Annotated in this window: 96 protein-coding genes, 3 tRNA genes and 4 pseudogenes (2 of these 103 running past the window's edge); 39 read left to right on the top strand and 64 right to left on the bottom strand. The window is 54.3% G+C overall.

All coding sequences use genetic code 11. From position 1 onward, the window contains the following. From KTE_RS05055 to KTE_RS05045, 3 genes are all read left to right on the top strand, one after another. Nucleotides 1-335 carry the 3' portion of an HAD family phosphatase gene (locus tag KTE_RS05055; protein WP_201379206.1) on the top strand. 322 nt of this gene lie to the left of the window's left edge, so only the last 335 of its 657 coding nucleotides appear in the window; the start codon falls outside the window, past its left edge; its stop codon occupies nt 333-335. A gap of 44 nt (nt 336-379) precedes the next feature. Beyond that, nucleotides 380-474, top strand: a tRNA-Sec gene (locus KTE_RS05050). Between the two features lie 1,038 nt (nt 475-1,512). Continuing rightward, nucleotides 1,513-1,896, top strand: a complete 384-nt coding sequence (locus tag KTE_RS05045; RefSeq protein WP_201379204.1) for a hypothetical protein — start codon at nt 1,513-1,515, stop codon at nt 1,894-1,896. A gap of 73 nt (nt 1,897-1,969) precedes the next feature. Here KTE_RS05045 and KTE_RS49460 read toward each other — a convergent pair. The 6 genes and pseudogenes from KTE_RS49460 to KTE_RS05015 all read right to left on the bottom strand — a co-directional run. Further along, a pseudogene (locus KTE_RS49460) lies at nt 1,970-2,047 on the bottom strand (IS200/IS605 family transposase); the annotation flags it as partial. Between the two features lie 139 nt (nt 2,048-2,186). Next, nucleotides 2,187-3,452 (bottom strand): RNA-guided endonuclease IscB, encoded by a 1,266-nt coding sequence (iscB, locus tag KTE_RS05035; RefSeq protein ID WP_201379202.1) that lies wholly within the window; start codon nt 3,450-3,452, stop codon nt 2,187-2,189. 323 nt (nt 3,453-3,775) lie between these two features. Beyond that, nucleotides 3,776-4,108 carry a hypothetical protein gene (locus KTE_RS05030; RefSeq protein WP_201379201.1) on the bottom strand — a complete coding sequence of 111 codons (333 nt, stop codon included), beginning with the start codon at nt 4,106-4,108 and terminating at the stop codon, nt 3,776-3,778. Nucleotides 4,109-4,517: 409 nt separating this feature from the next. Continuing rightward, nucleotides 4,518-5,477, bottom strand: a complete 960-nt coding sequence (locus KTE_RS05025) for a BRO family protein (protein WP_201379199.1) — start codon at nt 5,475-5,477, stop codon at nt 4,518-4,520. Nucleotides 5,478-5,748: 271 nt separating this feature from the next. Beyond that, nucleotides 5,749-6,183 (bottom strand): hypothetical protein, encoded by a 435-nt coding sequence (locus tag KTE_RS05020; protein ID WP_201379197.1) that lies wholly within the window; start codon nt 6,181-6,183, stop codon nt 5,749-5,751. Next, nucleotides 6,180-6,971 carry a hypothetical protein gene (locus tag KTE_RS05015; RefSeq protein ID WP_201379195.1) on the bottom strand — a complete coding sequence of 264 codons (792 nt, stop codon included), beginning with the start codon at nt 6,969-6,971 and terminating at the stop codon, nt 6,180-6,182. The genes KTE_RS05020 and KTE_RS05015 overlap by 4 nt, the downstream gene beginning before the upstream one ends. A gap of 823 nt (nt 6,972-7,794) precedes the next feature. Between KTE_RS05015 and KTE_RS05010 the strand changes: the two genes are divergently transcribed. Continuing rightward, nucleotides 7,795-8,307: a transposase gene (locus tag KTE_RS05010; protein WP_201379193.1), complete on the top strand. Its 513-nt coding sequence runs from the start codon at nt 7,795-7,797 to the stop codon at nt 8,305-8,307. Between the two features lie 172 nt (nt 8,308-8,479). Here KTE_RS05010 and KTE_RS05005 read toward each other — a convergent pair whose 3' ends face one another. Further along, on the bottom strand, nt 8,480-8,800 hold the full coding sequence (locus tag KTE_RS05005; RefSeq protein WP_201379191.1) for an integrase core domain-containing protein: 321 nt from the start codon (nt 8,798-8,800) through the stop codon (nt 8,480-8,482). Between the two features lie 397 nt (nt 8,801-9,197). Between KTE_RS05005 and KTE_RS05000 the strand changes: the two genes are divergently transcribed. Continuing rightward, nucleotides 9,198-9,581 (top strand): hypothetical protein, encoded by a 384-nt coding sequence (locus KTE_RS05000; protein WP_201379189.1) that lies wholly within the window; start codon nt 9,198-9,200, stop codon nt 9,579-9,581. Nucleotides 9,582-9,611: 30 nt separating this feature from the next. On the opposite strand, the gene KTE_RS04995 is transcribed toward KTE_RS05000, so the two are convergent. From KTE_RS04995 to KTE_RS04985, 3 genes are all read right to left on the bottom strand, one after another. Then, nucleotides 9,612-9,944: a hypothetical protein gene (locus KTE_RS04995; RefSeq protein WP_201379187.1), complete on the bottom strand. Its 333-nt coding sequence runs from the start codon at nt 9,942-9,944 to the stop codon at nt 9,612-9,614. 529 nt (nt 9,945-10,473) lie between these two features. Then, nucleotides 10,474-13,350, bottom strand: a complete 2,877-nt coding sequence (locus KTE_RS04990) for a helicase-related protein (protein ID WP_201379185.1) — start codon at nt 13,348-13,350, stop codon at nt 10,474-10,476. Between the two features lie 686 nt (nt 13,351-14,036). After that, nucleotides 14,037-14,330, bottom strand: coding sequence for a hypothetical protein (locus KTE_RS04985; protein WP_201379183.1), 294 nt, complete (start codon nt 14,328-14,330; stop codon nt 14,037-14,039). Nucleotides 14,331-14,975: 645 nt separating this feature from the next. Here KTE_RS04985 and KTE_RS04980 point away from each other — a divergent pair. The 3 genes from KTE_RS04980 (at nt 14,976) to radC (ending at nt 17,705) form a co-directional block, all read left to right on the top strand. After that, complete coding sequence (locus tag KTE_RS04980; protein ID WP_201379181.1) at nt 14,976-15,203, top strand: hypothetical protein; 228 nt, start codon at nt 14,976-14,978, stop codon at nt 15,201-15,203. A gap of 354 nt (nt 15,204-15,557) precedes the next feature. Further along, on the top strand, nt 15,558-16,805 hold the full coding sequence (gene iscB / locus KTE_RS04975) for an RNA-guided endonuclease IscB (RefSeq protein WP_201379179.1): 1,248 nt from the start codon (nt 15,558-15,560) through the stop codon (nt 16,803-16,805). A 165-nt stretch (nt 16,806-16,970) separates the two neighbouring features. Next, complete coding sequence (gene radC / locus KTE_RS04970) at nt 16,971-17,705, top strand: DNA repair protein RadC (protein WP_201371751.1); 735 nt, start codon at nt 16,971-16,973, stop codon at nt 17,703-17,705. Here radC and KTE_RS49455 read toward each other — a convergent pair. Together KTE_RS49455 and KTE_RS04960 are read right to left on the bottom strand one after the other, a co-directional pair. After that, the gene (locus KTE_RS49455; protein WP_201379177.1) at nt 17,674-18,393 is read right to left on the bottom strand and encodes a hypothetical protein; all 720 of its coding nucleotides are present in this window, start codon (nt 18,391-18,393) and stop codon (nt 17,674-17,676) included. The two genes, radC and KTE_RS49455, sit on opposite strands and share 32 nt — an antisense overlap. Nucleotides 18,394-18,407: 14 nt before the next feature. Then, a complete protein-coding gene (locus tag KTE_RS04960) occupies nt 18,408-18,824 on the bottom strand; it encodes a PleD family two-component system response regulator (RefSeq protein ID WP_201379176.1) in 417 nt (138 codons plus the stop codon). Nucleotides 18,825-19,399: 575 nt separating this feature from the next. Here KTE_RS04960 and KTE_RS04955 point away from each other — a divergent pair. Beyond that, on the top strand, nt 19,400-20,329 hold the full coding sequence (locus KTE_RS04955) for a BTAD domain-containing putative transcriptional regulator (RefSeq protein ID WP_201379175.1): 930 nt from the start codon (nt 19,400-19,402) through the stop codon (nt 20,327-20,329). Nucleotides 20,330-20,772: 443 nt separating this feature from the next. On the opposite strand, the gene KTE_RS04950 is transcribed toward KTE_RS04955, so the two are convergent. Continuing rightward, on the bottom strand, nt 20,773-21,699 hold the full coding sequence (locus tag KTE_RS04950; protein ID WP_201379174.1) for a phytanoyl-CoA dioxygenase family protein: 927 nt from the start codon (nt 21,697-21,699) through the stop codon (nt 20,773-20,775). A gap of 131 nt (nt 21,700-21,830) precedes the next feature. Between KTE_RS04950 and KTE_RS04945 the strand changes: the two genes are divergently transcribed. Together KTE_RS04945 and KTE_RS04940 are read left to right on the top strand one after the other, a co-directional pair. Continuing rightward, entirely contained in the window at nt 21,831-22,664 is an 834-nt protein-coding gene (locus tag KTE_RS04945) for a helix-turn-helix domain-containing protein (RefSeq protein ID WP_201379173.1), read from the top strand. Nucleotides 22,665-22,853: 189 nt separating this feature from the next. Continuing rightward, nucleotides 22,854-24,083 carry an RNA-guided endonuclease TnpB family protein gene (locus tag KTE_RS04940; RefSeq protein ID WP_201379172.1) on the top strand — a complete coding sequence of 410 codons (1,230 nt, stop codon included), beginning with the start codon at nt 22,854-22,856 and terminating at the stop codon, nt 24,081-24,083. Nucleotides 24,084-24,352: 269 nt separating this feature from the next. Here KTE_RS04940 and KTE_RS04935 read toward each other — a convergent pair whose 3' ends face one another. Continuing rightward, nucleotides 24,353-26,659 (bottom strand): LuxR C-terminal-related transcriptional regulator, encoded by a 2,307-nt coding sequence (locus KTE_RS04935; protein WP_201379171.1) that lies wholly within the window; start codon nt 26,657-26,659, stop codon nt 24,353-24,355. Nucleotides 26,660-26,881: 222 nt separating this feature from the next. Here KTE_RS04935 and KTE_RS04930 point away from each other — a divergent pair, with 222 nt between their 5' ends. Next, nucleotides 26,882-27,307 carry a rhodanese-like domain-containing protein gene (locus tag KTE_RS04930; RefSeq protein WP_201379170.1) on the top strand — a complete coding sequence of 142 codons (426 nt, stop codon included), beginning with the start codon at nt 26,882-26,884 and terminating at the stop codon, nt 27,305-27,307. 403 nt (nt 27,308-27,710) lie between these two features. Here KTE_RS04930 and KTE_RS04925 read toward each other — a convergent pair whose 3' ends face one another. From KTE_RS04925 to KTE_RS04860, 13 genes and pseudogenes are all read right to left on the bottom strand, one after another. Continuing rightward, nucleotides 27,711-30,335, bottom strand: coding sequence for an ATP-binding cassette domain-containing protein (locus KTE_RS04925; RefSeq protein ID WP_236600286.1), 2,625 nt, complete (start codon nt 30,333-30,335; stop codon nt 27,711-27,713). Between the two features lie 239 nt (nt 30,336-30,574). Continuing rightward, nucleotides 30,575-31,102 carry a L,D-transpeptidase gene (locus KTE_RS04920; RefSeq protein ID WP_201379168.1) on the bottom strand — a complete coding sequence of 176 codons (528 nt, stop codon included), beginning with the start codon at nt 31,100-31,102 and terminating at the stop codon, nt 30,575-30,577. A gap of 229 nt (nt 31,103-31,331) precedes the next feature. Continuing rightward, nucleotides 31,332-31,787, bottom strand: coding sequence for an NUDIX hydrolase (locus KTE_RS04915; protein WP_201379166.1), 456 nt, complete (start codon nt 31,785-31,787; stop codon nt 31,332-31,334). Between the two features lie 87 nt (nt 31,788-31,874). Beyond that, entirely contained in the window at nt 31,875-33,146 is a 1,272-nt protein-coding gene (locus KTE_RS04910) for a sugar ABC transporter permease (RefSeq protein ID WP_201379164.1), read from the bottom strand. A 5-nt stretch (nt 33,147-33,151) separates the two neighbouring features. Beyond that, entirely contained in the window at nt 33,152-33,976 is an 825-nt protein-coding gene (locus KTE_RS04905) for an ATP-binding cassette domain-containing protein (RefSeq protein ID WP_201379162.1), read from the bottom strand. Between the two features lie 151 nt (nt 33,977-34,127). After that, nucleotides 34,128-35,363: a sugar ABC transporter substrate-binding protein gene (locus tag KTE_RS04900; protein ID WP_201379160.1), complete on the bottom strand. Its 1,236-nt coding sequence runs from the start codon at nt 35,361-35,363 to the stop codon at nt 34,128-34,130. Nucleotides 35,364-35,496: 133 nt separating this feature from the next. Next, nucleotides 35,497-36,827, bottom strand: a pseudogene (locus tag KTE_RS04895) (PTS sugar transporter subunit IIC). Nucleotides 36,828-36,915: 88 nt separating this feature from the next. Further along, nucleotides 36,916-37,236: a PTS sugar transporter subunit IIB gene (locus KTE_RS04885; protein WP_201379154.1), complete on the bottom strand. Its 321-nt coding sequence runs from the start codon at nt 37,234-37,236 to the stop codon at nt 36,916-36,918. Nucleotides 37,237-37,558: 322 nt separating this feature from the next. After that, nucleotides 37,559-39,946, bottom strand: coding sequence for a sigma 54-interacting transcriptional regulator (locus KTE_RS04880; protein ID WP_201379152.1), 2,388 nt, complete (start codon nt 39,944-39,946; stop codon nt 37,559-37,561). Then, nucleotides 39,946-40,590 carry a helix-turn-helix domain-containing protein gene (locus KTE_RS04875; RefSeq protein ID WP_201379143.1) on the bottom strand — a complete coding sequence of 215 codons (645 nt, stop codon included), beginning with the start codon at nt 40,588-40,590 and terminating at the stop codon, nt 39,946-39,948. The genes KTE_RS04880 and KTE_RS04875 overlap by 1 nt, the downstream gene beginning before the upstream one ends. An 812-nt stretch (nt 40,591-41,402) precedes the next feature. Beyond that, complete coding sequence (locus KTE_RS04870) at nt 41,403-41,786, bottom strand: YtxH domain-containing protein (RefSeq protein ID WP_201379135.1); 384 nt, start codon at nt 41,784-41,786, stop codon at nt 41,403-41,405. Between the two features lie 260 nt (nt 41,787-42,046). Beyond that, nucleotides 42,047-43,189, bottom strand: coding sequence for a competence protein CoiA (locus KTE_RS04865; RefSeq protein ID WP_201379133.1), 1,143 nt, complete (start codon nt 43,187-43,189; stop codon nt 42,047-42,049). A 348-nt stretch (nt 43,190-43,537) separates the two neighbouring features. Beyond that, on the bottom strand, nt 43,538-44,344 hold the full coding sequence (locus KTE_RS04860; protein ID WP_201379131.1) for a retropepsin-like aspartic protease: 807 nt from the start codon (nt 44,342-44,344) through the stop codon (nt 43,538-43,540). A 568-nt stretch (nt 44,345-44,912) separates the two neighbouring features. On the opposite strand from KTE_RS04860, the gene KTE_RS04855 reads away from it, so the two are divergent. The 4 genes from KTE_RS04855 (at nt 44,913) to KTE_RS04840 (ending at nt 49,269) form a co-directional block, all read left to right on the top strand. Further along, nucleotides 44,913-45,302, top strand: coding sequence for a hypothetical protein (locus KTE_RS04855; protein WP_201379129.1), 390 nt, complete (start codon nt 44,913-44,915; stop codon nt 45,300-45,302). A 182-nt stretch (nt 45,303-45,484) separates the two neighbouring features. Further along, nucleotides 45,485-46,765 carry an AAA family ATPase gene (locus KTE_RS04850; RefSeq protein WP_236600285.1) on the top strand — a complete coding sequence of 427 codons (1,281 nt, stop codon included), beginning with the start codon at nt 45,485-45,487 and terminating at the stop codon, nt 46,763-46,765. Nucleotides 46,766-46,991: 226 nt separating this feature from the next. Continuing rightward, nucleotides 46,992-48,128, top strand: a complete 1,137-nt coding sequence (locus KTE_RS04845; RefSeq protein WP_201379127.1) for an amidohydrolase family protein — start codon at nt 46,992-46,994, stop codon at nt 48,126-48,128. Nucleotides 48,129-48,801: 673 nt separating this feature from the next. Then, nucleotides 48,802-49,269: an NUDIX hydrolase gene (locus KTE_RS04840; protein WP_201379125.1), complete on the top strand. Its 468-nt coding sequence runs from the start codon at nt 48,802-48,804 to the stop codon at nt 49,267-49,269. A 97-nt stretch (nt 49,270-49,366) separates the two neighbouring features. On the opposite strand, the gene KTE_RS04835 is transcribed toward KTE_RS04840, so the two are convergent. Then, nucleotides 49,367-51,379, bottom strand: a complete 2,013-nt coding sequence (locus KTE_RS04835; protein WP_201379123.1) for a beta-galactosidase — start codon at nt 51,377-51,379, stop codon at nt 49,367-49,369. Between the two features lie 567 nt (nt 51,380-51,946). Here KTE_RS04835 and KTE_RS04830 point away from each other — a divergent pair. From KTE_RS04830 to ndk, 6 genes are all read left to right on the top strand, one after another. Next, nucleotides 51,947-54,043 carry a thiamine pyrophosphate-dependent enzyme gene (locus tag KTE_RS04830; RefSeq protein ID WP_201379121.1) on the top strand — a complete coding sequence of 699 codons (2,097 nt, stop codon included), beginning with the start codon at nt 51,947-51,949 and terminating at the stop codon, nt 54,041-54,043. 170 nt (nt 54,044-54,213) lie between these two features. After that, nucleotides 54,214-55,023: a zinc ribbon domain-containing protein gene (locus KTE_RS04825; RefSeq protein WP_201379119.1), complete on the top strand. Its 810-nt coding sequence runs from the start codon at nt 54,214-54,216 to the stop codon at nt 55,021-55,023. 297 nt (nt 55,024-55,320) lie between these two features. Next, nucleotides 55,321-56,598, top strand: a complete 1,278-nt coding sequence (locus KTE_RS04820) for a pitrilysin family protein (RefSeq protein WP_201379117.1) — start codon at nt 55,321-55,323, stop codon at nt 56,596-56,598. Nucleotides 56,599-56,625: 27 nt separating this feature from the next. Beyond that, nucleotides 56,626-59,997, top strand: a complete 3,372-nt coding sequence (locus KTE_RS04815) for a tetratricopeptide repeat protein (protein ID WP_201379115.1) — start codon at nt 56,626-56,628, stop codon at nt 59,995-59,997. Between the two features lie 21 nt (nt 59,998-60,018). Then, nucleotides 60,019-60,369: a roadblock/LC7 domain-containing protein gene (locus tag KTE_RS04810; protein WP_201371775.1), complete on the top strand. Its 351-nt coding sequence runs from the start codon at nt 60,019-60,021 to the stop codon at nt 60,367-60,369. A 390-nt stretch (nt 60,370-60,759) separates the two neighbouring features. Next, complete coding sequence (gene ndk / locus KTE_RS04805; RefSeq protein ID WP_201379113.1) at nt 60,760-61,224, top strand: nucleoside-diphosphate kinase; 465 nt, start codon at nt 60,760-60,762, stop codon at nt 61,222-61,224. A gap of 125 nt (nt 61,225-61,349) precedes the next feature. On the opposite strand, the gene KTE_RS04800 is transcribed toward ndk, so the two are convergent. Further along, entirely contained in the window at nt 61,350-61,544 is a 195-nt protein-coding gene (locus KTE_RS04800; RefSeq protein WP_201379111.1) for a hypothetical protein, read from the bottom strand. Between the two features lie 499 nt (nt 61,545-62,043). Then, the gene (locus KTE_RS04795; protein ID WP_201379109.1) at nt 62,044-62,580 is read right to left on the bottom strand and encodes a cysteine hydrolase family protein; all 537 of its coding nucleotides are present in this window, start codon (nt 62,578-62,580) and stop codon (nt 62,044-62,046) included. Between the two features lie 344 nt (nt 62,581-62,924). Between KTE_RS04795 and KTE_RS04790 the strand changes: the two genes are divergently transcribed. Beyond that, entirely contained in the window at nt 62,925-63,710 is a 786-nt protein-coding gene (locus KTE_RS04790) for a type II CAAX endopeptidase family protein (RefSeq protein WP_201379108.1), read from the top strand. A 110-nt stretch (nt 63,711-63,820) separates the two neighbouring features. On the opposite strand, the gene KTE_RS04785 is transcribed toward KTE_RS04790, so the two are convergent. Next, nucleotides 63,821-64,669, bottom strand: coding sequence for a hypothetical protein (locus KTE_RS04785; protein ID WP_201379107.1), 849 nt, complete (start codon nt 64,667-64,669; stop codon nt 63,821-63,823). A gap of 179 nt (nt 64,670-64,848) precedes the next feature. After that, nucleotides 64,849-66,243 (bottom strand): nicotinate phosphoribosyltransferase, encoded by a 1,395-nt coding sequence (locus tag KTE_RS04780; RefSeq protein WP_201379106.1) that lies wholly within the window; start codon nt 66,241-66,243, stop codon nt 64,849-64,851. 522 nt (nt 66,244-66,765) lie between these two features. Between KTE_RS04780 and KTE_RS04775 the strand changes: the two genes are divergently transcribed. Beyond that, on the top strand, nt 66,766-67,209 hold the full coding sequence (locus tag KTE_RS04775) for a transglycosylase SLT domain-containing protein (RefSeq protein ID WP_201379105.1): 444 nt from the start codon (nt 66,766-66,768) through the stop codon (nt 67,207-67,209). A 482-nt stretch (nt 67,210-67,691) separates the two neighbouring features. Then, nucleotides 67,692-69,266 (top strand): annotated as a pseudogene (locus KTE_RS04770) (transposase). A 122-nt stretch (nt 69,267-69,388) separates the two neighbouring features. Here the strand turns inward: KTE_RS04770 and KTE_RS04765 are convergent. Further along, nucleotides 69,389-69,562, bottom strand: coding sequence for a hypothetical protein (locus tag KTE_RS04765; protein ID WP_201371783.1), 174 nt, complete (start codon nt 69,560-69,562; stop codon nt 69,389-69,391). A 345-nt stretch (nt 69,563-69,907) separates the two neighbouring features. On the opposite strand from KTE_RS04765, the gene KTE_RS04760 reads away from it, so the two are divergent. From KTE_RS04760 to zwf, 4 genes are all read left to right on the top strand, one after another. Next, on the top strand, nt 69,908-71,446 hold the full coding sequence (locus tag KTE_RS04760) for a phytoene desaturase (protein ID WP_201379099.1): 1,539 nt from the start codon (nt 69,908-69,910) through the stop codon (nt 71,444-71,446). A gap of 218 nt (nt 71,447-71,664) precedes the next feature. Next, the gene (locus KTE_RS04755; RefSeq protein ID WP_201379097.1) at nt 71,665-72,744 is read left to right on the top strand and encodes an alpha/beta hydrolase; all 1,080 of its coding nucleotides are present in this window, start codon (nt 71,665-71,667) and stop codon (nt 72,742-72,744) included. A 185-nt stretch (nt 72,745-72,929) separates the two neighbouring features. Continuing rightward, complete coding sequence (locus KTE_RS04750; RefSeq protein ID WP_201379096.1) at nt 72,930-73,907, top strand: CidA/LrgA family protein; 978 nt, start codon at nt 72,930-72,932, stop codon at nt 73,905-73,907. 291 nt (nt 73,908-74,198) lie between these two features. Beyond that, on the top strand, nt 74,199-75,803 hold the full coding sequence (zwf, locus tag KTE_RS04745) for a glucose-6-phosphate dehydrogenase (protein ID WP_201379094.1): 1,605 nt from the start codon (nt 74,199-74,201) through the stop codon (nt 75,801-75,803). A gap of 213 nt (nt 75,804-76,016) precedes the next feature. On the opposite strand, the gene KTE_RS04740 is transcribed toward zwf, so the two are convergent. The 5 genes from KTE_RS04740 to KTE_RS04720 all read right to left on the bottom strand — a co-directional run bounded on the left by KTE_RS04740 (nt 76,017) and on the right by KTE_RS04720 (nt 82,606). Next, nucleotides 76,017-76,220, bottom strand: a complete 204-nt coding sequence (locus KTE_RS04740; RefSeq protein ID WP_201379091.1) for a hypothetical protein — start codon at nt 76,218-76,220, stop codon at nt 76,017-76,019. Between the two features lie 258 nt (nt 76,221-76,478). After that, nucleotides 76,479-78,275, bottom strand: coding sequence for an oligoendopeptidase F (pepF, locus tag KTE_RS04735; protein ID WP_201379089.1), 1,797 nt, complete (start codon nt 78,273-78,275; stop codon nt 76,479-76,481). 258 nt (nt 78,276-78,533) lie between these two features. Then, complete coding sequence (locus tag KTE_RS04730; protein ID WP_201379081.1) at nt 78,534-79,526, bottom strand: glycosyltransferase family 2 protein; 993 nt, start codon at nt 79,524-79,526, stop codon at nt 78,534-78,536. Nucleotides 79,527-80,387: 861 nt separating this feature from the next. Further along, nucleotides 80,388-81,464, bottom strand: coding sequence for a mannose-1-phosphate guanylyltransferase (locus tag KTE_RS04725; RefSeq protein ID WP_201379079.1), 1,077 nt, complete (start codon nt 81,462-81,464; stop codon nt 80,388-80,390). A gap of 236 nt (nt 81,465-81,700) precedes the next feature. Continuing rightward, the gene (locus KTE_RS04720; RefSeq protein WP_201379077.1) at nt 81,701-82,606 is read right to left on the bottom strand and encodes an acyl-CoA desaturase; all 906 of its coding nucleotides are present in this window, start codon (nt 82,604-82,606) and stop codon (nt 81,701-81,703) included. A gap of 493 nt (nt 82,607-83,099) precedes the next feature. Here KTE_RS04720 and KTE_RS04715 point away from each other — a divergent pair, with 493 nt between their 5' ends. The 3 genes from KTE_RS04715 (at nt 83,100) to KTE_RS04705 (ending at nt 87,159) form a co-directional block, all read left to right on the top strand. Continuing rightward, nucleotides 83,100-83,444 carry a hypothetical protein gene (locus KTE_RS04715; RefSeq protein ID WP_201379075.1) on the top strand — a complete coding sequence of 115 codons (345 nt, stop codon included), beginning with the start codon at nt 83,100-83,102 and terminating at the stop codon, nt 83,442-83,444. Between the two features lie 126 nt (nt 83,445-83,570). After that, complete coding sequence (gene murJ, locus KTE_RS04710; protein ID WP_201379073.1) at nt 83,571-86,009, top strand: murein biosynthesis integral membrane protein MurJ; 2,439 nt, start codon at nt 83,571-83,573, stop codon at nt 86,007-86,009. Nucleotides 86,010-86,127: 118 nt separating this feature from the next. Next, nucleotides 86,128-87,159 (top strand): homoserine dehydrogenase, encoded by a 1,032-nt coding sequence (locus KTE_RS04705; protein WP_201379071.1) that lies wholly within the window; start codon nt 86,128-86,130, stop codon nt 87,157-87,159. Nucleotides 87,160-87,216: 57 nt separating this feature from the next. Here the strand turns inward: KTE_RS04705 and KTE_RS04700 are convergent, their stop codons facing one another. From KTE_RS04700 to KTE_RS04680, 5 genes are all read right to left on the bottom strand, one after another. Continuing rightward, the gene (locus tag KTE_RS04700) at nt 87,217-87,552 is read right to left on the bottom strand and encodes a hypothetical protein (RefSeq protein ID WP_201371796.1); all 336 of its coding nucleotides are present in this window, start codon (nt 87,550-87,552) and stop codon (nt 87,217-87,219) included. Between the two features lie 73 nt (nt 87,553-87,625). Beyond that, nucleotides 87,626-89,032: a protein kinase gene (locus KTE_RS04695; protein ID WP_201379069.1), complete on the bottom strand. Its 1,407-nt coding sequence runs from the start codon at nt 89,030-89,032 to the stop codon at nt 87,626-87,628. A gap of 93 nt (nt 89,033-89,125) precedes the next feature. Then, nucleotides 89,126-89,962, bottom strand: a complete 837-nt coding sequence (locus KTE_RS04690; RefSeq protein ID WP_201379059.1) for a class I SAM-dependent methyltransferase — start codon at nt 89,960-89,962, stop codon at nt 89,126-89,128. A 17-nt stretch (nt 89,963-89,979) separates the two neighbouring features. Continuing rightward, nucleotides 89,980-90,159 carry a hypothetical protein gene (locus tag KTE_RS04685; RefSeq protein ID WP_201379057.1) on the bottom strand — a complete coding sequence of 60 codons (180 nt, stop codon included), beginning with the start codon at nt 90,157-90,159 and terminating at the stop codon, nt 89,980-89,982. Nucleotides 90,160-90,169: 10 nt separating this feature from the next. Continuing rightward, nucleotides 90,170-90,838, bottom strand: a complete 669-nt coding sequence (locus KTE_RS04680; protein WP_201379055.1) for an IclR family transcriptional regulator — start codon at nt 90,836-90,838, stop codon at nt 90,170-90,172. Nucleotides 90,839-91,074: 236 nt separating this feature from the next. Here KTE_RS04680 and KTE_RS04675 point away from each other — a divergent pair. From KTE_RS04675 to KTE_RS04660, 4 genes and pseudogenes are all read left to right on the top strand, one after another. Continuing rightward, nucleotides 91,075-91,440: pseudogene (locus KTE_RS04675) on the top strand (Glu/Leu/Phe/Val dehydrogenase dimerization domain-containing protein); the annotation flags it as partial. A 102-nt stretch (nt 91,441-91,542) separates the two neighbouring features. Next, nucleotides 91,543-91,941 (top strand): IS200/IS605 family transposase, encoded by a 399-nt coding sequence (tnpA, locus tag KTE_RS04670; protein ID WP_201379051.1) that lies wholly within the window; start codon nt 91,543-91,545, stop codon nt 91,939-91,941. Continuing rightward, a complete protein-coding gene (locus tag KTE_RS04665) occupies nt 91,938-93,158 on the top strand; it encodes a transposase (protein ID WP_236600284.1) in 1,221 nt (406 codons plus the stop codon). Before tnpA ends, KTE_RS04665 begins: the two co-directional genes overlap by 4 nt. Before the next feature lie 36 nt (nt 93,159-93,194). Beyond that, complete coding sequence (locus tag KTE_RS04660; RefSeq protein WP_201379044.1) at nt 93,195-93,911, top strand: Glu/Leu/Phe/Val dehydrogenase family protein; 717 nt, start codon at nt 93,195-93,197, stop codon at nt 93,909-93,911. A gap of 113 nt (nt 93,912-94,024) precedes the next feature. Here the strand turns inward: KTE_RS04660 and KTE_RS04655 are convergent, their stop codons facing one another. Beyond that, nucleotides 94,025-94,405 (bottom strand): helix-turn-helix domain-containing protein, encoded by a 381-nt coding sequence (locus tag KTE_RS04655; protein WP_201379043.1) that lies wholly within the window; start codon nt 94,403-94,405, stop codon nt 94,025-94,027. 242 nt (nt 94,406-94,647) lie between these two features. Here KTE_RS04655 and KTE_RS04650 point away from each other — a divergent pair, with 242 nt between their 5' ends. Both KTE_RS04650 and KTE_RS04645 read left to right on the top strand, forming a co-directional pair. Continuing rightward, complete coding sequence (locus KTE_RS04650) at nt 94,648-95,097, top strand: hypothetical protein (RefSeq protein WP_201379042.1); 450 nt, start codon at nt 94,648-94,650, stop codon at nt 95,095-95,097. A gap of 83 nt (nt 95,098-95,180) precedes the next feature. After that, complete coding sequence (locus KTE_RS04645; protein ID WP_201379041.1) at nt 95,181-95,867, top strand: peroxiredoxin-like family protein; 687 nt, start codon at nt 95,181-95,183, stop codon at nt 95,865-95,867. Between the two features lie 156 nt (nt 95,868-96,023). On the opposite strand, the gene KTE_RS04640 is transcribed toward KTE_RS04645, so the two are convergent. From KTE_RS04640 to pgmB, 18 genes are all read right to left on the bottom strand, one after another. Beyond that, nucleotides 96,024-96,983 (bottom strand): LCP family protein, encoded by a 960-nt coding sequence (locus tag KTE_RS04640; RefSeq protein ID WP_201379040.1) that lies wholly within the window; start codon nt 96,981-96,983, stop codon nt 96,024-96,026. Between the two features lie 2 nt (nt 96,984-96,985). After that, entirely contained in the window at nt 96,986-97,357 is a 372-nt protein-coding gene (locus KTE_RS04635; protein WP_201379038.1) for a hypothetical protein, read from the bottom strand. Nucleotides 97,358-97,602: 245 nt separating this feature from the next. Next, on the bottom strand, nt 97,603-98,364 hold the full coding sequence (locus KTE_RS04630; protein WP_201379036.1) for an XdhC family protein: 762 nt from the start codon (nt 98,362-98,364) through the stop codon (nt 97,603-97,605). Between the two features lie 43 nt (nt 98,365-98,407). Beyond that, nucleotides 98,408-98,725 (bottom strand): XdhC family protein, encoded by a 318-nt coding sequence (locus KTE_RS04625; RefSeq protein WP_201379034.1) that lies wholly within the window; start codon nt 98,723-98,725, stop codon nt 98,408-98,410. Nucleotides 98,726-98,768: 43 nt separating this feature from the next. Further along, nucleotides 98,769-100,130 (bottom strand): VWA domain-containing protein, encoded by a 1,362-nt coding sequence (locus KTE_RS04620; protein ID WP_201379032.1) that lies wholly within the window; start codon nt 100,128-100,130, stop codon nt 98,769-98,771. 4 nt (nt 100,131-100,134) lie between these two features. After that, nucleotides 100,135-100,992 (bottom strand): AAA family ATPase, encoded by an 858-nt coding sequence (locus tag KTE_RS04615; protein ID WP_374226798.1) that lies wholly within the window; start codon nt 100,990-100,992, stop codon nt 100,135-100,137. 296 nt (nt 100,993-101,288) lie between these two features. Continuing rightward, the gene (locus KTE_RS47340; protein ID WP_236600283.1) at nt 101,289-101,714 is read right to left on the bottom strand and encodes a transposase family protein; all 426 of its coding nucleotides are present in this window, start codon (nt 101,712-101,714) and stop codon (nt 101,289-101,291) included. 160 nt (nt 101,715-101,874) lie between these two features. Then, complete coding sequence (locus tag KTE_RS04605) at nt 101,875-102,981, bottom strand: aminopeptidase (RefSeq protein ID WP_201379028.1); 1,107 nt, start codon at nt 102,979-102,981, stop codon at nt 101,875-101,877. A gap of 154 nt (nt 102,982-103,135) precedes the next feature. Then, entirely contained in the window at nt 103,136-103,627 is a 492-nt protein-coding gene (locus KTE_RS04600; RefSeq protein ID WP_201379026.1) for a DoxX family protein, read from the bottom strand. A 127-nt stretch (nt 103,628-103,754) separates the two neighbouring features. Next, nucleotides 103,755-104,621, bottom strand: a complete 867-nt coding sequence (locus tag KTE_RS04595; RefSeq protein WP_201379024.1) for a xanthine dehydrogenase family protein subunit M — start codon at nt 104,619-104,621, stop codon at nt 103,755-103,757. Nucleotides 104,622-104,709: 88 nt separating this feature from the next. Beyond that, nucleotides 104,710-107,049 carry a xanthine dehydrogenase family protein molybdopterin-binding subunit gene (locus KTE_RS04590; RefSeq protein ID WP_201379022.1) on the bottom strand — a complete coding sequence of 780 codons (2,340 nt, stop codon included), beginning with the start codon at nt 107,047-107,049 and terminating at the stop codon, nt 104,710-104,712. A gap of 71 nt (nt 107,050-107,120) precedes the next feature. Continuing rightward, nucleotides 107,121-107,630 (bottom strand): (2Fe-2S)-binding protein, encoded by a 510-nt coding sequence (locus KTE_RS04585; RefSeq protein ID WP_201379013.1) that lies wholly within the window; start codon nt 107,628-107,630, stop codon nt 107,121-107,123. Between the two features lie 604 nt (nt 107,631-108,234). Then, nucleotides 108,235-108,942: a hypothetical protein gene (locus KTE_RS04580; RefSeq protein WP_201379011.1), complete on the bottom strand. Its 708-nt coding sequence runs from the start codon at nt 108,940-108,942 to the stop codon at nt 108,235-108,237. Nucleotides 108,943-109,245: 303 nt separating this feature from the next. Beyond that, nucleotides 109,246-109,626 (bottom strand): plastocyanin/azurin family copper-binding protein, encoded by a 381-nt coding sequence (locus KTE_RS04575; protein ID WP_201379009.1) that lies wholly within the window; start codon nt 109,624-109,626, stop codon nt 109,246-109,248. Between the two features lie 167 nt (nt 109,627-109,793). After that, nucleotides 109,794-109,870, bottom strand: a tRNA-Glu gene (locus KTE_RS04570). A 77-nt stretch (nt 109,871-109,947) separates the two neighbouring features. Next, nucleotides 109,948-110,024: transfer RNA gene (locus tag KTE_RS04565), tRNA-Glu, on the bottom strand. Between the two features lie 287 nt (nt 110,025-110,311). Continuing rightward, nucleotides 110,312-112,498, bottom strand: a complete 2,187-nt coding sequence (locus tag KTE_RS04560) for a glycoside hydrolase family 65 protein (protein ID WP_201379007.1) — start codon at nt 112,496-112,498, stop codon at nt 110,312-110,314. 98 nt (nt 112,499-112,596) lie between these two features. Continuing rightward, nucleotides 112,597-113,244, bottom strand: a complete 648-nt coding sequence (pgmB, locus tag KTE_RS04555) for a beta-phosphoglucomutase (RefSeq protein WP_201379005.1) — start codon at nt 113,242-113,244, stop codon at nt 112,597-112,599. 498 nt (nt 113,245-113,742) lie between these two features. Here pgmB and KTE_RS04550 point away from each other — a divergent pair, with 498 nt between their 5' ends. Beyond that, nucleotides 113,743-114,450 (top strand): hypothetical protein, encoded by a 708-nt coding sequence (locus KTE_RS04550; RefSeq protein ID WP_201371822.1) that lies wholly within the window; start codon nt 113,743-113,745, stop codon nt 114,448-114,450. Between the two features lie 37 nt (nt 114,451-114,487). Here the strand turns inward: KTE_RS04550 and KTE_RS04545 are convergent, their stop codons facing one another. Both KTE_RS04545 and KTE_RS04540 read right to left on the bottom strand, forming a co-directional pair. After that, entirely contained in the window at nt 114,488-115,279 is a 792-nt protein-coding gene (locus KTE_RS04545; protein ID WP_201379003.1) for a S9 family peptidase, read from the bottom strand. Nucleotides 115,280-115,317: 38 nt separating this feature from the next. Continuing rightward, nucleotides 115,318-115,343: the 3' end of a Sir2 family NAD-dependent protein deacetylase gene (locus KTE_RS04540; RefSeq protein WP_201379002.1), read on the bottom strand. 745 nt of this gene lie beyond the right edge of the window; only the last 26 of its 771 coding nucleotides appear in the window; the start codon falls outside the window, past its right edge; its stop codon occupies nt 115,318-115,320.

The following is a 115,343-nucleotide window of genomic DNA, read 5'->3' as shown; positions in this document are numbered from 1 at the left end:
CCCTCGCCTCCTCCACGCCCCGCGAAAATATCGCCCTGATCAGCGAAGTCCTTGGCCTTGAGCGCTATCTCAACGCCCTGGTCTCGGGTGAAGAGGTTGCGCGCGGCAAGCCTGCCCCCGACGTTTTCCTCAAGGCCGCCGACTCTCTAGGTGTCGCGCCCACGCGCTGCCTGGTCATCGAGGATGCCGTCGCCGGAATCGAGGCCGCACGCGCCGGCGGTATGCGCTCCATCGCCGTAGCTGGCGAGCGTGATCTCCCCGGACTGCGCGCCGCCAATCTCGTCGTCAAAGACCTCACCGAAGTCACCCTACAGAGTATCCGAGCCCTGGCTTGACAGGCACCTTGTCGAGTGGCACAATAGCACATGTCCACCGACGAGGAGGCGTAGGGGCCCCGGTGGGTCTCACCGTCTTCAAAACGGCTGGGGGTCGCTCGGCGCGGTCCCCGGTGAGTTCGACTCTCATACGCCTCTGCCTTTTTGAGCGAAATGTATGTTTTGTGCTGTAACTTTACCCATAGTTTTGCAGATTCTGCAAAACTATGCTTCCATTTTTCTCTGCAAAACTATGCTTCTTCTTTGCAATACCAAAGCAAAATACGTTAACCCTTGCGAGAACTCTAACTTTTTAAATTCATCTCATCGCAAATCTTACTTAAAGCGTCCTCGATGTCCTTCTTCCATGCCTTCATGTTCAGCTGGCCACGTATTCTATGTAGAGTTGGATAAGTGCCTTGATCTTGCAAACTCATAAAAACTTCTTTTACTTGCTCGTAAACAAGTTGTTTCCGTATCTTACTATCGTAATAGTGCAATCTGTCGTTCCAGGCCACAGGTATCCAGTACCCAGAGCACGGTTCGTAAGTGTTGAGCGCCAATCAAGAGAACTGATGATGACCAGCGAAACGGTACTTACCAGATCAATGATTACGAACCGCGCTCTAGTGCGCATTCCAGTGACCAGCGCCAAACTCCACTCATTTAAATAGGATGGTCTATTTTCCAATTGCAACCGGTGGAAGAACATGAGTAAATAAGCCTCACGCATGATCACCGATCTAGAAAATGATAGCATCATATGGACAAAGCGAGCCAGGGGCTGACAGAACGTATTATCCCAACGCTCGACACGAGATTCTCTAACCTCTTTGATCTGGGCTGGCTACTTCCGGTCATCTGTTTCTCAAAAACTGATCTTTGCCTCCCTTCAGAGTAATGCTCTCGAGTAAAAACATGAAATAGAGATATTAGAGATTTAAACAAGCTTCTATTTTTTCGGAGTTACGATGAAATCGCTTACTTTTTTCGGAGTTAGCATGGAATATTTTGGGGGCTTCAATCAGCTTTTCGATCACTTCGTGCTCATTTCATGTCGGAGTGACGGTGGAATTCTCAGTTGGGTACAGCCGCCCGCCGTAATTTTAGAAAAAACGAAAAATCCGGAATAACTTTAGAAAAATCCTTAGAAATTCTAAAATTAGAGCGGACGGCATATGAAAAATAGGAGATAGGTATGAGTATTCCGGTTCCCATCTTCGTTGCAACAAGGCAAACCCAGGGACAACGCGACAACGATTTCTGCTTCGTGCCCGAAGGGGAGATTGTTACCTTTCCTGTTCTCACTTGCGAGGGCGAAGAGGCTGATGGAGCGTGTGGGTGTCGTCGCTCCTTGTGTGGAGTATATTCCTCAACAGGCACGACGACGATGAAAGTCGCTCTGCTCGAAGGTGGATACCCTGCACTGGAGCAAGCTATTCGCTCATCTCTCGGAAGGGGAGGATGGCCGCAAGTCGGTATTGAGAAGACGATTGCAAAGATCGTCACTGCGGCCTCACAGTTTCCCGTCGGGACGATTGTGGAATGGCGCGATGACACTTTTACCGCTCGGAAGAGCTAAGAGATATTTATACGCGGTGCGGCGAGAAAACCACGAGGTCTTCAGCCTCGTGGATGAACGCCGTATCTTACTCCTATCCCTGACTTTCAATAGACTGGCGAATAGTCTCTTGGCTTGCATTCCCGATAGTGCAGCAAAAATACCCACCACTCCAAAAAGTTGGTAGAGGAGAAGGAACTTGGTCAGGGCAATCGCATCTAAATTTTCAATCGGCCTGTAGAGAGCATCTATACAGCAGAGATTTAAAAATGGGCTTGTTAGGGCATGGCTTGTAGAGCCAATTCCCCAAATTAGATGCGATTGCCCTGGGAACTTGGTAGGATTTTTTGACAGGTCATCCATGAGGAGCGCGCACTCACTCTCTTCATCTTCTCAAACTTGGGAATTGGTTTCAAATCGACCTTTTTCCCGTCTATCATCATCAAAAGAGCATAACCAGTAGACATACGGCCTTTGATAAAGTATTCCTGACCCTGGTAGCGCACTTTGTCGAATTTGCGAAAGCCCTGGATTTTCCCTGTTGTGATCCGTTGCTCGCTTCGCTTTCCTTTGGTTTGCTGATACTCTCCATCTGGAATGCATTTCTTGACAAGCACCGTTTGTATCTGAAAAACAGGCTTCTTTCCGCGTGTGGCAATCATGGCGGCATCAAAGACATGTTCTTTGGGAAGTCCCGCAAGCAATCGATGTTCTTTCGTCACGAAGCCCCACGTTTCTTCCGCCTCAACGCGTTTCAGCAATTGCATGCGGATGCTGTTCATCTGGGTGGCATGCAGCAGATTCCCTTTTTTCTTGCCGGTGCGCTTGAGCGTCATCATTCCCGCGTGAAGGGCTTCATGACAGGTCTTGCAGAGCGTCAAGAGATTGCTTTCCTCATCGCTTCCGTGTTGGCTTCGGAAAACAATGTGATGCACTTCGAGTCGTTGATCCTTTGATTTCCCCCGGCAGTGTTGACAGGTGTAGCCATCTCGTGTCAGCACATAGGCTTTGGTATTCGCATACCCGTAGTTCATCCCTTTTTGATACAGCCACTTCTTTCGCAGCACCTCTGGGTTTTTGAGTGCATGTGGGTCAAAGGTTCCTGTTTCCAGCACCATGGACGTGATTGGCAACAAAGATTGCGCAAAGCGGATTTCTCGCAGATGGGCGTCGATCTTGCTTCTCATGGTTGGGGAGAATCGCCCGATCTTGATGGAATTCCTCCGATTCAACCAGCGTGCAGGCCGATAGCGTGTCTTTCGGTTGCGGCGATCTCGACGATGGGTGGCTCGTGCTTTCATCGTCGTGGCAATATCATTGCGCACTTCTACTTCAGAAAGATACAAGATGCTGCCCTGTTCATCCGCGACAGCCGAACCAATCACCGCACTTCCGGTATCCACTCCCAAGGTCAAGGGTTGTGTGTAGGTACGCTCTGGCTGTGCGTACAACTTGATCGTAAAAGGGATTCTGCGGACGACTTTGGCCTTTCCCTCTTTGAGTAACAAACGGGCAATCGCAGCAGAACAAGGCATAAGCGGCGCCCTATCTGGTGATACGACATAGATACTCTTCATACGATTCCTTTCGGAAAAATGCTCCGGCAAGCGCCGGGTGATGCGTATCTCTGCACTGTGACCATGCAGAGAATCCGTCCTCATCTCGACAAGGTTCAAAAGGCTTGTTAGGCCTGGATCACCGGGCCTTTCCTCAGCCCTACTTAAATCCAGGCGACAGAGCAGCGGTCTGATGCGTCAACCGCAGGTGTCATGACCTTTCAAACGGTCTCACCATTTCTGATGAGGAGTCTGGTGAACTCAGGCTTCTTGCGAAGCCCCTGAGTCTTCAGCTCAGGGGTAGTTCACCCTTTGCACCAGCTGCTTTGATGCCCCTTTGTCTTTCATGGCTCAAGCAGTCCCTCCGAGTATCTCCACTTCAGGTCCTCCAGCGCTTGCTCCTGCTCTTCGGCAAGATAGGCTTCATGCTCTTCTGGAGTCATTTGCTCTATCGTATACACAAGCTTGTTTCCATCCCAACCAGCGTCGAGGAGAAAGCCATTTCGTTGTGCTTCCTGCTGGAGCTCATCCAATTCGATGTCAACGCTCGAAAAGAACTGGTAGTCGCCACGGGCGATTCTGCGCTGGAAATCAGGGAGTTGCTCGAACTCAGCATATCGCCTCTCCGACAATTCGATATAGCGATGAAGCGCCTGCTCTTTGTTAAATTCAGTCATCAGCCCTGTTGTCTCCCTCCCGGTTGCATGACATGCCCAATGTACTGTCTGATTTTTTCGGCTCGCTCTAAAGAGCGACACCTAGAGATACGACTTGCCATACTTGTGATTACAGCAACAAAGTCGTCTACCAAATTATGGCTGTGTCTGCTGCAAACATCAACTCAAGCTGGTGTCCTTGCAGTTTACTACACCTGAAGTTTTTCCGCAAAACTATGTTTCCCCGAAAAGATCCTGGTTCGGACGAAGGTGGAAAAAGGCAGCTAGCCTGCTTTGCCATTGAGCTTAGCAAACTGCGTCTTCCTGCAAAACTACGCTTCATCTTCTTCTCTGCAAAACCATGGGTAAAGTTACACAATTCTCTGCAGCCATTATACAGAACAAATCTTCGGGAAGAGAATAAGGCTACTCAGGAGCTACCTTGATTTTCTGTCCCATCAGGCATTTGGCCGTCAAATAAGGTAGCTTGTTCAGCTGGCGGAAGCTGGGCTGGTTTTTTCCCATGTTTTCCTTTCAGCTTCTTCAGAAAGTTCTGCGGATTCACCACGGGGCGCTCTAGATCCTGCTCCGTCAGTTGACGTATGGTATCACTCGTCTTTGCTGTCTCGCGGGCATCTCTTTCAAGGTCCTCAACACCGTGAGTGTCATGCTCGATATGCTTGGTGGTTGCCGTCGCCTCGGCCAGCGTCAGCAAGGCCAGTTCAACGCGATCCATATGATCGCGAACATTCTCGCGTTTGGGAAGCTGCTTTACCTGCTTATGCTCTTCTGGTGTCACTCCCAGCGCGCCCTTATGAAGGATCATAGTCAATTTGGCAAAGTGTAAATGCTCGACTGCACCTCGTCGGCGCCACTGATCGGTAAGTTCGTTGCGCCCGACCAAATTAAGGATACGGTCCTCGATCCATTTCTCGTTCATGCCCTGCTGCTGGTATCGTTCGCGAACCCGTTCCAATTCGGCCTCGACACGATCGATCTCCTCTTGTTTGAGGCGCTGCTCACCGACCTCTGCGAGCCAGAGCTTAAACTCTTCGACCTTCGGGCTAGGAATGGATTGCAGCAGTCTCAGGATAGTCTGGCGGGTAGCATAGTCATGTTTGCGCAACCGCTTGTCCTTGGGCAACTTGAGTTCAAACTGTACCATCTCCTGGCGCACTACATTAAACCCTTCCGTTCGTATCCTGCGTTTCATGTCGCTCCAATAATCGGCGGGATCTTTGGCGACCTCGAGAGCATCGATCACATCCACGACGCGATACCAATTCTGTCCTTGATAGAAGATTTGATGGATGCCATCCCACCCGGACGAATGCGAGAATGGATGCAGTTCGTTACCAGTGATTTCAATCTGCTCGTGCTCTTCCGACATGTAAGCCACCTTTCAAATAACTCCGGCAATTTGCCGGAGTTATTTTCTCCAACAGGGAGCCGGGAACAGAGAGGAACGTCTACAATGGCAAACTCATAGTAAGTGCTCCACTCCGCCTCCTATGAATAGCATGATACTACTTCGTCCGTACTTGCCCTAAAAGAACGATCAGGGCACGGTCGCCAGCGGTATTCTTCGAGACAACCACTTTTTCGTGCTGCTCTACAGGCAAGCACGTCTAAATTAGGGGCAGTTTGAGGTTTTCTCTTCTTCACTCATGATGGTTTCCCAGATAGCTCCCGAACCGCTTTTTGATCTCCTCTCCCGCCTTGATTCTCGCCGCAAATACCGGGACAAACTGAGCGTAGGAGGAGTCCTTTCGTATCCGTTCCAGCTTCCAGCCTTCCTCCACATCATGGTACAGGAGCAGATAAAAGCCGCTCCACCTGGGGGAGTACCCAGCTTTGCGCTTGTAGGGGCAGCGGGCGAAAAAAGAAACCAGGACATGAGGGAGCGGCGCGATGGCCTTTGTATCCATCCGGCAGAAGTCGATCCCACCCACGCCTTCCCGGCCATCCACCAGCAGGCGTTCCCCCTCGATCCATGCGGAGAGGAGGGTGAGGGCCTCGGCTGGGACGTCTTTGCGGGCAAGCGTCACTTTCGTCAATGCATATTCTTCGCGCGTGAAGTACGGCGGCTCTCTCATTGGTTTCTCTTTCCTCTTTTCCGTCTTTTCTTGCTCCGCACCTTCCCTTGACCTCTCAAGATCACGCTCACCTGCGCGCCTTGAGGTAGAGTCCCTTCATGTCGGTGCAGCGCGGCAGCTGTTTGCTCGGCCATCGTGTCCTCTTGCTGTTGAATGCGGAAGAGCCAGCCTTTCCGTTCAGTGTGAACAGGCGACCAGCCGTCTCTTTCGGTGATCCCGTAGGGGGCGAGAGTAGCCAAAAGGTCTTTCAATGGGCCCATTCCCCACATATCCGTCTCTTTCCCTCTTGCCCCGCTGGAAAGACAATAGACGGGGGCGTCTTGGGCTTTTTTCTCAAGGTCTGTTACCAGGAACCAGTTCTCCCCCCTCTCGATCAAGGCAGCAGCAAAAGGACTCTGTGCGAGAGCATCGACAAGAGAACGGGGCGCATTCCTCGCCTTCTCGTATTCGCCCTGTGGATGCAGATCCCGAAACTGCGCCTCATCCTCTTCCTCGCGCAAATCATAAACCAGATCATGTCCATGGTCGCCAAGGAGGACGTTGTGTTGTTTGACGACCTGGATAAATGCCTCCATCCAGCCCGGCGACGTTTCAATCGACAGACAAGCGGCATCAGGCATCATCACTACTCCGATCTCACCCTGCTGAACATCCTGAAGCAATCGAGAAAATGTCTCACGGCACTCTCCAAGCTCCTCATGATATGCGAAATTCCTCATTTTGCCGTCGTGCGTTGCCGCATAAATCGCCACTTTGCGGTCATGATCTACTTGCTTCAAAAAGGCCAAGCTTTTCATCTGGCTCCCCCTCTGGAGACTCCTGACTTTCGCCAGGGGAAGGAAAGAGGCGTTCCTTTTTTAGAGGTAGGGAATGGATGGCTCTCCTTACCTGTTGAGGTACGCCGGTTTTCTGCAGCCGACCTGGAGCGGAATGCCTTCCAGATCAAGGCTCGACCTTCCTTGACCTTTGCTCCCTGGGTTAATCGTTTGTTGCTTCGATAATCGTGCAAGCTGACCACCTGCCTCTTCCGACCAAACGCGCTCACACTGCACCGTCCAGAGCGGGCGTGCTGGCGCAAGGTTCCAGAGCCTTGCGCCCCAAAGATCGCGTTCCACCATACGGTTTGCACGCTCTACCGATGGTCGCTTGACACCAATGGAATTAGCGTCGATACCATCTCACCTGCACTAGAGACTGCAATTAGCCCATGTGGGATTTTCGGCTCCGATCACAAAGGTAGCCAATACCCAAGAGTCTACTGTATAGTCTCTTCCTTTTAAAGAAATTCCAATAAAGCCTATGTTCCCTTTTCAGGGAGTGATTACGAAGATTACCCCTTTTTCGCCGGTCGATTGTCATGCACGCTTTCCGGGGATATCCTCCTCTCCCCACGTGGATCTAGGAGCATTTGAGACCACACGGGCCTCACTTACTTGATACCACGCCTCCCCTGTTGTGGGAGAAACAGTCAGAGAAAACGGTGAGCATCTTCCTTCTCCAGCTATGATACCAAACGCAGCTTACCGCTGACTCACGAAAATTCACGAGATACTCACGATCGCGCAGTATAATGGATCCCATAATTAAGACAAATTTTTGAGGTGGCTGAAGGTGGAAGGAGGAACCATGTCGGTCATAAGAAAAATGTATACGACTGAGTTTAAAATGAAAGTGGTGAGGGAGATCCTGCGAGAGGAGAAAACGCTCTCACAAATTGCTTCGGAGTATGCAACGCATGCCAATGTCATTTCCCGATGGCGAGATCAAGCGCTCGTAGCTCTGCCAGGAGCTTTCAATGACCAGGCAGCAACAGATCAGGCAGCCAAAGAAGCGGCTTGGGAAAAAGAACGAGAGGAATTGTACGCCGAGATTGGGAAGTTGAGTACGCAACTGGCCTGGATCAAAAAAAATGTGGCCACCTGCTTGACTCGCGATGAGCGGATCCAGTTAATAGACAGGAGCAAGGCGGACCTTTCCTTAAGCGTGCAGGCTCAGTTATTGGGACTCAATCGGAGTAGCCTGTACTATCAGCCGGTTCCTGTACTGGCTACTTGGTACATCCGTTCGCAAAATTGTCATCTTCGCCTTCTCCTTTTCTCTATTTGTTTGGTGCATGAAACTTGAGAGCGAGAAAAGGCCTCAAATATGCAAGAGAAACAGATGCTTGTGCGGGAGAATATGCTTAGGAAAGACATGCAAAGATGGGCAAGAGAGCTTCCACAGGTACCTTCACACCGCAGTATCATAGTGATGCACCTCTATCACTCATTGTCTTGTTAATTCTGTTTGCGTCTCTTTAGGCTATCAATTGGTAGTCATGGTGCAGCCCAGCCAAGATCGGAACTGCTACCACCTTGGTTCCCTCGTATGGAGGGGCACCAGAAGATCCATACACTTCGGGAATCTGCTGTTGAATCCCTTGATGCGGTCGTGCCCGATTGAAGTATGCTTTATACTCATTGAGCACGCGTTGGAGTTGCTTCTCATGGAGGATCAGCAGATGGTCAAGGTATTCTTGCCGCACACTCCTCACAAAGCGTTCGCAGACAGCGTTCGCTCGTGGTGCGTGATACAGCGTTTTGAGAATCTCGATGGCTGTGCTGGCTACTTCGGTCATCCGTTCTCAAATAAGCCGATCTTTGCTTGCTTTCATCACAATTCCATCAAAAGAGTAACTGCAAAATAGCTGTATTAGTGCATGGAACAAGCATGTACTTTTTTCGGGGTTACGCTGGAATCGCTTCCTTTTTTCGGGGTTAGCATGGAATTTTTCGGAGCTTCAAATCAGCTTTTTGATCACTTCGTGCTCATTTCATTTCGGAGTTACGGTGGAATTCCCAGCTAGCAAGGACGAAAACAATGTTCTGGCTGGCGTTTGTTTTTATCGTTTTTTTGCTTCTTCTTAAGAGTGGACAATAGCATGAAACTATGGCAAAATAGTACAAAAGTTCAGTTTTTGGCTGAGTAGCGAAGCCATAAAACTGATGATCCCTTATGACGAAGAGGAGACATGCATGAGTACACCGATTCCTATCTTCGTTGCAACAAGGCAAACCCAAGGACAACGCGACAACGATTTCTGCTTCGTGCCCGAAGGGGAGATTGTCACCTTCCCAGTCTTCACTTGCGAGGGCGAAGAGGCTGATGGAGCGTGTGGGTGTCGTCGCTCCTTGTGCGGAGTACACTCCTCAACAGGCACGACGACGATGAAAGTCGCTCTGCTCGAAGGTGGACGTCCTGCATTAGAGCAAGCGATCCGTTTTTCCCTCAGAGATGGAGGATGGCCGCAAGTTGGGGTTGAGAAGACGATTGCAAAGATCGTCACCGCGGCCTCACAGTTTCCCATCGGGACGGTTGTGGAATGGCGCGATGACCTATTTACCGCTCGTAAGAGCTAAGAGACACTTATTTGATGCCTCCTTTGACTTTCATGGCTCAAGCAGTCCCTCCGAGTATTTCCACTTCAGGTCCTCCAGAGCTTGTGCCTGCTCTTCGGCAAGATAGGCTTCATGCTCCTCTGGTGTCATCTGCTCTATCGTGTTCACAAGATCGCTTCCGTCCCAACTTGAGTCGAGGATAAAGCCATTTCGTTGTGCTTCCTGCTGAAGCTCATGCAATTCGACGTCAACGCTCGAAAAGAACTCGTAGTCGCCGCGGGCGACTCTGCGCTTGACATCAGGGAGTTGATCGAACTCAGCATGTCGCCTCTCCCACAGTTCGATATAGCGACTAAGCGCCTGCTCTTTGTTAAATTCAGTCATCAGACCTATTGTCTCCCCTCGGTTGCATGACATGCCCAACGCACTGTCTGATTTTTTCGGCTCGCTCTAAAGAGCGACACCTAGAGATACGACTTGCCATACTTGTGATTACAGCAACAAAGTCGTCTACCAAATTATGGCTGTGTCTGCTGCAAACATCAACTCAAGCTGGTGTCCTTGCAGTTTACTACACCTGAAGTTTTTCCGCAAAACTATGTTTCCCCGAAAAGATCCTGGTTCGGACGAAGGTGGAAAAAGGCATTCGGCCTGCTTTGCCATTGAGCTTAGCAAACTGCGTCTTCCTGCAAAACTATGTTTCCTCTTCTCTGCAAAACCATGGGTAAAGTTACAGCCTGTGTCATTATTCCCATGGTCTTGCAGAGTTTGCAAAGCTATGCTTCCATTTTTCGCTGCAAAACTATGCTTCCTCGAAAAGACACAGTACATATGAAAGCAGAAAAACGAAGTCGCACTACTTTCTCATCGATCTCAACTGCCTAATAGGACAACGCCAGGTTACATCGTCATCTCAGTCGTCATAGCCGCGATCTTGGTAGCAGTTCTCACAGAGCCGATAGTGATGGCGAAGGGGAAGGACACGTCCACAAGAGGCGCATCTCTTGCGAGTGTCCAGCCGAGAGAGGAGAGCCTGATCAATACGCTCTGCGAGAGCGTAGCGAGCTCTGCGGATCTCTCCATAGCAGGGGCCAAATGGTCGAAACTCAGGAGTGCGAGCTAGCCACAGATATAGGTCGGCACAGGCTATTACCTGCTCAGCTCGTACCAGGTCATCAGAACTGGCGAGATCTTTGGGTGGGTCTGGAGGGGAAGGAAGGCGGTCCCCTTTGACAATCGCTCTGGCACACCATCGCCAGTAGAAGCGCGACTCCGGTCGTGCTGGCGCATGAGTCAATTTGACGGCTGCGCCCAAGCCCAGGTCTGCTTCTTCCTCTGGTTGTAGCATAGAAGCCAGCTCAATGCGATCCCCGAGATCGGCAGTCTTGATGAAGGATCGCATACTTGCCGGGATAGATTCCAACTCACACCACTGACGCAGGCGAGCAGCAAGTCTCCCTGGGAGCAGGGCCAGGTCTGAAACCGATGGAGTTACATATGCCTGCCTAATTGGGGAAGGAGTCTGCTCAAATTGCTGGCGGAGAAAATCAAGATCTACCTTATTGAGCGCCGTGATAATCCCTTGCTCAGCAAGGCCAAAACGTCCCGCCCTCCCCCCGATCTGGTGAACCTCCATCGCGGTGAGTGGGCGTACCCTCTTGCCGTCATATTTTTTCGTTTCATAGAAACAGACGGCATCTGCGGGAAGGTTTAAACCCATGCCAATCGCATCGGTAGCCACACAGATCTCCGTCTCACCACAGGCAAAACGATCAGCTTGCCGACGGCGGACCTCTGGCGGCAATGCGCCATAAACGATGGAGACTTTTCGCCCCATCTGTTCCAGATCGGTCTTTAATGCCAGGACCATGCCTCGAGAAAAGGCGACCACAATGGTTCTTGCCGGAAGATCTCGCAACTTGTAGGGAGTTGTTGCCATCCTGAGTGGGATGAGACGGGAAGATTGCTCAAAAGTAAACGGTTGCCCAACAGCGTAAAGAAGTCGTTCCACGAGAGGTCGAGAAGCAAGCGGCCCAAGCACGAGCATTTCTTCCGCACGCGCCCCCATCAGAGCACGTGTCCAGGCCCAACCTCGATCCGGGTCCCCTAACATATGAGCCTCATCGATAACCACGCACCCTCCTCTAGAACGGGCATCGAACATTTCAATCGTGGCGGCAGTGATCTGTGCTCCTCTTACAACAACCTCCTCTTCCCCTGTGAGGAGATTACAAGCAATCCCTCTGCGATTAAGAGCGTCATAAATTTCATAGGCTAACAGGCGCAACGGTGCCAAATACCAGCCGCTGCCGGTAGCAATTAATCGTTCAAGCGCGGCCCAGGTCTTTCCGCTGTTAGCCTCGCCCAGCAGAACTTTGATTCGCTGATTCGCTCGCTGCTCACGTCTCCAGTCCGGGAAGGTTGCAATGAGCTGCTCACGAAGCACGCTCTTTTCTGCCTCTTCACGAGCTTTCTGAGCCAGGAGAAGTTTCTGCCGCTCTTCTTCCGCAGCTTTCCTTGCCTGTTGAATAGCTCGCCAATTGTCATCGAGCACTTTCTGGTAAAGTACGTACGTAGCTGGCAACTCCCAGCGCTCTCTGACTTCTCCCCAGCTGGCTCTCGTTGTTGAGATACCGAGTTTTTGCAGGCGGCGGTACATGCTACTCCGATGGACTCCACAAGCTACTGCCAGGTCACGAGTTTTCAGAATGATAAAACCTGCTATCTTCTCATAAAGTTCTTCATGAGTGGCAAAGGCGTCAACGGTTGAGGCTGGTATACGGAGTAGGCCATCTGGGTCTCTAAATGCCGGGACAATCCCCTGCTCTATAGCTGCAAGAAACGCTTTCTCAGGGAGACCAATCCTCCTGGCCGCGGGCTGCGTGCGATAACTGCGACTAACAACCTGCATACGATTGGTTTTGCCTGCTTTCGCCCCCGGGCGTATGGTCTCTCCACACAGGTCAAGCAACTTCTTCCACTGCTCCTCCCTTGCCTGGACGAGCGCTTTCATCTGGGATTTTGCGTACTGGAGGGCTATTTTCTCATCAATATCACCGCGCCTCATCCACCAATGCTCGCGAGGAGGAAAGGTGGTGGTCAGGGAGATCTTGCTGACCTGCTTTTGATGAATCAGCCAGTGCCGCTGTCGGTCGTTGAACAGGCTGTTCCATTGGTCTTCGTTAAAGATGCCTGTGACATGGGATGTGAGGGTCGCTATGGCTTCTGATACGTCTTGCTCTTCCCGTCTGCGCCTGGTCAAAAAAGCGGTAAGTTTTGTGCTGATTGTGACACGTAGAGGATCAAAAACAAATTTTTCAGAAAGAGCAAGTATATTCTGCTCCTGGAGCCTCATCAGGACACTGTGGTAATTTGGAATATCTCCAAAGCTTTCAAGCCAAAGACAGCCCTCATCGCTCTGGTCGAGTCGCAGGATAGCCTGAATCTCATCGGGACAGGTTAATTCGTCAATGCGATGCTTTCGCATCTGCGCCAGTTCTTGAATGGTTGGACCAGCCACTGTCCCACCGCTTGTTATTGCTGGAATTTGTGGGCGAGCCCATTTTTGCTTCTGACAGACATCCCTCCATGACACACGAGAAGCATCAAAAAAAGTTAATCCTTTGCACCCTACTTCTCTCTGAGAGGCTTCTGTGCTTATTGATTTCCAGGAGCCATTCATCTTTTTTACATCAAAATGCTCATGAATCTGCCGCCATTCGAGGTATCCCTCAGGGACATGTTTCACCAGCTCTGCAAGTAAATCGACACTAAAAGGCTTTTTTGCCATCTACTTCCTCCACAGAAATACGGGCCAGGGAGCCCCGGTCTTTGCAAGCCGGGGAGGACCCCCCGTAGGGGGCACGGCGGCCGTTCCTTACGGGCTGATGCAAACGAAACAACGATCTTTGCGTTCAGTAACAGCGATGCGTGTCTCTGCTTAGTTGCAGTAGACATACATCAATTACCTGGCTTATAACCTCACATACCACTGGTCGCCGAGAACATTGAGCGCTTTGTGCGCGGCGATGCCAGCGCGCCTGGCGGTGAGTCCAAAGAGCACTTTGTGAACTTCAATCACAGTTCACTCCGTGTGGAGACCCGCATGCCTTCAGGCTGCGGGAGGAAACACGGGCGGACGGCGCTAGCCTCCGCTCGTCTCTGTTGGTAGTTTCCCTTGCGGGAGAGCCTTTTTAGCAGAAAGGCTCAAAAACTGTTGCTCGATTCCGAGCACGCACGGTCAAAGCCGTGGTTATATTCCCCTTCGAGGTGGCGATACAGGCATAGGTCCGTGACCATCTGCTTGGGCGCGGCAGGTAGTGGTCCAGACTAGGGGGGCATCTGGACGTACTTTTGCTCTCTCTCTAGCACATGAGCCTGAGATCGAACTATTTCTTAGCCCGGTATCGCTGCTCCACAAGCGGCTCAACACAAGGCTGAGCGGATTGTGGCCTCTAGTCAACACTTGCGTTGCGGTTAGCCCTCCCCACTAGCCCGCCCCGTTTTAGGGGGCGGGTTGTTGACATGAGAGGTGTTCTCCTGTACCCAATCAGCCTCCTTCACGAGTTCCATGTGCTGCTCCGTCAGCTGCGGGGCAGCGGTGATGGCGTAGAACGGATTGATGAGAATCCTCTGCAAGGTGTCTTCTGTGAAGTGCGCCACGCATTTCCCCTTCCGTTTGGCGACTGCACGATCAGCATCGGCGCTGTCTCTGGAAACGAGGGAACGGAGTGCCTGTCTCCGCCCCATCCTCCCTTGCAATGGTAGCAAACCACGCTCACCTTAGGCCCACAAAAGTTCACGAGAAGCTCACGGGCCTTCATGGGAAAGTTGAAAGATCCGGGTAGACAAGTCTGGCCTTCCCCCCAAGCGGGAAAGGCAAACCGCGCAAACTGGAGCGCGGTGCCACTGCCAATGCGGTGAGAACGGGGAAAGCGCTCAATCGGCGCTGTCTCGGATCAGTAGCGGCCCTTCGTTGCGCTTGGGCATTCCTAAGCCCTTGACAACTTCTCGGTTTTGCCTGAACTGCCACTACGAGGAAGGACGGGGTGTTGCGTGCGGCAAGTACCCGTGCTATTTGCCCCTCGGGGATCTTTCGGGCAATCGCGTGGGCTTGCTTTTCTGCGCGGGCCCGTCTTCGGTTTCCCTCCGTATCGCCTGTCGGACTCTGCCGCAGCAGATATAGGGATGCGCTTCGGTTGCTGCAAATGGGGAAGGCTTGCATTTTCCGCGAGAGAGGCACGGTTCGGGAGGAATTCGTGACCTCCCATGTGAATACAGTGAGTACGGCCGCCATAGAGGAGAGGCCGATGGGTTACCATCGCAGTGAGGATGGATCCCTGGGCCCGGCAGGGCTCTCGATCAACTCATCTGCGATCAACACGTTTTGCACCTCTTCGAAAGGACGGGTAAGCAATGCAGGAGAATCAGAGCGAGATGGTGCAGCTTCTGCGCCGGATCGAAGACGAGTATAGTGCCGCCAAGGTCGGGCTATCAGGTCTTTGCAGTGGGGCCGCGAAACACCAATTCATCACGGCTCGGATGGAAAATATAGGGGCGTATTGTGCACGTTTGTCTCAACTTGTCGGTGAGGAGAACGCGATACGCTGTGTCCTCGAGGCGGCGGAACGCCAAATACCGTAGAAATGCGCGATCTTTCCGGCGCTGCGAGGATGCCCCACAGGGGTTCGGTGCCGTGCAAAGGCGAGATCCAGTCGCTGACCCATGGCAGATACGAGGTAGCAGCTGGGAATCCGGTGTTGTCAAGAACCCAATGCCCTCAAAGGGCATTGGCTTGTGCGAACAAGCCCTGCTTGACTAGTCTTGGTCCGGCTTGGACTCCGTTTCACTGGTCAGGACACCCTGTCATGCCTGCTCTAGTGGCTCGCTCTGTCGTTGGTGCTTAAACAGATCTCATGGGTGGGATCAGTGGTGCCGACACGACAAGCCAGTGAAACATTGACGAAGAGCACAACACTCCGAAAGGAGGTAGATGGTATGTTCATCTACATTTTAAATTGCCACGGCGAACCACTCATGCCTTGCCAGCCCAGAAAGGCCCGACTGCTCTTGAAAGCGGGCAAAGCGAAAGTGGTCAAGATGGTACCTTTTACGCTGCAACTGCTCTACGGCAGTAGTGGATACAAGCAAACGATCTCTTTAGGCATTGATGCTGGCACTCAGCATATAGGAGTGTCGGCAACCACTGAGAACACTGTGCTCTTTGAGGCAGAGGTGAAACCACGCACTGACATTCAGAAACTCCTTGCCACACGTCGGCAATTCCGTCGTGCGAGAAGGGGGCGCACGACAAGGTACAGATCAGCCCGGTTTCTCAATCGGAAAAAGCCTGATGGTTGGATCGCTCCATCTATCCAACATAAAGTGGACGCACATCTCAAAACAGTCAAGATGGTGCATACACTCCTGCCCGTGAGTAAGACCACGATTGAGGCCGCACAATTTGATCTCCAGAAGATCCTGAATCCACAGATCGAAGGGGTGGAGTATCAACAAGGTCCACAGCTGGGCTTCTGGAATGTCAGAGAATACGTGCTCGCGAGGGACTCCCACTGTTGCCAGTGGTGTAAGGGAAAGTCGAAAGATCCTGTCCTGAGTGTGCATCATATTGAAAGCAGGAAGACTGGGGGCGATCGGCCTGATAATCTGGTGACGTTATGTGAGACCTGCCACGATCTCATTCATCGAACGCACCAGGAGAGTAAGATTGTCAAACGTTCTAACGGCTTTCGCGATGCGACCCAGATGGGAATGATTCGTTGGAAGATCTACGAACAGGCTAGGGCTCAGTTCCCGCGGGTGTATCAGACCTATGGGTACATCACGAAGCATCAGAGGATCGTTCATAAGTTAGAGAAATCTCACATGGTTGATGCACGGTGTATTAGTGGCAATCCTCTGGCTCAGTCAGATGGGACCTGGTATCTGGTCAAATACGTCAGACGCAATAACCGCCAACTGCACAAGGCAACGATCAGGAAGGGTGGCAAGAGGCAAAGAAGCACAGCACCGAAATACGTGCATGAATTTCGCTTATTCGATTGCGTGAGATATCAAGGTAAGGTCTGCTTTGTCTTTGGCAGAAGAAGTTCCGGCTACTTTGATTTGCGGACCCTAGACGGAACGAAGATCAGTGCGAGCGCAAGCTACAAAAAGCTGAAGATCGTTCAGCAGGCTTCAACTTGCTTAGTCGAAAGGAGAGTGGCTGTTCCTCCCACAGCCTGAAGGCATAGAGGTCTCCCTGCCACAATGTGATGATGGGAACCTCTCCCTATTCGCCTATTCCGCAAGGAAAGTGCGTGCCTTGCTGATCCGGCGCTTCCACTTTCGCCCCTGCCTCCTGAGAATAGGGTGTTGGGTGATGTTCCCAGGAAAGGGGGGTAACAAGCCATGGATTACTCTGAAAAAAGCCTACCGGTATCTCCTGATACCAAATCGGCATACCACGTGACGGTGCGCGAGCTCCCAAGCCACGAGCGGCCGCGAGAGCGGCTGCGCCGCTACGGCCCGCAGGCGCTCTCGACCATAGAACTGCTCGCGATCATCCTGCGTACCGGCAGCACAAAGGGGAGCGTACTCGAGCTGGCCAACCGGCTCCTCGCCAAGTACGGAGGGCTCAGCGGGCTCATGCGCGCCGATTTTAGCGAGCTCTGCCACGAGTATGGGCTCGGAGAGGCGAAAGCGTCGCAAGTGAAGGCCGCGCTCGAGATCGGGAGGAGGCTGAGTATGCTGCAGCCGGACGAGCGCTACCGCATCAGGTCCTCGACGGACGCCGCGAACTTGGTCATGCTCGAGATGGCGTATTTGGACTACGAGCAACTGCGCATCCTGCTCTTAGACACGAAGAACCAGGTCGTCGAGAACATCAGCCGCTACCACGGGACGGTCAATAGCTCGGTTATGCGCGCTGCGGAGATCTTCCGCCCCGCGGTTATCCGCAACTGCCCGGGTATCATCCTCTGCCACAACCACCCCAGCGGCGATCCAACCCCTAGTCCAGAGGACATCGAGAGCACGAAGCAGCTCGTTGTGGCAGGTCGCATTCTTAATATCGAGCTGGTTGACCACATCATTATCGGTAACTTGCGCTTCGTCAGCCTGAAGGAGCATCTGAGGTGGGAGTGATTTGAGTGCGGGCGTACCAGCACTCCACCTTCAGCTGGCATTCCTGGCAGCGGGGCCTCCTGGCTTTGCAGACGAGCGCCCCGAAATCGAGCACCGACCAGTTGACCTGGAGGCAATGCTCCCCTTCAATCAGGAGCGACGCGAGCCGGTGGAGCGATCTGCTGCGCTCCTTCCCCGACAGCCCGATCGGCCCAAAGAAGCGGACCAGGAGCCTTGCCATGTTTACATCGAGGAGAGCTTCGGTCCGCCCGTACACGATGGCCAGTACCGCGCTCGCCGTGTAGGGGCCGATGCCCCGCAGGCGCTCTAACTCCGCGCGGGAGCTGGGGATGGTGCCACCGCGCTCCTCGATCGACTGCGCAAGCTGCCGTAACACCTGCGCCCTTTGCCTCCAGAGCCCCAGCGGTTTCAGCTCGCTCTCCAGGTCCTCCAGGCGGGCCAGCGCGAGGGACGCCCACGATGGGTAGCGCTTGATGAATCCGCTGTAGGCTCGGGCTACCGTTGCGGCGGTCGTTTTCTGCAGTAGGATCTCAGCGATCGCGATCTCGTAGGGCTCCCTACGCGGATCGCGCCAGGGGAAGGAGCGCCCGCTGCTCCGGAACCAGGAGAGAAGTTGCAGGCGCAACCAGGCGGCGCGCGCTATCGCCTCCGGCGCGGGCTCGTAAGGGATTGCTTCTGTTCGCTCCATTGCTTGGCTCCTCCCTAGCCTTTTGGAACGGCCCGGCTACTAACAGGCGTGCTCCAACGCTGGTACTCGGAAATCATGGAAACGATCCGCGACTGCACTAGGGGCTTCCTCACCACTTTCTGAGCGCCCGTCAGGCGGGCTCTCAAGCGGCGTAGAATCCCGTCGCGACTGCTGAGGAGGACGATGGGAACCATAGAGCGGAAATGGGGCTCGCCCCTGAGGTACTTCAGTACGCCGAAACCGTCCACGTTGGGGAGGTCCATGCCCAGGAAGAGCAAGTCAGCGGGACCGTAGCGGCTGAGAAAGCGCAGTGCCTCCAGCGGGTCGCCGAAGCAGACTACTTCGTATCCCTCGCGGCTGACGATTACCTCGAGGATCTTGCGCGAAGTAACCGAGGTATCCAACACCATGATCCGCAATTGCCTCTCCATTGCTACTCCTCCTGACTCTCTCTTTGTTGCCGCTCCAGGCCTCCATAGCTACCATAGCATCCCTTCCTCATGGCCTCCGCATTGGCATTCACCGAGGAAAGGCGGTTACCTCACAGCTCTCTCACGGCATTTGGCAACAGCGGGGACCGCCCGGAGCATGGGTGGCGGGAACCTTCCTTCCGCCCTTTCGCGGTTGCCTAAGAATAGGCAGGGAGAGGAAGAGCGTGGACCGGTGAAGGCCCCTTTCACGGTTAGCTCACGAAGGATCACGACATCCTCATAGCGGCGCGGGGCCTCCCTGCTATAATCTGGTAGGGAACCGGTGCGCGGTCGAGCTGAAGGGGAGCCCCTTTCGGGGCGGCAGATTTCTCATGGATCGCCATGGTTCAGGCAGCACAGGAGGAGATATGCGGATAATGCATGAAACTGACGAGCTCAGCCGTGCCGAGCTCCCACTGATGCGGATCACTACGCTCGGCGAATTCGCCCTCGAGCGGCTCGTGCCGGGGGATCAGGGCGACCCGCCTCGGTACGAGCGAGTGGCGCGAAGCGAGTGGGGGAACCGCGGGCCAGCGATGACCCTGCTGAAGGTGCTGCTCTGCCGCGCGCAGCGTCGGGGCCTCCGCAGCGAGCTCATCGAGGCGATCTGGCCCGACCACGAGGCGATCAACGCCGCGCACGCGCTCGATTCGGCCACCTCTGTACTCCGCAGGCATATTTTGCGCACGGGCGATTCTGGAGTCATGCTGCTCACGCTGCGCAGCGGGGGGGAAACGGCCCTCAAACTGCCGGGGCAACACCGCCTCTGGGTTGACTCCGACGCTTTTCTCTCACAGGTGTCCGGCGCTATGCGGGTCGAACACCGGGGGCAGAGCCCTATCCCTTTGCTCGAAGACGCGCTGGCCCTCGCCAGGGGGGAGTTTCTCGAGGACGACCTGTGCGCTGAGTGGGCACAAGGTCGCAGGCACACGATCAACGGGGCCAGGCATCGTGCGCTCTTCAAGCTGGTGGATCTCTACCTCGAAGACGGGCAGGTATCGTTGGCCGAGGAGTGGCTCTTCGCCGCTCTGGAGGAAAACCCAACCGACGAAGACGCCCTGTGTCGGCTGATGACCATGCTAGCGCGGCAGGGGAGGCGCCGAGAGGCCCTCCAACTATATCTGTACACCGAGGACGTGCTCCGAGAGGAACAGGCTGAGCCAGCAGCCTACACCCGTGACGTTGCGCGCCGCATACGGCAGGGGCTCGCCCTGAGCGAGCAGGGAGCGAGTTATGCCGCCACAGGCGGCCGGGCTCCTAACCCTCTGGGAGGAGGCGAGTCTCCGGATTGGGGGAGCGGCATCGGCGAGGAGCGATCCCGGATGGCTTCCCTACGCGCTGGTCGGGCTGTTCCCCCCTATCAGTACCGATCGCTACGACACCGGCCTCAGAGGCGCCTCGGGGTCTCTACCGGTTGGACTCTCGGCTGCTCCAGAGCGAAACGCATCGGCTTTTCACCGGGTTGAGCAGGCGGCAGCGCCCACGCGTGCGGAAGTCCGATTTCCCCTCCATCTTCCCGCATCCGAGAAACGCGGGAGCTCAGCGGGCGAAGCTCGAGTTGGAAGGCGGAATGGCGTGCGTATTCACTATGCCTGAAGTTTTTCTGCAAAACTATGCTTCCTCAATTTGACCGCCAATTATAAAGACGCGGAAATCCATGAAAACTGAGCATCCCATACGAGCTCAGATCCTCGTGGTTTTCTGCAAAACTATGCTTCCCATAGTCTGCGAAACCATGGGTAAAGTTACATGTGCCGTCATTTTACCAGTGAGTTTTGCAGAATCTGCAAGACTATGCTTCCTACATATTGGCTTAGCGAAGCCTAAAAGGTGTGCGGCAGGGCAAGCAAGGAGACAATCTCTTGTTTGCCCTGCCGCACACCTTTTAGGCTTCCCCATATCCTACCTTTTAGATCCCCTTCTGAAGAGGTATCAACTGCTTCATCGCTGCAACTCGTTCTGGAGACAATGTTGCGCTCAATTCTCCCCAGTAGGCGCGCGGAGTCGTTGGAGTACCCACAAACACAAAGCCATCATCTGTCAGGCGAACGGTTTGCCTCTCTGTAGGGATCTCCCACTTTTCAGCACGACGTGCATCGATCATCTGCTCAATCTGCGCACGTTTCTCTTCACCCCAGTGCATTTTTTGATCGTTTCGGTAGGCATCCGCGAACACTTCTTCCGCCAGATAATGGACATAGAAGATCCGCCGCTGTTGTCGTGAAGTGCTCGCACGAGAACCATGAGGAAGTGAAATGGGATGGAACAAGACATCCCCAGCCTCCATCTCGATGGGGATCGCACCACTGTCTTCAAACAGTGCATCTGATGTTCGATGTTCGAGATCCACATGACCAACCAGATGATAACCAGGAAGCGCCCAGACACACCCGTTCTCGGGACCTGAGTGATCCAGGTAGATATCAGTGGTGAAGTTGGGCACGGGATAACTCCGTTCGCGCGCCTGATCACCATAGGGTGGGTCCTGATGCCAATCCACAGGAGCACCCGCCCCCGCGACTTTCACTACTAACGAATCGTTCCAGGGATAAAACGCCTGACCAAGACATTGCCCGATGTTCTCTAACAGATCAGGGTTGACCGTGACTGCCTGGAAGATGGGATCGCGCTGCCACATCTCCTCCGATCTCCAGTAGGTTGTCTTTCCATCTGGAGAGCTACGATAGAGATGGTGTTTCCCTTGCCCTGCCACCCCTTGCACAATCACGTGATCAGCCTGCTCCTGCAATCGTGCCAGTTCTCGGCCTCCGATCAGCCCACGCATAATCAGATACCCATTCGTGTGGAAAAAGTCAAGTTGTGCCTGTGTTAGCATATCTGTTCTCCTTTCGGCTCTTGTTCCTTGCCGTCCTTGCTTGCGGCTCTGGCATGAGGATACAATACAAATGCAGGAGAATCTTCCTTGTTTCACCCAAAACTATCCCATATTTTCAGGAGATCTTTGCCATGCATCAGGAGATGGACAATACGTGCATCATCGAAACCATCGGGCTCTCCAGCGGAGCAGTAAATGTCGAGGCAGGTGGTCGCCCTCACCGTCACAATGAAGTCGAACTGAATTTTCTTGAACGAGGATCAATCACCTATCTTTTTGGCAAGCAAAAGATCGTCGTTTCGGCAGGCCAACTCATTGTATTCTGGGCCATTATGCCGCACTTCATTCTTGAAGCAGCCCCAGACACCACTATCCACTGGCTCACGTTTCCTCCTGGCCGTTTTCTCCAATGGCACCTGCCGGAAGCGATGACCCGTCAAGTGCTGCAAGGTCAGATGATCTGGGATCAGAAAGAGCGTCAGCGCGAGTATGAGCTTTTTTCACAATGGCACCACGACCTCCAAGTGCAGTGGCCTGATTATGAGCAGATCATTCTCCTGGAAGTGGAAGCCCGTTTACGGCGTATTGCCCAATCAATGCCATTGCATCCATCACTTCCCACCCAACCGATAACGACGCGCCTGCCTCGACCAGTCGAAGCCATGATCAGCCTGATCACTGAGCATTACATGGAGCCGCTCCAACTTGGGCAGATTGCCCAGGCGATTGGCCTGCATCCAGGCTATGCGACGGACCTCTTTCGTAAAACTATTGGGATCACGATCATGGACTACCTCGCGCAACATCGTATTGCTCATGCTCAGCGCTTGCTCGCGACCACCAATCGTACGGTGCTGGATATCGCAATGGAAGTTGGCTTCAATTCGGCAAGCCGTTTCTATGCTACTTTTCAGAAAATTACGGGCCAGTCTCCTCGTGCTTATCGTGTATCTCTCTTCCTTTAGTGGTTGTTTTCAGAAGTATCCACGTACTTTTTTCGGGTCTGAGGTGTTGAAACTAGTGTCTCAAAATGATGACAAATGATGACAAATGGGTTTTCTCTTGTCATGTGACATCTGCTTTTCCCTTGCAGATTTCGAACGGATGTGCTATACTTGCTTCCGAGAAGCCATGTTGAAGGAGTGACACAAGGGATGCAACTGGTTGAGCAACATCTAATCCGCACCACCGATCCCCGCTATGGCTGCATTGACCAGGCCGCCTTCGCCTCGAAAAACCTGTACAATCAGGCGACCTATCAGATCCGGCAAGCCTTCTTCCAGGATGGGACATACCTGCCCTACGCAGCAATCTACCATCGCGTCAAGCACCTGGAATGCTATCAAGCCCTCCCCCGCAAGGTCTCCAACTCCCTCTTGATCCAGATCGACCAGAACTGGAAGGCGTTTCGCAAGGCCCTCGAGGCGTGGCGAGAGCACCCCGAGACGTTCACCGGCAAGCCCAACATCCCAAAGTACAAACACAAGGAAAAAGGCCGCTTCCTCCTCATCTACGACAAGCAAGCCCTGGGCAAGCGAGCCTTCAAACAGACGGGCAAGCTGGTACCCTCGGGACTGCCCATCGAGATCGACACCGCCGTTCCCTGGGAGGCGCTCGACCAGGTGCGCATCGTGCCGCGCACCGATGGCTACGTCGTCGAAGTCGTCTACCAGCAAGCGGCCGCGCCAGCCGAGGTTGATCCCACCTTGATCGCGGCCCTGGATCTGGGGGTGGACACGCTGGCCGCCTGTACCAGCACCAAGCTTGGCTTTCAGCCCCTGCTCGTCAACGGCCACCCGCTCAAAAGCCTCAACCAGTCCTATAACAAACGGCGTGCCCACGCCCAACGCCAGCTCACCAAGGCCAACCGTTCTACCTCGCAGCGACTGGATCGAATCACGGCGAAGCGCCATCGCCGCGTGCAGGCCTATTTGCACACGGCAAGCCGTCGGATCATCGACCACCTCGTCGAGGAGGGCATTGGAACGCTGGTGGTGGGCAAGAACCCCCTCTGGAAGCAAGAGGTGAACCTGGGATGCCGAACCAACCAGACCTTCGTGCAGATCCCGCATGCCCGGTTCATCGAAATGCTCACCTACAAGGCGAAGCTCGTGGGCATCGAGGTAGTGCTGGTGGAGGAAAGCTATACCAGCAAGGCGTCCTTCCTGGACCTGGACGCGCTCCCCACCTACGATCCGAAGCGAACCGAGAAACCGAGCTTCAGTGGGAAACGAGAGCGGCGTGGCTTGTACCGGGCGGCCAGTGGAAGGCGGATCCACGCCGATGTGAACGCGAGCTACAATATTTTGCGCAAAGCATTCCCCGATTCCTTCGGGCAGGGGATAGAGGCCGTGGCAGTGAGGCCCAGGCGGCTTGCCGTCTAAACAACACTCATGCGAATGTCATATTTGTCATGGGTTGTCGATACTGTGAGTATGTCTGTCCACATCAGCCTTATGAGCTATCAAGATCCTGGAGTGTTTCCTGACCCACTTTCATGGAAGAATACTTAAATCTATGTCTGGTCCGAAGTTTTTCTGCAAAACTATGCTTCCTCTTAAAAGATTTTGCAATCATTTAAGCAATTTCAGGAAATTGACCTCATGTTCTGCTTAGTCAAAGGCCACTACGAATCGCCTGAAATTTGGACGTCTCACTCATCAAGCGCCTGGGCCACGGCTTGTTCTAGTGTCAGCTCGCGTCCCTGGGCCCAGGTAGCCTGGAAGGTCTCCTCATCGAGTTGGGCGCGCACAGCGGCGATTATGCCATCTATCTCCCGTTTGTCATTCGGTTGGTGGAAGGCCCCCAATCTCTCCAGGATTCTTTCTGAAGCGCCGAGCAAACGTGCGGCTTGCTGCGGCTGGCCCAACGTACCAACGGCCCCTGCGAGGAGCGCCAGATCCGTTGCTATTTGGAGCCTATTGTTGATTGCGCGTGCTAACTGTAGCCCCTGGCGTCCCAGGTCTCTGGCGCGCCCAGCCTCACCTTCATGTAGGGCGATGTAGGTGAGGTTATTGTACATAAAGACGATCCGGCGTGTTTCTCCCGTTTGCTGGGATACTGCAAGGCATTCCTCATAAGCGTGCCTGGCAAGGTCATCATCCCCACTGAAACGCGCTATTTCCCCCATGATGTTCAGCGCCTGCGCCATCCCTGGTTGATGAGAAAGTTCGCGGAACAATGCTAGACTTTCCTCAACGAGAGGCATGGCTGCAGATTGCTCTCGCAACATCGTATAGCCCAGCAAAGCAAGTGCCCAGGCCATCTGGAGCCGATCCCCTAAATCACGGGAAATCTCAAGCGCTCTCCTAAACAGGGGCTTTCCGGCATCGAGATCGTAGAGAAAGGCTAGATGTCCAGCGCTGAGCAGGAACTTGGGATGATACACCAAAGATACTTCATCAAGCCGCTCTAAGAGTTGTTGGGTCCATCGGCGCCCTTCAACATGATACCCATCACCGTACCAGAACAGGCAGAGAGCACCCGCTAATCGTATGCCCAGCGCCACATCTCCACTGCTCAAGGACCAGGAGAGAGCCGCACGGATATTCTCCATGTCCAATTCGAGACGCCCAGACCAATAATCGTACCCTGCCAGCCGCAACTCTGGCTCGGCACGTTCTGCCAGCTCAACAAAATACTCGGCGTGCCGTCTCCGCGTTGTTTCCTCTTCACCGCTTGTTTTCAGTCGCTCACGTGCGTACTCCTGGATCATTTCCAGCATGACAAAATGTGGTTCACTGCCTGGCATCTCTTTCTGCTGCACGAGATGTTTATCCACCAGGGATGCCAGCCCGTCTAACACATCAATGGATAGACCTTCACCACAAATGCCCTCGATGGCTTCCAGCGAGCAGCCCCCACGAAAAACTGCTAGTCGCGCCAACAGATGTTTCTCATCCTCATCAAGCAGGTTATAGCTCCATTCAATGGAGTCGCGCAGGGTTCGTTGTCGCGGCGGGGCGTCACGTGAACCGCCTGCGAGCAGACGCAAAGGCGAGCTATCCCTCGTTCCTTCCAACCGCTCCAGCAACGCCTGCGGCGTGAACAGTTTACAACGCGCCGCAGCCAGTTCGATAGCGAGCGGTAACCCATCAAGACGGATACAGATTCGCCCAATCGCCGGGGCTGTAACTTCACTTAGCGTAAAGCGGGGCAGTGTCATCTGTGCACGTCTAAGGAAGAGCAGACCTGCTTCGGATTTGGTGAGGCTCTCAACGGAAGGTGCCTCAGCGAGAGGCAGTGAGAGCGGCGGGACGAGGTATTCCTGCTCCCCTGCGATGCGCAATGGCTCCCGGCTGGTGACGAGGATTTTCAGGCGTGAAGAAGCTGCCAGTAACTTGGATACCAGTGGAGCTGCCTTGATCACATGCTCAAAGTTGTCAATCAGCAGCAACAGCTCTCGTTGGGCGAGCGCCCGTTTCAGGGTATCTGGTAGGGGTTCCATAGGACGTTCAACTACACCAAGCACGGAGGCGATGGCTTTTGTCACCAGAGTGTAATCTGAGAGGGGAGTAAGGTCGACGAAGCAGACATCATCAGCGTATGCTGAAGCTTCCTCTGCCGCCACCCGCAACGCCAGCTGCGTTTTGCCAGTTCCTCCGGTGCCAGTGAGAGTCAGTAGACGGGATGTGTCCAGCAGTTGCTTTACTTCAGCAATTTCACGGCTGCGCCCGATAAAGAGGAGGGTCTGTGGGGGAAGATTGGACCTGGATACTGGATGCGGCGACGTCGAGACCCTGCTCTCGAGCAAACCGAGGTCTTTCACGCACGCGATAGCTTGAGTACGGCTTTTGACCCCCAGTTTGCTGTAAATCTGGCGGTTGTACCACTTAATGGTATTTGGACTCAGAAAGAGCTCGTCGGCAATCTGCTGATCTGATAATCCGGTTGATAGTCGCTTCAAAATCTCTTGTTCGCGTTCGTTCAGGAGATCAGGCGACGTCGCCTTTCCTTTCATAAGCCTGTTCCCAGATGATAAGGAGACTTATACACAATTATCACGTATTATCACGAACACAAGCATTCTACTCTTTCTTGCTGGGCTTGTCTACCGCTTTTTCCATTCTTTCTAATGGTGACATTTCTCCTCATTTTCCTTATGCTTAGGAAGACGAAAGCAATACGAAATTCTTCAATGAACGCTCGCTAATTATCATACCGAGAAGAAAGGAAAAGAACCATGTCAACACCGAACAGCGAACAGGGGAAGAGTGCAATTCAGATTGTTGCCGAAGCCCGCAAAACCATCCCAGAACTCACCGTCGCACAGGCGAGAGAGAAGTTGGATCAGGGACAAATTGGTCTGCTGCTTGATGTCAGGGAACCCGTTGAGTGGGAGAAAGGACATATTCCAGGGGCAGTACTAGCCCCACGCGGCATGCTAGAATGGTATGCCGACCCGACAACGCCTTACGCCAAACCAGAGCTCACAACGAAGCGGGATGCTCACATCATTGTAGCGTGTGCCTCTGGTGGGCGCTCGATGCTGGCGGCTCAGACACTCCAGTCGATGGGCTACGCCAATGTGGTGAGTATGGTAGGCGGCTTCAATGAGTGGAGCAAGCAAGGGTTTCCCATCGAGGAGGGGGCGGCAGAGATGAAATGACCATTCTACCAACATATATGCTGGTGAATATAATGAGAGACGAAGGCAGAAGCCTACCACCTTGGAGCGCTTCTGCCTTATACCTGTCTTCTACTATTCGTGAAGTTTTTCTGCAAAACTATGCTTCCCCAATAAGACCCTTTTCGAATGAAGGCGGAAAAACATCGTCGGCTTGCTTCGTCATCAAGCTCAGTCGACGGCATTTTTCTGCAAAACTATGCTTCTCTTCGCCTGCAAAACCATGGGTAAAGTTACACCTGCAAAACTATACTCCCTCACATCTGCAAAACCATCGGTTAAGTTACAATGCCGCTTGCTACAGCTTTTCAGCTGCACTTGTTGCTTGCTTGGCCGCTTTTGTAGTAATATACTCAACCCAACCAATCAAGCAGAGCAAAGAACATTAATGGCGGATATCTTTTCGCTTGACACACCAGGCGATGATCCGCGCCTGCACAACGGTGATAACTACCAATACTCCCCAGCAGAGCAGTAGATGTTGCAAGGCCTGAGCATGCATATTACCATTGACACTTGAGAAGATCGTACTGACAAACGAGAAGTTGTCAGCTTCAACCTTGTTGGCATGAATACCAGCGGTGGTACCCATGGCCGCCATCGCCCAACGAGCAGCGAAGAGGGCACCGGGTATTTGGAGGAACTTCGGTTGATCTAGATTAAAGATCGTTCCTGAGAAGATGACCTGCGGGATCAGTGCCAGGGAGACGATACTCATGGCGCGATCGTTATTGGGCACGAGCGCAGAGATAAGCAGCCCGGTCATCAAGCCCGCGATACCGGTCAGAGCGAGCGAGATATAGATCTCCAGAAACGGCGGTAAGAAGACGCTATTGCGATAAGGCGTAAAGAGCGCGATTGCACCAACCAGAACCAGGCTCTGCACCAGGCTAAAGGCGCCCAGTACCACAAACTTCGAGCAGAGGTAAGGCATCAGACCCAGGTTCACCGAGCGCTCACGGCGATAGATGGGTGTCTCCTTGACGAGCTCGCGAGCGCCATTCAGACAGCCAAACATAATCGAAGCAAACGCCATAATGAAAAGGATCTTCTGTGCGTCCTGACCCGATACAGGGAGAATAGCGGCGTCCAGTACCTGATCCACGGTCATATTCTTACTCGCGGCAAATTGCTGACCTTGAGGCGTCTTCAAGAAATTGACCAGATAGGTACAATCGGTTGTTGGTGCTGAATACACATCTGCCGGTTGCACATGCGTCGCGCAGGTCGCGATCTTATTCGCGTCAAACATCCCATGTACCGATAGCCCAAAGAGTAGTGCACCGATGATCGGAGCTTGAAGGACCAGAATTGCCAGATTCACTTTATCGTTATAGATCAGCTCTAGATAGCGGATACTCAGCAGTATAAACTGCTTCCACGGATTGCCGCGCTTGGCATGCTTGAGCGTCTTCGCAGCGGGATTCCCCTGATTATTCGCGAGGCTCTGGCGCTGCCGTATCGGGGCCGCTATATACTTCTGATAATCGGGCGACTGTCTGAAGCGGGTCTCCGCCTCAGCTGGGATCTCCGGATGCTCCTCGGTTGGTTCTAGCGCGCTATAGATCTCAGCGAAGTCAGTCTTCCCAAAGAAGTCTCTGGCCTCATTCGGTGGACCAAAGTAGGCGACTCGACCACCCTGGCAGAGGAAGCAGATGTAGTCACACGCATTGATGTTATTCGTTGCATGTGTCACCAGGACGATCGTATGCCCTTTATCTGCCAGCTTACGCAATAGCATCATCATCTTACGGTCCAGACCGGGATCGAGTCCAGAGGTTGGCTCATCTAAGAAGAAGATACTGGGCTTTGCCAGCAGTTCCAGCGCAATCGAGACACGTTTCCGTTGTCCACCAGAGAGCTTGCTCACCAGCAGGCCACGGCGGAACTGCATCTCAACATCGTCCAGCACCTCATCAATGCGTTCATTGATCTGTGCCTCAGTAAAGTCATGTGGCAGACGAAGCTTCGCCGCATAGTACAGAGCGCGCTCTACCGTCAGCTCGCGATGGATAATATCTTCTTGCGGAACATAGCCGAGCTGTGAACTAAACGCTGCCAGATTGGCATAGTAGTCCTGACCGTTATAGAGGACTGAGCCACTATGTGCAGGGCTCAAGCCGTTTAGTGCATCCATGAGCGTAGACTTACCGGTACCGGAACCACCGACCAGGGCAACGAATTTACGCGGCGGGATGACCAGTGAGATATCATTGAGCAGAATAACGTGCTTGTTCCCCTCTTTACGCAAATTGACCGCATCGATACGGATACCCTGGCTCTCATCCTGCTGAGTTAGCTCATTACCGCTATACGTAAATTTGTAGGGACCGACGCGAATGATATCGTCATTCGCAAGAACCTGGTGAGTATGGACACGCTCAGTATTTACATAGATATGATTGGTACTGTTGAGATCGATGATACGGTAGCCGCCACCCGGTAGCAGTTCAAGCCGCGCATGGTGGTCCGAGATCTGAGGATGCTGGAGGACAACCCGGTTATCGCTCGCACGACCCAGTGTAATGACTGGCTCACCCAATTGAATAGGCGGCATCTGTGGAGCCGGGTCCTGTTCCTCACCGGAACCATCATTATAGATTAGTGATACAAAGGTACCGTTTTCATCGCTGATACGGAAGATATCGCCGCGTTGCAATACACGGCGGAACTGCTCATCACCCTGAATGGTACGGCCCTGAAAGGTCAGGCCATTCAAGGTGTGATGGCGCTTCGGATGCGGATGGATCAAAGTCAGTTGCTTATTGTCACGAATGATCTGTACATGGAAGGCAGAGACGGTCGGGCGATTGATTACGATCTCATTGGAAGGATGACGTCCGATATTGATCTCTGGGGTAGTGGGTGAGAGCGGATAGAGCTGTTTCTCATGATCGACGTTGGTACTGATCTCAATGGAGGGCAGCCCTGGAATAAAGCGAGCCAGCAAGGTTCGATTACCAGGAGCATTATCATCATTCACGGCTGAAGATTCGCTTACAACATCCATCGTCTCTCCCTCAAGCCACATAATGCGGTATACATATTTCACACCTGCTATTATATGTTGTATCTGCTATTACATATTATAATGAAGTGTACTACTTGAGATAAGCTGAATAGATAGCAGCTATTTGCCTAAAAGCTTGCCTTCAGAATCTGCTTCCCCAAAAATGAAACAGCCGAGAGCGTAAGCCTGCACTCACTTACTCTCTCGACTGCTTCTCGCAGAGGGCGATGTCTTTTTGTTTACTCCGTGATCTGCACAGGTGTCCCAATCGGCGCCCAATTGTAGAGCCAGCCCGCGTCATCTACCGCCATATTGACGCAGCCGTGGCTGCCTGTCACCGTCTGGTCGCTCTCCTCCTCATAGTGCTCGCTATTGGTGCCTGGACCAAACTCGTTGCGCCAGGGGGCATCGTGGATAAAGTAGCCGCCACTCGCGAACTCCATAGCATAGCTCACCGTGGTCGGTGGATAGTAGTAGGGCGAATCTTTCCCCCAGGGTGAGTAAAATGTCGTCGGACTCTGCTTATTAAAGATACTAAAATTACCGGTAGGGGTAGGGAGGGCCGGTTGTCCGCTTGTAATAGCAGTCTCAAACACCTCTTCCCCATCCTCATACGCATACAGAGTCTGCTCCGATAAACTAATGACGATCAGCTTACCCCCTCCATCGGCATGGCTATGCCGTGGTGGCGGGCCTATCACTAGTAAACTGGCAAGAATAAACGCGAGCATACCAAAGTAGAAAAATTTGTTTACTCGTTTTTTCATTTCAGCCATCCCTTTTGCTTGCGCAAATTTATAATACTTTCTAATAGTGAGTATATAGTGCTTTCTGCTAATAAATATTTAAATGTTCTTTATACTTCATTAGTAAGAAAAATACGTATAAATAATAACGACGCTGCTAAAGCACGCGTCTACATATCAAGGCGCGATAGGCCTCATACCTTGATATGTAGACGCGTGCTTTAGCAGCGTCGTGCCCCCACGCACCGTCCTACTTCCTGTACCGTTTATAATCCTGATAAATATGCAAATAGAAACCATCCAACCTCGGCTCCAGCTCTTCTCGCGTCAACCAGATTGGCTGCCCCTCGATGCTGGGGTGCAGCTCCCCGCCCACGCGGCTCCCGCGAAAGATCAAGTTGACCGTGCTCAGGCGATTGAAGGCCGGACTACTGATGGTCGCATAGCTAACAATTTCATGCACCTCGACCTCAAGCCCCGTCTCCTCCAGGCACTCGCGTCGTGCCGTCTGCTCAGGCTGTTCGCGCCAGCGCATAAAGCCTCCAGGAAAGGCCGTCTCGCCCTCTGGTCGCTCTACAACCAGGAACTTGCCGTCCTCTTCCACGATCACGCAGACACAGGCAAATGGAGGGAGGTTGCCACCAAGCCCCACATTTAGGATGTTAAAGAAGATTCCCACAAAACGCTTCAATGCCAGATAGAACACAAACTCTTACCACCTTCTGTGAATGATATAATGGGGCATGGCGGCCACTGGCCGCCATGCCCCATTATATCATTCACTATCTTTCTCTTAACGTCCGCTGCTGCTGCGAGACTGTGCGCGGCGTACCAGCGCGTCGGCGGTCACAGCCAGGACCAGGACGCTACCTTCGACGATCTCTTTGATGTCGGTACCCTGGCTACGCAGGTCCAGACCATTCTCCAGGCCACCAATGATCAGTGCGCCCAGCACGACGGCCCAGACAGTGCCACGACCACCAAAGAGGCTCACACCACCAATAACGGCTGCGGCGATTGCCTGCAGGGTCAGCGTCGGGCTAACGGCACTGGCGACAGCCGTGGCGCGCGAGGCGGCGAGGATACCACCCAGGGCGGCAAAGGCCGAGCAGAGGGTGAAGACCGCGATACGGATGAGGACGACGTTAATACCAGCGCGACGCGCGGCCTCCATGTTGCCACCCACCGCGTAAACGTGTCGTCCAAAGCGCGTCTTCGTCATGATAAGCCACATTACCAGGAGCAGGCCAAAGAAGATGGCGACGCTATTTGGCACTCCCAGGAAGGTGCCATTGACTGGTCCTGGGGTGTTCTCCAGGACGGCGATTACGCCCTCGACAATGACGAAGGGAATCACGATGTTGGCTACCAGGCTCAAGGTTGACTTCACGCGCAACCCTTGCTGCTTGCGCCACATCTGCTCAATGATCTGCCAGATGGCGTATAGGATCAGGATGACGGTTGGTGCGCCAACTCCCAGCCAGTCCGGCAAGAAGCTGAAGGGGGTGCCCGCGATGGAGACAATCACCGGGTCATGCACGATCAAGGTTGACTGCCCATTGAGCAGGTACAGTAAGAGACCCGCGTACCCGATTGAACCCGCCAGGGTGACGATGAATGAGGGGACGCGCAATACTGCGATAAAGAGACCGTTAATAAATCCGGCCAATGCGCCTACCAGAATGCCTGCCGCCATCGCGACGTAGGGATCCACGCCCATGCGAGTCGAGAGCACACCTGTCACGACCGCGCCAAAGGTACCCACCGCCGCCAACGAGAGGTCAACCTCGCCAAGCAACAGCACCAGGGTCACGCCCAGGCCATCAATACCAATGTTGACGATCTGTTGCAGCAGGTCTGACAGGTTTGCTGGTTTGAGGAACAGACCATCCGTGGTGATGGTAAAGTAGACAACGACAAGTACAAGTGTGAGCATGACTGGGAGAAAACCGAGGTCGCCTCGCAACAGTTGTCCCAGGGACCGCTTCTGTGTATATTCTGCTCGCTCAACACTGCCCGCGGCACTTGTGCCCCGGGTGTTGGGCTTTTCTACTACATCGCTCATGATTCTTACTTTCCTCCCGGTACGCCGTTGCCGTTAGAGACTGACTTGCCAAATTCGGCGCCTGTAATGGCGGCGATGACACGCTCGTTAGTGGTAGTATTGGCGTCAAAGGTGGCCACGCGCTGCCCCAGACGCATGACAATGATGCGGTCCGCGACCTCGAAGACGTCGGCCATATTGTGTGAGATGACCACAACGCCCAGGCCTTGCTCGCGCAGGCGCCTGATCAAATTGAGAACCTGCTTGGTCTGCGCGACGCCCAGGGCCGCGGTCGGCTCGTCGAGAAGCACGACCTTCGCGTTGCGTAGAATGGTCTTGGCAACGGCGATTGACTGGCGCTGCCCACCTGAAAGTGTGGAGACAATGGCGCGTGCCGAAGGCAGTTTGACGTCCAGGGTCCGCAAGACCTCCAGGCTGCGGCGCTCCATCTCGATCTCCGAGAGCGCCCCCACTGTGGTCAACTCATGCCCTAAGAACAGGTTAGAGACGACATCCAGGTTATCGCATAGCGCCAGGTCCTGGTACACAGTTTCAATACCCAGGCGGCTGGAGGTCTGTGGGCTGCTCAGCGCGACCGGTTGCCCATTGACCAGGACTTCACCTTCGTCGGCTGGCTGAACGCCTGAAATCGTTTTGACCAGGGTCGATTTGCCCGCGCCGTTATCGCCAACCAGGGCCACAACCTCTCCTGGATAGACCTCGAAATCTACATTATTTAGTGCGCGTACCGCGCCAAAATGCTTGCCGATGCCACGCATCTGCAAAATCGGCTGTCCTGCTGGTCTGCCACCGAAGGCCGCTGATGACTCCCGTGCCACTTGATCAGCCATAGAACCCTCCCAAATTGCTCGACTATTATGTTTACTCAGGGATAGACTCCGCTAGAGGCTCTCACCTCGCGGAGTCCATCGCGCACCATCTGAAAGAGGGGAAGAGTGGACAACTCTTGCGAACCACCCACTCTTCCTTGTGTGAGGCTGATTAGCAGATGCCGCCAGCACCCGCGGGCAGACCTTTGCACAGATCGCCCTTGGTGACATAGTTGTCATCAAGCACGGTCTTGACGTTGGTCTTGTCGATCGCGACAGGCTGCTCGAGGACCGAGGGGACTGCGCCGCCATCGGCGGTCTTGGTGGTCGCGCCATTGGTGACGCCAGCTGTGTCGGTGCCGTCAGAGATGGCCTTCACCAGGTCAGCGGTGGCCTGCGCCTCTTTGCTGATGGCTTTGTAGACAGTCATCATCTGGTCGCCCAGGATGATGTTCTGCAGGCCAGCAACGGTCGCGTCCTGGCCGGTAACCAGTACTTTACCATTGAGCTGCTTGGCCTTCAGCGCGGCGATGACGGAGTTGGCCATACCGTCGTTGGCGACATAAGCGATCTGAACGTTGCCGTTCTGGGCATTGAGGGCGCCGTCCATCTCGGTGCGGGCCTTGTCATTGTCCCAGGCTGGGGTGTACTGATCATAGACTTTGGTCAATGATTTGGCTTCGACCAGGGGCTGCAGCTTGCTCAGCGCACCCTGGCGGAAGAGGATGGCGTTGTTGTCGGTCTGGGCACCGTTGATCATGACCATGTTGGTGCCACTCTTGGTGTAGTCCTTGTAGTGGTCGACGATGTACTGACCCTGGAGCTCACCAACTTTGACGTTGTCGAAGGAGACGTAGTAGTTGAGGTCCTTGGACTGAATCAGGCGGTCATAGGCAATGACGGGAACGCCACGGGACTTCGCCTTGGCGACGATCGCGGCCGCGGCCTGACCATCAAAAGGCGCGACGACCAGGATACAGGCACCCTTGGTCAGGGCGGTGTCAGCCTGGTTTTGCTGCTTGGTGGCATCTCCCTCAGCATTGTAGAACTGAGGCGCCTGGCCTACTGCCTTCGTGATGGCGTCGGTCAACAGAGGACGATCTTTGCTGTCCCAGCGCTCGGAGCTGGCAGTCTCGGGGAGCAGGACGCCGACATTTTTACAACCTTTGCCGTTGGCGGTGCTGCCGCTACCGGTGTTGCTGCCGGTGTTGTCGCCGCTGCTGCTGTTGCCGCAGGCCGCCAGGAGCATCGTCAAAACGAGCATGGCGAAGAGCGCGTAAAGGGGCTTGCGCTGACGAAATACTTTCATCGCTGAATCTTTTCCTTCCAATTGCTTGTGCTTGGTTCCCTTCCAATGGAAACCCAACTTCATTGAGAGCATCGAATGTTCGCACGTGCCGTTCATCATCGAACGATAAATGTTTGGGATAAGTCCCTATCCAGGCATACCTGGACACTTACAAACAAGGCGTTCTGCCGCTCATTACCTCCCTTCTTCCGGTACCGTGATATATAAGCGCGTGCTTATGCAGCGCGGCGCCTCAGCCAGGCATCACTTTAGCAGGCTTTACCGCTACACGCGCGGGTTCAGCCTCCTTCTGTGTCGCCTGTTCTTCACGCTCTACCAGAATACGTTCCCAGGACTTGAAAAACGGGTAATATATTAAAGCGGAAATCACGAGATTGACGCCTTGCAGGACACTGCCTCTCCAGTCTCCTCCAGTGGCGATAAACCCGCTTATTCCGACGGGAACGGTGAATGGCTGCATCACGATCGGTACATGCACGAGCCCCAGCGAGAACGCCAGGTAATTGATGCTCACCACGATGATGGGTACCAGGATAAACGGTATCATCATCAATGGATTGAGCACCATCGGCACACCAAAGGTGACCGGCTCGTTAATGTTAAAGATCGCGGGACCCAGGGCGACGCGGCCTACCGTGCGTAGCTGCGACGAACGTGAGCGCAGCATATAGATCACGAGCGGCCAGGTGGCTCCCGATCCACCCAGGTGCGAAAAGATGTGGAAGAATGGCTCGGTAACGATGCCATGTCCTCCTGTGGCATTAGCTGAGATCGTGGTAAGCCAGAATGGCAGGGCGATTGCCGTAACAATGTTCATGCCATGAATGCCTACCGACCAGAGCAACATCATCAAGATGATCTCCAAAATCGCCGCTGGATAACTATCCTGCACCACGACCAGTGGCTTGAAGACCTCCATGAGTAATAGCGGGAGTGTAAGCTGCTGTGTCTTCCCATCCGCGATAATCGTATGGGAGCTGATAAACCACTCCAATAACCAGATCACAGTGATCAGGAAAAGTGTGGGTACCAGCGCTTCAAAGGCCCGCTTCACGTTTGGCGGCACTGTCTTGGGGAGGCGAATGGTATAGCGCGAATTGCGAAACCAGTACACCACCTCTGTGGTGCCAATACCCACCAGAATAGCCACCAGCAGACCCTGACCCCCAGTGAGGGCAGAATCTGCCCCAACTTCAGCTCATTGAGATTCGTCACCGGCACATTGGCGATCAGAAAGACCACCATGGCCAGGATTCCTGGCTGAACCGCCTCCGTACGCCGGTACTGCGCCAGGCTATGCGCCACGCCAAAGGCCAGGAACAGGGCCATCAACCCGAATGAAAGCTCATACGGCACCAGGATCGCGTTCTGGTACGGCTTCAGCCACTCGGCCAGTGCCCCAATGGGCGGATTGGCGATGATGAGAAACAGGCTTCCCGCTATGATGAGTGGCAGCGTGAAGATAATGAAGGCGTCGCGAATCGCCTGCAAGTAGATACTACTTGCGATGGCCCCCAACGGAGGCACAAAATAGCGCTCAAAAATCTCGCTTATCCGCTCCATGATCTTATTCACGGTACACCCATCTCTGGTTAGATATCTGTATACTTCCTGCCGACCGAAGGTCGGCAGGAAGTATACAGATATCTAATTACTCTTCTCCCACACCGGAGAGGATCTGTTGGACCTGTTCTAGCACTGCCTCCCCGTTCATCGTCGCGTAATGAAAAGGCTCGATCATAGCGACTGGCTTACCAGCCTCATTAGCGATCTTCTCTATGCTCTTACGCAGATGACGGATCTGAGGCGCAAGCAGGACGATATCGCATTCGTCCACTCTGGACGTATACTCGCCCGCGCTCAATGCCTCAACGCTCAGTGCAAAATGTTGTTCCTGTGCCACAGCTAGCATACTTTCCACCAGGAGGCTTGTTGACATCCCCCAGCTACACACAATCAGGACTTGAACCATACGAAACCCTTCTGCCACGTCGTGTGGATGTTTGGTGCCTGGTGGTTGCTTTCTAGCACACTACGGACCAGGTTGTTTTTCCTACTCTCTATTACTGCAAGTCTCATGCCAATTAGTGTGCTACACACATAGCACACTTCTCCCCTCCTATCTGTGCGTTACTGTGCTCAATGGCCTGTTCCTCAAACAGCACGTAGGGTCCAAGCTTGCTTGGACTCTCCACCATCCAGAAACAGCATGTAGGGTCCAAGCTTGCTTGGACTCTCCACCATCCAGTAGCCGCGTACGCCAGTAGCGGGTTCCACTCTGCTTTACCTGATTTTTAAATTGACACAGTTGGATTGATGAATATATCTACCTGGCGCAAAATACCTACGATATTATACGCCTCCTCCTCCGGCAGGGTCCGCCCCACCTGGCTGCCTAAGACCTGCCAGGCCCGCCGACACACATCCAGCTCACGCGGATAATGCTTCTGCACGCGCTGTCGCACCTCGCCGCTGACTAGAAAGCGCTCCTGGTGCCCGCCTCGCTCCAGCACAGTTGCCAGGTGCACAATCAGGCCCGCCAGCACATCAATATCAAAGCTCTCCCCCACCTCGATCTCGATCATCTCCAGCATACTCTCCAGCAGTGGAAGCACGCGCCCAGGATTCAGGAAGAGCAGGCGCTCACTCAAGGTACGCGCGATGGCCTCGAAGAGTTCGCGCCTCCCCTGGAAGGTGGGTGTCGTGCGCGTGGGCTGAGGCTGAAGCAGCGCCGGATCGATGAGCGTGACGCCCAGCAACGTACGTAGGCGTGCGATACCATCCCCAAAGAGCACCTCGGTCAACGAGATAAAGGGGATATGCGGCAAATGTGGATTGATCGTGCCAACGATGCCCACCACTTGCCTGTCGCCTACCAGGCGTTGAATCTCGGCCTCCGTTTTGCCTGTGATGTTGATGTCCATGCAGATAATCTCAACATCTTGCTCTTGTGTCTCCGGCAGGCGTTCATAAATAATCTCTGCCAGCTTAACGGCGCTTCCATGGCCCGTGATGCAGATCGAGAGGATGACTCGTGACTGGGGCGCATACTCCCCATTATGCCCTGGAAAATTCTCTCCTCGCCCCTCCTCCACCTGCTGTGTCGTCTCCGCCCAACCCCTGCTGTTCCCCGCACCATTCTGCCCTACCTTCTCCTCGCTTGCGACCTGGCTTAAGCTCGCCGCCAATTGCTCAAGCGCGATATGTTCTCCGCGCCGTGCCCGCCTGGAGGCCTCTACGACCAGGGGGGCGCTGACATTTGAGACCGTGTAAACTGCGATGCCCGTCCGTTGGGCGATCATATCTCCCAGCGAGAGCAGCGAGGCAAAGTCTACGAGTAGCAGGACACCATTCCCCTGGTCGGCCTTGCGTACACTCTGCTCTACCTGGTTGAGGATGGTCTCTGGTGTCTGATCCAGGTTCAGCTCGATCGGCGCGACCGAATCAGCTCCAACCAATGTATTGGCCAGCTCCGCCAGCCCCGTGGCAATACCACGTCCATGCGCGGCGATGACGATACCCACGGTCGCGTGCTCGACGCTCAGCAGCGTATCGGCATTGGTAAAAAGGAGGGTCAGGACATTGGCTTCGCTAGCGGGTAGCGTAATCCCCAGTTCCGTTTGTACGCGTGCCAGGGCCGCCTGCGCGACTGCATATTCAATAGGATAGGTCTGGCGCACCGCTTGCATCCCTGGTACAGCCATTAAGGGCCTCTGGGCCATACGCTCAAGCATACTGGAGAGGTGCAGGGCCAGGACCAGGTCAAGCTTCTCGGGAAAAGCCCGCTGTAACTCTTCCTCCGCGAAGCGCACGACGGAGCGTGCCAGCGAAGAGATTCGTTCATCCACCAGGTGCGCCGCCTGGTTGGGACGTTCCTGGGTGACGGTCTGTGCGTAGTGCTGGAAATATTGCTGGATTTCAAGCTGGAGCAGCTTGGTAATCTCCTCCTCAGGTAGGCCGCTTTTACGTAGCGAGGCCAGGCCTGTGCTGATTGAATCGTACAGGTTGCGTGCCGACTCGCCGACTCCATTAAGGCTCAGCCCGCTCGGTGTAAAGATATGCGTCGCCTCCCAGACAGGTTGCTCCCCATCCGTGTCGTGCCGGAGGTCTTTGATACGCAACAGGCCACGCCGCACATGCTCTGGCAGCGTCTCAAGGTGCACATGAAGCTCATGCTGATTATTAGTGCGATACTCCAGGTAGGCGCGTGCACAGATCAACTGCACATCCGTTCGCAATTGGCCAATATTGCCGGGGCAATCATAGAGTAACAAGGCCTGCAAGACCTGGGGCGCGACCTGGATGTTGGCGCCAATACTACTACATTCCGCATTAAAGAAGGCGCGAATCAACTCATAGCGCTCTCTGGAAGTACGCTCATCCAAGCCTGGGAGCGTAATCAGCATCGGAATGCGTCGCCTAAATGTCGGTAGGAGGGCTATAGCAGGATCTTCCGTGGTCGCTGCTATCAGCAGCAGTGAGGCCTGCCGCTCACGAATATCGCCCAGGCGCCGGAAGCGCTCCTGGTCCATCAGATAAAAAAGCATCTCCTGGCCCTCAGGCGGCAGGCGATGCACTTCATCCAGAAAGAGGATACCCCGGTGTGCCTGCTCGACCAGTCCCGCCCGGTCCCGGTCGGCTCCCGTATAAGCCCCCTTGACCACGCCAAAAAGATGCCCCATCAACAACTGTGGATTGCCTGCGTAATCGGCGCAGTTAAAGCTGATAAAAGGCGCGTCGGGGAGAGCGCGTTATGTTCCAGCGCGAAGCTATGCATCAAGCGCGCAAGCGTGGTCTTGCCTACACCACTGGGACCATATAAGAGCGTATGCAGCCCGCGTGGTGGATAAAGAATTGCCGCCTTGGCCTGCTGTATCGCCACCTTCAGCCCCTCATGATGCCCGATCATCGTCTCAAAACTAGTGATGACCGCACCCAGATCAGTCGAAGCCACAATCGTTTGTGGCCTGCTCAGCACGAGTGGCGAGATGGGAAGTTCTTCTACCGGCTTTGGCACTGAGGCTGCTGCTACACGCAGATCGCGTGCCGCTGGTACCACAGATGCAGCCTTATCTACAGAAGGAGCCTCAGCATCGCTCTTCTCCTTAAGCGCAAAAAGCACAGGACGCCCGGGAATCTTTTCAATCATCCCATCCTGTGCCAGTTGATTCAAATCTCGGCTAGCATTCGTCCGATCAATGCCCGCTTGCTGTGCAACCTCTTCCGCATTGAAGCCAGAATACCGCCTGAGCACGCTATTCTGACCTGGTCGCTGCTGAGTGCACAGGAAGCGCAGAGCCTCCAAGACACGCTCTTTGCGCTGCATGCATGGTCCTTTTTCTCGCTCCCAACCCACGCCTGGGGAAACATCCGGAGCAAATAATCTCATAGAAAGTAGAGCTTTTGTAGGCTTGCCCCCTAGTATACAAACCCCCCATCGAAAAAGCAAATCCCCCTCCTACCTCTCATCCCGATACATCAAAATGTAGGGTCCATGCTTGCATGGACTAATGCCCACCACACGCAAAATGAGCACTCACACCTGCTCCATTGCAAGCATAAATGCTCATCTTCAGAACGTCATCCAGCACCAGAACGGGCCAGAAGCCGTGATACATGTGCCATGCCCAACACCAGGCAGACATGGTAAAGCATGTTTTAAAACATGTCGTAAGACATGTCTTTTTTAAGTCACGCGGCGCGGGACACGGCGAAGCGCCAGGCGCACAACATCGCAGAGAGAACGAACTGGAACCCTCAGCCCCGTTATCACGCGAACGCCTCCCCTCTCAATCCCAACCATACCGCCTTTTCAACGCCCAACTTACAAAAGTCGAACATTTGTATTATACCGCATTTCGCCCTCCAAAGAAAGCCCAACCATAGCAATTCGATGTGCAAGCTTGTGGGAACGGGGTCAAGGGGCAGCGCCCCTTGCGGGGTTTGGGGTGTCCCCAAATACTTCTCTCCCTGCCGCCACAGTGGGAACGGGGTCAAGGGGCAGCGCCCCTTGCGGGGTTTGGGGTGTCCCCAAATACTTCTCTCCCTGCCGCCGCAGGCGGCAGAAAACAACTAAACCCAGGCACACAAAAAAAATGGCAAGCAACCGCCTGCCATTTTTTTGTGCGCAAAAACTCTTTAGTAGTTGGTGTTGTCCAGCGTCGAACCATACGTGTTGCTATTCTTCGCTGAGCGCACCGCCTCTTTCGAGGTACTGGCAACATCCTGGCCCGTGCTCTTCACATCCGAAGCCGCATTCTGGCCAATGTTCTTCAGATTGCCAGCTGTATGCTGTAGAGTGCTTGAAGCCTGCTGAGCATAGCCCTTCAGGTTGTCCGCCGTATGCGAAACACGATCGCTAATCTGTTGCTTGTACACGGTCAGCTGCTCGTTTTCGGGGAGATAGCCGCGCAGCTCATTTGTGCGCTCACTCACCAGGCGCCGCATCTCTTCGCCCTTCATAGGGGCGACCAGCAGACCAATGCCAACACCAACCAACATTCCCTTGAAGAAGTTATTCATATCCGCTCTATCCTTCCTTATGAATGAACGTCTGTCTTTTCACTCACCTAAAGCTACAGAATAAGTCCTGAAGCATACTACTAAGATAACGCACCATCTAAGCAATGAGTTTCAATCCCCCATCTAATCGCCCTGCTGGAAGAGAGCGCTCCACGCCCGGCAGGAGAAAAAAGGTAGGTGCGCCCTTTAGAAGCACTACCTTTTTTCTCCTGCACGGGTGTGGAATGCCCCTTTCACATCTGCACGAGCGTGGATTTCCCTTACAACCCTCCACTCAGCGTCACCAGCAGCTCCATATAGCTCGCAAAAGCCGCATACGGCCCCACAAAAGGCAGCTCACGCGCTATTTCCTGTAGTCGTGCACCCGTATATCCCTTCTGCCCCAGGCTTCTCAACCAGACCTTAGCCTTCTCCACCCGTGTGCGATCCTCCGTGCTCAATGGCCGCTGTGGCAGTCCTCGCCCATAGTTATAGCGTTGCAGTAGCTCTGGATCGAGCAGATAAGACTTCAGCAGGGGCACAATAATGCCATGCACAATGGCCTCGTCCATATAGGTGCGCAAATAGGCTGCCATAATCCCCGGCTCAGGCGCCTGTGCCTGGCTCATCTGCTGGAGAAGCCTGCCTCTTTCCTCCATCCTGGTCCGCACAGGATGGAGAAGCCGCCCCTCTCTATCTATGCGGATCTCATGCAGCGGCCCAATAAGCGTTGCCCCATAACCCTGCCGCCCCACCCATCCTTCCAGCGTCGGCATACGCCGTGCCTGGGGCGTCACCTGACTCTGCCACTCCTGGGCCACCTGGCGCGTAATCGGCCAGCGCAGCCAGGTGCGCGGCGGCGTCACCTGCGAATCCAAAAATAACGCCTCATGTGCTATCTGTATCACCGCGTCAATAAAGGCCTCCTGCTTCTCGCGCCGATTGCTGCCAATAATCCAGGTATCTATAATGCCCGCCTTGCGGTAGGCCTCGTGGCGCATCTGCCACTCCTCGATCTCCAGGGGCGCGCACTGATACTCCACCGCCTGGCACAGCCCATCCGTATGCCGCACAAAAACGTCCGCGATTCGGTTCGGCTCTGGCAACCTCTCCTCCAGCGTCACCTGCGCCTCGGGAAACTGCCCCTTCAACCACCTGGCCAGCACCGCCTTCCCCCGCATATGCTGTACCGACTCCCCCTCCGTGCTCCACGCACACTCCCCCCGCTGGTGCGCGAAATGCGGCTGCATCCGCTTCGCCCCACCGCCGCGCAGATGCACCACTCCCCGACAATTCGGACACTGCAACCGCCTGTCCCGCGACCACTCCTGCAATTGTTCCAGTGGCGTCTCGCTCGCCACCACCGTCTGACCCTCCGGTCCATACGCAACCAGCATAGCGCCTACCTCATTCAGCTTGTCCATAAGCGCAATAACACCTTGCCCACAAAACGCGACAACACCTTGCTCGCAAAACGCGACGAAATTCTGGTAGGGACCCGCTTTAGCGCGTCCAAAGGCGATTAATCGCCTGTAGGCGCAGCCCAAAACGTTCCTATTCAACATCTCGCAGGGTGTATTGTTTACTGCCCAGCAAAAAACGCTTACTCGCCACTGCTATCAATGGTATTTACACGCAGGCCCCCCTCCTCCCAGCCAGGTAACAATCGCGTAGCTGTGTACTTCAGCAATGTCGTCCCCCACGGCGCCTCCTCTCAAACAGAGCCATTTTTAGCTCATCCTCAAATCAAGATCAGTGATGATCAACTCTCATTATTGGTCACTGACTCGTTTTGAAATCGCCCATCTCTTGCGGGGAAAATCGAACAGCCAATTCGCTTGACGCAGCGTAGTATAGCCCAGGATCAAATCCATAGGTATGTCGATATGGGAATTCACGTGCGACAGGTCAACTCCAGCTACTTTATGAGGCGAAAACGCATAATTCCCAATGATAGGAGACGTCATGATGAAGAGAGGCGTTTCCACCTGGGTTCCTGTCGAGTCTGTTCCTTGAGATTGTCCTACTTCCTGAAAAAAAACGGGATACTTTTTGATAAAGCTCATGTCTGCCAGGGTTATTCCAGCCCCAGTATCCCATACTGCTGCCGCCTCGATCTCTCCGAACCGCATAGTCACGTAAGGATGAAACTTCTTGTCCAGAATCAGCTCTTGAAAAGGCGAGCTAGACTCCGGTTCATCTTGAATGACGACCCTCTGTTCATCAAATAAAAAGTGGCAGCAAGAGTCTTTGAGAAGATCCATCCCGATCAAATTTGCTCTCACAGAGTGATTGGCTTCCACACGATTGAGCAAAACGTCGTGTTTGCAGATCGGGCCAAGCTCAATCATTGGGACCCGAATCAACTCCAGGTGGCCTGCTGCAAAAACTCCTGATGAGTCCCTCTTCTCGATGCAATCGAATGTGGATGTATAATCGTCGAAGGTAATGCTGCTTGTCGCTGCACCAGTATCGAGAAGAAAACGGTAAGGAGAGCCGCCAATTGTTCCGTCAACAAGGACTTCGGCAGCATCGCTATCTGCTTCATCCGGCCTGATAATCAAATCGAATCCGTTCATGTTATCTCCCTTTACTTCTTCTCCGAAAACCCTGAGCGCGAAGCGCTAGACACGCCAGTGACGTTGGGTTTCGGAATAAGATCTTAGTAAACGCTCTGCCAATACCGAGCATTCTTCGTATCTCCTCGCGGGTAAACGCTCGCCCAGCATTTGTTAACCCCTGCTTTACCATCTCCACCAGCGTAGCCGCGTCCCCTGTGCCCTTTAGGGTAGTAAGTAGCGCACTGCTCTCATGAGTTTGTATCAGTCTATATAATAATATATCGCAAGCAATGACCCTATAGTGCTCTCCTGGAAGTCACACTTCGTAGTAGCGTTCTTAAATAGCGTAGACGACAACTGTGGATGAACACAGGTGCAGTACAAGGAAAAGACATGAAACACTCCGTTCTACGGAAAACTCTCTGTCTAGCCCTCCTTAGCACTGTCTTTGCTATCGCCTTAGTCATAACCACAGCAACAAGCACATCCGCAGCCACCCTCGCATCCACGAAGGTGCAGACCCCCATAACCGTAAATATAGGTAGCCACGCTATACAGTGGGGGCCTGGCTGGGGAGGCGGCTGGCGTGGTGGAGGCTGGGGTTGGCGCGGCGGCGGCTGGGGCTGGCGTGGCGGCGGCTGGGGACCTGGTTGGGGAGGCGGCTGGGGCTGGCGCGGTGGAGGCTGGGGACCCGGTTGGGGAGGCGGTTGGGGCTGGCGAAGTAGCTGGGGTTGGGGACCCCGTTGGGGCTGGCGCGGTGGCGGATGGGGACCTGGCTGGGGAGGAGGCTGGGGCTGGCGCGGCGGTGGTTGGGGTCCCGGTTGGGGAGGAGGCTGGGGAGGCGGCTGGTAGAGAGAAACCAATGCAATCTATCACCTGGCGCGACACCCTTAAGTCGCGCCAGGTGATAATAATGTACCCTTTACTCCCCGCCCTCCAGAGCGTCTCCCCCTCGAGTAGCCGCGTACGCAAGTAGCGGGCTCCTTCTTCCTACTCAATTCCTTCAATATTTCCTCTTTTACTTGACAAGTCATCTCTTGTCGGGCATACTATAAATGTATATCGCATAATATTATAAAATTGTATTGTATTGTATTCTACACCTTCCATCTCTCTACCTCGTGAAAACGTCCCTCTACTTCCCACATGGAGGCTTACATGACGAAACACGACCCGCAGGCCTACACCAACCTCTTCGCCCGCCCCTTTATGCCCTTCACCGGACTGAATGACCTCATTCAGCCCTCACCCATCACGAGCATCTGGCCCATCCAAAATCTGCTTCCCATAGGCCTGACGCTCCTCAGCGGCGAATCGCGTTCCGGAAAGACCTCTCTCGCCCTCCAACTCATGTTTAATGTCACTCAGGGTCAGTCTTCCTTCTCTGGCGAGGCTCGTGATGACTCCCAACCCTTCAAATCCACTCGAGGCCGAGCCTTCTACCTTGGCCTCGATCACTCTCTGCTCCGCCTTCACGAACTCCGCTCGCGCCTGTTGTCGGCCCAACCCGGCACTCCCCCACCCAACAATCTCTTCTTTACCAATACCTGGACCCCTCTTACGCCCACCGAGGGTTTGTACGAGCTTCAAAGCTGGCTTACTAACTCTCCCGATACACGCCTGCTCGTGATCGATAACCTGGCCTCCCTACGCCCCCTCTTCAAAGGTAACGACCGCGAACTGCTCGCCCTCCTGCGTCGCCTCGCCGAGCAGCAGAATATCAGCATTGTCGTTCTCCATACCTGCAAACGCTCCTCTTCCCTGGCGGCCTCCGTCGATCATCACCTCCATCTCAAACGCCTTCCCGTCTCCAACTACTATCATCTCGATGTACTCGGCTCCTCGCTTGCTCTCTTCTCCCTCACCCTACATTGCCCAACCTCTCACATTCATTTCCGTCACGCCTCCCTCGAAGAGAATCTCGCCCTCACAACACTCAGCGCCCATAAAACTCTCACCCCCGAACGCCTCACCATCCTCCACCTGATCCACACCTGCGAACACCCCCTTTCACCCGCCCAGGTCACAGCCGCGCTTGGCCTCGACTACACCTGTGTGCGCCAACTCCTCAGCAAAATGGCCCGCGCCAACCTGCTATACACCACCTCTCGCGGCCACTATACCCTTCACCCCTTCATCAAGCCTCTCGTCCCCGAACTCCTGGCCCAGTATCCCCACCAGCCCAAATTCGAGATCGCTCACATTCTCCTCACCCCGATTCCGAAGACACCCACTCCTCAAACCCCTCCGACACTCCCGAATCCTCTCCCAACGACTCCCCCAATTCCACCCAAACCCCCGCCACCACCTCCAATCTCGCATCCCAAACCCGGATCGCTCACAACCTCACTCTCCCTTCCCACACCCTCCTCACCAACCCAAATGCAAATACCTATCCTGACTAACCCAACAACATCAATCCCAGCCTGTAACCGTTGAAACTCACGGACATCTATGCGAAAGAGCGGGATTGCAAAGGGCGGCTAGCCCTTTGCCGGGGTTCGGGGTGTCCCCGAAAAATATCTTTTTACTTTTTTTGTTTGCCGCCTGCGGCGGCAAACAAAAAAAGTAAAACTGAATCTTGCTCTCAGCAAACATACATGCTATCCTGTATGCCTATATGGCCGTGCTCATCGTTTGTCACGCCTGGGCTAAGAGGTGTGTTATGCTCGATCTAAACACTATTCCTATTATAGATAATCATTGCCATCCCTTCCTGCTTCAGCAGCGGATGGATGCTCAGACTTTTCGTGGCTACTTCAGCGAGGCGACACATCCCAGCTTTGCCCAGAAGCATGTCTCGCATTCCATCTACTACCTCTGGTTTCTGCGCCAGGCCGCAGCCTTCTATGGCTGCAAACCGCTTGAAGATGAGATAATCGCGGCTCGCTCACGCTTCGATACCGCCGACCAGGTGCACCGCCTTTTCGCGGGCGCCCATATTGAGGCCCTGGTGCTCGACTCCGCCTATCCACCGCCCACAACCTGTTATGCTCCCGAGCAAATTGCCAGTCAGGGCGGTGTCCGGATAACGACCCTCCTGCGCCTGGAGATCCTGATGCAAGATCTTATTCAGGCCCATACCGATTTCGATGAGGTGGTTGCGCGCTATCGCGAGACAGTGCGCCAGGCGCGCGAGCTTGGCTATAGCGGCCTGAAGAGCATCGTGGCCTACCGCACCGGCCTGGAGATCGCGGAGTGGTCAAAAGATGAGGCGGTCGCGGCCTTTACCGAGGCCCGCGCCCAGGCCACCCAACATGGCGAGCTACGCTTAATGCACAAGCCCCTGCTCGACTATCTCTTACATCAAGCCTTTGAGCAGGCGGCTGAGCAAGAGCTTCCAGTGCAGTTTCATACCGGCTATGGCGATGGCGATACCGATATGCGCCTGGGCAATCCGCTACACCTGCGCGCCATCTTCGAGCGGGGCGACTATCAGCGTATGCCCATCGTCCTCCTGCACGAAAGCTATCCCTATGTGCAGCTTGGAGCCTACCTGGCCGCGATCTATCCCAATGTCTACTTTGATCTCTCGTATACCATTCCCTTTGTCGAAAAACTTGAAATGCTCACATTCACCCGCCAGGCCCTGAGTATCGCGCCCGCCAGCAAGCTGACCTATAGCTCTGACGGTATCAATGTCCCTGAAATGCTCTGGGTGGGTGCCAAACGCGTCCGCACCATCCTGGCCCAGGTCCTGCAAGAGATGATTGACGCCGACGAACTAGACACATCTCAGGCTCAGCACCTTGCCCGCCTGATCCTGCACGACAACGCTGCCCAACTCTATTTCAAAACATAACCGGGCTTCGGCGTCTTGGGCATGGTATCTAGATTTCGGTAGGGACCCGGTTTACCTGGGCATGGTATCTAGATTTCGGTAGGGACCCGGTTTACGATTCCGCTGACAAATTTTGTCAAGTTGTCCGAACAGGCTTGTGAGAAACGCCTGAATTGTTGGTAGGGACCCGATTTATCGCGTCCAAACGCCATTGATGGCCTGTCGGCGCAGCCGTGTTTTTGCGCTGTTACAAGCACATAGTGACGTGAAAGGTCTTTTTCAGCGTCTTTCAGGCTGCGCCCACGGGCGATTAATCGCCTTTGGACGCGGTAAACCGGGTCCCTACCGGTCTTGAAAGCCTCTGGATACCTTTCCGCGCTCGGAAACTTGTCCGGACAAAATTTGCCAGCAAAGTCGTTTACCGCGTCCGAACGCCATTTATGGCAGTTCGGCGTAAGCCAAAAACATTTCCGTTCGACAATGTTATGCAATAGATTGCCATATTTCCCGGCGAGAACCAGCCCGACACCGCTAAGTGGCACGCCTACCTTTTTTCTGGCCAAACATGGGGCGCACTGATCGCCGAATGCAGCCGCCCAGCAGGAGGGCGAAGGTAGGTGCGCCCTTTAGAAGCACTACCTTCGCCCTCCTGCATGGGCGGGAGCCGGCAATCCAGTATCATGGAGAAACACCAATGTCTGAATCACTTAATTCTGTGACTAATCTCGCCCAATTTCGCATCGGGATCTCTGCCCTGATCTTTCGCCAGGGCCAGATCCTCCTGGCCCACCGCAGCGATATCGACTGGTGGAACCTGCCCGGTGGCGGCATGGAACTTGGAGAGACGCTTGAGCAGACCGTCAGCCGCGAGGTTCTGGAAGAAACAGGCCTCCAGGTCGCCATCGAGCGCCTCGTAGGCGTCTATTCCAAGCCCCAGAAGCAAGAGGTCGTCCTCTCCTTCCTCTGTCGCATCACCGGCGGCGAACTGACTACCACGCTCGAATCCCGCGAATGCCGCTTCTTCTCCCCAGATGCCATCCCCGCCAACACCCTCCCCAAGCATCGCCAGCGCATCGAAGACGCCCTCCTCAACCAGGAACGCGCCCTCATCCGCAACCAGCTCTCCAGCACCTCCCACGACCAGAACCTCCCCAACACGTAACACAACGTCTTTTTTTATATTATTTGGGTCGGAGGCGTAGAGTGTTCCGCCAGCCTGCGGCTGGCGGAACACTCTACGCCTCCGACCCAAATAATATTTATTTCTTCAACACTAGCACGTCCAACGGTCCCATCTCTACCGTTCCCTGGACCTTTCTCTCGTCCAGGAGGGAGGTATAGCTTCCCTCTGGCAGAGTGATCTGCTGCCGCTCCTTGCTCTGATTGAGCACAAAGTAAACCTTCTCGCCGTGCTTGCCCTCGCGCAGAGTGACCTCGACGCCCTCTGGCGTGTCTAGAACTGGTTCTACGCCTGCCTGCGCGCAAATCTGCTTGATAAGCGTGTCTACCAGTCGCTGCTCAGGGTGCGTCGCGACATAGTAGGCCTTGCCTTGCCCATAGCTATGCTCGGTGATCGCCGGATGTTGCGCGTAGTAGTCCTGCCCAAACCTTGCCAGAGCCTGCGCGCCCTTCAGATGTACCAGCTCGCCCCACTTGGTCGCTGCATAGCGCCCGCGCAACTCTCCCTCTTCGATAACGACCTCGTTGGACATCTGCGGCGTCAGGGGATCAAACTCCTCAACATAGATGCCGAGCAATTCGCGGAGCGCTCCGGGATAGCCGCCCGGGATGACATGCTCATTCTGGTCGACGATGCCGCTGAAGAAGGTCGTGAGGAAGGTTCCGCCCTGCTCCACAAAGCCTTTGAGCTTCTGCTCCACGCCTGGCATGATCATGTGCAGCAGGGGCGCGATGACCAGTTTGTACTCGCCCAGCTCCGCCTCGGGGGACACGATATCCACGGCGATATTCCGCGCATAGAGCGCCTTATAATAGGTAAGGATCTGTTCATAGTAACGCAACTGATTGCTTGGTCCCGGCTGATATTCGGAGGACCACCAGCTCTGCCAGTCCATGAGGAGCGCGACCTTAGCGTGAATGCGGGTGTTGGCGACCTGTGGGGCCAGCTTCGCCAGTTCGGCACCCGCCTGGGCTACCTGCTTAAAGATGCGGTTCTGCTCGCTTCCCTCGTGCGAGACGACGGCGCTATGATACTTCTCCGCCCCCGCCATGGATTGGCGCCACTGGAAGAAGAGCGCGCCATTGGCTCCATGCGCGATGGACTGCATGATGTGCATGCGCAGTTGTCCCGGTCGTTTATGGGGGTTCTGTGGCTGCCAGTTGACCTGGCTCGGACTCATCTCCATGACGATGTGGGGCTGCCCTCCCTTCGCTCCACGCATGATGTCATGCGGCATAGCGACCTGGGCCGCGCCATCATGAGGCGCTGGGTACATATCAAAGGAAATGATGTCCATATGTTTGGCCCAATCGAAGACATCGACGGGTTTGAAGGCTACCATCAGGTTGGTCGTCAAGGGGATAGACGGCGTGGCGCGGCGGAGAATCTCCTCCTCCAACTCGTAGCATCCGCGCAGCGAATCGTTCATAAAGCGCCAGTAATCCAGCGTTTGCGTGGGATTGGTCTGCGCCGGCGTGGCACGCGGCGGCAGCACGTCTTCCCACTCATAGTAGCGCTGGCTCCAGAAGGTGGTTCCCCAGGCCTGGTTCACCTTGTCTAGCGTCTGATAGCGTTCTTGTAGCCATTTGCGGAACGCGGCGGCACAATTCTCACAATAGCAGGCGCCTGTATGGCAGCCATATTCGTTGTTGAGATGCCACATCTTCAAGGCAGGATGTTTTGCGTAGCGTGTCGCAATCTGCTCAACGAGCGCGCCGGCCTTGCGCCGGTAATCGGGGCTGTTTGGGCAGTAGTGCTGGCGCGAGCCATGGCTCATGCGCACGCCCTGCTGGGTCACTGGAAGTATTGAGGGGTAAAGGCGACTCATCCAGGTTGGAGGCGAGGCAGTCGCGGTCGCCAGGTCCGCGTAGATACCATGCTCTGCCAGCATATCCATAATGCGGTCCAGTTGCTCAAAGTGATATTTATGCGGTTCTGGCTCTAGCAAAGTCCAGGAGAAGATATTAATTGAAACCATGTTTACATGGGCCAGTTTCATCAGGCGCATATCCTCGCGCCAGGTCTCCTCTGACCACTGTTCTGGATTATAGTCCCCACCATAGAGGATCCTATCAGGGAAATATTGCTGCATAGCTCTTAAATGCTGCCTTTCCTTTCAACGATGATCTTATAAGCAGTGTATCACGTGTGGAATAAGAGGGTGTGGAAGTGCCAGCTCCCCAAACCATGTAGGGTCCATGCTTGCATGGACTCCGAGCGCAGCGACGACCACCACGCCTGAGCATTGGCTCGCGGGCCAGCCACGCCCATGCCAAGCATGGATCCTCCAACTTACTCTATGCAGAATGGTTACCTTTCTCCGCTCCATGATATGTAGACGCGTGCTTTTGCAGCGTCGTGCCCCTTCCCTCCTAGTCCCATGATGTGTAGACGCGTGCCTTTAGCAGCGTCGTCTCTGGTATGGTATTATACGAGTGCAGTTCTGAGAATTGCTGTTTCCAGCAAGAGAGAGGTAGTTGTGCCGCAACGATGCTGCACTCTCCATACATGTGCTCTCTCTGCTGTTTGTTTTTCAGGGGTCCCACCCTTATAATGGGGAGTGGGAATAGGTTGTAAAATACAAAACACAAAATTTCGAATTTGTAGGAGTTTGAACGATGCCCAGAACGTCGGTGCAGACTTACGGAGGCTATTGCATATGACAGTGAATATCGAAGCTACGGAAGCTGATACTCTAGCACAGCCGCTAGATGTCATTGCACTTTTCCGCACCATGGTTACCGCACGAGCCATCAACGACCTGTTGAAGACTCGCAAGACTCAGGGTCGTTTCCCTTTCTATATTGGTTGTGCTGGGCATGAGGGTATGGCAGCGGTCGTGGCTGCCTTGCAGGAAAGTGACTGGCTCGCGCTTTACTATCGTGACCTGGCCGCCTGGCTTCAGCGCACAGGCGATGTCTATGGACCCCTGCGCGAGGCCTATTCTCGCTCGACTGGCCCCATGTGCTCCGGGCGCAATATGCCATCGCACTATAGCAGCCGGAGCCATCGCATCCTCCCAGGTGTAAGCGAGGTTGGAGGCCTGGCTCCCTTTGCGGGTGGCGTTGGCTTCTCGCTTAAGCAGCATGCAAGCAAAGATCTGATTATGTGCTCTACAGGTGATGGTGGCTCAGCCACCAACGACTTCAGCGTGCTTCTGCGCCAGTCGGCTGTGCATCAGCTCCCTGTGCTCATGGTCATTGAAGATAATAATTGGGCGATTACGACCCCCTCAGTGGTCCAGTACGCCGGCTCGCTCGTGGAGTGGGCAAAGGGCGCTGGCGTCTACGCGGAAGAGGTCGATGGTACAGATATCATGGCGACCTATGAGGCGAGCAAACGTTTCGTGGCCCGTATTCGTTCCGGCCAGGGTCCAGTCCTGATGCATCTGCGCCTGGGCCTGCTTGATCCGCATTCTAGCAGCACTGATATCAAGTCCTACCGCAAGAAAGAAGAGATCGCGCTCACGACCGAGACCAAGGACCCGGTCAAGAACTTTGGCCGCTGGCTGGTGGCAAACGGTCACTTGCAGGAAGGCGATCCCGAGCGTATGCGCAAAGAGATTCGCTCAGAACTGGATCGCGTTGAGCGCGAGGTCTTGCAGGAGCCGGAGCCTGATGGCAGCCGTGTGATGCAGCATGTCGTGGCTGTCCCCGAGTGGCATGAGAATATTCCTCGTGGTGCCAGGCGCCCTCTGACTATGCTAGGTGCGATCAACGAGGCCCTGGTCGAGCTGGCCGACCGCGATCCCAACTTCTTTGTCTACGGTCAGGATGTTGGTAGTCCCAAGGGCGGCGTCTTTGGCGCGACCGCCAATCTCGTGCAGAAATATCCTGAGCGCGCCATCAGTAGCCCGCTGAACGAGCAGCTTATCGTGGGCCTGGTCGCGGGCGCTGGCATGGTCGATGGTAAGGCTCGTTGCGCCGAGATCCAATTCGTCGACTACCACCAGTCGTCGACCCAGACTGTGCGCCTGGCGGCTCGTACCTCCTATCAGAGCTTTGGCGACTGGTATGTGCCCATGATCATTCGCACCAAGTCGGGCAGCGGCGGCGGTGGCCCCATTTCCAGCAGCACCGCAGGCGGCGGCGCCTTTGGTCACTCCAATGCCGGAGAGCAGTGGTTTACCAATATTCCTGGCATGATTACCATCTGTCCCGCGACTCCCTTTGATGCCAAGGGCCTGTTGTTACAGGCTGCGCGTTCGCAGTCGCCTGTGACCTTCCTGGAGCGCGGTCGCCTCTATCGCTCGGAGCCGCCCAAGGATGCTGAGGGCAATATTATTCCACAGATGGCCGAGTACTGGAGCGTCCCCGAGGGCTACTATACCCTCCCCATTGGTAAGGCGCGCCGTATTCGCATCGGCGAAGGCCCGGTGAGCGTGGCGATTGTCGCCTGGGGTTCGATGACTCTTGAGGCCTGTACCGCCGCAGCCAATATCGTCAAGCAAGAGGGAGGCGCGATTGAGGTAGTTGACCTGCGCACGCTGATACCCTTCGATGAAGCGACCGTCGCTGCCGCAGTCAAAGAGGCTAATCGCGTCGTTGTCGTGACCGAGGAGTCCGATCTGACCAGCTATGGCCGCCATGTGCATTCCTGGATCGTCCAGAACTGCTTCTACGACCTGGACGGCTCGCCAACCTTCATCAGCGCGGTCGCGGCGCCAGCCGCTCCCTACAACGCGCCCGAAGAGGTTGCCTTCTATCCCACGGCCAAAACCATCGAGGAGCGCATCGCCGACCTGCTCGTCGAATAAGATCCTCAGAAAGAAAAGAGTGTGCGTAAGAGCCGGGGCATGGCCCCGGCTCTTACGCACACTCTTTTCTTTCCCCTTTTCTGTGCTCGACGTGTGCTAAAAACTATGCTACACTGCGTCTTAGATGCAAGAAGAACTACGATGCGCTTTTCAAGGAGAACTCTAAAACCATGACCTGTACATCTTGTGGTGCTGACGTCACCGGAAAGAAGTTTTGTCCTGAGTGCGGTACATCTGTGCAGGCTGCTCAGCCCATGCGGACATGTCCCCACTGTCAGGGGTCTGTGCGCGCAGATGCAGCTTTCTGTGCACATTGCGGCGGCTCACTTAAAGGGGCTGCACCTGTCGCTTCGGCGCCCACGACGCGGGCCTGCCCCTCGTGTCATGCTGAGTTGCCCTTGTCCAGCGCCTTCTGCACAAATTGTGGCTCTCAGCTCCAGGCGACCCCTCCCTATACCTCGTCGGGGCAGTATCCACAGTATCCCCCTCAGCCAGCGCAGCCACAGTATCCGAACCAGGCGCCCTATCCACAGCAGCAACCATACTCACAACAGCCCTATCCGCCGCAGTATCCGCAACAGCAGCAGTATGGGCAACAGTACCCCCAGCCAGCGCAGCAGCCTTATGGCGCGTATCAGCCCGATCCCATGATGGGCCAGGGACAGATGGTGCTGCGTTGTCCCACCTGTATGGCGATGGCTCCTATCGGGACCGCCTACTGTCGTGGCTGCCGCACCAATCTGGCAGGTGTCGTGCCCGTGCCCATGAACGCGATGGCTCCTGGTCAGCAGCCCGGCGGCTTTATGCAGGGTAATGGAGGCAAGTATGCCATGGGGGCGCTGGGGGGGGCCGCCGCGGTGATTGGCGGCGAGATGCTCCTCGAGAACCTGGTTGAGGGCCAGCATCACCACCACCATCGACGCGAGGATGACGACGATAATGGCGGCCTGCTCGGCTTTATGGATAATATCGGTCTCTAATCTGACTGGTGCATCTGTGCCCGCTACCGGCGTACGCGGCTACATATAGCGGTAGCCGCGTACGCCAGTAGCGGGCCCTCTCATACCTTCAATATACCAAAATTGGCTATCTCCCTTTTCTGTTTAGTTGCGACAACGTCTGAAACCGTCTATAATACGGCGAGATACTCTCGTCTCCGTATGCAGAAAAATAAGCTGTCCGGGTTGTTGGTATTGTATTAGTCCTATTTTGATCAGGAAATATAAGGAGAACTGGTGTCTTCTTGCCTCCTACGAGGCTAAGCGCCAGAACTGCGCATGAACTACGAGCGAACGACTCTGCCTAATGGTTTACGTCTACTTACTACCTCAATGCCTGGTATGCGTTCCGCCAGTATTGCCTTCTTCTTTATGGTAGGTTCGCGTCATGAGGATAACCACGTCGCGGGTGTGTCCCATTTCATTGAGCATATGCTTTTTAAGGGATCGCAGCACTATCCTTCTGCCAGGGCTATCTCCGAGGCGATTGAAGGAGTCGGGGGTGTCTTTAATGGGAGCACGGGGAAGGAACTGACGAATTATACGGCTCGCGTACCCGCGGAACAACTCTTTGCGGTCATGCGAGTCTTTGCTGATATGTTCCGTCGCCCACTTTTTGATCCAACCGAGGTCGAAAAAGAGCGCAATGTGATTATTGAAGAGATCAGCTCAACACAGGATGATCCCCAGGAATGGGTGAATCTCCTGGCTGACGAGGTGATGTGGCCTGCTCTTCCCCTGGGACGCGATGATGCTGGAACCGTCGATTCTGTCTCAGAGTTGGGGCTTGAGCAAATGCTGGATTATTTCCACACATTTTATCGCCCTAACTCACTGGTGATCAGCGTCGCTGGCAATATTGATCCTGAGCAGGTGCGCCAGGTGACTGAAGAGCTATTCGGGGACTGGGAGCCGAGCGAGTTCCCAGGCTGGAGTGCCTCGCTGCCCCCCGTCGATGTAGCACCTGTCCGTATGATTGAGAAGGACACTGAGCAGACAAACGTTTGCCTGACCACCCTGGGGACCTCGTATCGCTCTGCCGACTACTTTACATTTTTGCTTATCAATGCTCTACTGGGCGATGGAATGAGTTCACGCCTCTTCCAGTCAATTCGCGAGGAGCAGAGTCTGGCTTATGATATTGGTAGCTATCTGAACTGTTATCATGAGACTGGGAGCCTGGTGGTGAGCGCGGGCGTTGACCCTTCGAGTATTGATGCCACCGTTCGGGCCATCCTGGTGGAACTAGAGCACCTCTGCACAGAGCCAGTACCGGAAGAAGAGTTAGCGCGCACCAAAGCCTATGTGCGTGGTGGCTTCTTGCTGGGGCTTGAGGGAACCCAGCAGGTAGCATCCTGGTTGGGTAGCCAGGAGTGTGCGCAGCACCAGGTGCGGGAGATCGATGATATCATTGCCCATATTGATGCCGTGACTGTACAGGATGTACAGCGTGTAGCACAGTCGTGTTTCGCGCCCCAGTGGCGTCGCCTGGCGATTATTGGACCAGATGGAACACAGCGAGCAGGTGAGTTTGAGAAGTTGCTTACAGGTGTGTAATGCTGTGGGAAGAGGAGACCTTGTTTTATGGCACAAACCAAGCTACAAACGAATCCGCCAACTACGCTTCGTGATTATTTACAACAGACCGAGGATCTGATCAGCAGAGGCGAGCATGAAGAGGCCCTGGCTCGTTGTCAGCAAATTCTGGCTCAGCATCCTGAGTCTCTGGAAGCGCAACGCCTGCTCGGTGAGGTCTACTTCGCTCAGGGGAAACTAGAAGAGGCTCAGCAGGCCTTCGACTGGGTGTTGATGAATGATCCCGAGAATGTAGTTGTGTATTGTGACCGGGCCTTAATTAGCGAGAGTCTCTCGGATTTTGATACGGCCCTCGATTGTTACCAGCAGGCTTATGAGTTGAGCCGCGGCAATAGCCACATTCGTGAGGAGTTTAATAAGCTCAGTGCTAGGGCGGGTCAGCAGGGCTTTATGTTCTCGCGCGCAGGTCTGGCCCGGCTCTATACGCGTGGTGACCTGGTAACGCAGGCTATTCAGGAGTGGGAGGCGGTCCTCGCCGTGACCCCTGAACGACTAGATGCGCGTCTGGGTCTGCTTGAGGCACTCTGGCGTGAGGGCTTGTATGATCGAACCGAGCAGCTTGCACGCCAGATTTTGCAGGATGTGCCTGGCTGCCTGAAGGCACAACTTCTCCTCGCCCACATCATCTCGCCGCGTGATCTGCACCAGGCTGAAGATCTCATCAAGCGCGCCGAGGCTCTCGACCCTGATTTGCTGATGGCACAAGAACTCTTTGCCGATCTGTTGGCGAAACAGACGCCTGCCCACGAGCCATTTCTGGCCCTTATCCAGCGAGACCCGGTGGCATTGGACAAATTCGTTCAGGAAGTATCTGCTCCTCAGCCATCCACTTCGTCGAGCCGTCCCAGCTGGCCAGGCCTCGATGCAGTCCCCCAGGAGGCACAGAAGCCAAGTACCTCATCAAGCCGACCGAGTTGGCCTGGCTTCGATTCCACCTCCCAGGAGGTTCAGCAGTCAAGCACCTCATCAAGCCGACCGAGTTGGCCTGGCTTCGATGCTATTCCCGAACAACAGCAGTCAAGCACCTCGTCGAGCCGGCCAAGTTGGCCTGGTTTTGGTGCCGAATCTCAGGAGGCGCAACAGGCGCCTGCCAGTGAAGCCTCTATGCCTGGAGCAGAAGCCCCGGCTGGCTCCTCTTCTACCTGGGATTGGCCCGGTGTCGACCAGCCCGCCACTGCCACTACCAATCAGTCGAATCAAACGGACCTCAGTGCCTTGCTGGCCGAGGCTCGTAAATATCTCTCCTCCTCGTTTGAGGACGAAGCATCCTCGCCAGCCGCCGAGCCTGAGCAGCCCTCGAAACAGCCTTCCAGCGCCTCCTGGTCCGGCATAAGCAGTGAGCCTTCCGCCAGTGAACCAGCCACCACAGCGCCAAACAAACCATCTAGTGGCGTTTGGGAGGCGTCGACCACTCTGAATAAGGGTGAAGCAACACCCACAGAATGGCTGGATATGTTGACCCAGGGCGAGCGCCAGCGTATGGCAGAGCCTGCTGGTGAGCCTCAGGAGGTCTCTGCTCCGGTTGAATCTCAGCAGCCACCAACGCCAGTCCAGCCATCTCAACCAGCTGTGGCTTCCCAGCCTCTGGTAACTCCTGAAGTGAAAGCCGAGGCTAAGGCTAATGAAGACGCCTTTACTTCGCCCTTTGCCATGGATGATGACGAGGAAGAGTCTTCCTTCGGCCCCTCCTGGCTGAAGTCGATAGGGGCCGAGAGCAGGGAGAATAGCATGGAAATGCCTGCTATCTCGCTCTCCAAAGCCAGGCCAGAAGCCTCCAAACCTGTCGCGAAGTCAGAGGCGCCTGTGAGCCCTCAGCCCGCAGAGCAGCCCAAACCCAGCGTCGAACTGCCCACGGCCTCCGAACCCATCCAGCCTGCACCAGAGCCGGGATCGGCAGACCCCTTTGCCTCCTGGCCGGGATACGCAGCCACGCCCAGCGCACACCTTGAGCAGCCAGAAGTACATCATGAGGCTCCACAGGAAGAGGCGGCGTCACTGCCTACGTTTGATTCCTGGAACTTCTCCAGCGATATGGGCGGCGAGCCAGGTGCGTCTGCCGCCATGCCTGAGTGGGCAAGCCAGTTACTTGGTTCCTCGGGGACAGCGCCCGCTGAGCCTTTGCCCGCCCCCTCGTGGATGTCTCAACTCTCACGCTCCGCCGAGCCTGCGCCCCTCAACGAGGCGCCTGAGCCAGCGCAAGCGGAGGCACCAGGCACGAACGAGAATGAGCAGAGCGTTGTCAGCTCACTAGAGGATCTGGAGAAAAACCTCTACTCACAGGGCTTTGTCCCCATGGAACCACACAGTCTCTCCTCCCTGGCGGAAACAGAGCCAGCCACGCCAGAGCAGCCAGAGCAGCCTGAGTTTTCGGAGATTCCAGACTACCTGGGGGCCCTGAAGCAGGAACCTCAGGGAGCGACGCCCGATTTCTTGCGCGAACTGCAAGGGTGGCAGCAACAGCCGAGTCAACCGGAAGCACAGGACTGGCAACAGCAATTACAGCCGAGTCAACCGGAAGCACAGGACTGGCAACAGCAATTACAGCCGAGCCAATCAGAAGCACAGGACTGGCAGCAGCAGTTACAGCCAAGTCTACCAGAAGCGCAGGACTGGCAGCAGCAGTTACAGCCGAGCCAGTCCGAGTCTCAGGAGAGTACTTCACTCTCTTCCGCCCTGGCCCAGCTAGGCCTGGTGAGCCAGCGCGCTCAGGAAGAGCCGCAAGCTCCTGTCCAGCCAGCCGCGAGTGTCGCGCCCGAGTCACAACCATCAGCAGAACAGCCTTCATGGGTGGCCGCACTAGGTGCCGTTCCTCCCATGCCGGTACAGCCAGTCACACGCGAGCCAGAGCCTCAGTCGGCCCCTGTCCAGCCAACTACACCATTTGCGGTCTCGCCCAAACCTGATGTGGAGAAGCCCTCGCCGCAGTCGAAGGCGCGCCCGAATCCCTTCCTGGAAGATGGCCTGGAGACAACCATGAAGCGGCCCGCGATACGTCTTCAGCCGATGCAGCGTAACGCGAAAGAATCGCAAGCCCCTGTGGTACGCAGCCGACCCGTGGAGCGCCAGTCAGCGGCAAGCGAAGGGAGCGGTAAGCCCCAGGAGCGCTTACTCAAGGGCTATCAGTATCAACTGGTGGGCGACTATGACGAGGCGATGCAAGAGTATCGCGTCTTGGTTCGTACCTCGCCAGAGGTGCTGGGAGAAGTGGTAAGCAATCTCCGGGCATTGCTCAAGCTGGCGCCCAATTATGCAGCCGGCTATCGTGTGTTGGGGGATGCATACATGCGCCAGGGGGAATACCTCCAGGCAATGGAGGCGTATAATAAGGCGTTGACCATGGCGAAGAAGGCTAAGTCCTAATCATCAATAAGGAGTTCTGACGTGGAAACTATTCTGCAACGGCTGACTGACCTTGACGAGGTGTACGATGCCATCCTGGTGGGGAAAGATGGTTTGATCGTCTCGGGTATACTGCATAGCGAAGACGAGGAGGTCGTCGGCGCTATGTCCGCAGCCGCATTTGGTTCCATTACCAGTTTTACTGAGCAGATTAGCAATGGGGAAACCAGCCACGTTGTCATCGAGACGAAGAAGGGGACGATTCAAATGGAGGCGGCGGGCGATTTGATCCTGATCGTGACAACAACAGGTAAAGGTAATATGGGTCGCGTACGCCTGGAGATGAAGAAAGCCTGCGCGCAACTGAACGAACTGGTCACCACCGGCTACTAGGCGCGGGATGCAGAAAGGTTGATCCTTGACGGTTGCCCGACGCTGCTAAAGCACACATCTACATATGGTTGTTATATGTAGATGTGTGCTTTAGCAGCGTCGGGCCCACACTCAATGCCACTGTACACCGCCTTGGATGTGTAGCATCCATTGATCTTCCAGCCTCGAGTTGCTATACTGCGCGTGCGCATGGCAGTTAGCCATGCATACGTGGAGCATATTTCGCCTGAAACGCTTGCTTTTTCGGGCACAGAGGGCAATGCAGCAGGTAGGAGGGTGAGGGTGTTGGTCGTCGTGACCGATAGCCTCACCTTCCTATCTGCGGCGCAATGCCACAGAGACTAGCATTGCAATTACACAACCATTATATTAAGGAGATTTATTGTAACCATGGAGCAAACTCTTGTTCTGCTGAAACCCGACGCAGTCCAGCGCGATCTGGTCGGTGAAATAATTACTCGTCTTGAGCGCAAAGGTCTGAAGATCGCTGGCCTCAAAATGATGCGCCTCTCAGATGAGCTGCTCAACGAGCACTATAGCCACCTGGTGGGTCGCAGCTTCTTCCCCGAGGTCAAATCCTTCATGCAGCTTACCCCCGTGGTCGCGCTCTGCCTTGAGGGCGTCGAGGCCGTCGACACGGTCCGTGCACTCTGTGGCATCACCAAGGCGCGCGAGGCGGCTCCTGGCACCATTCGTGGCGAGTTTGCCATGAGCGTGCAGGCGAACCTCATCCACTGCTCCGATTCCCTGGAGACGGCCAAAGCCGAGGTTCCTCGCTTCTTCAAAGCCGAGGAGCTCTTCGAGTACAAGGATATCCTCGAGACCTACGTGTATAATTCGAGCGAGCGCGAGTAGTCGCACGGTCGCAAGATCAGAAAACAAACAAGGGAGACTTGTCCATAAGAACAAGTCTCCCTTGTTTGTTTATCCTGACCCAGGTCTATGGCCTGGTGAAGAGACATGAGGAGTGTAGGTAGGGCTCAGCTGGCTTTGCTGGCTCGTTTCTCGTTCCGGTTTACTTTGACGGGTTCTTCTTGTGTGCCTGCCGCAGCCTGGCTCGATGAGGCTTTTTTCTGTTCGCTAAGCCGCCAGCAGCGCGTTTTGCTGCGGAAACATTTATCCTGCTCTTCTAAGGTCTCTGGCGGGGTCCCTTGCAGGCAAAAGACCTGGTACATGGGCTCTCCTGAGACATCGTTGCAGGGAAACCAGCGTTCCCGGTAACAAGGGCAGGCATTCTTGTGTTTCCGCCAATTTGAATTTTCAGATGGATGAGTGTAGATTTCGCCTGCCAAATTGTCTCCTTATCCTTCCTAAATTGTTTCGTATATTGAAGTTACTATGGGTACCCGTAGTATATCACATTGTTTTTAGAATAATAGAGCAAAGACTACAGACAAAACGGGTCAGTTTATGGTATAATAGCTGTAAGATGACGTTACTCCCGCTATAACTCCACCATTGCCCGCTCTACTTGTGATTTCCCCCTTGCGACTTCTCGCCACTGCGTGGCTCGCCGGGTAAGTGTGTGGGGGCGCACTGGCTCCGCCAGTGCGCCCCCACACACTTACCCTTTATGGAAGAGCTGGTGTATGCCCCCACGCATACCTTTTATGGAAGAGCCGATACGCGCCCCCACTTACCCTTTATGGAAGAGCCAGGAGCTTGTATATGGCGCTAGAAAGTAATGTTTGTTGTAGGGAGCACTCTGATAGGATGGGTGGGATGGGCAAGCTGTGCGAGAAGATGATTGTGGTGGGCGACAATCTGAGCGGTGGTCAACTTACCATTGTCGCTAGTGGTATGACCATCGGCTACCAGGTACACATCGTAGTTGAGGGAGGCGGCGCGGCGGCAGGTGGCATCGACACAATATTCTGTTTGGGCGCCAGTCACCACCAGGCGTGTGACCCCAAGTGATTGAAGTGTGTCGTGCAGTGAACTCTCATAAAAGGCATCGGAGGCACTCTTGTGGACGATAATGTCCTCAGAATGAGGAGCAACCAGGGGATGAATCTGCCAGCCTGGAGTACCGGGTTCTAATGGATGCCCAGATCCACCACCATGCTGGATATAGAGGATCGGGACCTGCTGATTGCGTGCCCGTTCAAGCAACTCGACGAGAATATGTAAGACCGCAGCCTCTTCTTCATATGCCTCATCAAACAGGCCATTTTGGACATCAATCAACAGGAGAGCAGTCTGTGCAGCCATAGCAGTTTCCTTGTGGTATAAACTATTCGAGACAACCATTATAAAGTACTCTCTAGAGCATACCCTCCCTTCAGGATAAAATATGTCCTTATTCACCAATTTTTTTGAAATGGGAAAAGTGGGAAGCTGAACAATTTCGTCCTGAAAAGCGTATCCTCTCTCAAGGCTTAATCGTACTATCTATAGAATGGCATAGCGCGCTCACCTGGCTGTCTGAAGTCACTTGAGTCAACCATCCCTTGGTGCAGGATTGCAGTGTATTACAAGGCAAGCGGCGTTTCTAGACGCTGTTAGAACCGGAGCTACCGTTGTTTGAACCGAAGTCTGATCCAAATATTTCTGCTATGCCTCCGCAAAAGGAGGCTTCAGCTATAAGGCAAGAGGAGCGTGACATCGCGCCCTGGACGCTTAATGATGTTATGTTGGGTGTGGTGCTTACCGCCATCCTCTGGCTTGTCTCCGCCGTCATCTATTCCAGTTATACCGCAAGTACGGCCTCCATCACCAATAACCCGCTCAAAGCCTTCCTGATCCTTGTCCTGGCTACCCTGGTTGAGGGCGTCTTCATAGCGGGACCATTGCTTATAGCCTGGCGTACAACCCGGCCTGCTGAAGGGAAATCGCATTGGCGGGTCGCCCTGGAAGGGCTGGGGTTCAGGCGTTTCCATGTCTGGCATGCTTGTGTCGCTATCATTGGTTTCTTCTTTCTAATCTACCTGGCAAACTTTGTATATCAGGCCGTAATCACGACCTTTCACTTGCCGATCCAGACCAATGACCAGTACATTTTTGAGAAAGGGAGGATCGATCCGCTTACTACATATGCCACGCTGGCGGCTGGTGTGCTTGTGGCGCCCATTTGCGAGGAGATCTTCTTCCGTGGCCTCTTACTCGGCGGCTTGCGCCGGAGCATGTCCAATGGTTGGGCGATTATTATCAGCGCGGTTGTCTTTGCCCTTGCGCACTTTGATCCCGGTTCGTTTGTGGTCCTGCTGGTGATTGGCTTGATTCTTGGCTATTTGCGCTGTCGCATGCGTTCCATCTGGCCAGGAATTCTTTTGCATACGCTCAATAATGCCTATAGTTCGCTGCTGATTGTGTTGGCGCTAACCCACGTTATCAATGTTTAGGGACTTCTCGCCACTACATGGCTCGCTGGTCAGGGTGTGATGGTGTGGCTGGCTCTGCCAGCCACACCATCACACCCTGACTCGTTTGAGGGTTGAGAAATTTGTGGCGCTTATGCGTACTTTTGGTGGCGGAGTTCGCCCTGGATGAGGCGGCAGAGGGCCAGGAAGAAGCAGAGCATCGCTACCTGGGGGAGGAAGACGCTGTCAGCACCTGTAATGAGCTTGGGGATGCTGAAGAGGAGTGAGAGGAGCGAGGCAAGCCCAAACAGGATGGTGGGGCTGGTTTGCGTTTTCCAGCAAGAGGGGCGTAGCCACCAGATGGCGATACCCAGGCAGCGTGCCGTGATGCCCATCCAGCTCTCGATGTTCTCCAGAGAGCGCGCATCGAGAGGGCTGAAAAAATAGAGGCCCAGCACGACCAGGGCGCCGACGAGAGGAAGCAGGGCGACAAAATAGCTGTCCCAGCGTTTGATGGGGGTGCGATGGATGGAGAGGCAGGCATAGGTGCCCAGCAGCACAATAGAGGGCGCGGTTGTAAAGTAGGCGATGAGGGCATCATCCAGGTGGGGGGTGAAGGTCCGCAGCGCAAAGTTAAGGAGCGAGAGCACTCCCCAGGCGCCTCCACAGATGCTTCCCAGGCGTAGCCAGGTGTTGCGCGAGGTAAAGAGAAGGGTAATCCAGCCCCCAAAGACGAATGCGGTCTCGACGAGGAGGATCTTGCTGTTGGGAGATAGGAAGGGCAGGTGATTTTGCAGGCCCTGAGCTATCAGGCTGCCAGCACTCAGCCAGATGACCGCCAGTAGCGCGAAAGTCACTATAAAGCGCGGCGTCCAGATAATAACCTCTTTCTCTGGAAGCGCTTTAATGGGTGTTTCAGGCTGCTTGAGCTCTTCAAGCTCGGGAGCAAGCATGGGCGTATGGATAGCTTGTTCAATGGGGGTGGCGATACGTTCTGGCATCCTAAATGTTTAACCTTACCTCTCAGTTTTTGTAGCTCTGTTGTTTCTAACGTTTGGGCAGCATATTCGGGTACATTTTTTCTTCCCATAAAAGAGTGATCTTGCGCGCGACGCGAGAGATGCGGCGCTATGCACAAGATCACAGGTATTTATTTTCGCGGCAATGGCGGACAATAGTCCTAATCGAGGTCGACACCAATCAAGCGTGCAGCCTGTTTGCGGAGTGATTGCAGACCATTGCTGAAGCGTACAGGATAGGATTGCTCTGGTGCGAGGGTGCGATATCTGGCAGGAAGCGCCTCCAGATTTTGCTGGGCCAGCTCGCGGATCTCTGAGAGTGGGGGGAGGCTACCGGGAATAATTTCGCCGTTGCGCACCACGGGGCGCAGCAGGCGTTGGTAGCCCTCTGGATGTGGTTCATGGGAAAGCTGAATAACATCCTCTTCCCAGTTGGGGTGGCGATAAATCTCTTTCTTGCCTGGCCAGGTACTTTTGGCGCCTGCGATCTTCATTTTGGGATATTCGGTCCCTGACTCGTCGACGTACCAGACCTCTTTATAGACGGTCCCAAGCGAGCCACCGGCGATGCCACGCTCAACGGAGCCCGCGCCATAGCCCAGAGTGGTCCCGATGCCAAAGGAATCTATAGTCGCTCCGGCCTCGAGTAGTTCACTGATCTTCCACTCGTCCAGGTCACCACTGGCAAGGATGCGTACGCTGTGTAGTCCGGCCTTGTCGAGCTGTTCGCGGATATAGATACTATCAGAGGCGAGATCGCCACTATCCAGGCGGACTGCGGCCAGGGTATGCCCCATCGTCTCTTGCGTGCGTAGCGCGACCTCAATGGCTTTATGGATCGCCGCACGTGCATCATAGGTATCCAGGAGCAGCGTATAGCGATTATAGGCCTCAGCAATGGCGTAGAAGGATTCTTCCTCGGTCGGGAACATTTCAATCAAGGCGTGAGGCACGGTTCCTGTCGCGGGTAGGCGATACTCATAGGCGGCATTGAGCAGTGAGGTGCTGGCACAGCCACCAATGTAGGAGGCACGCGCCACCGTCATAGGCTCCTGAGCGCGGCGGAAGGCGAACTCGGCCACGCGGCGTGTACGATCTTTTTCAGCGGCATAGACAATGCGCGAAGCCTTAGTGGCGATCAGAGTTGAAAGCCCTATGGCCTGTAGCAGCCCGGCCTCCAGCAATATAGCCTCGCGGAAGGGAGCCGTCACGCGCATAATAGGTTCGTTAGGAAAGGCGATAGAGCCCTCTGGTAAGGCCAGGATTTCACCTGTAAAGCGTGTCTGCGCCAGTTCATCGAGGAATGAGGCATCGTAGTCGCGGATGCGCGCAAGGAACTCCAGTTCTTTGTCGCTGTAGCGGAAGGCCTGCACAAACTCAAGCGCGGCCTCCAGACCTGCAACCAGCATATAGGTACCACCGAAGGGTGCTGTACGGGTATAGAGATCGAAGGTTGTGAGTCCATTATAGCCGGTGCGCCACGAAACATATGCTGAATCTGGATGATACATATCACTCATTAATCCTGGATGGTAGTTGGGTGCGCGACGATTCATAAACAAACCTCTTCAGGCAATGCCCTCTGCAAAATTATGCTTCTGCCAAGTTAGTGTACATCTTACCATATTTAAGCAAGTCAATGTCTGTTAAAGGGTCATGCGGGTGTCTATGTCGGGCATGTGTCCGACATAGACACCCGCATGACCCTACTCTTATGAGGGGAGTTGAGGCTTGCGTACCCCCACTGGTACTACTCTGGTACTATCCTTCTCTGCTTTATAAGGAGTCGTTATTGCTTTTTATGTGCCTTCAAGTCTTATGGGGTCCTAGTTTTAGTGCTTCTAAAGTATTGTTAAATAATATTTAGATACTTTTGTCAATTGCTTGCTATAGCCTGGGGGTACTATGTTTTCTCAAGTCTGGGAAATGATAGCCGTATATCTTTAGTGTCAAGACGCGGTGACATGAGACATATAAAGTCACCCACAAACGTTTGTGCCAGGACACAAGCGATGTACCACTAATGAGATACAATCACTGATTTTTGACTGATTTTGTAAAAGGTAAAAGGAGCATACGTGAAAGAGCATACTATCCAGACATCCAAACAGCCTAAGAACATAAAGAGCTTGCTGCTGAAGCTTGGAATGGCGACACTGTTTGGTGTTATGATGATGACCGCCATGCTTGGTTTGGGTGCGCGGACAGCCTCTGCTAAAGTTCACACGGCTAATGCCAATGCAGATGTCGTTTCGATGATTCGCCAGGTCTTTGGCCCTCACGCCAACCAGGCGATCAACATCGCCCGTTGTGAGTCGCACTTTAATCCGAGTGCGACCAACTCGCAGGCGATTGGCAATAGCCACGCGGCAGGTGTCTTCCAGATCCTCTACCCAAGCACCTGGAATGGGACGCCTATGGCTGGTAGCTCACCTTATGATGCCTACGCCAACATCAAGGCCGCTTACCACATCTTCCAGCGCGACGGCTACAGCTGGTACGAGTGGCAGTGCCAGCCCTAATCAATAAAGAATAGCGTATACGCAACATCCCACCTGATGAAATATCAGGTGGGATGTTTGCTTTTGTAGAAGTGACTTCTCGCCACTGCGTGGCTCGCAGAGTAAGGGAGTATGGTGGCGGCGTGGCTCTGCCACGCCGCCACCATACTCCCTTACAGAAAACCGGGCGAGAAAGCCCCGGTCATTGATGCCGGGGATGAATCGCTCTTCCTTTTTGGTCAAGCTCGTAGCCTTATGGAAGAAACCGTTCTCTGATGAGAGTCTTTCCATTGGCTAGTCTACCCCTCTCGTCTACTCATGGGAATACAACCCTGTTTCATCCGTGCTGGTGCTCGCAAGGGCATCACGCTTTTTGGGAGGCTGGGATGGGAGGGAGCCGCTTATGATGCTCATTCTTCCTCATCGTTTTCCTCCCCTCTTGACATACCGCTTTTTTGCTATAGAATATGCTCATAGCATCAAAGGAAGGTCAATCAGCCCAGATGAAGCGAGCCAAGACGCCGACATTTCTCCTCGAATTGCCCCTCCAGGTTGATTGGAGCAGTGAACGACAGCTGCGTGCGCATCTGGAAGCCGCACGCTGTCTGTATAATGCGCTGCTCTCTGAAGGCAACGCACGGCTCCAGCAGATGAGGAATGACCCCGCCTGGGCGCGTGCACGCGCCATCCCTCGCTCTGGGCGAGAGGAACGAGCACAGGCCTTCTCGCAGCTGCGCAAGAAGCATCACTTTTCCGAATACGAGCTGCATGCCTTCGCCAAAACGGCCCGCGTCTGTTGGCTTGCGGACCACATTGATGCCACCATGGCGCAAACTCTGGCCACGCGAGCCTATCAAGCCGTCAATCGCGTCTGTCTCGGCAAAGCCAAACGGGTGCGTTTTCGCAGCAAAGGACGTGGCATCGATAGCGTGGAGGGCAAGCGCAACGACGTGGGGTTGCGCTTCGTCCTCCACCCCAACGCTGGGGATGGTGGGTTTCTCATCTGAAATCAGCAGGTCGTCCCTGCCATCATCGACTGGTGTGACCCGGTGATCCAGCATGGGTTGCGTCACACGATCAAGTATGTGCGCTTGCTGCGTCGCAAAGCTCCCAGTCCACAGGCTCAGGGAGCCGACGCGTCAGGCAACCGCTATAGCGTGCAACTCATCTTAGAGGGGCACGCCTTCGTCAAGAAAACGCATGAGAAGATTGGCTCGGAGACTATTGGCCTCGATATCGGCCCCCAGACGCTCGCCATCGTCCCGTGTGAGGGGAAAGCCCAGCTGGTGACCTTCTGTGAGCAACTCGTCCCCAATGCCCGCAAGAAGCGACGCCTCCAGCGCCAAATGGAGCGGCAACGCCGCGCGAACAATCCAGAGCACTATGATGAGTTGGGACGCATCAAGAAACATGGCAAGAAGCGCTTGCGGTGGAAAGAGAGTCAGGGGTACAAGCACACACGTAGGCAGCATGCCACTGCGGAGAGAAACCTGGCCGCCCACCGCAAGAGTCTGCATGGCAAGCTTGCCAACGACATCGTCAAGGTGGGTCACACGATTGCCCTCGAAAAAACCTCGTTTGTGGCCTGGCAAAAGCAGTATGGGAGAAGCATCGGACTTCGCGCTCCAGGGATGTTTGTAGCGCATCTGGCCCGCATAGTTGCAAAAACTGGCGGCACCCTGAGCGAAGTCTCTGCCTTCAAGACCAAATTGAGTCAATATTGTCATGGCTGCGGAGCCTACGTCAAGAAGCCCAGATCGCAGCGCTGGCATCACTGTCCCTGCGGCTGTGGACCGGTGCAACGCGATCTGTACTCGGCCTTCTTGCTGGCTCACCTGCAAGCAGAACAGATCATCCCCTCTGTCACCCAGTCGGACTGGGAAGGTGCGGAGCCGCGCCTGCGAGCCGTGATGGAGGATCTGCACCAACGTGCGAATGAAGGGCATGTCTTGCCCCGAAGCATGGGCGTGGTGGCTTCTGGCAAAGCTGCCCGTGCCAGAGCGCGTCGGCTCGAACGTCCTGCCTATCCCCACCAAGAGCCGTTCTCCCCCGAAAGGGAGAGCGGAAGCGTTGGGTGAGCAACAGGACCCCCGCGCATTCATGCGCCGGGGAGGTCTCAGTCTATCAGGTATGAGGAGAAGGATGGGGCAAGTCCATCCCAAGTTGAAGCACCTCATGCGCTGATGATGTCTATATGTTCTCAGGCTAGGAGTAGGATGATGCCGGTGGCGATCATGCCGAGGGCTGCCAGGATTTGCATATAGCCAAGAGGCGGCAGGATGCGTGCGACCAGGAGAAATAGTAAGAGCGCGCCAATACTCCAGAGGATAAGCCAGCCCAGGCGCAAAATCATGTTGGTGTGATGCTCTTGCATAAGCGTATCCTTCTACCATGCTGTGTTGCTACATTGATAAATGATGATAAGACCTTTTCTTTAGCATAGTCAGTAGACGAAATATTTTGTGTCTCTGTTGATCTGACAGGGCGAGCGTTAAGTTTAATACGTGATGCTAGAGGATATAGCTTCACCCGGTTTTGTTTGCCTGTTACCCTTTTTCTTAACTTTTCCCGTCTATGTCAATGTGTGGATGAGCCTGGCTGGCTTGATAAACGCATTGCTGGCAGGTTGTTGTGTGAGGGGCATACTGGAGATAGCTGTAGCTTTTTGGCGCTCACAATATTGTTGCGTTACATAGAGGAAAAGGTAAGGGGCAGACCCATGAAGATTGTTGTTATTGGTAGTGGCTTTGGTGGTTTGACCGCCGCGATTCGTTTGCAGGCTCAGGGACATGAAGTGATCATTCTTGAGAAGCGCGATAAGCCAGGTGGGTGCGCCTATGTATATGAGCAAGATGGCTTTACTTTTGATGGGGGACCAACCATTATTACGGCTCCCTGGCTGATTCACGATCTCTTCACGCTCTGTGGCAAAGAGACGGCGGACTATGTCAATTTAATGTCGATCAATCCTTTTTATAATATTCGCTTTGAAGATGGTTCTGTCTTTCATTATGCTGGTGATCGTGAGCATATCTTAAATGAGATCCGACGCTTTAATTCCGATGATGTGGATGGCTATCTGCGTTTCGCCCACGATACGGAGCAGATTTATGAGAGGGGCTTTGAATTAATTGACCAGCCCTTTACAACAGTGTCTTCAATGGCGAAGGTGGTACCGGACCTGGTGCGCTTGCAGGCTTATAAGTCGGTTGCGGGCCTGGTGAACCAGTATATGAAGGATGAGCGCTTACGCCAGGTCTTTAGCTTTCATCCTCTCTTGATTGGGGGCAATCCCTTTGAGAGCACCTCTATCTATGCGCTGATCCATACGTTGGAGCGCAAGTTTGGCATCTGGTACGCTCAGGGTGGTACCGGGGCACTGGTCAAGGGCCTGGTCAAGCTGTTTGAGGATATGGGAGGCACGTTGCATCTCAACCAGGAGGTCGGGCAGATCCGGGTGGACGAGCGCACTGGCCTGACGAGTGGCGTTGTGCTCAAGTCGGGAGAGTATATTGCTGGGGATAGCGTGGTCTGTAATGCCGATGTGGCTTATTCTTACCTGAATCTCGTGCCTGCGAAGGCCCGGCGCAAGTATACCGATAGCCGGATCAAGAAGATGCAATACTCGATGTCGCTCTTTGTGATCTACTTTGGTACGGATCGCAAGTATGAGGATGTCGCGCACCACGAAATCCTGATGGGACCGCGTTATAAAAGTTTGCTGGATGATATCTTCAAGCGCAAGGTCCTGGCGAAAGATTTCTCGCTCTATCTGCATCGTCCTACAGCGACCGATTCCTCGATGGCCCCCGAGGGCTGTGATTGCTGGTATGTGCTCTCTCCGGTACCACACCTGGGCAGTGGGATCGATTGGACACAGATGGCGAAGCCCTATCGGGACTCGATCATTCACTACCTGGAGGAGCGCTACCTGCCGGATCTCTCGAAGCATATTGTGAGCGAGCACTATATCGATCCGTTGCATTTTCAGAATACATTGAACAGCCATCTGGGCAGCGCCTTCTCGGTTGAGCCGATTCTGACACAGTCGGCCTGGTTCCGCCCGCATAATGTGAGTGAGGATATTGCCAATCTTTACTTTGTGGGTGCAGGAACTCACCCCGGTGCGGGTTTACCTGGAGTCATGAGTTCAGGTAAAATAGTAGCAGATATGATTGGTCAGGATGGCCAAAAAGGGAAAGTTAATTTAGGGGAAGTAAGTGGAGGAAGGAAAAACGTGTTACAGGCGCGTACATAGGAGAGACAGGCGGTTCGCTCACATAATTGAGTGGCAAGCTATTTACCTGTATGCGGCAAGGGTGTGCCTCACGATGAGGCAGGCCTTGGCCGCCGAGGAGCCACCAGCTTAGGGTGGAAAAGCGTGTATGCAGGTAAATAAGCGTCATTGGAGCGCATGTTGTGCGTGCTTAAGGACACGTGCCATGCATTCCGTGGTCACCTAGAAGGAGGGCAGCCATGTCTGAGCAGCGTCGCTGGGCATTGGGTGTCGCGACCGGTACCGGCATCCTGGGCTTGACAGTTACTAGTGGTCTGGCGTTTATTGCGAATTATATCGTAGAGGAGTTTTCTCGACCGCACCTGGTTCTGGATGAGTCCGGTTTCACCTGGACCACGCCTCAACCTGCCTCTGATCCTGATCCCTCGTTGCAACGATCCCTACTCTTCAAAACCGTCGATGGCAAACTGCTTAGCGGTGACTTCTGGGCACAGCCGTGTCCAGCTCCCACAGTCGTCCTCTGTCATGGATATCGTATATCGCGGGCGCACCTGCGCTCCGTAGCTACCTTAGAGTATGCGCGTGGCTATAATGTGATGGCCTTTGATTTTCGCGGGCATGGAGGCAGTGAAGGGGCTTCCACGAGTGGGGGAAATGTTGAGGTGCGTGATCTCGAAGCCGCTTTGATTGTAGCATGTAGTCAGCCGGAGACGTTGCCAGGGCGTATCATCATCCATGGCTTCTCGATGGGAGCCTCCGTGGCTCTGCTGACTCCTCCACATCCCGATGTCTGTGCCATCATCGCCGATAGTCCCTATGCGCGCTCCGACGAGGTCATGCGTAGGCTGGTGCAGTACCGCCTGCTGGAGGCCAGTAATCGCTGGAAACGCTGGCCGCGCCTGGTGGGTCAGTTGCGCTCCCTCCTGCCTCCGCTGGCCTGGGCGACCGTGGGCATGAGCGTGCTTGTCTTCCGCCTGCGCTTCGGCTTCACTTTTGTGGCGCGTCCGGATGCTAGCTTTAAACGCTGGCAGGGCTGGAAAACCTATGCCCAGACTTCGGATCGTCGGCGCCCCGTGCCTATCCTCTTGATTCATGCTGAAGGCGATCAGCTCATTCCCATTGCGCACGCGCGTCAGATCGCCAGCCAGGCCAAGATTTACGAGGTTCCCCTGGAGACCTACTTTGTCGAGGGGGGATCGCACTGTGATGCCTATGGATATAATCCGCGTCAGTACAATAGTGTCCTAAAGAATTTTCTAGAGCGTCAGCTGGGACCAGATTTTCCCGAGCAGCACCGTAATGATGAGGGCGAGAACTAAATAGTTGCTAGCCAAGCGAAAATATCAGGCCTGAGTACCTGGACAGGAACACTTGAACACTTGCAAAAAAAGCGTTTTTATGTGCATAATCTTTTTAGGGATAAAAGTATGTTTTATGGTGAAACGCGCATAAGTTGTCTAATAGCTGATGTATTACCCGGTAAGTGCCCTTCTAAAGGAGAGACATGCTGACACCTGATGAGATAACACCCACCACGGGCGAATTGGAGCGCATTGTACGTGTTCCCGATCGCCGGAGTGCGCTGCGCTTGAAGCGGCAGCAGTTACGTCATCAACCAACGACCGATGCCCTACCCAATCTTCATGTAGTGACGCCCCCGCCACGTAGTGCTCCCCGCCAACTTACACAGACGCGCGAAGAAAATCGACATCTGCGAATGATGCTGGAGACGGTGCGTGAGGAATTGTACCAGGCGCGCCAGGAGTATACTCTGCTTCATGCGCGCTATGAACACGATGTCGCCGTCATTCATAGCGCGCACCAGCAGGAGATGGACGCGCATGGGCAGCAATTGCAGGAGGTATTGGAGGCGCATACTAGCCTGCAGCGTGAGCACCAATCCCTTGCGACGCGTTTTCAGGAGTTACAACAAACGCTTGATGCCTCGGCCTCACAACTCGCGCAGGAGAAGATTGCGCAAGTGACACAAGAGCTGGAAGTTGCCCCAGAGACGACTCCGCCCTTGCTGGAAGGCGTGCTTGAGACGCTCCAGCGCCACGCGAAAGAGCGGGAAGACAAAAACCTGGTAGAAATTCTCTTCTTAAAGCGTGAGATCCAACGTATGAACGAGTGTCTTGAGCACGAACGCCAGCAAGTAGACGCCGAGCGGCAGAAGTTGCTGGCGCTGCAGAACTCGGCGCGCGAGCAGGCCGAGCTACGAGAGCAGATGGTTGAGGCGCGTTTCCAGGCGCGCTGGCGTATGCGAGCCATTGTATCGTCAATTGGTATGCTCTTGCTGCTGGTCGCGCTCCAGTTTGGTGGTTTGCATCTTCTCCATGCCGATACCAGTCCTCTGCTCTCGCTGGCGTTGATTGCGCCCATCGTCATCTGTGTTGTCTGTGCGATTGTGTTTGCGACCCCCGTCTCGATGGTAAAAATCATCTATCATGGAGCACCACATAAACGGAGAGTGAAAGCCTGAACTGAATGAAAGTCACAATTGAATAGTTGTTCTGGCGAGAGGTTGGCCCGTTTGATTACGGCGTTAGCCCTCTCAAAATAAGCCCGGTTGCCTGGATGAGTCTGAAGATCTTTTTCTAGGTAGGTCGCAGTTCGACGCGACTTCCTATGCATTCTCTCCAACTTCATCAAGCGACCGGGTTTTTGCGTGGTATTCAGGCGCGACTGGCGGGGGGAGCGAGCGTTTTATCCTTTGAGGAGTCTTTATCGTGTACTATAGAGAGAAGGTTTTTGTAATGAAGGAGAATATGTTATGACTCAGCAGGCTGAAGCCTCGCAGAAATTGAAGCCACATAAGATCTGGCAGGATGGGCATATGCCCCAGCCCTGTGCAATTGTCATATTTGGGGCGACTGGCGACCTGGCGCAGCGCAAGTTGCTCCCAACACTGGCACATTTGATGCATGATCATCCCCTCCCTCAGAGCTTCTGTATTGTGGCCTTTGCGCGCCGTCCCCTGGATGATGAGCAGTGGCGCGCGATGGCGCTGAAGTCCATCAACACCTATATGCCTGAGGATGATCGCCTGGATGAGGAAGGGCAGAAGCAGTTTGCCTCGCGTCTCTTCTACTGCCAGTCGACGTTTGAAGATCCGCAGGGATATCAGAAGCTCAAGCAGCTCTTAGAGAAGTTGGATCGCGAGCAGGGGACGGCTGGCAATCGTCTCTTCTACCTGGCGACGCCTCCCGAAACGGATAGCCAGATTATCGCGCAACTGGGCGCGGTGGGCCTGTCGCATGCGGGTCAGGGCGCGGAGAATGGGCATGACGAGCGTGGGAACCATAGCAATAACCATGGCAAATCCTGGGCCAGGATTATTATTGAGAAGCCCTTTGGGCATGACCTGGCAACGGCGCAGAAGCTGAACCGGGACCTGGGCCGCGTCTTCCGTGAAAACCAGATCTATCGCATCGATCACTATATGGGTAAGGAGACGGTGCAGAACATCCTGGCGTTCCGCTTCTCCAACGGCATTTTTGAGCCACTCTGGAACCAGCGCTATATCGACCACGTGCAGATCACAGTCGCCGAGTCACTGGGAATTGGCACGCGTGCCGAGTTCTATGAGAGTGAGGGCGCGATCAGGGATATCGTGCAGAACCATATTATGCAGGTGCTGTGTCTGACGGGTATGGAGCCGCCAGTGGCCTTTGATGCGGAGGCAATTCGCGATGAAAAGGTCAAGCTGCTACGCGCGATCAATCCTCTGACACCGGACGAGGCCAAACAGGACGTGGTACGCGCGCAGTACGTGGCAGGCGAGGTTGATGGCAAGCACGTTGTGGGCTACAAGGAAGAACAGGGCGTGAAGCCTGACTCGACGACGGAGACCTTTGTGGCGCTCAAGTTCTTTATTGAGAACTGGCGCTGGGAGGATGTACCATTCTATATTCGTACGGGCAAGCGTCTGCCCAAGCGTAGCACTGAGGTGACCATCCAGTTCAAACGTGTGCCGCATCAACTATATAAGCCATCTGAGACGAAGGGACTGGTGCCTAATCGTTTGACGATCCGTATTCAGCCGGATGAAGGCATCGCGCTTAAGATTGGGGCCAAGGTGCCTGGCGCGGCCAACCAGCTAAGTTCGGTCGATATGAGCTTCTCTTATAACCAGGCTTTCGGTATTGAGTCACCTGAAGCCTACGAGCGGCTGATCGCGGACTGTATTCTGGGTGACTCGACGCTCTTCATTCGTCGCGACGAGATCGAGGCGTCCTGGCGTATTATCGATAGCATTACTAAGGTTTGGAAGCAGTTACCTCCCTCAACAGTGCATACTTATACCGCTGGAACCTGGGGGCCTGTTGAGGCGAATGAGTTGCTTGAGCGCGATGGACGTTCTTGGGATAACCCTTAGTTGCCTGTGGCACGACGCTGCTGAAGCACGCGTCTACATATCATAGCACCTGCGGTGCGTCGCATAGGGTAAGGGAATGTGCTAGTGGGCTGGCTCCGTCAGCCCACTAGCACATTCCCTTACCCTAAATAAATGCAAGGAGAGAGGCCATGCCTGGCATGACCTCTCTCCTTTATGAGGAAATTTAATCGGTGCTACCCGAAATAGGTTATGTTAGCGGTCGCGGTCGCGGTTGCGGCCGAACTCGCCCTTTTCCTGCTGCTGCTTCTCCATCTCGAGCGCGCTGCCCTGGCGATTCTTCAGCTCTTGCTGGCCCTCGGAACGGTTGCCGTTCTGCTGTTGCTGCTGCTGTTGCTGCTGCTTTTTCTCCTGTTTGCGCTGCTCTTCTTTGCTATTGAAGTTCTCGTGTTTAGCCATGATGAAAGTTTCCTTTCTTAACACACTCGTGTGTGTACTCTAACACTCGTATTCGAGAAATACGTAGTAGTATACTGGTGATGTTGTATATGTACCGTCATCAACAGTGGTTTCTACATAACTCTCTATAGTTGATACTAACAACACTTTAAAATGAGCGATTTGAATAGCAAAGGTGAGTGTATATATAGTAATATTCTACTGAAAAAGAGGGCGTAATGGTGGCCCCACCATCACGCCCTCTTTTTCAGTAGAATATTAACCCAGGAGGTCTTCCATTTGTGAGAGGTAGGATTCGAAGAGCTGGAAGGCCTGGTGAACTGGCTCGGGCTGGGTCATGTCGACGCCCGCGTTTTTGAGCAGGTCGATGCTGTACTGAGAGGAGCCGGAACTGAGGAAGTTCAGGTAGCGGTCTACCGCTGGCTGACCCTCATGCAGGATCTTCTGGACCAGGGCAGACGAGGCCGAGATGCCCGTCGCGTACTGGTAGACGTAGAAGCTGGAATAGAAGTGGGGGATGCGTCCCCATTCGATGCTGATCAGGTCGTCGACGAAGGTCTCGCCGCCATAGTACTTCTCATTGAGCTGCTTGTAGAGCGCGCTGAGGGTATCGGCGGTAAGTGGTTCGCCCTCGCCGGCGCGTTTATGGATTTCCTTCTCGAACTCGGCGAACATAGTCTGGCGATAGAGGGTACCGCGCAGGTCCTCCAGGGCATGGTTGAGGATGGCTAAGCGCTTGCCTTTATTGCTGGTATGCTTGAGCAGGTAGTTCGTCAGCAGGCCCTCGTTGAGGGTCGAGGCGACCTCGGCGACGAAGATGGTATAGTCGCCATACTGATAGGGCTGATTGGTACGCGTGAAGTAGGAGTGCAGCGAGTGGCCCAGCTCGTGCGCCAGGGTGAACATGCTGTCGCGGTTCTCCTGGAAATTGAGCAGGATAAAGGGGTTGGTGCTATAGGAGCCGCCGCTATAGGCGCCGCTGCGTTTGCCGGGGGTCTCGTAGATGTCAATCCAGCGCTCGGAGAGGCCCTTCTTAAGCGCGCTGATATAGCGTTCGCCCAGGGGGGAGAGAGCCTCGACGATGATGTCACTGGCCTCCTGATAGGTTAGCTTATCCTCCTGCTCCTCCACGATGGGGACATACAGGTCATACATGTGCATCTCATCGAGTTTGAGGACGCGCTTGCGCAATTGTAAATAGCGGTTGATCAGAGGGATATGGTCATGGACCGTCTGGATCAGGTTGTCGTAGACGCTTTCGGGAATATTGTGGGCTGAGAGTGCGCGCTGGCGGGTGCTTTCAAAGTTGCGCTGGCGTGTGTAGAAGGAGTCGGACTTGACCTGGCCCGAGAGGGTTGCGGCAATGGTATTACGCTGCTTTAGGAATGAGTTGTGCAGGCCTTCAAAGGCCTCCTTGCGCACGCGGCGATCTTTGCTACGCACGAAGACCAGGTAGTTGCCCTGGGTCAGCTCAACCTCTTCGCCCTGCTCATTGCGGATCTTGGGCAGCTTCATATCGGCGTTTTCGAGCATGGAGAAGATGGTATCGGGCGAGGTGGCCATCTCTTCGCTGGCTGCGAGCACGGCCTCGACCTCGGCGGAGCGGATATGCGGGCGCTTGCGGTTGAGATCATCCAACTGATGACGGTAGAGGGCCAGGCCGGAGACCTCTTTAATATAGCGCTCCAGGGTATCCTGGGGCAGGGCCAGGAGTTCAGGCTCGATGTAGGAGATAGCGGTCACGACCTGTACATAGAGTTGCATGGCGCGGTCGGCCATTCCCTGGTAGAGGCTATTAGTGGTATCTTCGTCGCGGCGCATCGAGGTATAGACGTAGAGGCGCTCCAGGACCTCACCCACCTCATCGCGTTTTCTGAGCACATGAAGGAGAGCCTCGCCATTCTGGCCTAAAGTGCCTTGCAGGGCCGCCAACTCTGAAATGTTGCCCTGGATGCGCTTAAAATCTTGCTCCCACTCCTCATTTGTGGCGTAAATGCTCTCAAGATTCCACTTAAAATCGGACGGAATCTCGTTGCGGTTCTTGAACGTTTGCACTGCTATACTACCTTTCACTACTACATAATGGTATGTGGGCAAATGCGGTCAAAATGCTGTGGTTGTGCGCGCTTGTATCGTACCATAAATTGAGTGTTTATGGTTAGCCGGGAGGGGAGAGGAAGCAGGAAATGTTGCCTGAAGTGGACCGACGCTGCTAAAGCACGCGTCTACATATAACGTTATATGTAGACGCGTGCTTTAGCAGCGTCGATAGGGAACTTTCTGTATCTCTCGTTCCCTATCTTTACTGAAAGACTACTCTTCACCTTCCTCGTCGTCCTCGTCCTCGTCCTCGTCCTCTTCATCGTAGAGGAGCAGGTCGTCGCGCTCGCCCCATTTGTTGAGGAAGCGGTAGAAATTACGCTTGCTCAGGCGGGAGCGCTCGTCATCTGAGTAGTAGGTCTCTTCGATCTCCTCGTGGCGCGTGAGGGGCAGGTCAGGCGTGACACACGTCTCCAGGCCCAGGTCGCGCATGGCGAAGTTGAAGTCGATATCCATGTAGTGTGGATAGCGATAATGTTCATCGAAGAGGCCGGTCTCCTTGAGCCGGCTGCGCCTGAAGGCCAGGCATTGTAGGTCAATGACCTCGACCTCTTGTTCCTCGCTCTCTTCAAAGTGGCGCAGGTCCGCGGTCACCCAGCCCTGGGCGCCGGTGATACCGACGTCGGGGTCCGAGAGGGTACGCGCGAGTGGGGTAAAGATATCGCCAGTCAGCTCAATGTGGCTGGAGAGCAGGACGATATCGCGCCCCAGGCTCTGTTTGAGGGCAAGATTGTATGCCTCTGCCGTCCCCAGGCGGCGCGATGGACGCACGAGGCGCAGGCGTGGCTCGTTATAGCGGCTGGCATCTGCCCAGAGGTCGAGGCCGTCCTGGGAGGCGTTGTCGACCAGCAGGATCTCGAGGTCTGCATCGCCAGCATGGCGTAGAACGCTCTCAATGCAGCGGCGCGTCTGGTCTTGCGTGTTGGTAGCCAGAATGATGATCGAGAAGTCGCAGGTCGCCTTCTCGTCGAGGCGTGAGGGAACCAGGCGTGTGAGCCGGTAGGTCTTGTCATCGACATCGACACTAGGAAGTATGACCAGGTGCGCTCCACGCGGGTTATCTTTTACGGCGTAGCCAGCTTCCTCAAGCTGCTGTTTCAGTTCGTCTGCACGTGCATATTGACCACGTCGCCGCAGTTGGTCGCGTTCGTGTGAGAGGGCTAAAATCTCGGGTGGTATGCTATGTCTAATAGGACGAGTAGTCATATCTCAAAATCCTTCCTTAGCTACGTAAAAACTCTATCCACATCTTCCCGCTCCTGGTTGAGTGCGAGACTGTTGTCGCGAGGATCGACTCTCTACTCATGCTAGCGTTGTTTGTGTTGAGTGGAGCCGTTTGGGTGTCTCTCAGGTGCTTTACCTGTCCAACCTCAGTGGATGAAGAGACGATAGGTGAGCAGGTGAAGCGCTAGTGGCACGTTTGTGGGGAAGCGCTGCTCCAGGACAACAATCTCGCTGATGGTAGCATCCAGATATTCAGCAACACCACTCTGTCCTCCTGTATCTTGTTCTTGTCCTGCTATAAGGGGAGCGTCCGCTATGCCAGTGTGGAGCCTGGATAGTTTGTGGGACGTTCATCTCAAGTCTAACATAGTGGAGTGTAATTGTACATAAAATTTGTGCATGCGTACCTCCAGTTACACACAGTAGGACGATGAGAAAAAGGTGGCTCGCTTAATGTTATCGTCTGGATCTGTGTCGTCATAGTAAACGGGACAGGTTGGAGGAATGTAGGATGTGGAGAGCATAGTGAGGACTCCATTTCTGGTATGTAAGCCTGGGTTGAGTGGCTTATGGCTTGCCAGATGTACAAATGTTAGTTTACCTTCTTAGATTTTAGCATATTGTGATGGCGTTTTTAAAGATGCTTTTTTGCCACTTTCGCGCCTGCGACGCTCACGGGGTAAAATAATTCACGGCCAGGAATACGACGAATGCCGCATTCCTGGCCGTGAATTATTTTACCCCAGTGGTGAGAGAGGTGAAAATGCGCTCCTGGTATTGGGAAACAAAAATGTGCCAATGCCGGGAGCGCCCGCGAACAGAAAATGAAGTAAGGTTATCCCTTTAGGATTGCAGGGGGCCTGTCTGGTTGCGGTGGTGTTCCGCAAGTTCTTTTACGCGTTGGACATGGCTCTTGTGACAGATGACGGTCAGGTCGTCCATTTCTACGACGATTATATCTTCCAGGCCTATGGTGTAGATGCGACGCCCAGTGTTATTGAAGATGACTACGTTCTGGCTGCCAAAGCCGGTGTGGTTGCCAACGGCGTGGACTCCCTGGGCGTCGGCGGGGAAGAGGTCGCCATACTGCTCCCAGTTGCCCACATCGCCCCAGCCCAGGTCGGCGGGTATTACTACCAGGTTAGTGGTTTTCTCGAGGACCGCGTAATCGACGGTAATGTTTTCGAGCGTGGGCCAGAGCTCCTCGAGAATCTGGGACTGGTGATCGGTGGGGGCATTGACGATGGTATCGATTTTCTGGGCGCTGTCGGGGAGGTGTTCCTGCATCTCGGCCAGGAAGGCCGAGGCTTTCCAGATGAAGATGCCTGCGTTCCAGACATAATGACCGTCGCGCAGATAGCTCTCAGCCGTCTCGCGATTGGGTTTCTCCACAAATTTCTCGGCGCGGCAGGCCTGGTGTCCATGTCCTTCGCAGACAGCATCCGCGAAGCGGATATAGCCAAAGCCAGTCTCCGGGCTTGTGGGTTTGATGCCAATGGTCACGAGGCGATCCTGTTCCGCCAGTTCACAGGCCAGTTGCAGGGTCTGACGGAAGGTTGGTACATTGGCGATGACATGGTCGGCACTGAAGATGCCAAGGATGGCTTCGGGATCTTTATGCGCGATAGCGGCGGCTGCCCAGGCGATGGCGGCCGCAGATCCGCGTCCCATGGGCTCCTTCAAGATCTGGTTCGAGGGAACTGTGGGTAGATGTTCCTCTACGAGTGGGGCCATATGTTTCCCTGTGACGACCCAGGTCTGGTCCGCGGGAGCCAGAGGGGCAACGCGCAGGAGCGTCTCCTGGATCATGCTATTGCCAGTTGGTAGTGGCAAAAACTGCTTAGGGAAACTTGGTGTGCTGAGTGGCCAGAGACGTGTGCCACTGCCGCCAGCCAGGATAATGGCATAAAAGTGTTTCATGAAAAGGGGTCGCCTCCTCGCATGCTTCATTTTCTCTATAGGTGGCTTTAATATAAAGCGGTCAAACTCATAACTAAATACGAATTGATTGTAGCGATGTTGATAGGTCTCTGTCAAATAGCTAGGCTTTTTTCTCTGTAATATGCGCGTGGAGGAAAATTGTCGGGAAAAAACTACCAGGCTTCAGCTTAAAGGGGCTGATTGCCTGGTAGGAAAGGATGAGTTGGTACCCGGTTTTAGCGCTGTGCGCCAACGGGTGTGCGCTTGACTGTTACGGTCTGGGTAGGCACGGCAATGGTGGCATTGGCGGCAGCAGCGCGATCCTGGCGTTTCTGCATCTGCTCGGGGCTGATGCGATAGACGTCTTTTGCCAGGCCAAGTTTCTCCAGAGACCAGATCAGGTAGCCGGAGCAGTCAAACTGCCACCAGCGCAGGCCGTGGAAGGCCGAGCGAGGGAAGGCATGATGGTTATTGTGCCAGCCCTCACCGAAGCTGAGCAGGCCCACGACCCATTCGTTGCGGCTCTGGTCGTTGGTCTCATAGTCGCGGCGGCCAAAGATGTGGCAGACCGAGTTGACGCTCCAGGTAACGTGGTGGGTCAGGAAGATGCGGACCAGGCCAGCCCAGAGCAGGGCAGACCAGCCACCAATGGCGAAGGGGATAATCAGGCTTAACACAACCCAGAGCAGGAAGGTCTTGCTAACAAAAACCACAATCGGATCTTTTTGCAGGTGTTTGGCGTACTGATTGGGATCGGCCATGCGGTCCTTAAAGAGCCAGCCGATATGAGCGTGGAAGAAGCCTTCTACGGGACTATGGGGATCGCCCTCTTTATCTGAATATGAGTGGTGCTTAATATGGGTTGCGGCCCACTCCAGCGCGGGACCTTCCAGGGCCATGGAGCCGAGTACCAGGAAAATGAATTTGACAACCGGATGAGCGGCGAAGCTGCGATGTGTAAGCATACGATGGAAGCCGACAGTGACGCCAAGGGCAACAAGGGAGTACATGACGAGGAGAAGAGTGAGGTCCGTCGCGTTAATGGCCTTTTGCCAGAGCGTGGCAATCGCGTATACGGTAGCGACGAGAGGTCCAACAACCGCCAGGAGAACTATGCTTTTGTACGCAAGACTTGTCTTCAAAAAAACCTCCAGGTAAAACTCATCCGATCAGGAGAGCGATTTATAATTTCTTCCACGAGCTTCTTATGCGGAAACCAACGCCACTGCCGTGGCTAGCGCTTCGCGCTCAGGTTTCCTAATAGGAAGTACCTAAAGTGTTACTGATTCTTTGGAGTGGGGAGGTTTCATTTTTGTTTCACGAGTTTGAGTATTTTTGGCCATTTCGCTAAATCTGCTTTAAACTTGTTTTGCATATATGTGCATAGTTAATCGGTTTTTATTTGGTAAAAAGTTTAATCTCTTATTCTGTTAAGTGTGTAATACTTGGTAATTCTGTATCATCTGTGCATATTTTGCTTTTTGGCATCATTATGCTGGAATGGCGATATGAGATAAGCGTGGGGGAGTGATACTTATCTATGGAAGAATGCGTTTGTACATTTAAGATGGGAGAGCGGTGGATATAATTACAGAGATATAAAGAAAGTAAAAAATATACAGGATGAATTAATGTATGGAGAAGGATCAGGGATACCAGGAAGAGGAGCCACAGGAACCCTATAACGATGGGGGGACGCTGGGATATGGACAGAGTTTTGATCAGCAGCACCTCCAGATGACCCAGCCTTTACGCCTGCCGTGCTCGGCGCGAGAGGAGCGCCTGCGCTTCCTGAGCGAGCGGCGCCTGGCACGGCAGATGGGATCGCCGAAGCTGGGACGTTCTGGCCTGGTTGGGCGTTTGCTTTCTGCGTGTTCTGGGTGGAGAACGGTTGCAACCCATCCAGCGTATGCTCATCCGTTTGCGCCTGGCATGGTTATAATGGACCAGGCGTATAAGTATCTTGTCTCATCAGAGTAGTCAGAAAGTGGTGAGTGTGGTATGCTGAACCAACAATACTGTACAATAATACATAGTAGATACTCTGTAGAAATACAGTGCCAAGCTCGGAAACAGAGCCATTAATAATTGTAGAGTTTAATGACTGTGGAAAATCAAGGACAGCAACCATCACAACCAGTGCAGGGATCGTCTGAGCAGCAGGGGAATGGGTTTTATGGGTGGCAGTACGACCAGGACAACACTGAGATTGCGGGACCCAGGCCACCGGCGGCACCCTTGCCTCCGCGCCAGTTTGCCCCGCCATCACAGGGTGGTCTGCCACCGTCCCAGGGAGGGATAGCAGCTTATCCCGAGCCCCAACCGTCGCCACAGGCATATATCCCGCATAGCTTACAGCAGCCACCAGGTGCCTATCCACCTCCCGGGCCATACCAGGAGCAGTACGTGGATATGGGCTCCACTTTGAGCTATGGCCAGGGTATGGAGTATCAGTATTTTGATGCCCCACAACCCTCGCAGCCTATTGCTCAGTTGCGCCAGGAGCGTTTGCAGCAGTTGCGTGAAGAGCGCATGCGGCGTCAGCAGAGGCGTATGAAGGCTGATGTCACAACCATTATTCCCTGGCGTAGAAACCCACCCAGGCCTACACCTCCACCGATACCGGGCAGTAGGCCCTCGTTCCCTGATGCGCCGCTTCCTTCGGGGAATAACTATTCGTCCGTTCAGGCTGGACCTATCGCGCCTCCCCATTCCCCGCTCTCGCTTCCTGGACGTGAGGAGACCGGGCGGAAGAGTGGGCTATTGGGAATTTCACAGAAGCTGAAGACAGCGGGCACTTCGGCACAAGATACGGGAATGATCCAGAAGGCGGCCATTGGGCGCGCGACGATGATCCTGACCGTCGCTTTTGTGGGCAGTCGTGTACTGGGTCTCCTGCGTACTTCTATGTTCGCGTTTGTGTTTGGTGCGAGCAACGTCTCAGACGCTTACCTACAGGCCTTTCTTATCCCGGACTTAATCTTTAATGTTGTCGCGGGTGGCGCTCTGAGCTCGGCCTTTATCCCCGTGTTTACCAAGCATATGGTCGCGGAGAATGATGAGAAGACGGCATGGCATATTGCTAGCTCGGCTCTGAATCTGGCTATTCTGGGCATGGTGATTCTGGCTGGTCTCGCTATCCTTTTTGCTCCGGGCCTGGTGCCGCTGTACAACCAGGGAGATGCCGCGCATCTCGCCCTGATTACCTCGTTGACGCGTATCATGCTCCTGCAATCGATTGCGCTTGGGGCGGGTGTGATTACGACCTCGGTCTTGAATGCACGCCAGAACTTCCGTATCCCCGCGATTGGTACAGTATTGTATAACGTGGGACTGATCGCCGGTCTGCTGCCTGGTTTACTCCTGGCCTTCCTGGGGAAACGCAACGATACCTTCGCCATTTATTCTGCGACCTGGGGCGTGGTCATTGGCGCGGTCTTGCAGGTAGGTATTCAGGTGCCAGCCATCTTTAAGGTGGGTATGCAGTACTCTCCTAAAGCGCTTGACTGGCGAAATCCGAGCATTATTCAGATCGCGCGCCAGATGGTGCCACGTATCGTCAACGCCTCGATGCTGAGCTTTACCACCTTTGTAGATCGTAGCTTGATTGGTCTGCTCGCGGTAGGTATTGTCGCGGCCAATGCCAGGGGGGGCACGGATGGCCTGATCTCGCTGTACTATCAATCGATGCAGTTGATGCTGTTGCCATTGGGTGTCTTTGGTATGTCGGTGGCGACCGCGGCTTTTCCGACGCTGGCTGAGAACTTCGTAAAGGGTCGCCTGGACCGTGTGCGTAACACGATTATGGAGACGCTACGAGGCATTCTCTATATGTCGATTCCCTCGAGCGTGGGCCTGATCGTGATTGGTTTTCCCATCATCCAGGTACTCTTGCAGCATGGACGCTTCGACCTGCAAGCGGCACAGACCATGACAATCCCGCTGGCCTTCTTTGCCTTTGGCCTGGCGGGCCTGGCGGCTGTAGAGATCCTGACGCGCTCGTTCTACGCCTTACGTGACAGTAAGACGCCAGTTATTGTGAGTATTGGCCAGTTTATCTTCAAGATCGCCCTGGCGCTGTTGCTCATCAACATCGCAGTAGCCGCGAATGGTGGGTCATCCGGTGCCACTGCCTGGGGATTGGGTGTGCTGGCCTTCTCGACGTCGTTCGCAGGCTTGCTTGAGGCTATTATCCTGTTCTGGCTGTTGCATCAGCGTCTTGGTGGCTTCAACCTGCGTGACTTTGGTCTCTTTGTAGGGAAGGTGTTGGGGGCTTCGGTCGCCATGGGAGTCGCCCTGCTCATCGTCAATTTTGTGTTGGGTTTCCTGCTAGGCGCGATGGGTCACATCCATTTCTTGAGCTGGCTGGATACGACATCTACGCCCGCGCTGGGCATCTTAGGAACAATTGTCGCGATGATGAAACTGGCCGTGTTTGGCTTCGTGGCGCTCTTCGTCTATGTGCGCGTGGGACGCAGAATAGGTATTGAAGAGCTTGGCCCGGTGCGGCGTGTGCTTGATCGCTTGAAGCTTTCCTGGATCTAGCTCTGGCGTCTGCGGCGCTTGCCTGGGTAAATAGTAAGATACAGTAGCCCGCTACTTGCGTACGCGGCTACTGTATCTTACTATTTACCCAGAAATAAATTATGTGAAGGAATTAGCTATGAGAAGAGTGGATGTATCTCTGGTGGGCTTTGGCGTGGTGGGGAAGGGATTGGCCCGGTTGCTGTTGACGAGACGTGAGTGGCTTCAGGAGCAACGGGGACTCGATATGCGCCTGGTGAGTGTCGCCAGCGCGCGTTCTGGTTGTATCTATGCTGAAGATGGCCTGGATATCGCAGGCCTGCTGGCATTGGCGGAGCAGCGGCGTCCACTGAACGAGCTTGCGCATACTCGATATTTTTCCAGCACCCTGGCGGGAATCGAGGCGTTGAAGAGCGATATCCTGGTAGAGGCGACGGGCACGAATCTGCGAGACGGGGAGCCAGGGCTGAGCCATATTCGCGCTGCCCTCTCGCGTGGGCAGCATGTGGTGACGGCCAATAAGGGGCCAGTTGCGCTGGCTGGACTTGAGCTACTGCAACTGGCGCGCCAGAATGGAGTCGAGCTGCGCATGGAAGCAACAGTTATGGCGGGTACTCCAGTCTTGAGCACGGCCCTGGAGGGGATGGCGGGCGCGCAGATCATCGCGGCGCGTGGCATCGTTAATGGTACGACCAATTATATTTTGAGCGCGATGGCCGAGGGGCGTGACTATGCCGAGGTGCTGGCGGATGCCCAGGCACGCGGCTATGCTGAGGCCGATCCCACCGCCGATGTCGAGGGCTATGATGCCGTTGCCAAGGCTATGATTCTCTCCACATTGCTCTTCCAGCAGCCTTTAGGAGCCGAGCAGGTGGCGCGAACAGGGATTACAGGGGTCACCCGCGAGCAGGTCCAGCATGCGAGTGAGGCGGGGAAGCGTATTAAGCTAATCGCCTCTGTGTGGCGTATGAGCGGCGGCGAGGTCGAGGCGCGCGTGGAACCGGTTGCATTGCCTCTCAGTGACCCCCTGGCACACGTTGCGGGCGCGATGAATGCCCTTACCCTGGAGTCGGAGACGCTCTCTTCCGTGACGGTGATTGGTCCCGGCGCGGGAAGTATTGAGACGGGCCAGGGATTGCTCGCAGATATTCTTGCCATCGCAGGCGTCTAGATTTGATAGAGTTGTGTTAAAAAGAACTGGGTTGGCAGCATGCCAGCCCAGTTCTTTTTACTTTTCTTCTTTGTCTAGTTCTTCAACCGCATTCTCGCCCTTTTCTGCGTTCTCGATGATATCACCCTCCTTAAAGAGGATGCGCTGGGCGGCGACGCGCCATTTGGGGGTGCGGCGGAGGAGAAACTCCAGATCCATACTGAAGTGCAAGAATTCCTCTTCCTGGGCGTGTTGCATGATCTTGCGCGCCTCGGGGTCTTGCTCGACGGAGATGCGCTGTTGATACCAGTTGATGGCCTCACATTCTTCCTGAAGGGAGGCAATGAGGCGCGCAAAGGTACGTGTTTCCGCGGAGAGTTCTTGTGCTGGCTCGTGATACTGCTCAAAGCCCATGAAATCAGTCCTTTCCAGTCAGAAGATAGTGCTCTTTTTCATTATATCTTCTCTGGACTGCTTAAGCTCAAGTTTATTTTGACTCTTTTGAGGGGGTAAGCGCGCGCATACCAGGAATTTCGAAGCGAAGGCGCACGCTCCCGAAGGCGATCCAGTCGCCATGTTGCAGGAGTTCTGCCTTGAGTGGAGTGAGCACAAGTTCGCCCAGGCGTGTCTTATTATGGCTCTTAATATCCTCGATATAGAAGAAGGTCTCCTCAAAGCGAATGCGCGCGTGCTGGCGCGAGACGGTCTTGGTGGGATCGAGAGAACTGAGATCGATATCCGGAGTATAGCCCCGTTTAGGATCAACACGCCCAATAATGACATTTTTTCCGGTAATGGGGAGGCGTTCTTGCAGCTTGCCAGCCTTCTCGTAGCGCAGGTAGGCATAGATGCTTTGTTCCTCGGCCAGGGCGCGGATGGCCGGTAGCGGCAACGACTGCGCGAGGTCGGAGCTTTGGCGCTGAGTCTGCTGAGGAGTGTGTGGTGTAGAGAGCGCCATTTCGCTGGTGAGAGAGCTGCTGGAACGGCCCTGGTCGGCATCGCGTAGTGTCTCCTCGAACTCAATGGGCCTGGTGGCTGGCGGGAGGGCAACGCTTTGCAGCGCCTTGAGGAAGGCATTGACATTGGCGAAGCGGCGACCAGGTTCCTTGGACAGGGCGCAGTCGACGACGGCCTGCAATTCATCTGGCACATTATACATGTACTGTTTCATGCGTGGTACCGCGGTCGCACCCTGCATGACACCTGTCTCGGCAGGTGTATGGCCCACGAAGGGGGCACGCCCTGTGACCAGTTCAAAGAGCAGAATGCCTAATAGATAGATATCGCTCCAGGGGCCAACAGGCTGGCTGCTGAGGTGCTCAGGAGAGGCATAGCGTGGATCGATTGCGGCAAGGCTATCGCTGGCTGTGCTATTAGAGGCTCCCAGCGCTCTGAGGAGTTCACGCAGACCAATGTCATCGAGGCGAACACGATCTGTGAGACTGTTGTTGTCCATGAAGGTCTCGACAGTAACAAACTGGGGGCGTAGATCCAGGGCCGCGATATGTGCCTCGTGCAGGACCTTGACACCCAGCGCAAGCTGGTGAATAAGATCAAGCGAGCGCTGAAGATCGATGTTCTCATTGTCCATAGCGTGCCGCAGGGTCACGCCACGTGGTGGATCGGTAGCGATAAAGATGCGATTATTATCGACGCCCCAATCGGAGATATGAAGTAGATGTGGTGAGGCGTGCGCCCGGCGTTGTGCCAGGGGCTGGAGCGCCTGTTGGATCACATGTGGAGGGACGTTTGGCGGACAATGCAGCACATAGAGACCGACAACATCATTTGTATTGCGATTATAGGCCGTGTAGGTTGTCAGTATGCCATCGCTACTGAGAATTTGCCCTGTCCGATAGATGCCGCCAATAAGACGCGTATCACGCTGAGACATGCCAGTCCCTCCCATGGAAAAGAAGTTTTTCTGCTAGCACAGTATATACCGATGGGTGCGTCTTGTACAGCTACAAGCAGAAATGGACCTTCCTCAAGCGAGTTTCTTGCTTTCGAGATAGAGCATAGGAACAGTCATGCTTAACCCCCCAGATGCACTCGCCACCTGGTTTAGTTTGTGTTCTAGTATGGCAAAGATCTGCTCTTCATCCTCTGGATCGACAACCCGTCTCCAGCCATCTAAGAACCCAAATTTTGTAAGTGGATGATTGAAGAGTGCGCTCCCATTCTGATACCGGAGCTGGAATTGATCTTCTTTGAAGGTAAGAGGACGAAATCCATTTCTTTGTAAGAGATCAATGAGAGCTTCTTTGGTTCCTCTATGGGCTTCATTTCTTTCTAAGCGCTCCAGGTAGGCAGGCTTGTTTAGCTCTTTTAATGTGGCGCGAAACACTTCATAAAATTCGTGCATATGCCCGGCGAGATTGGTTGTAAGAACAAGATGCCCTTCGGGTTTGGTGATACGGAAGCATTCGGCTAAAACCGCGTTCGGATCACTAAAATTGTTGATCCCGAGATTTGAAACAATCATATCAAAGGATTCAGCCCGAAACGGAAGATGTTCGGCATCGGCCTCCAGAACCTGAACATTGGGTAATTGATAAACCTTTAACTTTAATCTGGCCCGCTCTACGGCCCCTTTCCAGCTATCAACTCCCGTTACCTGACAGGAGGCGCCATACATGTGGGCCAGTTCAAAAAGTGGGAAGCCTGTTCCACATGCCAGGTCCAGGACGTTCAAGTTGGGATGTAGCTCCAGATTATTCAGGAGCATTAAACCGAAGCGAGCCGCCCATAGCGAGCACTCATCAAATACTGAGGTCGTACCTGGCTCGTTGGGATCATAAATAAAGCGCAGATAATCTAACATGCTATCCTTTATCTTTCTTATTTGCTAACAGCCAGAAACCACATGCCGCGATGTGACTCCTGAGCATCGATTGTAAAGCCTGTAAGCTGGAGTTGTGTTATAAGCCAGGAAAGTGCTAAGCGAAGCTTGCGATAACTGCTCTTCTGGAGCGCCCACTGTTCACCCTGGCGTGTGTAGATCAGATCGTGTACTACCACACTCTCGGTTTCATAAGGCTGGAATACAGAAACTAATAGCAGCAGGAACGCGACCATCCAGGTCATGAATCGGGGCTGCCACGCAACATAGTCCTGGCACGGTTTCTTCATGATCATAGGCATAGCCCTGCGTGCGCACCTGATCTAGCTCGTGAAGTAGCTGCTCACGGGAGGTGATGGTCTGAGCCGTACGAGCAGTCAGCGGCAATGTATCCAATAAAGCGGGAAGGCGATAGGGTGCTTGAAAAGCCAGTAAGACTTTACCTACCCCTACCTCGTGGGCCGAGAGACGCGCGCCAACGCGCGAGAGGAGGATTTCAACGGCTGGTGTGGCCTGCAACTTTTCGACAAAGAGAACCTGGGTCCCATCGAGGACTGCTAGATGCGTAGTCTCCCCCCAACGTTCAACGAGTTCGCGCATGGCACGCCTGGCTTCAATGCAGAAAGCCGTATGCTCGACAAGCACCTGACTTAGCTCAAACAGCCGCCAGCCAAGTTGATAGCGCCCGGTTGGTGTGCGATTGAGAATCCCTTGTTCTGTGAGGCTGAGTAGAATGTCACCCATAGTGGACTTGGGCAACTGTAATGCCTCGGCAGCTTCACGTACCCCCCACTCTGGTTGCGCGAAGGAAAAGAGATTGAGGAGGCTGCCAACTTTCTCCATCAGATGTGGTTTCATAGCGACTCCTTCCGTGTCCACGATCCACCTGACCTGTGGCCTGCCTGGGCTGCACAGGTCTGTTTTCTCTGTCTGGCTTGCATTTAGTATAGACGTTTGAGTACACCTGGGACAAGAGCAATGTCCGGTATGACCGGACGCTCGCGTTGACGAGTTAGAGGAGTCACGAGCATACTAAGAACATGTTCCGGCAAGGATAAGCAGAGATGAGGCGAATTGTAGAGAAAGGAAGCGAGATGAAATCATCCATTTTCGAGCGCATGGAAGCACACGATTATGAACAAATTTACTTTTGCCAGGATCGGACATTTGGCTTAAAAGCGATTATTGTGATTCACGATACGACGCTGGGCCCTGCGATGGGAGGTATGCGCTTGTGGCCTTATGAAACTGAAGAAGAGGCGCTCACCGATGCTCTGCGTCTGGCGCGAGGGATGACCTATAAGAATGCCGCGGCAGGGATACCGTATGGTGGTGGGAAAGGGGTGATTATTAGTGATCCCAAACGAGGAAAAAATGAAGGCATGTTCCGTGTTCTGGGCCGTTTTATCGAGCGGCTAGGTGGATTGTACTTGACAGGCGTGGACGTTGGAACGACTGTTGAAGGCCGGGCCGCCGCATTCCCCTCGCCTTCAGGCAGGGGTTAGGCGGCCCCTCTCGCTCTATTCTAGCATGGTATGGCATACCATGCTAGAATAGAGCGTATGAGAGAACAACATACGAAGCATGCCATATATAAAATAGCATACCATTTTGTATGGTGTCCCAAGTATCGCAAGACTATTCTGGTGGGGAATATCGCCACGTTTATTGAGGAAGAAATCAGGCGATTATGTGAGGCGAATACTTGGGAGATCGGCGCACTCAATGTACAGGAAGACCACGTTCACCTCTTTTTGAGTGCGCCACCCGCTATTGCGCCCTCTCTCATTGTTAATACCCTCAAAGGGATTACTGCGAGACAAGTCTTTAAGCAGCATCCCGAAGTCAAAAAACAACTGTGGGGTGGGAATTTCTGGTCTCGCAGTTACTACGTTGGCACCGTCGGAGACATGACCGAGGAAACCGTCAAAAAATATATCGAGTTGGGACAAGGGACATGAGAAAAACGTACAAGTACCGTTTAGCTCCCAATAAGACGGTGGAGAACAAACTCCATTGGGTTCTGGCACGTTGTCGAGAACTCTACAATGCGGGTCTTTCCGAGAGGAAGGATGCTTACCGTATGGCGGGCAAATCGATCACCTACTATGATCAACAAAATGTCCTTCCAGAGATCAAGGCAAAGATCAGAGAAGAGTATCAGGATATCGCTGCTCATGTCCTGCAAGATGTGTTAAAACGACTGGACAAGGCATTTCAACGGTTTTTTGATCGCTGTGCCAAAGGCCAGAAACCAGGATACCCGCGTTTTCAGGGTCGTAACCGCTATAACTCGTTTACCTACCCGGACGGCGCTGGCTGGAAATTGGATCAACAAACACGCCCGCCTGATAAGAAGGGCATGGTCAGAGTCAATCTGAAATTGACGAAGATTGGAACAGTGAAACTGCACCTGCATCGAGACATGATAGGCAAAGTCAAAACCTTGACCATCAAGCGCGAGGGAGAGCATTGGTATGCCTGTTTTAGCTGCGAAGTGGACAAGCCGGAAGCCTTGCCTAGCAGCTATGAGGATGTAGGGATAGACCTGGGTGTGACTCACTTTGCCGCCTTGTCCAATGGTGAATTCCTTGAGAACCCGCGCCATTATCGGAGAGCAGAGAACAAGCTCAAGAAGCTACAAGAGTCCTTGTCTCGCAAGAAGCGCGGCAGTCATCGCAGAGCGAAGGCAGTGAAGCGCGTGGCAAAGGCCCATCGTAAGGTCCGCAATCAGCGTGCCGACTTCGCTCACAAAGCCTCAAGAAAGCTCGTCAATCGCTATCAAGTGATCGTGCTTGAGGATCTCACCATGGCCAATCTGGTGAAACAGCCCAAGCCGAAGCAGGACGAAGAGACAGGACAGTATTTGCCTAATGGGGCGGCGGCCAAAGCGGGATTAAACAAATCAATAGCCGACGCTGGTTGGAGTCAATTTGTGGGAATGTGTACGTACAAGGCAGCATGGGCCGGGCGTACTCTCGTACAAGTTGATCCTAAGTACACCAGCCAGATTTGCCCGAATTGCGGGAATGTAGGCAAGAAGACGTTAGAAGAGCGGTGGCATTCTTGTACGTGTGGGTGTGAACTGGATCGGGATACGGCCTCAGCGAAGGTCATCCTCGGTATCGGACGAAAACAGCTTTCGGTCGGGACGCGGCCAACGCGGGCAACTGCGTAGAAGCCTCTCCATTCTATGGGGAGGTACGTTCACGATATGGATATCATCCGTGCAGAGACGCGGCATGTTGTGACGGTTTCGGAGGCATGGGGCGGTCCAGGTGATACCTCCTCTGTTACCGCCCATGGAGTGTTCCAGGGGATACGTGCTTGTCTGGAAGAGGTGTATGGTAATCCCCAGCCTGAAGGACGTACGATTGCTGTGCAGGGTGTAGGGGGCGTTGGACGCGCGTTGGTGCATGCCTTAGTGGAAGCAGGAGCTAACGTCACGGTGGCGGATGTCAATCAGCAACATGTTGAGGCTGTGACAACGCTTTATCCGCAGGTACAGGTTGTGTCGCCGGAAGATATCCATCGGCTTGCTGTTGATGTCTATAGCCCCTGTGCATTAGGTGCGGGACTCAATGATCAGACGCTTCCTGCGTTGCGCTGCAAGATCATCTGTGGGGGGGCTAACAATCAACTTGCGGAGGAACATCATGGAGAGATGTTAGCCGAGCGGGGTATTGTATATGCGCCAGATTTTATTGTGAACGCGGGCGGGATTATAGTAGGAGCAGAAAGCCTCTCCCGTGGTGGCTTTCATCCGCAACGAGCGTTGAAGCAGGTGGAACGCATCTATCAGACCATGCGGAACGTTCTCTCCTATGCCCAAGAGCAACGGATCCCAACACACCAGGCAGCCGCTAGCCTGGCTGAGCAGCGCCTTGCGATGATACAGCAGGTGCAGCATCTCTCGGTGAATAATAACTAGAGCGGTGCGCATCTCGACGCCGCAAAATACCCTGTGTCCTTCAGGATATTTTGCAGCGTCGATCAATCGCTAAGAACTAGCTTTCTGCATAACGCTTTAAGGATGGTTAAGCGCTAGTTTTTAGCAGGAGCGAGCTCTTCTATTTCATTAGGTATATGCCAATGTTCCTGCCCATTTTGGTCGCAGTACCATTCGCCCCATTCCGCCATCTGGAGCAGGATTGACTCTAAGCTCCGCCCAAGTTCTGTTAGTGAATATTCGACCTTGGGAGGTACCTGGGCATAGACCTCTCGGTGGAGCACTCTTGCCTGCTCTAGCTCTCGTAATTGCATCGTGAGCATTTGCTGGGTAGCTCCAGGAATGAGCCGCCGTAATTCGCCAAAGCGCCTGGTTCCGCTAAGCAAATGCCAGACAATCATCGGCTTCCATTTTCCACCGACGATTGAGAGCGTCACTTCGACCGGGCACGCTGTTGCTTTCTGCATCTGCTTCATTGTTTATCCCTCCCAATAGTATGGTTTTACATACTACGTCAGATAAAATTGCGTACTTGTTTCTTTCACGTTTATCATCTATTTTAATTCTATCAAGAAGAGTGAGAGATGACAAGCGTCTTCTACATTTCACCTGGCTATTTTCGGTTACTCACTATTGCCTGGATGGACCTGGGAAGAGGTAGTAGCGAAGTTATGGCTAGAATGCTTCTCGTTTGACAAGAGTTGAAAAGGAGATCTTTATGAAAACGGTACGCATCGTCTCATTGATTGCACGAAGCGCCTTCATGCTTGCTATGCTGCTGGGACTTTTACTCTGGATCGCTCAGATATTAGATCTTTATATGCTTCTGAGGATACTGCTACAGATAGGTATGACTTACATTCACGAGACACTCGGCATTACAGGCGCTCTGGCCTTTATCATCCTTGCGTTTGTGGCTGTCTGGAAGCGCGAACTTCGGCTGCTGGGTATATTCAGCATGGTCTATGCGATCCTAGTCGCGGCCTTTGGAGTGACGCAGTCCCGGATTCTCGTGGGCAATCTACACTGGTTGATCCAGGTTGCTCACCTGCTGATTGGTATCGGCGCGATGTACCTGGCACGAGGAGTAGAGCGGCGCTATCGTCGCCTCACGCAGTCAGGGTCAGGGAGCCAGAACTCAGAGGCACCTGTGTTGCAGGTTATGTGATTTTACCATGATCAGGGCAGCTGAGCGATGATTCATCACTGCTCAGCCTGCACCAAACTAGATATAAAGAAAGAGAGATAATAATGGCAACATATGACCCAATGAATACTCCGCTACAGCAACAGATCGATGCGTTTATAGCTCAGACGCGGGATCAGATAACCGCATCCATGCGTGAACAATTACTACGCCCTATCCAACAAATTATCGCATCTAGTGGGGCTGAGAAGGCTCTCAAAGAGGGTGAACTGGCACCGGATTTTACGCTGCCCGATGCTCTTGGTCGCCCCGTGTCACTCTCAGGCCTGCTTAAGCAAGGGCCAGTTGTTGTGACCTTCTATCGAGGCGCCTGGTGTCCATACTGCAATCTGGAACTGCGCGCTTATCAGCAGGCTTTACCGCAGTTGCAGGCGCTGGGTGCTTCTCTGGTCGCGATTTCTCCACAGACGCCAGATCAGAGCCTTTCGCTGGCGGAGAAGAACGCTCTGACCTTTGAGGTTTTAAGCGATGTTGGCAACCAGGTTGCGCGAGAGTATGGTCTCGTTTATCGTATTGATGAGGCTGTGCACGCGGCATATCAGCAGATTGGTGCCGATCTGCCCGCCTACAACGGCGACGCATCGTGGGAACTGCCGATACCAGGAACCTTCCTGATTGATCAATCGGGAACGGTAAGCCTGGCCTTCGTCGATCCAAACTTTATTCATCGCCTTGATCCAGCCATCATCATTGCACAGCTCAAACAGCGCAAGGGTGAGTTGAGCCTGTAAGATTGGAAGGTCGCATGCAGCTTGAATTCGCAAAGGAGCGTACTATCAACCTACGAGCCTGCCTGAGGTATCCGTTGGTCAAGGCGTTGTGACGGCCAAAAAGCAAGAGCAGCCCTGGTGCATTGGTATGCACCAGGGCTGCTCCTGGTTGGCTGCTTATTTATAGAGCTTGGAGTCGACGTATTGTTTGATGAGATCCCAGTTGTTATCTTTGGGGATCAGGATACTTTGTCCATCGTTCGAGGTGCTGGAGGTCAGAACGTTATCGAAGCTGAGACCGATACGCGCGGTCTGCGGGCTGTTGAGATCCATCTTCATGGTAAAGAGGCCCAGGTCGGCGAGCGACATGTTGGTATAGATGGCCTTTTGCAGGGCATCCATCGCGTTGAAGAGGCTGGGCCAGCTAGAGAGCTGCTTCATCTTTGACAGGGCTGTCTTGATGATAAGCTGCTGGCGGATGGAGCGGGCGAAGTCGGTACCCTCAGCGGGATTATCGGTCACATAGCGGGCGCGGGCGTAGCGGATCGCGGTCTCGCCATCCATGTGTTGCATGCCTTTATTGAAGTGGACGGTAATCCAGCTGGCATCGACGTTGGCATCATCGTTTTTGGGATAGTTCGCGGTAAACGCGTCAGGCACATATACATCAATGCCGCCAAGAGCGTTGATCAGCTCGCGAAAGCCATTGAAGTCGATCAGCATCCAATTCTTGACATCGAGTCCAGTGATGGAGGAGAGCTTGGTTGCAGCCGCGTCTCCTCCTGCTCCGCGATCGGCACCATTGTTGGAGCCTACCTGATAGACAGTGTTGAGTTTTGCATAGTTGCCGGAATTGGAGGGAACCTGCACCCAGAGGTCGCGTGGCACCGAGACCAGCGAGGTATGCTGATTGCTGGGGGTCATGCTAATGACCACCATGGAGTCGGTCAGGTTTGTCCCATCGTGAGCGCCACCACCATAGCCCATAATGAGCAGGTTGACGCGGTCGCTGGTATTCATATAGCCTGTCTGGGTGGAGAGCGAATTTTTATTCGTTGAAATGGCCGAGCCAAAGGCCAGGACACGCTGACCTGTGTAGGCCCCGGTGCAGAGCAGGATAACGAGGAGCAGTCCCACTATCAGACAGCCAGGCGCACAACCAGAGCGTCTGCGCCTCGCTGGCCGGCGCGCGGAACCGGGCAGTTTTTCTCCGTTTTGCGCCTGCGAATAGGGGGGAGCGCCAGGAGTATAGGTTTCCGGGCCAGGAGTATAGGTTGGGGGAACTGGTCCGCCCTGTTGAGGGTAGCGTGGCCCCGCATTGTGTGAGGGATTATATGGTCGCCCCTGTGGCGGTTGGTTGGGCTGTTGGCGGGGGGCACATTAGCGTTATTGAAATTGCCCAGCACAAGCTTACCCTGAGGGTTCTCAGGCTGTGGTCGATTCTGAGGACCTCCAGGTGGATATGGTCGTGCGGGCATTGTATGATCGTCGTAGTAGTTATTATCTGACATGTATAATCAACTCTTTTCTGATCAAAATGAATGAGAAGGATAAAAGCGTTTTGCAAGTAGGTTATACCAAATTTTAATGACTCTATCTTCCAGGTAATAAGATCTTATTCCGAAGCCCAACGTCACTTGCGTGCCTAGCGCTTCGCGCTCAGGGTTTTCGGATCAGAAGTATCTAGATTTTTGTAAAGAAAGAACATCCTCTACAAAGATAAACGCATTGGCGCGTAAGAAGTTGCAAACCACTACTATTTTTGCTGCCAATTAAGGATGCTCTTGCTATCCTTCCCGTTGCGTGTCGCGACGATTTCCGCCATGATGGCCAGGGCGATCTCTTCAGGCGTTTTAGCTCCAATATTCAGGCCAATAGGGCCATGGATGCGTTGTAACTGCTCCTCGGTAATGCCTTCATTCTTGAGGCGTTCGGCGCGTTCCTCGCCTGTTTTGCGGCTGCCTATCGCGCCAATGTAGCCGACTTCGTGGGCGAGCAGGACCTTTAATGTTGGCTCATCGAATTTGGGATCGTGGGTCAGGACGGCGACGGCGGTTGAGGGATTGAGATCGAGTTTCTGTAGCGCCTCATCTGGCCACTCTACAATGATCTCGTCGGCATGGGGAAAGCGCTCTGACGTAGCGAAGGCCGCGCGTGCATCCACAATGATAACACGGTAGTTGAGTGTTTTAGCGAAGGTGGTGAGGGGAATGGCGATATGACCGGCCCCAACAATGATGAGGGTTGGCGGGGGTGCGAAGCCTTCAACAAAGACCTCGTAGGTTCCTGTGGGCAGTGTGATAGTATGACTCGCGCCCGTTCCAGACCAGGTGGCGCGCTCCGCAATGGGGAGAACCTGTTGATCAAGCTCCACGGAGCCAAGCGTGCCCCAGGGGGCCTGGCCAGGAAGGAATAAGAGCTTGGCGCCGATATGCTCAGGACCCTGAACGAGTGTGGCCAGGGCCGCGCCCTTCTGACTGTCAAGCGCACTCTTTAATGTGGTATAGATCTCACTCATGGTGCTTGTATCCCTCAAGTCCTGACGTAATAACGATGTGGTCTTACCAGTCGAGGCGTTCGACGAAGACGCGAATCGTGCCTCCACAAGAGAGGCCTATCTTTTCTAGATTATCGGCTTCACTAATGCCAAACTCAAGCAATTGTGGCTGCCCATTTTTGATGACCTGGTGGGCGGCGTGAATGACGGCAGGCTCGACGCAGCCACCACTGACGGAGCCTGCGATCTCGCCTTTCTCACTGACAGCAAGCTTGGCGCCTGGCAGACGTGGGGCGGAGCCGATCATACTGATGACGGTCGCGATGGCGACCTGCTCGCCTTGAGCGCGCCATTTTTCAATATCCGGTAAGACGTCGCGCATAGTGTGTGCTCCTTTCAAAGAGGGTGGCGTGATTATGTTACTGTTAGATCTTACGCCTGGTCCAGGCTTCCACTGCCTTACGTCTGCTGTAGGCGTCGCGGAGTGGACGGCTATCATCAATACTGGAGAGTGTATTACCCAGCGAGATCAGGCTGTCCAGGTTATGCGAAGGCAGGAAGTTATCGATATAGGGCAAGGCGGTCTTCATGCCGATGGTAAGAGGCCGATAATCGGGCGAGCCCAGCAGGGGATTGAGCCAGATCAGGCGGTGGCAACTATGTTGTAAGCGATCCATCTCCGCACGCAGGGTATCGGCCTCGCCACGGTCCCAGCCATCACTGATGACGAGCACGACCGCGCCTCGTCCCAGCACGCGCCTGGACCAGTGATGATTGAAGTAGTGCAAAGCGTCGCCAATGCGCGTGCCACCCGACCAGTCCTGCACCTGCTTGGAGACATCGTGTACCGCCTCATCGACATCGCGGCGCTTGAGCTGGCGCGTGACCCGCGTCAGGCGTGTGCCAAAGACAAAGGCCTCCACATTTTGCAGTCCATTGGAGATCGTATGGATAAAGTGCAGCAGCAAGCGCGAATAGAGGCTCATGGAGCCGCTAATATCGCAGATGATCACCAGGGGACGAGGCTTGCGCTTCGTCTCGCGCCAGGTCAGTTCGATTAGCTCCGCGCCATATTTCAGGTTGCGGCGCACGATACGGCGCATATCGGGATAGGAGCCGCGGCGCCGGGGGGCCTTGCGGCGTGTTGGACGCATGCCCAGATTCCAGCGCATCTCGGCCATTAAGCGTTTGGCTTCCTGCACCTCTTCCCAGGAGTAGTTCTCGAAGTCTTTCTGGCGCAGGCGTTCAATAGCACTATAAGCCCCGCTCTGAGGATCTCCCAGGTCGTTGTCGTCCTTGTTGCGGTCGCGCGCGCTTGTAGAGGGCTTACGCTCAGATTGACGCGGATCGCGCGCCATATCCTTGTGTTGCTCTTTGGCATTCATGTGCTCAGCCAGGCGCTTGCGCTCAGAAGGCGGTAGGCGCAACTGGCGCTGTTCGCGCTTGACCTGCTGGCCCTTGTCAGATTTTTTCTGATTGGGATTGTCGCGCACAAACCAGAAGTATTGATACATCTGCTCGAAGAGTGGCTCCTGCTCGTGACGCGTGAGCAGGCTACACTTAAGCGTGTTGTAGAAGTCATCCGGGCGGGTAATATCCACCAGGTTCAGGGTCTCGGCCAGGTCAATCATCTGGCGTGGCCCGACCTGGATACCCACTTCCCAGAGCAAGCGGCCAAACTCTGTCAGGCGATATAGTAGTTTCTCGCCGCGCTCAAGATCAATCGGGCGCAGAGGCGCGGCGATGGCTGCCTGCTGAGTACCATTGTTCTGGGGTTCGATCTGCATGCCTCTACACTCCTACAATTTTGCGAATGACCTTGCTGAGCTCGCCGCCGCCTCCGACTTTGAGCACATCGTCCTGATACTTGAGAAGCGCGCCCAGCGTATCACGTACCGTACCTTCAACGAGTTCGAGCTGATGTAGTGCGAGGAGTGAGCTTAACCAATCAAGAGTCTCGGCGATGCCGGGAGCTTTATACAGGTCCATGCTACGAATCTCACCTACGAAGGCGCAGACCTGGCGAGCCAGTTGCTCAGGGGCCTCGGGCATGCGCGCCCGCACGATGGAGTACTCTTTCTCCAGTGTGGGGTAATCGATCCAGTAGTAGAGACAGCGGCGGCGGAGCGCGTCATGGATCTCACGTGTGCGGTTGGAGGTAATGATGACGAAGGGTGGCTCCTGGGCGCGAATGGTGCCGATCTCTGGAATCGTAATCTGGAAATCGGAGAGCAACTCAAGCAAGTAGGCCTCAAACTCTTCATCGCTGCGATCCAGTTCGTCGATCAAGAGCACTGGCGGTTTTGCATTGGTAGGGCTGATAGCCTGGAGCAGCGGGCGCTGAAGAAGGAAGTCTGGTCCAAAGATCTCTTTGAGTTCATCCTGGCGACCCTGTGCCCCGCCCTCCATCAGGCGAATATGCAGCATCTGGCGCGTGTAGTTCCACTCATAGACGGCGGTACTGACATCGATGCCTTCATAGCATTGCAGGCGGATCAAGTGGGTATCGAGAAGGGAGGCCAGGACCTTCGCAATCTCGGTTTTGCCCACGCCGGGTTCGCCTTCCAGCAGAAGCGGCTTGCGACGCTTGAGCGCGAGGAAGACGGTTGTGGCGAGGCTACGGTCGGCTATATAGTTCTGGGCAAACATGGCCCGTTGGACGTCTTCAATTGAGGCAAGCGACGAGACGTTTGCCGTGGTGTTCTGAGTGGTCTCGATAAGATGTTCCTGCTCCAAGAAAGGCCTCCAGCTACTACCTTGCGGAAACCTGAGCGCGCTTGCCGTGCCACCTTTAGGTGGTCCCCGAATGGGGGAAGCGCTAGTCACGAGAGTGACGTTGGTTTCCGCATAAGTTCCTAGGGAAACTACAGCGAAGCACATATGTGTTCGAGGTGATAGTTGTATTCTAAGCTATGCGAACGCCTGTCTGCAAGGGAAGCGAACTCTCACTTGCGCCCTAGAGCGCAGAGAATGTTGGTGGGTGTATGCTCCTTGATCTGGAGTTTGGTATTGAAGAAGCCAATTTGAGTCAGGTCGAAGAGAAGTTGTTCGCCGATGGCCTTGAAGTCCTGATCTGTTTTGGCGTTGTGTGGCTGGAGGGTGAGCGCAAGCATTCCATCGGGGCGTAGTACGCGGTATAACTCGCGAATAGCGGCCTTGCGGTCACTCCAGAGCTGAACTGAGTTAATGGCAAAGGCCTCTTTGGCTCTCCCAAATTCCTCGATCTCCACCCATCCCTCCGCTCCGCACAGGGTGCCACAAATGGCCAAGATGATGATATCGCGCAATCGATGCCGCCTGGTTCGCTCCATCCGAGGGTCTTCTACTTGGGCAAAGATGCTTTCCAGATCGGATCGGTTGTTCTCTTCCATCTTCTGATCTCCTGCGGTTTTGGCCTATTGTATCACCTCCTCCTTCTTCTTCTTTTTGTTGATGCGTTTATTTAGATGCGATTGCCCTGTTAGTAAGAGGAGTGATCCTCTCCGCCAACCTGCAGGCTGGCGGAGAGGATCACTCCTCTTACTAATAAATTTAGCTGATGAGCAACTTGCCATCTTTGAGGAAGAGGGTATCATCGACCCAGACCTCGCCTTGCTGGCGTAGATCGCAGATCATATCCCAGTGCAGTGCCGACTTGTTGAGGCCACCAGTCTCGGGATAGCATGCGCCCAGGGCCAGGTGGATGGTGCCACCCATCTTCTCGTCGAAGAGGATGTTGCGCGTCCCGCGGGTGACACGGGGGTTGTTGCCAAAGGCGAACTCGCCCAGGTAGCGCGCGCCCTCGTCCATGCTGAGCATGTTCTCCAGGATATCCTGGCCCTCGCGCGCCGTTGCCTCGATGACCTTGCCATCCTTGAATACGAGGCGAATGCCATTGACGGGGCGACCAGCATATGTAGAGGGGATGTCGTACTGAATGACGCCGTTGGCGCTATTCTCAACCGGACTAGTGAAGAACTCGCCGCTGGGGAAATTGCGTTTGCCATCGCTATTGATAAAGATGCGGTCCTCAATGGAGAGAGTCAGATCTGTTCCCTCACCTACGACATGCACCTTCTTATGCCCCTTCAGCCAATCAACCTGGCTTTGCTGCCGCTTGGAAAGCTCTTTCCAGCGCGCAGCGGGATCTTCATCATTGAGGAAGCACACATCGAAGACGAACTCCTCAAACTCGCGCAGGGACATATTGGTATCCTGAGCGTAGGCCGTGGTTGGGTAGAGGGTCAGGCTCCAGCGGAAGTTTCCCTCCTGCTCGCGCTGGCGGAAGGTGCTCATAAGTTGACGACTAACCTGGTGGCGTTTGGAGAGGCGCGCGGGATCGATATTGCTCATGGCCTTGGTATTGCCACTGGCCATAATACTCAGGCGGGCAGTAATTTTATCGGCCAGGGCGGGCATGACAGGCGAGAGCCAGGAGAGTTGCTCATCGTTGGCCTCGCGTAGGTGGATCTCGTCCAGTTCTTCAAGCTGTATGAGCGGAACGGGGTAGGCTCCCGCGCGTAGGATCTCTTCATAGACTGCTGAAATAAGAGGGGCAGCCAGGGGAGTCGATTGAATAGCGACCACGTCGCCGGGTTTGATATAGAGGGAGTACTGAACCAGGGTTTTGGCCCAGCGTTCGATGCGAATATCGCGCATAAGGATATTACTCTTCTTTCCGTTTGGAATTGACTTTCTACATTATACAATGAAGAGGGCTACTTACGTACGCGCCTCCACTGGGGGCTTGGAAGCTGCTTAGAGGCATGTACTTTTAGGTAGTAAGTAGCCCTCTCCAAGCTGTGGTAAGCCATTAGGCCGTGCTGGACGATGCAACGCCGATGCCTATGACCAGGATCATGGCCGCAAGCCCGGCCCAAAAGCTTAGTGGACGTGGAAGCCTGAGTGAGAGGCGATTGTCGAGGGCATAAGAGCCCGGACCTGCCAACCCGAGAATGCCTGCGAGCAGGAAGAGCAAGAGTGCATATTCGAGGCCACCACTGGCAATCCAGAAGCCATGTGTCAGGTGAACTTTGAGGATGGCCACTAACATTGCGCCCATCACCGCCAGGGCTCCAAGAGGATGAAGGAGTCCTAGCAGGAGCAGGAGGCCGCCGCCAAACTGACTCAGCGCAGCGAGCAGCCCCCAAAAAGGTGCCGGGCGTAGCCCTAGTGCCTCAGTCAGCTTAATGGTCCCAGCCAGGCCAGCTCCGCCAAACCAGCCGAAGAGCAATTGTGTCCCATGCGCGACAAAAAGCAGCCCCACGAGGACACGAATAAGTGAGAGCGCCGATTTATAGGACATTTCGAGTCCCCCTTCCTTGTGCTTTTGAGTGTTGCCTATAGTCATAAATATAGTATATAAAAGAGGGAAGAAAAAGGAGGCTGCTGGGCTTGCAAGCCCAGCAGCCTCCTTTTTCTTCCCTTTGGCTTTACGCGCGTTCCAGGGCTTGCTCGATGGCGCGGCGGGTCATGACGGAGACCATCTGGCGGCGGTACTCGGGGGAGCCGTGGATGTCTCCGACCAGTTCCAGGCCCTCGGCGGCATGGCTGGCGGCTTCCGCAATGGTTTCGCTGGTAAGCTGTTTGCCGATCAGAGCCGACTCGGTGGCGCTGGCGCGGGCGGTCTGCATGGCGGCACCCGTGACAACGACGCTGGCGGCTGAGCAGGTGTTATCGCTATCGAGTGAGAGCACGGCGGCGCAGCCTGCGATCGCGTAATGCGAGGCGCGGTTGGAGAGCTTGGTATAAGCACTACCAGTCTTGGCGGCAGGTTTGGGGAAGCGCAGCTCGACGAGGAGTTCATTGGGCTCCAGGACGGTCTCGAATGTACCCAGGATAAACTCATCGGCCGAGACGGTGCGTTTTCCATTAGGTCCCTGAATGACCAGTTCGGCTTTCAGGGCCAGGATCACGCCGGGCATGTCCGCGGAGGGATCGGCGTGGGCGATGCTTCCACCGATGGTGCCGCGATTACGTACCTGCTGGTCCGCGATATGCGAGGCGCATTCGGGCATGAGCGGGAAGACGCGGCTCAGGAGGTCGGAGTACTCGACCTGGGTATAGGTGGTGAGCGCGCCGATTGCAATCACGTCGTTCTCTTCACGAATATAGGCTAGTTCTTGAATCTTGCTGATATCGATCAGATGCTCGGGCTGGGACAGGCGCAGTTTCATCGCTGGAATCAGGCTATGGCCGCCCGCGAGCACCTTGGCCTCGTCGCCATATTGTTGCAGGAGGGCAAGGGCCTCATCCACCGTTTTCGCGGGATGATAATCAAAGACTGCTGGTATCGACATACTGCTCGTATCTCCTCTTGAGTGTGTATTGTGTATGTTGGCCGAGGAACACTGCCATTTCTGACCAGGGTTCCTCAGCTAGCATGCTTTATCCTTGTTGGCGGTGGATGATCTTCCACAACTTTTCGGGTTTATAGGGCATATCAATGTGGTCGACGTTGAGCGCGTCCGCGATAGCGGCAGCGACCGCGGGCGTCGAGCCAATGGTGCCAGCCTCACCGACCCCTTTGACGCCCAGGGGATTGACCGGGCTGGGTGTGACGGTGTGATCGAGTTCAAAGGGTGGGAAGCCCTCAGCGGCGGGCATCGCGTAATCCATAAAGGTCGCGGTGAGGAGCTGTCCATCCTCACTGTATTCTACACTCTCCCACAGCGCTTGCCCAATACCCTGGGCAAGTCCGCCGTGAATCTGGCCCTGAACGAGCATCGGATTGAGCTGGCGTCCACAGTCATCCACGGCCACGAAGCGTGTAATCTGCGGCTCGCCGGTCTCCTGATCGATCTCGACGACGCAGATATGCGTACCGAAGGGGAAGACACAGGCATCAGGCTCGAAGAAGACGGTTGTCTCCAGGCCAGGCTCGATGCCAGGGGCGAGCGTATTTGAGGTATGCGCCACCGCGGCCACCTCGGCGAAGGAGACGGCCTTCTGTGGGGAACCAGCGACGCTAAACTTCCCATCTTCAAGCGAGATGTCTCCAGGGCTGGCCTCCAGCATATGTGAGGCGATGAGCTTCATCTTCTCTTTAAGCTTCTGTACGGCGTTGAAGACGGCTGAACCACCGACGGCGGTGGTGCGGCTGCCATAGGTGCCGCGTCCCTCGGGTGTAGAGTCGGTATCGCCATGCAGGATCATGACGTTTTCAACAGGAATGCTAAACTCGTCGGCCACGATCTGTGCGAAGGTCGTCTCCTCGCCCTGTCCATGCGGAGATGCCCCGGTATAGACCATAGCGGTCCCGTTTTGCTCAACGCGTACGCGCGCGCTCTCATAGAGGCCCACAGGTGCGGAGCCCTTGGGTCCGAAGCCGCAGATCTCAATGTAGGATGAGATGCCGATGCCCATAAACTTGCCAGCGGCTCGCTTGCGTTTCTGCTCCTCGCGTAGCTCTTTATAGCCAATGATATCCATGGCCTTCTCAAGCGCGCCCTGATAGTTGCCAGAGTCGTAGACGGCACCTGTCGCAGACTTGTAGGGGAACTGTTCCGGCTTGACGAAGTTGAGCAGGCGGATCTCGGTGGGATCTTTATGCAGAGTGTACGCTACCATATCCATGGCACGCTCGGCCACATAGGTCGCCTCGGGTCGACCGGCGCCACGGTAGGCATCGGTCGGTACCTTGTTGGTAAAGACGACATCGCTACTGAGATAGACGTGGGGAATATCATAGGAGCCGCCAGCGACGGGGAAGCCAAAGGCGGTCATGATCACATCCGTAAAGAGCTGGCTATAGGCTCCCAGGTCAGAGATGCCATGGACCTTGAGGCCGGTGACCTTGCCCTCACGCGTCGCGGCAACTTCTACATAATCGACCTGGTCGCGTCCATGGACTGTAGTGGCCAGGTTCTCGCTGCGATCCTCGATCCACTTGATGGGGCGTCCGAGCTGCATGCTGATATAGGCCGCCAGCGTCTCCTCGGGATAGACATTGAGTTTGGAGCCAAAGCCGCCTCCTACCTCTGGCACGATCACACGCAACTGGTGTTGCGGGAGATTCAACTGAGAGGCCAGAATGTTGCGCAACAGGTGGGGAATTTGCGAAGAACTCCAGACAGTCAGCGTCTTATTCGCCTTACGGTATTCCGCGAGCACACCACGAGTCTCCATCGAGGCGGGGGCGAGGCGTTGATTGACCAGGCGGAATTTCAGCGTGATGCCACCATTGGCCTCAGTCTCGGCGAAGACTTTGTCGATCTCATCGGTGGGCGGCTTCACATTCTGAGCCACATTCGTCCCAAACTCTTCGTAGAGCAAGGGGGCGCCAGGTTGCATGGCCTTCTCGATATCAATGGCTGCGGGGAGGGGATCATAGTCCACCTCGACCAGGTCGGCGGCATCGCGGGCAATATAGGTGTTCTCTGCAACAACGACCGCCACCGGGTCGCCGTAGAAGCGTACCTTGCCTTCCGCGAGTGGTCCGCGTACACCCATGCCATTGACGATATGGCCCACGGGAACCGCGATTGGAACATTGCCCACTTTGCCTTTAATATCTTCAGCGGTATAAACGGCGACGACGCCAGGATGTTTCAGGGCTGCTGACGTATCAATGCTAAGAATGCGGGCGTGACCATACGGACTGCGCACAACGGCCATATGGAGCGTCCCTGGGAGTTTAATGTCATCCACATAGGTAGCCTGGCCGGTGATCAGCCTGGGGTCTTCACGTCGTTTAATTGACGTACCAAGCATAGAAGCAATACCCATAAATAGTTACATCCTTTCTCCACTATGAGAAACGCAACGCGATGGGCCTGAGAGCGGTGTGAAAAGAGGTCCTAGTCGCCTGTGCTCACCGGCTGCGAGGCCCGAGCATCCAGGGCTTCAGCGGCGGCCTGGACGGCGCGTACAATGTTCTGGTAGCCGGTGCAGCGACAGATGTTGCCTTCCAGACCCTTGCGAATCTCTTCCTCGGAGGGATGAGGATTCCGCTTGAGGAGCTGGGCGGTGGCCATGATCATGCCTGGTGTGCAGAAGCCGCATTGCAGGCCATGTTTCTCCCAGAAGGCCTCCTGAATGGGATGGAGATTGTCCTCGCTGGGGGCCAGGCCCTCAATTGTTGTGACCTCGCATTCATCGGCCTGGACTGCCAGGACGGTACATGATTTAACCGCTTCTCCATTGACATGTACGATGCAAGCGCCACATTGAGAAGTGTTACAGCCGACATGGGTGCCGGTAAGGTCGAGGGCATCACGCAGGTAGTGAACCAGGAGTGTGCGAGGCTCGACCTCAGAGTGATACTGTTTCCCGTTTACCGTGACTGTGATTGCGCGTTTCATCGCCATCGATGGTCCTCCATCTGAGTCTAGTTGTGTGTGCGCCAGGTATCTGGAGCGCATAGACACAAGTGTACAAAGTCTGCGAACATATAGAACGATATCGAGAGTGAGCAGCCCGGAGGCTACTCAGGAGTAAGGCATGTTTTTCGTCTAGAAACAGGGATGACTATGTCGTGTAGGACCTGCTATTAGTGTACAGGATTGGCCTAGAACGAACCCTTCAGGCTACAGTGTGCAGCACAATTGCTACAGGTAGATGTAACATAGTGTTGAGCTATGACAGGTTAAACGTCAACTGCCCTTTTATCCCACTTATAGATGTGGGGCCGGGTTTCCATACGAAAAATGCACAAGGAGAAGCCAGAGGAGCCTGAGTGTAGTGAAAGAAATACATTGAAACACAGAGAAATAGGGATCGAGCGATTGACAAACTGGCCTCTCGTTAGGAGGTTGCGCCCTACTTTTTGAGCGTTCTTACTCGCTGACGAGCGAGAGAAAAAGCCTTAAAAAGGAGGTTCGTGCAGCCTAAAAAAGCGTAGCACACAAAAGCAAGCATTGTCAATGCGACAATGCTTGCTTTTGTGTGCTACGCTTTAATACCCCATATTGCTTATGGGCAGGCAGGGGGCGTCACGTTAGGTATTGTGAAGGTTGGGCAGAACTTAGGGGTGCCGGTTGGCTGACCGCCGGGACCACCTGGATTGCTTGATTGGGTGGGCGAGGGAGAAGGTGTCACAGTTGGCTTGGCCAGGCTAAAGAAGGCCGCGCGATCCTGCCCGACCGAGCAGTGCGAGTCGTCGGGTCCTGCAAAGTCAATGGTGACGATAGAGGTCTTTCCAACCGCGTTCTCATGTCCGGCAGTGGAGATAGGGATAACGACGAGGCCGTCGCTGGAGGTTGTGCCGCTGGCAGTGCTGTCTAAGCCATCGCCCCAGTGGATGGTGGCAGTGGCCGTAGCGCCTGCGACGCCCTGGGGGTTGCCACCGGAATTCTTGGTAAACTTGGCATTGATGCCCAGGGTCAGTTGCTGGGGATCGGCGTTATAGGCTGGTGAGGTCTGAGTGGCCCAGGCGCCGCACCAGTAGCCGGGTGTGGGCGAGGCGGTAACTTGTTTCTGGATATGGTTAGGATCGATGGTGACCGTTACCTGGGGCTTTTCGTTCGCGCTCATGCTATTATCAGGTGCGCCACAGGCGGCAATGATGGTGGTAAATATCACGAGGAAGAGGACGACCGCGCCTTTGAAATAGAGTGAGGCCCTCGCTGAAAGTTTTGGCTGCTTGTTTGGATCTGGTGCTGGTATATGTGGTGCATCCATAAATCATTAACCTTTATCTTTAAATTTGCTTATATGCACGTTGCAGTCAAGTTCTTAAGAGCGCTATGCGCTCAACTGGGACGCAGGAGATTTTTCTCGTGATTATAACATACTAAACGATGTGTATGGTGAGAATTGTGTAGCACGTACCATAAAAGTACTAGATAGAACATGGTTTATCTGGAAGAGATGCATAAGAGGAGAGTGCATGCTCTGTGGAAAAGAAAAGTGGAATATCTTGCATCCCAAAGAGGAGAGAAGATATTCCACCTATGCTTTTTGTGTTGTGATGGAGTGCCTGACTTAGACTACTTTTACCGTTAAATTCATTCCTGGATGGATAGTACAGTAGAACTCAAAGGTGCCAGCGGTTGTGAAGGGCCCAATATTTTTCGAATCATTGCCCGCGAAGTTAATAGTGCCAATATTAGGTGCTCCGGGCTCTGCTCCAGCTTTGGCTTTATTACCCTGCCAGGTACCATTAGTGATAACATGGGGACCACTGACGGTATCGACCAGGGCGATGCTATCACCCTTTTTGACGGTCACTGTTGTGTCGATGAAGTTGGCGGAGCCCATCTTTACCTTGGTGCTAGCTTCGACCTGCTCTTTGATGGAACAAGCGGCGATAATGACGGTGAAGAGTGAGAGGCAAACCATCACAAATAAGAGTTTTTTATACATAAGAGATCCTTTCAGTCCTCCAAGGGCCTGGGTTTTGGTTATGGGGGAGACCGGGTGAGTAAAACCGAAGATGCCTCCCCAGGAAAGCTCATAGTAAATATAGCAAAATCTGCCATACATAGCAAAGAGACAAGGGACTAATGCCCTTGTCTCTTTGTTTATTGAAGTGGTAGCGCATACGGGATTCGAACCCGTGATCTCCGCCTTGAGAGGGCGGCGTCCTAGTCCACTAGACGAATGCGCCAGAGCGTATCACCACTGGGTGATTAGTGCAAGCAAAAAAAGAAGACAAGGGGTTCTCCCTTGCCTCAGGGAAACGTATGGTAGCGCATACGGGATTCGAACCCGTGATCTCCGCCTTGAGAGGGCGGCGTCCTAGTCCACTAGACGAATGCGCCGGACTTTTGATGCTTGCGGGGCAGGTACGCTGCCATCGACTTAGCACGGTGTGAATAATACATGATAGCGGGGCCGTTGTCAAGAGTTTTCCAGGCTATTTCTTCCAGTATTCGAAAAGTCATGAGGCGGCTGTGAAGGCTCATGCATAGAAGCTTGCTTCACGATCTGTGCTGGCTTTTCACTTCTCGCGCCTGCGGCGCTCGCTGGTGATATTGAGGTGAAGTAGGTGAGTGTGCTGCCGGCTAAGCCGGCAGCACACTCACCTACTTCACCTCAAACGTTTGCTTCAGGAATGGATATCAAAGGGCGTGGTCTGACCTCTGAATTGAACAGTGAAGGCCAGGCGCGTCCAACGTTTGGGGAGATGGGGATTGATGTGTATCTGGTCGTCTTTGATGCGTAGGCCCGCGAAGCCAAAGATGATGGCTTGCCAGACCGCGCCCGCGCTGGCCGCGTGGATCCCCTCTGGCGTGTTGCCACGCAGGTTCTCGATATCCACCAGCACGCCCTTCATCAGCAATTGGTAGGCCGCTTGCGTCTCATCGAGCTCGCTGGCCAGGATGGCGTGGAGCGCGGGTGTGAGTGAGGAGCCATAGTCATGATCGGTGATGGGATAGTAGTAGTTCCAGTTGACGCGCTTGGTTTGCTCATCAAACTCTTCGGTGAGAATGGTCAGCAGCATAAGCACATCGGCCTGTTTGATGATACGGTACTTCTGGATCGCGTGGACGCCCAGAAGACCCTGGTAGGAATCCTTGCGACCGTGATACTTGCTTTGATCGAGAGGCTCCAGATTAAAGAAGCCATCAAACTGCTCAAAGAGGCTGGTCTGAGGATCTCGTGGGAGGCGAATTTTATTGCTCACCTCGTGCCAGTGTGCCAGGTCTTGCTCTGTCAGTTCGAGCTGGTGTGCAAGCTGCTCCGCCTTCTCCGGGTGATGTTGTTGTAGCCACTCCAACGCTGCCAGGCCATATTTGATGTTCTGCCGGGCCATGAAGTTGGTGAAGGTGTTGTTGTTAACGTGCTCGTGCCACTCATCGGGACCGATCACATCCGTAATCACATAATCGCCTTTTTCAGGGTCTTCTTCCACGCGGCTGACCCAGAAGAGAGCGCTACTGAGCAGGATCTCGGCGCCAAACTTCTCCATAAAAGTATCATCGCCGGTCACGCGCCAGTAGCGCCAGGTGGCATAGGCAATGCTGGCGGTGATATGGATCTCGATAAAGCCATTGAGGACGGGAATGACCTCGCCCGTTTCAGGATGAATGATGGAGCTAGGCGTTGTCTCCTCGCCACTCAAGGTACTCTCCCAGGGGAATTGGGCGCCCTGGAAACCATTACTGGCCGCCTTCTGGCGCGCGGCATCAAGCAGGCGATAGCGATAGATCAGCAGGTTGCGTGCCACCTCTGGCATGACAAAGGTATAGAAAGGCAGCATAAAGATTTCAGTATCGTGGAAGACATGTCCACGATAGCCAAAGCCAGTCATGCCCTTGGCTGCCACGCTATAGCGACTATCATGGGAGGAGACGTTGATGCGCAGTTGATACAGGTTATAACGTGTTCCAACCTGGGCCTTTTCGTCGCCCTCAATGATAATGTCAGCGCGATTCCAGAATGCACTCCAGGCCTCGCGGTTATTGGCGAGAAGCTGATCATACGGGAACTCTATATCATACTGGAGCTTCTGGAGATGCTGAATGGCTGCTGTGCGGGGATCATCGGTGGCATCCCGCGAGGTATAGATCACGACCAGTTTATCGGCCGAGAAGGTCTGCCCAGGTTCGAGCGTACCGTTGTAGCGGATGGCGGGTGCGATATCTGAGTTGAGCAACTCCTTGCTAAAGTTGGGTGTCTCGCTCTGGAAGGTCGTGGCCATAACAATCTGTACGAGCGTCTTCTTGGTCTCGCAATGTAGCCATTGGAGGTCATCGGTGTTGCCCTGGTCGACGGTCTCCAGGTGCATGACGTCGTAGTTGCCCTCGGCGGTATTGAGTGTCGCGATGATAGCGACTTCACAGGGCTGGCCCTGTGGCGTTTGTTCCAGGGTAGCGCTATAGTGAATGGCGCCTACATGTTCATCGTCAAGGCTGGCGAAACGCTCGCTGGTAACGCGCACTTCGATGCCAGCGGGACTGCGCCAGAGGATGTTGCTCTTGAGCAATCCCTGGCGAAGATCAAGCGAGCGATGATAATCTAAGATGGTGCCGCGATCAAGGCGAAAGCGTTCGCCGTTGAGAAAGAGCTGGATCAAGGTCCAATCGGGGGCGTTGGCGAGTTCCTCCTTGGCGATGGGAATATGATCGAAGACGCCATAGAGGAGTGTCGCGGGATTATTGCGAGGATACCCTTCCTCGAACGTGCCACGTGTGCAGAAATAGCCATTACCAATCGTAAAGACGGTTTCCTGGCTCAGCACCTTTTTGAGTGTTGGATCGAACGCGTCCTCGTTGATGTGCCAGTGATTCACGAAAATCCTCTTTCTTTTCCCTAACCAATCCCTACCATGTGGGTGGCAGACATACCCTTGTGTTGCTTTTTGGGTTCCTCTTATAGACGTCATGATAGTTACTCAACGAGTAAGTCTTTTAAGTGTTTATTCTCCATGGTGGGGAGGACCTTATCAGGGCCATGAAAGCGTGAGGCGGGTCCAATAGCGACCGCCTTCATGCCCGCAGCCTTGATAGCTTGAATGCCAGCATCGGCATCCTCAACACCAATACAGTTGGGGGTAAACACATTGACGAGTCCCGCGGCATAGACGAAGATGTCGGGCGCGGGCTTGCCGTTTACCACGCAGTTGCCATCGGCGATACCGTCGAAGTAGCTGGTCAATTGCAGACGGTCAAGCACCAGGCGACAGTTCTTGCTGGCGGAGGCAATCGCAACTTTGATGCCCGCGCTTTTAATCTCTTCGAGGAGCGCCACGCCGCCAGGCACGACCTCTTTGGGGGTCATGCGCTCAATGAGGGCGTGATAGTAGCGATTCTTGCGCTCCATCATCTCCTGGATCTGGTCCTCGGAATACTGATGACCGCGGATGATATACATCAACGATTCACGGCGCCCCACACCGCGCAGATGCTCGTCATTCTCTTCATGCGTGAGGGGAATGCCCTCGTCATCGGCCAGGTGTTTCCAGGCCTGGTAGTGATATTCAGAGGTATCAGTTAACACACCATCAAGGTCAAAGATAATAGCTTGTGGTTGTGACATGTTTTGCTCCATCTCGAATGCTGTAATCGCGAGCGATAAAGAGGGGAGGGCCTTGCTATGAACTGCGGCATTTCTTCCCCTACTCCATAAACGAATGAGAGACTAAAACAGGCTACAAAAATACTTATGTCTTTGGATGAGTATGGAGTTCATAGAGAATTTTAATACGTGTTAATGATGTTTATAAGCCAGGCAATAACACAGACGTGCTATATAATAGTTCAGCTTCTATGTTAAGTCCGTTTCATGGCCGCTGCATGAATCTTCGTGCCTGTGGCGCTCAGGAGTAAGGGGTATGGGTGAAAACGGCAAAGCTGTTTTTCATCCATACCCCTTACTCCGAGGCAAGAGCAGGAAGGGAAATGAAAATTCCTGTGGGGCAAGACGCTGAATTGAAAGCAACCATATAATCGTATAGTATGTAAGCGATGTAGTAATTACACGAAAATACGCAGGTCGTAAGATACAAGGTCAAATTTATGGGAGGCAGGCAGGCTAATGGAATATCCTGTACAAATTGGATTGCCGCAGATTCTACTCTTCATTTTGTTTGTGGGTGGGCTGGTGCTCTTAATCTCCTCGCTGATGGGATTGGCGGGAGGTCGGCGTGTTGTTGAGTATGTGGATGAGGAGGGAATCCGTCGTTACAAGCGCAGGCGTCGACATATGAGGCCGGGGCGAGGCATTGGCGGCGTGCTGCTGCTACTGCTGGCTGTAGGCATCTTGTGGATCACCTCGCTGACGCAGAGCTATCTTGGCTTGACGGGTGAGATCCAGGTTGGGCGTGTGCATGCGACCACGATTGAAGGCATACCGCACTTAATGAGCCTCGAGCTAACACAGTACGACCAGCACGGCAATACCACGGCCGATAAGACGTACCTGGTGAAGGGTGACCAGTGGATGCTCGAGGGCAATATGCTCAAGTTCCCCGGCTGGTTGAACCTCTTTGGGCTGCACTCGGGCTATAAGTTGACGCGCCTGGAGGGCCGCTATGAGGACGTGAACCTGGAGGCGAAGGGCGAGCGCTCCGTTTATGAATTGAACGGGGGCGATGGACAATTCTTCAAGACTGTGTACAAGCAGGCGTGGAGTTCACCTTTTGTAGAGGCCGCCTATGGCACGGCTGTGTTTCTACCAGCGGATGGGATGACCTATAACATCTATGCCTCGCAGGCGGGATTAGAGGCCAAGCCTGCGAAATAAGGGGGAGCAGAGGCGAGTGCTTCTGCTCCTCTAACTTTTATTTGGTTTTGCCAGGAGACTTGAGCAAGGCAAGTATTTCCTCGCGTGTACGCGTCCATGCCTGCGATTTAGCATCAATCAGCTCGAAATGATCAGTATTTGATAGTTCAACCAGGCGGGCAATATCGCCTGCCTGTTGGGCCTGGCGCAGGTATTCCTGGCTGACGGAGAGGGGAACACAGTCGTCGGCGTCGCCATGAATCAGCACCTGGGGAATCTGGAATGGGAGGAGGGCCGTAGGTGAGGCGCTGGCGTAGTGCTCCCCTACCTCGGCGGGACCGCCTCCCAATAATTCAGCGGCGGCGCCTTTTCCCAGATTGAGTTTCCAGACAAGCTCAAGATCGCTGGCACCTGCCAGGCTGATAACACCAGTAAGCTGGAGTGGTGAGGGACTGAAGAGCTGACTGGTTTTGGCTATGTGTGAGCGGCCCGCCAGCCAGAGGGCCAGGTGCCCGCCAGCCGAGTGTCCCACCGAGATGACGCGGTTCAGATCGAGGGCGTAGGTTGGGGCGACGGGCCGTAAATAATCCGTTGCGACGGCCACATCCTGCAATGTCCCCGGCCAGGCCCCTCCCGGATCGCCAACGCGTCGGTACTCAATATTCCACACCGCGATACCGTGACCGACGAGGTCCTGGGCCAGCCCTTCCATTAGTGTGAGGTCATAAGGGGCGCGCCAGAATCCTCCGTGAATAAGCACCACAACCGGGTGTGAACCCGGCCCTGGCGGTACGTAAAGCTCCCCGAACTGCTGAGATTCTGAGCCATAGGCCAATGAGATTGCTTGCATGGTCAAATCCTCTCCCTGTATGAAGTGTCCTCGCCTGATTATGCATCAGGAGCGAGGCTCTTTA

The organism is Ktedonobacter sp. SOSP1-85 (assembly GCF_016587415.1).
Classification (GTDB): domain Bacteria; phylum Chloroflexota; class Ktedonobacteria; order Ktedonobacterales; family Ktedonobacteraceae; genus Ktedonobacter.
This window is presented reverse-complemented; position numbering and strand designations above follow the sequence as displayed.

Excerpts from the sequence above, each read along its gene's own strand:
- KTE_RS05045 (WP_201379204.1), top strand. The coding sequence starts at position 1,513 with ATGAGTATTCCGGTTCCCATCTTCGTTGCAACAAGGCAAACCCAGGGA.
- iscB (WP_201379202.1), bottom strand. The coding sequence starts at position 3,452 with ATGAAGAGTATCTATGTCGTATCACCAGATAGGGCGCCGCTTATGCCT.
- KTE_RS05030 (WP_201379201.1), bottom strand. The coding sequence starts at position 4,108 with ATGACTGAATTTAACAAAGAGCAGGCGCTTCATCGCTATATCGAATTG.
- KTE_RS05025 (WP_201379199.1), bottom strand. The coding sequence starts at position 5,477 with ATGTCGGAAGAGCACGAGCAGATTGAAATCACTGGTAACGAACTGCAT.
- KTE_RS05020 (WP_201379197.1), bottom strand. The coding sequence starts at position 6,183 with ATGAGAGAGCCGCCGTACTTCACGCGCGAAGAATATGCATTGACGAAA.
- KTE_RS05005 (WP_201379191.1), bottom strand. The coding sequence starts at position 8,800 with ATGACCGAAGTAGCCAGCACAGCCATCGAGATTCTCAAAACGCTGTAT.
- KTE_RS05000 (WP_201379189.1), top strand. The coding sequence starts at position 9,198 with ATGAGTACACCGATTCCTATCTTCGTTGCAACAAGGCAAACCCAAGGA.
- KTE_RS04995 (WP_201379187.1), bottom strand. The coding sequence starts at position 9,944 with ATGACTGAATTTAACAAAGAGCAGGCGCTTAGTCGCTATATCGAACTG.
- KTE_RS04990 (WP_201379185.1), bottom strand. The coding sequence starts at position 13,350 with ATGGCAAAAAAGCCTTTTAGTGTCGATTTACTTGCAGAGCTGGTGAAA.
- KTE_RS04980 (WP_201379181.1), top strand. The coding sequence starts at position 14,976 with ATGCAGGAGAATCAGAGCGAGATGGTGCAGCTTCTGCGCCGGATCGAA.
- iscB (WP_201379179.1), top strand. The coding sequence starts at position 15,558 with ATGTTCATCTACATTTTAAATTGCCACGGCGAACCACTCATGCCTTGC.
- radC (WP_201371751.1), top strand. The coding sequence starts at position 16,971 with ATGGATTACTCTGAAAAAAGCCTACCGGTATCTCCTGATACCAAATCG.
- KTE_RS49455 (WP_201379177.1), bottom strand. The coding sequence starts at position 18,393 with ATGGAGCGAACAGAAGCAATCCCTTACGAGCCCGCGCCGGAGGCGATA.
- KTE_RS04960 (WP_201379176.1), bottom strand. The coding sequence starts at position 18,824 with ATGGAGAGGCAATTGCGGATCATGGTGTTGGATACCTCGGTTACTTCG.
- KTE_RS04955 (WP_201379175.1), top strand. The coding sequence starts at position 19,400 with ATGACCCTGCTGAAGGTGCTGCTCTGCCGCGCGCAGCGTCGGGGCCTC.
- KTE_RS04950 (WP_201379174.1), bottom strand. The coding sequence starts at position 21,699 with ATGCTAACACAGGCACAACTTGACTTTTTCCACACGAATGGGTATCTG.
- KTE_RS04945 (WP_201379173.1), top strand. The coding sequence starts at position 21,831 with ATGCATCAGGAGATGGACAATACGTGCATCATCGAAACCATCGGGCTC.
- KTE_RS04940 (WP_201379172.1), top strand. The coding sequence starts at position 22,854 with ATGCAACTGGTTGAGCAACATCTAATCCGCACCACCGATCCCCGCTAT.
- KTE_RS04935 (WP_201379171.1), bottom strand. The coding sequence starts at position 26,659 with ATGAAAGGAAAGGCGACGTCGCCTGATCTCCTGAACGAACGCGAACAA.
- KTE_RS04930 (WP_201379170.1), top strand. The coding sequence starts at position 26,882 with ATGTCAACACCGAACAGCGAACAGGGGAAGAGTGCAATTCAGATTGTT.
- KTE_RS04925 (WP_236600286.1), bottom strand. The coding sequence starts at position 30,335 with ATGGATGTTGTAAGCGAATCTTCAGCCGTGAATGATGATAATGCTCCT.
- KTE_RS04920 (WP_201379168.1), bottom strand. The coding sequence starts at position 31,102 with ATGAAAAAACGAGTAAACAAATTTTTCTACTTTGGTATGCTCGCGTTT.
- KTE_RS04910 (WP_201379164.1), bottom strand. The coding sequence starts at position 33,146 with ATGAGCGATGTAGTAGAAAAGCCCAACACCCGGGGCACAAGTGCCGCG.
- KTE_RS04905 (WP_201379162.1), bottom strand. The coding sequence starts at position 33,976 with ATGGCTGATCAAGTGGCACGGGAGTCATCAGCGGCCTTCGGTGGCAGA.
- KTE_RS04900 (WP_201379160.1), bottom strand. The coding sequence starts at position 35,363 with ATGATGAACGGCACGTGCGAACATTCGATGCTCTCAATGAAGTTGGGT.
- KTE_RS04885 (WP_201379154.1), bottom strand. The coding sequence starts at position 37,236 with ATGGTTCAAGTCCTGATTGTGTGTAGCTGGGGGATGTCAACAAGCCTC.
- KTE_RS04880 (WP_201379152.1), bottom strand. The coding sequence starts at position 39,946 with ATGGGGCATCTTTTTGGCGTGGTCAAGGGGGCTTATACGGGAGCCGAC.
- KTE_RS04875 (WP_201379143.1), bottom strand. The coding sequence starts at position 40,590 with ATGCAGCGCAAAGAGCGTGTCTTGGAGGCTCTGCGCTTCCTGTGCACT.
- KTE_RS04870 (WP_201379135.1), bottom strand. The coding sequence starts at position 41,786 with ATGAATAACTTCTTCAAGGGAATGTTGGTTGGTGTTGGCATTGGTCTG.
- KTE_RS04865 (WP_201379133.1), bottom strand. The coding sequence starts at position 43,189 with ATGGACAAGCTGAATGAGGTAGGCGCTATGCTGGTTGCGTATGGACCG.
- KTE_RS04860 (WP_201379131.1), bottom strand. The coding sequence starts at position 44,344 with ATGAACGGATTCGATTTGATTATCAGGCCGGATGAAGCAGATAGCGAT.
- KTE_RS04850 (WP_236600285.1), top strand. The coding sequence starts at position 45,485 with ATGACGAAACACGACCCGCAGGCCTACACCAACCTCTTCGCCCGCCCC.
- KTE_RS04845 (WP_201379127.1), top strand. The coding sequence starts at position 46,992 with ATGCTCGATCTAAACACTATTCCTATTATAGATAATCATTGCCATCCC.
- KTE_RS04840 (WP_201379125.1), top strand. The coding sequence starts at position 48,802 with ATGTCTGAATCACTTAATTCTGTGACTAATCTCGCCCAATTTCGCATC.
- KTE_RS04835 (WP_201379123.1), bottom strand. The coding sequence starts at position 51,379 with ATGCAGCAATATTTCCCTGATAGGATCCTCTATGGTGGGGACTATAAT.
- KTE_RS04830 (WP_201379121.1), top strand. The coding sequence starts at position 51,947 with ATGACAGTGAATATCGAAGCTACGGAAGCTGATACTCTAGCACAGCCG.
- KTE_RS04825 (WP_201379119.1), top strand. The coding sequence starts at position 54,214 with ATGACCTGTACATCTTGTGGTGCTGACGTCACCGGAAAGAAGTTTTGT.
- KTE_RS04820 (WP_201379117.1), top strand. The coding sequence starts at position 55,321 with ATGAACTACGAGCGAACGACTCTGCCTAATGGTTTACGTCTACTTACT.
- KTE_RS04815 (WP_201379115.1), top strand. The coding sequence starts at position 56,626 with ATGGCACAAACCAAGCTACAAACGAATCCGCCAACTACGCTTCGTGAT.
- ndk (WP_201379113.1), top strand. The coding sequence starts at position 60,760 with ATGGAGCAAACTCTTGTTCTGCTGAAACCCGACGCAGTCCAGCGCGAT.
- KTE_RS04800 (WP_201379111.1), bottom strand. The coding sequence starts at position 61,544 with ATGTACCAGGTCTTTTGCCTGCAAGGGACCCCGCCAGAGACCTTAGAA.
- KTE_RS04795 (WP_201379109.1), bottom strand. The coding sequence starts at position 62,580 with ATGGCTGCACAGACTGCTCTCCTGTTGATTGATGTCCAAAATGGCCTG.
- KTE_RS04790 (WP_201379108.1), top strand. The coding sequence starts at position 62,925 with ATGCCTCCGCAAAAGGAGGCTTCAGCTATAAGGCAAGAGGAGCGTGAC.
- KTE_RS04785 (WP_201379107.1), bottom strand. The coding sequence starts at position 64,669 with ATGCCAGAACGTATCGCCACCCCCATTGAACAAGCTATCCATACGCCC.
- KTE_RS04780 (WP_201379106.1), bottom strand. The coding sequence starts at position 66,243 with ATGAATCGTCGCGCACCCAACTACCATCCAGGATTAATGAGTGATATG.
- KTE_RS04765 (WP_201371783.1), bottom strand. The coding sequence starts at position 69,562 with ATGCAAGAGCATCACACCAACATGATTTTGCGCCTGGGCTGGCTTATC.
- KTE_RS04760 (WP_201379099.1), top strand. The coding sequence starts at position 69,908 with ATGAAGATTGTTGTTATTGGTAGTGGCTTTGGTGGTTTGACCGCCGCG.
- KTE_RS04755 (WP_201379097.1), top strand. The coding sequence starts at position 71,665 with ATGTCTGAGCAGCGTCGCTGGGCATTGGGTGTCGCGACCGGTACCGGC.
- KTE_RS04750 (WP_201379096.1), top strand. The coding sequence starts at position 72,930 with ATGCTGACACCTGATGAGATAACACCCACCACGGGCGAATTGGAGCGC.
- zwf (WP_201379094.1), top strand. The coding sequence starts at position 74,199 with ATGACTCAGCAGGCTGAAGCCTCGCAGAAATTGAAGCCACATAAGATC.
- KTE_RS04740 (WP_201379091.1), bottom strand. The coding sequence starts at position 76,220 with ATGGCTAAACACGAGAACTTCAATAGCAAAGAAGAGCAGCGCAAACAG.
- KTE_RS04730 (WP_201379081.1), bottom strand. The coding sequence starts at position 79,526 with ATGACTACTCGTCCTATTAGACATAGCATACCACCCGAGATTTTAGCC.
- KTE_RS04725 (WP_201379079.1), bottom strand. The coding sequence starts at position 81,464 with ATGAAACACTTTTATGCCATTATCCTGGCTGGCGGCAGTGGCACACGT.
- KTE_RS04715 (WP_201379075.1), top strand. The coding sequence starts at position 83,100 with ATGGAGAAGGATCAGGGATACCAGGAAGAGGAGCCACAGGAACCCTAT.
- KTE_RS04705 (WP_201379071.1), top strand. The coding sequence starts at position 86,128 with ATGAGAAGAGTGGATGTATCTCTGGTGGGCTTTGGCGTGGTGGGGAAG.
- KTE_RS04700 (WP_201371796.1), bottom strand. The coding sequence starts at position 87,552 with ATGGGCTTTGAGCAGTATCACGAGCCAGCACAAGAACTCTCCGCGGAA.
- KTE_RS04695 (WP_201379069.1), bottom strand. The coding sequence starts at position 89,032 with ATGTCTCAGCGTGATACGCGTCTTATTGGCGGCATCTATCGGACAGGG.
- KTE_RS04690 (WP_201379059.1), bottom strand. The coding sequence starts at position 89,962 with ATGTTAGATTATCTGCGCTTTATTTATGATCCCAACGAGCCAGGTACG.
- KTE_RS04680 (WP_201379055.1), bottom strand. The coding sequence starts at position 90,838 with ATGAAACCACATCTGATGGAGAAAGTTGGCAGCCTCCTCAATCTCTTT.
- tnpA (WP_201379051.1), top strand. The coding sequence starts at position 91,543 with ATGAGAGAACAACATACGAAGCATGCCATATATAAAATAGCATACCAT.
- KTE_RS04665 (WP_236600284.1), top strand. The coding sequence starts at position 91,938 with ATGAGAAAAACGTACAAGTACCGTTTAGCTCCCAATAAGACGGTGGAG.
- KTE_RS04660 (WP_201379044.1), top strand. The coding sequence starts at position 93,195 with ATGGATATCATCCGTGCAGAGACGCGGCATGTTGTGACGGTTTCGGAG.
- KTE_RS04655 (WP_201379043.1), bottom strand. The coding sequence starts at position 94,405 with ATGAAGCAGATGCAGAAAGCAACAGCGTGCCCGGTCGAAGTGACGCTC.
- KTE_RS04650 (WP_201379042.1), top strand. The coding sequence starts at position 94,648 with ATGAAAACGGTACGCATCGTCTCATTGATTGCACGAAGCGCCTTCATG.
- KTE_RS04645 (WP_201379041.1), top strand. The coding sequence starts at position 95,181 with ATGGCAACATATGACCCAATGAATACTCCGCTACAGCAACAGATCGAT.
- KTE_RS04635 (WP_201379038.1), bottom strand. The coding sequence starts at position 97,357 with ATGTCAGATAATAACTACTACGACGATCATACAATGCCCGCACGACCA.
- KTE_RS04630 (WP_201379036.1), bottom strand. The coding sequence starts at position 98,364 with ATGAGTGAGATCTATACCACATTAAAGAGTGCGCTTGACAGTCAGAAG.
- KTE_RS04625 (WP_201379034.1), bottom strand. The coding sequence starts at position 98,725 with ATGCGCGACGTCTTACCGGATATTGAAAAATGGCGCGCTCAAGGCGAG.
- KTE_RS04620 (WP_201379032.1), bottom strand. The coding sequence starts at position 100,130 with ATGCAGATCGAACCCCAGAACAATGGTACTCAGCAGGCAGCCATCGCC.
- KTE_RS04615 (WP_374226798.1), bottom strand. The coding sequence starts at position 100,992 with ATGTTTGCCCAGAACTATATAGCCGACCGTAGCCTCGCCACAACCGTC.
- KTE_RS47340 (WP_236600283.1), bottom strand. The coding sequence starts at position 101,714 with ATGGAAGAGAACAACCGATCCGATCTGGAAAGCATCTTTGCCCAAGTA.
- KTE_RS04605 (WP_201379028.1), bottom strand. The coding sequence starts at position 102,981 with ATGCGCGATATTCGCATCGAACGCTGGGCCAAAACCCTGGTTCAGTAC.
- KTE_RS04600 (WP_201379026.1), bottom strand. The coding sequence starts at position 103,627 with ATGTCCTATAAATCGGCGCTCTCACTTATTCGTGTCCTCGTGGGGCTG.
- KTE_RS04595 (WP_201379024.1), bottom strand. The coding sequence starts at position 104,621 with ATGTCGATACCAGCAGTCTTTGATTATCATCCCGCGAAAACGGTGGAT.
- KTE_RS04590 (WP_201379022.1), bottom strand. The coding sequence starts at position 107,049 with ATGGGTATTGCTTCTATGCTTGGTACGTCAATTAAACGACGTGAAGAC.
- KTE_RS04585 (WP_201379013.1), bottom strand. The coding sequence starts at position 107,630 with ATGGCGATGAAACGCGCAATCACAGTCACGGTAAACGGGAAACAGTAT.
- KTE_RS04580 (WP_201379011.1), bottom strand. The coding sequence starts at position 108,942 with ATGGATGCACCACATATACCAGCACCAGATCCAAACAAGCAGCCAAAA.
- KTE_RS04575 (WP_201379009.1), bottom strand. The coding sequence starts at position 109,626 with ATGTATAAAAAACTCTTATTTGTGATGGTTTGCCTCTCACTCTTCACC.
- pgmB (WP_201379005.1), bottom strand. The coding sequence starts at position 113,244 with ATGTCACAACCACAAGCTATTATCTTTGACCTTGATGGTGTGTTAACT.
- KTE_RS04550 (WP_201371822.1), top strand. The coding sequence starts at position 113,743 with ATGGAATATCCTGTACAAATTGGATTGCCGCAGATTCTACTCTTCATT.
- KTE_RS04545 (WP_201379003.1), bottom strand. The coding sequence starts at position 115,279 with ATGCAAGCAATCTCATTGGCCTATGGCTCAGAATCTCAGCAGTTCGGG.